98 protein-coding genes (2 of these 98 cut by a window edge) are annotated in these 115,343 nt (G+C 61.0%); 61 read left to right on the top strand and 37 right to left on the bottom strand.

From position 1 onward, the window contains the following. Both NL154_RS16060 and rpoH read left to right on the top strand, forming a co-directional pair. Window positions 1-715: the 3' portion of an RluA family pseudouridine synthase gene (locus tag NL154_RS16060; protein ID WP_434732957.1), read on the top strand. It extends 311 nt beyond the left edge of the window; 715 of the gene's 1,026 nt are visible here — the last part of the coding sequence; its start codon lies beyond the left edge, outside the window; its stop codon occupies window positions 713-715. A 189-nt stretch (window positions 716-904) separates the two neighbouring features. Then, window positions 905-1,813, top strand: coding sequence for an RNA polymerase sigma factor RpoH (rpoH, locus tag NL154_RS16065; RefSeq protein WP_434732958.1), 909 nt, complete (start codon window positions 905-907; stop codon window positions 1,811-1,813). Between the two features lie 330 nt (window positions 1,814-2,143). Here the strand turns inward: rpoH and NL154_RS16070 are convergent, their stop codons facing one another. Continuing rightward, window positions 2,144-4,618: a hypothetical protein gene (locus NL154_RS16070; RefSeq protein WP_434732959.1), complete on the bottom strand. Its 2,475-nt coding sequence runs from the start codon at window positions 4,616-4,618 to the stop codon at window positions 2,144-2,146. A gap of 60 nt (window positions 4,619-4,678) precedes the next feature. Next, the gene (locus NL154_RS16075) at window positions 4,679-5,977 is read right to left on the bottom strand and encodes an adenylosuccinate synthase (protein WP_210630071.1); all 1,299 of its coding nucleotides are present in this window, start codon (window positions 5,975-5,977) and stop codon (window positions 4,679-4,681) included. 192 nt (window positions 5,978-6,169) lie between these two features. Between NL154_RS16075 and NL154_RS16080 the strand changes: the two genes are divergently transcribed. Beyond that, window positions 6,170-7,087 (top strand): DMT family transporter, encoded by a 918-nt coding sequence (locus NL154_RS16080; RefSeq protein WP_221144657.1) that lies wholly within the window; start codon window positions 6,170-6,172, stop codon window positions 7,085-7,087. Here NL154_RS16080 and NL154_RS16085 read toward each other — a convergent pair whose 3' ends face one another. The 6 genes from NL154_RS16085 to NL154_RS16110 all read right to left on the bottom strand — a co-directional run bounded on the left by NL154_RS16085 (window position 7,088) and on the right by NL154_RS16110 (window position 17,612). Then, window positions 7,088-7,936, bottom strand: a complete 849-nt coding sequence (locus tag NL154_RS16085; protein ID WP_221144655.1) for a GNAT family N-acetyltransferase — start codon at window positions 7,934-7,936, stop codon at window positions 7,088-7,090. A 288-nt stretch (window positions 7,937-8,224) separates the two neighbouring features. Further along, window positions 8,225-10,015 carry a putative bifunctional diguanylate cyclase/phosphodiesterase gene (locus NL154_RS16090; protein ID WP_221164714.1) on the bottom strand — a complete coding sequence of 597 codons (1,791 nt, stop codon included), beginning with the start codon at window positions 10,013-10,015 and terminating at the stop codon, window positions 8,225-8,227. Window positions 10,016-10,170: 155 nt separating this feature from the next. Then, window positions 10,171-11,955 carry an IlvD/Edd family dehydratase gene (locus NL154_RS16095; protein ID WP_210630064.1) on the bottom strand — a complete coding sequence of 595 codons (1,785 nt, stop codon included), beginning with the start codon at window positions 11,953-11,955 and terminating at the stop codon, window positions 10,171-10,173. Window positions 11,956-12,241: 286 nt separating this feature from the next. Next, window positions 12,242-15,442: an efflux RND transporter permease subunit gene (locus tag NL154_RS16100; protein WP_221164715.1), complete on the bottom strand. Its 3,201-nt coding sequence runs from the start codon at window positions 15,440-15,442 to the stop codon at window positions 12,242-12,244. 117 nt (window positions 15,443-15,559) lie between these two features. After that, window positions 15,560-16,750, bottom strand: a complete 1,191-nt coding sequence (locus NL154_RS16105; protein WP_183699070.1) for an efflux RND transporter periplasmic adaptor subunit — start codon at window positions 16,748-16,750, stop codon at window positions 15,560-15,562. Window positions 16,751-16,796: 46 nt separating this feature from the next. Further along, complete coding sequence (locus NL154_RS16110) at window positions 16,797-17,612, bottom strand: alpha/beta hydrolase fold domain-containing protein (protein WP_434732960.1); 816 nt, start codon at window positions 17,610-17,612, stop codon at window positions 16,797-16,799. Between the two features lie 166 nt (window positions 17,613-17,778). On the opposite strand from NL154_RS16110, the gene NL154_RS16115 reads away from it, so the two are divergent. Further along, window positions 17,779-18,690, top strand: a complete 912-nt coding sequence (locus tag NL154_RS16115) for a LysR family transcriptional regulator (protein WP_183699066.1) — start codon at window positions 17,779-17,781, stop codon at window positions 18,688-18,690. A gap of 244 nt (window positions 18,691-18,934) precedes the next feature. Here NL154_RS16115 and NL154_RS16120 read toward each other — a convergent pair whose 3' ends face one another. Further along, window positions 18,935-19,678, bottom strand: coding sequence for an SDR family oxidoreductase (locus NL154_RS16120; protein WP_210630062.1), 744 nt, complete (start codon window positions 19,676-19,678; stop codon window positions 18,935-18,937). A 116-nt stretch (window positions 19,679-19,794) separates the two neighbouring features. Here NL154_RS16120 and NL154_RS16125 point away from each other — a divergent pair, with 116 nt between their 5' ends. The 3 genes from NL154_RS16125 to NL154_RS16135 are packed head-to-tail and all read left to right on the top strand — an operon-like array spanning window position 19,795 to window position 21,708. Continuing rightward, window positions 19,795-20,703 carry a LysR family transcriptional regulator gene (locus NL154_RS16125; RefSeq protein WP_434732961.1) on the top strand — a complete coding sequence of 303 codons (909 nt, stop codon included), beginning with the start codon at window positions 19,795-19,797 and terminating at the stop codon, window positions 20,701-20,703. A 24-nt stretch (window positions 20,704-20,727) separates the two neighbouring features. Then, complete coding sequence (locus NL154_RS16130) at window positions 20,728-21,042, top strand: hypothetical protein (protein ID WP_210630058.1); 315 nt, start codon at window positions 20,728-20,730, stop codon at window positions 21,040-21,042. Between the two features lie 48 nt (window positions 21,043-21,090). Next, on the top strand, window positions 21,091-21,708 hold the full coding sequence (locus NL154_RS16135) for a DNA-3-methyladenine glycosylase (protein ID WP_434732962.1): 618 nt from the start codon (window positions 21,091-21,093) through the stop codon (window positions 21,706-21,708). 83 nt (window positions 21,709-21,791) lie between these two features. Here the strand turns inward: NL154_RS16135 and NL154_RS16140 are convergent, their stop codons facing one another. From NL154_RS16140 to NL154_RS16150, 3 genes are read right to left on the bottom strand one after another with little or no spacing between them, the layout of a single operon-like run. Further along, window positions 21,792-23,333, bottom strand: a complete 1,542-nt coding sequence (locus NL154_RS16140) for a DHA2 family efflux MFS transporter permease subunit (RefSeq protein WP_434732963.1) — start codon at window positions 23,331-23,333, stop codon at window positions 21,792-21,794. Beyond that, entirely contained in the window at window positions 23,326-24,549 is a 1,224-nt protein-coding gene (locus NL154_RS16145) for an HlyD family secretion protein (RefSeq protein WP_434732964.1), read from the bottom strand. Before NL154_RS16145 ends, NL154_RS16140 begins: the two co-directional genes overlap by 8 nt. Then, window positions 24,542-25,006 (bottom strand): MarR family winged helix-turn-helix transcriptional regulator, encoded by a 465-nt coding sequence (locus NL154_RS16150; RefSeq protein WP_434732965.1) that lies wholly within the window; start codon window positions 25,004-25,006, stop codon window positions 24,542-24,544. The genes NL154_RS16145 and NL154_RS16150 overlap by 8 nt, the downstream gene beginning before the upstream one ends. 231 nt (window positions 25,007-25,237) lie before the next feature. Here NL154_RS16150 and NL154_RS16155 point away from each other — a divergent pair, with 231 nt between their 5' ends. The 3 genes from NL154_RS16155 (at window position 25,238) to NL154_RS16165 (ending at window position 31,399) form a co-directional block, all read left to right on the top strand. Continuing rightward, complete coding sequence (locus NL154_RS16155) at window positions 25,238-26,779, top strand: cation:proton antiporter (protein ID WP_210630049.1); 1,542 nt, start codon at window positions 25,238-25,240, stop codon at window positions 26,777-26,779. Window positions 26,780-27,038: 259 nt separating this feature from the next. Beyond that, entirely contained in the window at window positions 27,039-28,217 is a 1,179-nt protein-coding gene (locus NL154_RS16160; RefSeq protein WP_210630048.1) for an efflux RND transporter periplasmic adaptor subunit, read from the top strand. Further along, a complete protein-coding gene (locus tag NL154_RS16165; protein WP_210630046.1) occupies window positions 28,214-31,399 on the top strand; it encodes an efflux RND transporter permease subunit in 3,186 nt (1,061 codons plus the stop codon). The genes NL154_RS16160 and NL154_RS16165 overlap by 4 nt, the downstream gene beginning before the upstream one ends. 34 nt (window positions 31,400-31,433) lie before the next feature. Here NL154_RS16165 and NL154_RS16170 read toward each other — a convergent pair whose 3' ends face one another. Further along, complete coding sequence (locus NL154_RS16170; RefSeq protein WP_405047682.1) at window positions 31,434-32,171, bottom strand: metallophosphoesterase; 738 nt, start codon at window positions 32,169-32,171, stop codon at window positions 31,434-31,436. Between the two features lie 203 nt (window positions 32,172-32,374). Here NL154_RS16170 and NL154_RS16175 point away from each other — a divergent pair, with 203 nt between their 5' ends. Next, a complete protein-coding gene (locus NL154_RS16175; RefSeq protein ID WP_210630043.1) occupies window positions 32,375-33,484 on the top strand; it encodes an acyl-CoA dehydrogenase family protein in 1,110 nt (369 codons plus the stop codon). Between the two features lie 50 nt (window positions 33,485-33,534). Here NL154_RS16175 and NL154_RS16180 read toward each other — a convergent pair whose 3' ends face one another. Both NL154_RS16180 and NL154_RS16185 read right to left on the bottom strand, forming a co-directional pair. After that, window positions 33,535-33,999, bottom strand: a complete 465-nt coding sequence (locus NL154_RS16180; protein WP_085780172.1) for an RrF2 family transcriptional regulator — start codon at window positions 33,997-33,999, stop codon at window positions 33,535-33,537. A gap of 176 nt (window positions 34,000-34,175) precedes the next feature. Continuing rightward, entirely contained in the window at window positions 34,176-34,964 is a 789-nt protein-coding gene (locus NL154_RS16185; RefSeq protein WP_210630041.1) for an SDR family NAD(P)-dependent oxidoreductase, read from the bottom strand. Window positions 34,965-35,102: 138 nt separating this feature from the next. Between NL154_RS16185 and NL154_RS16190 the strand changes: the two genes are divergently transcribed. After that, window positions 35,103-35,873 (top strand): TIM barrel protein, encoded by a 771-nt coding sequence (locus NL154_RS16190; protein WP_434732966.1) that lies wholly within the window; start codon window positions 35,103-35,105, stop codon window positions 35,871-35,873. Here the strand turns inward: NL154_RS16190 and NL154_RS16195 are convergent. Then, entirely contained in the window at window positions 35,870-36,889 is a 1,020-nt protein-coding gene (locus NL154_RS16195; RefSeq protein WP_168297274.1) for a LacI family DNA-binding transcriptional regulator, read from the bottom strand. The two genes, NL154_RS16190 and NL154_RS16195, sit on opposite strands and share 4 nt — an antisense overlap. Before the next feature lie 178 nt (window positions 36,890-37,067). Here NL154_RS16195 and NL154_RS16200 point away from each other — a divergent pair, with 178 nt between their 5' ends. From NL154_RS16200 to NL154_RS16235, 8 genes are all read left to right on the top strand, one after another. Next, on the top strand, window positions 37,068-38,993 hold the full coding sequence (locus NL154_RS16200; RefSeq protein ID WP_168297273.1) for an ABC transporter substrate-binding protein: 1,926 nt from the start codon (window positions 37,068-37,070) through the stop codon (window positions 38,991-38,993). Between the two features lie 182 nt (window positions 38,994-39,175). Then, window positions 39,176-41,284 (top strand): family 10 glycosylhydrolase, encoded by a 2,109-nt coding sequence (locus NL154_RS16205; protein ID WP_434732967.1) that lies wholly within the window; start codon window positions 39,176-39,178, stop codon window positions 41,282-41,284. A 104-nt stretch (window positions 41,285-41,388) separates the two neighbouring features. Beyond that, a complete protein-coding gene (locus NL154_RS16210) occupies window positions 41,389-42,375 on the top strand; it encodes an ABC transporter permease (protein WP_434732968.1) in 987 nt (328 codons plus the stop codon). 11 nt (window positions 42,376-42,386) lie between these two features. After that, window positions 42,387-43,577, top strand: coding sequence for an ABC transporter permease (locus NL154_RS16215; protein ID WP_210630035.1), 1,191 nt, complete (start codon window positions 42,387-42,389; stop codon window positions 43,575-43,577). A 10-nt stretch (window positions 43,578-43,587) separates the two neighbouring features. Continuing rightward, window positions 43,588-45,315 (top strand): ABC transporter ATP-binding protein, encoded by a 1,728-nt coding sequence (locus NL154_RS16220; RefSeq protein ID WP_210630034.1) that lies wholly within the window; start codon window positions 43,588-43,590, stop codon window positions 45,313-45,315. A gap of 10 nt (window positions 45,316-45,325) precedes the next feature. Beyond that, complete coding sequence (gene otnI, locus NL154_RS16225; protein ID WP_168297269.1) at window positions 45,326-46,120, top strand: 2-oxo-tetronate isomerase; 795 nt, start codon at window positions 45,326-45,328, stop codon at window positions 46,118-46,120. Then, window positions 46,117-46,992 (top strand): 2-hydroxy-3-oxopropionate reductase, encoded by an 876-nt coding sequence (locus tag NL154_RS16230; RefSeq protein WP_434732969.1) that lies wholly within the window; start codon window positions 46,117-46,119, stop codon window positions 46,990-46,992. Before otnI ends, NL154_RS16230 begins: the two co-directional genes overlap by 4 nt. A gap of 105 nt (window positions 46,993-47,097) precedes the next feature. Further along, window positions 47,098-49,200, top strand: coding sequence for a beta-galactosidase (locus NL154_RS16235; RefSeq protein WP_434732970.1), 2,103 nt, complete (start codon window positions 47,098-47,100; stop codon window positions 49,198-49,200). Between the two features lie 116 nt (window positions 49,201-49,316). Here NL154_RS16235 and NL154_RS16240 read toward each other — a convergent pair whose 3' ends face one another. Further along, window positions 49,317-49,859: a hypothetical protein gene (locus tag NL154_RS16240; RefSeq protein ID WP_434732971.1), complete on the bottom strand. Its 543-nt coding sequence runs from the start codon at window positions 49,857-49,859 to the stop codon at window positions 49,317-49,319. 129 nt (window positions 49,860-49,988) lie between these two features. On the opposite strand from NL154_RS16240, the gene NL154_RS16245 reads away from it, so the two are divergent. Beyond that, window positions 49,989-50,462, top strand: coding sequence for a cupin domain-containing protein (locus NL154_RS16245; RefSeq protein ID WP_210630030.1), 474 nt, complete (start codon window positions 49,989-49,991; stop codon window positions 50,460-50,462). Window positions 50,463-50,468: 6 nt separating this feature from the next. On the opposite strand, the gene NL154_RS16250 is transcribed toward NL154_RS16245, so the two are convergent. From NL154_RS16250 to NL154_RS16270, 5 genes are all read right to left on the bottom strand, one after another. Then, the gene (locus NL154_RS16250) at window positions 50,469-51,578 is read right to left on the bottom strand and encodes a sn-glycerol-3-phosphate import ATP-binding protein UgpC (protein WP_210630029.1); all 1,110 of its coding nucleotides are present in this window, start codon (window positions 51,576-51,578) and stop codon (window positions 50,469-50,471) included. A 12-nt stretch (window positions 51,579-51,590) separates the two neighbouring features. Further along, on the bottom strand, window positions 51,591-52,505 hold the full coding sequence (locus tag NL154_RS16255) for an ABC transporter permease subunit (protein WP_221144596.1): 915 nt from the start codon (window positions 52,503-52,505) through the stop codon (window positions 51,591-51,593). Window positions 52,506-52,515: 10 nt separating this feature from the next. Beyond that, entirely contained in the window at window positions 52,516-53,400 is an 885-nt protein-coding gene (locus tag NL154_RS16260; RefSeq protein ID WP_210630027.1) for a carbohydrate ABC transporter permease, read from the bottom strand. A 124-nt stretch (window positions 53,401-53,524) separates the two neighbouring features. Continuing rightward, window positions 53,525-54,880, bottom strand: a complete 1,356-nt coding sequence (locus tag NL154_RS16265) for an extracellular solute-binding protein (RefSeq protein ID WP_210630026.1) — start codon at window positions 54,878-54,880, stop codon at window positions 53,525-53,527. A 362-nt stretch (window positions 54,881-55,242) separates the two neighbouring features. Beyond that, on the bottom strand, window positions 55,243-56,448 hold the full coding sequence (locus NL154_RS16270) for an ROK family transcriptional regulator (RefSeq protein ID WP_434732972.1): 1,206 nt from the start codon (window positions 56,446-56,448) through the stop codon (window positions 55,243-55,245). 229 nt (window positions 56,449-56,677) lie between these two features. Between NL154_RS16270 and NL154_RS16275 the strand changes: the two genes are divergently transcribed. The 6 genes from NL154_RS16275 (at window position 56,678) to NL154_RS16300 (ending at window position 62,742) form a co-directional block, all read left to right on the top strand. Then, window positions 56,678-57,916: an extracellular solute-binding protein gene (locus NL154_RS16275; RefSeq protein ID WP_210630024.1), complete on the top strand. Its 1,239-nt coding sequence runs from the start codon at window positions 56,678-56,680 to the stop codon at window positions 57,914-57,916. A 71-nt stretch (window positions 57,917-57,987) separates the two neighbouring features. Further along, the gene (locus tag NL154_RS16280) at window positions 57,988-58,872 is read left to right on the top strand and encodes a carbohydrate ABC transporter permease (RefSeq protein ID WP_221144592.1); all 885 of its coding nucleotides are present in this window, start codon (window positions 57,988-57,990) and stop codon (window positions 58,870-58,872) included. Beyond that, a complete protein-coding gene (locus NL154_RS16285) occupies window positions 58,872-59,717 on the top strand; it encodes a carbohydrate ABC transporter permease (protein WP_434732973.1) in 846 nt (281 codons plus the stop codon). The genes NL154_RS16280 and NL154_RS16285 overlap by 1 nt, the downstream gene beginning before the upstream one ends. Then, window positions 59,714-60,736, top strand: coding sequence for an SIS domain-containing protein (locus tag NL154_RS16290; RefSeq protein WP_434732974.1), 1,023 nt, complete (start codon window positions 59,714-59,716; stop codon window positions 60,734-60,736). The genes NL154_RS16285 and NL154_RS16290 overlap by 4 nt, the downstream gene beginning before the upstream one ends. Continuing rightward, on the top strand, window positions 60,737-61,666 hold the full coding sequence (locus NL154_RS16295; protein ID WP_434732975.1) for a PfkB family carbohydrate kinase: 930 nt from the start codon (window positions 60,737-60,739) through the stop codon (window positions 61,664-61,666). Beyond that, window positions 61,663-62,742, top strand: coding sequence for an ABC transporter ATP-binding protein (locus tag NL154_RS16300; RefSeq protein ID WP_210630020.1), 1,080 nt, complete (start codon window positions 61,663-61,665; stop codon window positions 62,740-62,742). The genes NL154_RS16295 and NL154_RS16300 overlap by 4 nt, the downstream gene beginning before the upstream one ends. Before the next feature lie 21 nt (window positions 62,743-62,763). Here the strand turns inward: NL154_RS16300 and NL154_RS16305 are convergent, their stop codons facing one another. From NL154_RS16305 to NL154_RS16325, 5 genes are all read right to left on the bottom strand, one after another. Further along, on the bottom strand, window positions 62,764-63,591 hold the full coding sequence (locus NL154_RS16305) for a glycoside hydrolase family 16 protein (protein ID WP_210630019.1): 828 nt from the start codon (window positions 63,589-63,591) through the stop codon (window positions 62,764-62,766). A gap of 50 nt (window positions 63,592-63,641) precedes the next feature. After that, a complete protein-coding gene (locus NL154_RS16310; RefSeq protein WP_221123490.1) occupies window positions 63,642-65,123 on the bottom strand; it encodes an oligosaccharide flippase family protein in 1,482 nt (493 codons plus the stop codon). Window positions 65,124-65,198: 75 nt separating this feature from the next. Beyond that, complete coding sequence (locus NL154_RS16315) at window positions 65,199-66,443, bottom strand: glycosyltransferase family 4 protein (RefSeq protein ID WP_210630017.1); 1,245 nt, start codon at window positions 66,441-66,443, stop codon at window positions 65,199-65,201. Then, window positions 66,440-67,786, bottom strand: coding sequence for a glycosyltransferase family 4 protein (locus tag NL154_RS16320; protein ID WP_434732976.1), 1,347 nt, complete (start codon window positions 67,784-67,786; stop codon window positions 66,440-66,442). Before NL154_RS16320 ends, NL154_RS16315 begins: the two co-directional genes overlap by 4 nt. After that, window positions 67,786-68,523, bottom strand: a complete 738-nt coding sequence (locus NL154_RS16325; RefSeq protein WP_210630015.1) for a Crp/Fnr family transcriptional regulator — start codon at window positions 68,521-68,523, stop codon at window positions 67,786-67,788. Before NL154_RS16325 ends, NL154_RS16320 begins: the two co-directional genes overlap by 1 nt. A gap of 469 nt (window positions 68,524-68,992) precedes the next feature. Here NL154_RS16325 and NL154_RS16330 point away from each other — a divergent pair, with 469 nt between their 5' ends. The 5 genes from NL154_RS16330 to NL154_RS16350 all read left to right on the top strand — a co-directional run bounded on the left by NL154_RS16330 (window position 68,993) and on the right by NL154_RS16350 (window position 75,557). After that, complete coding sequence (locus NL154_RS16330) at window positions 68,993-69,694, top strand: sugar transferase (protein ID WP_210630014.1); 702 nt, start codon at window positions 68,993-68,995, stop codon at window positions 69,692-69,694. Window positions 69,695-69,811: 117 nt separating this feature from the next. Beyond that, window positions 69,812-71,572: a polysaccharide biosynthesis tyrosine autokinase gene (locus NL154_RS16335; protein WP_221144582.1), complete on the top strand. Its 1,761-nt coding sequence runs from the start codon at window positions 69,812-69,814 to the stop codon at window positions 71,570-71,572. Beyond that, a complete protein-coding gene (locus NL154_RS16340; RefSeq protein WP_221144579.1) occupies window positions 71,569-72,588 on the top strand; it encodes a glycosyltransferase family 2 protein in 1,020 nt (339 codons plus the stop codon). The genes NL154_RS16335 and NL154_RS16340 overlap by 4 nt, the downstream gene beginning before the upstream one ends. A gap of 4 nt (window positions 72,589-72,592) precedes the next feature. Continuing rightward, window positions 72,593-73,969 (top strand): polysaccharide biosynthesis/export family protein, encoded by a 1,377-nt coding sequence (locus NL154_RS16345; protein WP_434732977.1) that lies wholly within the window; start codon window positions 72,593-72,595, stop codon window positions 73,967-73,969. Window positions 73,970-74,090: 121 nt separating this feature from the next. Beyond that, a complete protein-coding gene (locus tag NL154_RS16350; RefSeq protein ID WP_210630010.1) occupies window positions 74,091-75,557 on the top strand; it encodes a hypothetical protein in 1,467 nt (488 codons plus the stop codon). Window positions 75,558-75,691: 134 nt separating this feature from the next. Here the strand turns inward: NL154_RS16350 and NL154_RS16355 are convergent, their stop codons facing one another. Continuing rightward, complete coding sequence (locus NL154_RS16355) at window positions 75,692-75,991, bottom strand: hypothetical protein (protein WP_210630009.1); 300 nt, start codon at window positions 75,989-75,991, stop codon at window positions 75,692-75,694. Window positions 75,992-76,299: 308 nt separating this feature from the next. Between NL154_RS16355 and NL154_RS16360 the strand changes: the two genes are divergently transcribed. After that, a complete protein-coding gene (locus tag NL154_RS16360) occupies window positions 76,300-77,211 on the top strand; it encodes a glycosyltransferase family 8 protein (RefSeq protein ID WP_434732978.1) in 912 nt (303 codons plus the stop codon). A gap of 106 nt (window positions 77,212-77,317) precedes the next feature. Then, a complete protein-coding gene (locus tag NL154_RS16365) occupies window positions 77,318-78,340 on the top strand; it encodes a glycosyltransferase family 2 protein (protein ID WP_434732979.1) in 1,023 nt (340 codons plus the stop codon). Between the two features lie 179 nt (window positions 78,341-78,519). Here NL154_RS16365 and NL154_RS16370 read toward each other — a convergent pair whose 3' ends face one another. Continuing rightward, a complete protein-coding gene (locus tag NL154_RS16370; protein ID WP_434734103.1) occupies window positions 78,520-79,629 on the bottom strand; it encodes an acyltransferase family protein in 1,110 nt (369 codons plus the stop codon). Window positions 79,630-79,846: 217 nt separating this feature from the next. On the opposite strand from NL154_RS16370, the gene NL154_RS16375 reads away from it, so the two are divergent. The 17 genes from NL154_RS16375 to nuoG all read left to right on the top strand — a co-directional run bounded on the left by NL154_RS16375 (window position 79,847) and on the right by nuoG (window position 97,853). Next, entirely contained in the window at window positions 79,847-82,165 is a 2,319-nt protein-coding gene (locus NL154_RS16375) for a membrane-bound PQQ-dependent dehydrogenase, glucose/quinate/shikimate family (RefSeq protein ID WP_434732980.1), read from the top strand. A gap of 61 nt (window positions 82,166-82,226) precedes the next feature. Next, entirely contained in the window at window positions 82,227-82,274 is a 48-nt protein-coding gene (locus NL154_RS16380; protein ID WP_434734104.1) for a hypothetical protein, read from the top strand. Window positions 82,275-82,551: 277 nt separating this feature from the next. Then, the gene (locus tag NL154_RS16385) at window positions 82,552-83,046 is read left to right on the top strand and encodes a DUF305 domain-containing protein (RefSeq protein WP_210630005.1); all 495 of its coding nucleotides are present in this window, start codon (window positions 82,552-82,554) and stop codon (window positions 83,044-83,046) included. 424 nt (window positions 83,047-83,470) lie between these two features. Next, window positions 83,471-83,971: an NADH-quinone oxidoreductase subunit J family protein gene (locus NL154_RS16390; RefSeq protein ID WP_210630004.1), complete on the top strand. Its 501-nt coding sequence runs from the start codon at window positions 83,471-83,473 to the stop codon at window positions 83,969-83,971. After that, on the top strand, window positions 83,971-84,273 hold the full coding sequence (gene nuoK / locus NL154_RS16395; RefSeq protein WP_210630003.1) for an NADH-quinone oxidoreductase subunit NuoK: 303 nt from the start codon (window positions 83,971-83,973) through the stop codon (window positions 84,271-84,273). Before NL154_RS16390 ends, nuoK begins: the two co-directional genes overlap by 1 nt. Before the next feature lie 5 nt (window positions 84,274-84,278). After that, complete coding sequence (locus NL154_RS16400; protein WP_434732981.1) at window positions 84,279-85,742, top strand: monovalent cation/H+ antiporter subunit D family protein; 1,464 nt, start codon at window positions 84,279-84,281, stop codon at window positions 85,740-85,742. Beyond that, a complete protein-coding gene (locus tag NL154_RS16405; protein WP_434732982.1) occupies window positions 85,739-85,993 on the top strand; it encodes a hypothetical protein in 255 nt (84 codons plus the stop codon). Before NL154_RS16400 ends, NL154_RS16405 begins: the two co-directional genes overlap by 4 nt. After that, a complete protein-coding gene (locus tag NL154_RS16410; RefSeq protein ID WP_434732983.1) occupies window positions 85,986-87,761 on the top strand; it encodes a Na(+)/H(+) antiporter subunit D in 1,776 nt (591 codons plus the stop codon). Before NL154_RS16405 ends, NL154_RS16410 begins: the two co-directional genes overlap by 8 nt. Window positions 87,762-87,769: 8 nt before the next feature. Beyond that, window positions 87,770-89,245, top strand: coding sequence for an NADH-quinone oxidoreductase subunit M (locus tag NL154_RS16415; RefSeq protein ID WP_434732984.1), 1,476 nt, complete (start codon window positions 87,770-87,772; stop codon window positions 89,243-89,245). Further along, window positions 89,242-90,681 (top strand): NADH-quinone oxidoreductase subunit N, encoded by a 1,440-nt coding sequence (locus tag NL154_RS16420; RefSeq protein WP_221144566.1) that lies wholly within the window; start codon window positions 89,242-89,244, stop codon window positions 90,679-90,681. The genes NL154_RS16415 and NL154_RS16420 overlap by 4 nt, the downstream gene beginning before the upstream one ends. 129 nt (window positions 90,682-90,810) lie before the next feature. Then, window positions 90,811-91,176, top strand: coding sequence for an NADH-quinone oxidoreductase subunit A (locus tag NL154_RS16425; RefSeq protein ID WP_210629997.1), 366 nt, complete (start codon window positions 90,811-90,813; stop codon window positions 91,174-91,176). Beyond that, window positions 91,164-91,667 (top strand): NuoB/complex I 20 kDa subunit family protein, encoded by a 504-nt coding sequence (locus NL154_RS16430; protein WP_003582024.1) that lies wholly within the window; start codon window positions 91,164-91,166, stop codon window positions 91,665-91,667. The genes NL154_RS16425 and NL154_RS16430 overlap by 13 nt, the downstream gene beginning before the upstream one ends. Next, complete coding sequence (locus tag NL154_RS16435; protein WP_210629996.1) at window positions 91,664-92,200, top strand: NADH-quinone oxidoreductase subunit C; 537 nt, start codon at window positions 91,664-91,666, stop codon at window positions 92,198-92,200. Before NL154_RS16430 ends, NL154_RS16435 begins: the two co-directional genes overlap by 4 nt. Window positions 92,201-92,229: 29 nt before the next feature. Beyond that, complete coding sequence (gene nuoD / locus NL154_RS16440; protein ID WP_221144564.1) at window positions 92,230-93,444, top strand: NADH dehydrogenase (quinone) subunit D; 1,215 nt, start codon at window positions 92,230-92,232, stop codon at window positions 93,442-93,444. 16 nt (window positions 93,445-93,460) lie between these two features. Then, window positions 93,461-93,970, top strand: a complete 510-nt coding sequence (gene nuoE / locus NL154_RS16445) for an NADH-quinone oxidoreductase subunit NuoE (protein WP_221144562.1) — start codon at window positions 93,461-93,463, stop codon at window positions 93,968-93,970. Between the two features lie 4 nt (window positions 93,971-93,974). Beyond that, window positions 93,975-95,240: an NADH-quinone oxidoreductase subunit NuoF gene (gene nuoF / locus NL154_RS16450; protein WP_210629993.1), complete on the top strand. Its 1,266-nt coding sequence runs from the start codon at window positions 93,975-93,977 to the stop codon at window positions 95,238-95,240. 33 nt (window positions 95,241-95,273) lie between these two features. Then, window positions 95,274-97,853 (top strand): NADH-quinone oxidoreductase subunit NuoG, encoded by a 2,580-nt coding sequence (nuoG, locus tag NL154_RS16455; protein ID WP_434732985.1) that lies wholly within the window; start codon window positions 95,274-95,276, stop codon window positions 97,851-97,853. 177 nt (window positions 97,854-98,030) lie between these two features. On the opposite strand, the gene NL154_RS16460 is transcribed toward nuoG, so the two are convergent. The 8 genes from NL154_RS16460 to NL154_RS16495 all read right to left on the bottom strand — a co-directional run bounded on the left by NL154_RS16460 (window position 98,031) and on the right by NL154_RS16495 (window position 103,395). Next, the gene (locus NL154_RS16460) at window positions 98,031-98,471 is read right to left on the bottom strand and encodes a CBS domain-containing protein (RefSeq protein WP_210629991.1); all 441 of its coding nucleotides are present in this window, start codon (window positions 98,469-98,471) and stop codon (window positions 98,031-98,033) included. Window positions 98,472-98,516: 45 nt separating this feature from the next. Then, window positions 98,517-99,083, bottom strand: coding sequence for an NADH-quinone oxidoreductase subunit I (locus NL154_RS16465; protein WP_210629990.1), 567 nt, complete (start codon window positions 99,081-99,083; stop codon window positions 98,517-98,519). 10 nt (window positions 99,084-99,093) lie between these two features. After that, the gene (gene nuoH, locus NL154_RS16470; RefSeq protein WP_210629989.1) at window positions 99,094-100,095 is read right to left on the bottom strand and encodes an NADH-quinone oxidoreductase subunit NuoH; all 1,002 of its coding nucleotides are present in this window, start codon (window positions 100,093-100,095) and stop codon (window positions 99,094-99,096) included. A 398-nt stretch (window positions 100,096-100,493) separates the two neighbouring features. Continuing rightward, on the bottom strand, window positions 100,494-100,742 hold the full coding sequence (locus tag NL154_RS16475; RefSeq protein WP_434732986.1) for a hypothetical protein: 249 nt from the start codon (window positions 100,740-100,742) through the stop codon (window positions 100,494-100,496). 357 nt (window positions 100,743-101,099) lie between these two features. Next, window positions 101,100-102,026: an ImmA/IrrE family metallo-endopeptidase gene (locus tag NL154_RS16480; RefSeq protein ID WP_434732987.1), complete on the bottom strand. Its 927-nt coding sequence runs from the start codon at window positions 102,024-102,026 to the stop codon at window positions 101,100-101,102. A 4-nt stretch (window positions 102,027-102,030) separates the two neighbouring features. Beyond that, on the bottom strand, window positions 102,031-102,531 hold the full coding sequence (locus NL154_RS16485; protein WP_216760915.1) for a helix-turn-helix domain-containing protein: 501 nt from the start codon (window positions 102,529-102,531) through the stop codon (window positions 102,031-102,033). 14 nt (window positions 102,532-102,545) lie between these two features. Next, window positions 102,546-103,175, bottom strand: coding sequence for a GNAT family N-acetyltransferase (locus NL154_RS16490; protein ID WP_216759813.1), 630 nt, complete (start codon window positions 103,173-103,175; stop codon window positions 102,546-102,548). Window positions 103,176-103,179: 4 nt separating this feature from the next. Continuing rightward, on the bottom strand, window positions 103,180-103,395 hold the full coding sequence (locus NL154_RS16495) for a ribbon-helix-helix protein, CopG family (RefSeq protein ID WP_216759814.1): 216 nt from the start codon (window positions 103,393-103,395) through the stop codon (window positions 103,180-103,182). 137 nt (window positions 103,396-103,532) lie between these two features. On the opposite strand from NL154_RS16495, the gene NL154_RS16500 reads away from it, so the two are divergent. The 10 genes from NL154_RS16500 to NL154_RS16545 all read left to right on the top strand — a co-directional run. Next, window positions 103,533-104,255 carry a multiubiquitin domain-containing protein gene (locus tag NL154_RS16500; protein WP_434732988.1) on the top strand — a complete coding sequence of 241 codons (723 nt, stop codon included), beginning with the start codon at window positions 103,533-103,535 and terminating at the stop codon, window positions 104,253-104,255. A 1-nt stretch (window position 104,256) separates the two neighbouring features. Beyond that, window positions 104,257-104,775, top strand: coding sequence for a hypothetical protein (locus NL154_RS16505; protein ID WP_434732989.1), 519 nt, complete (start codon window positions 104,257-104,259; stop codon window positions 104,773-104,775). Then, entirely contained in the window at window positions 104,765-105,298 is a 534-nt protein-coding gene (locus NL154_RS16510) for a Mov34/MPN/PAD-1 family protein (RefSeq protein ID WP_434732990.1), read from the top strand. The genes NL154_RS16505 and NL154_RS16510 overlap by 11 nt, the downstream gene beginning before the upstream one ends. Continuing rightward, on the top strand, window positions 105,295-106,761 hold the full coding sequence (locus NL154_RS16515) for a ThiF family adenylyltransferase (protein ID WP_434732991.1): 1,467 nt from the start codon (window positions 105,295-105,297) through the stop codon (window positions 106,759-106,761). Before NL154_RS16510 ends, NL154_RS16515 begins: the two co-directional genes overlap by 4 nt. 356 nt (window positions 106,762-107,117) lie before the next feature. After that, a complete protein-coding gene (locus NL154_RS16520; protein WP_434732992.1) occupies window positions 107,118-107,573 on the top strand; it encodes a hypothetical protein in 456 nt (151 codons plus the stop codon). Window positions 107,574-107,643: 70 nt separating this feature from the next. Then, on the top strand, window positions 107,644-109,074 hold the full coding sequence (locus tag NL154_RS16525; protein WP_434732993.1) for a M48 family metalloprotease: 1,431 nt from the start codon (window positions 107,644-107,646) through the stop codon (window positions 109,072-109,074). 104 nt (window positions 109,075-109,178) lie between these two features. Beyond that, window positions 109,179-110,357: a hypothetical protein gene (locus NL154_RS16530; protein ID WP_434732994.1), complete on the top strand. Its 1,179-nt coding sequence runs from the start codon at window positions 109,179-109,181 to the stop codon at window positions 110,355-110,357. A gap of 350 nt (window positions 110,358-110,707) precedes the next feature. Next, window positions 110,708-112,045, top strand: a complete 1,338-nt coding sequence (gene dgt / locus NL154_RS16535; RefSeq protein ID WP_434732995.1) for a dGTP triphosphohydrolase — start codon at window positions 110,708-110,710, stop codon at window positions 112,043-112,045. 405 nt (window positions 112,046-112,450) lie between these two features. Next, on the top strand, window positions 112,451-114,763 hold the full coding sequence (locus NL154_RS16540) for a UvrD-helicase domain-containing protein (protein ID WP_434732996.1): 2,313 nt from the start codon (window positions 112,451-112,453) through the stop codon (window positions 114,761-114,763). A gap of 7 nt (window positions 114,764-114,770) precedes the next feature. Next, a protein-coding gene (locus NL154_RS16545) for a PD-(D/E)XK nuclease family protein (RefSeq protein ID WP_216759823.1) crosses the window boundary here: on the top strand, window positions 114,771-115,343 show its beginning. 597 nt of this gene lie beyond the right edge of the window; only the first 573 of its 1,170 coding nucleotides appear in the window; it begins with the start codon at window positions 114,771-114,773; its stop codon lies beyond the right edge, outside the window.

A 115,343-nucleotide genomic window follows, 5' to 3' on the forward strand; every position in this document is an offset into this window, starting at 1 on the left:
ACCGGCAGGTCTGGTCGTCCATCCCGGCTCCGGTAACTGGACAGGAACTCTGGTCAACGCGCTGATCCATCATTGCGGCGATACGCTCTCCGGCATCGGCGGCGTGCGCCGACCTGGCATTGTCCATCGTCTCGACAAGGACACGACAGGCGTCATGGTCGTCGCCAAGAACGACGTCGCCCATCGCCACCTCTCGCTTCAATTTGCCGACCACGGCCGCACCATGCCGCTGGAGCGGGCTTACCGGGCAGTCGTCTGGGGCCGTCCCCGCACTCTGTCGGGAACAATCGATGCGCCTCTCGGCCGCGCCACCGGCGACCGCACCCGCCGGGCCGTCAAGCGCACCGACAGCCAGGATGCCGACGCGGCGATCACCCACTACGAAGTGATCGAGCGCTTCCAGGAGAACCCTGACGCGACCGCGCTCGCGTCGCTGGTCGAGTGCCACTTGGAAACCGGCCGCACCCATCAGATTCGCGTGCACATGGCCCATATCGGTCATCCGCTCGTTGGCGACATCGTTTACGGCGCCGGCTTCAGGACCAAGGCCAATCTGCTGCCCGAAGAGATCCGCAAGGTTGTCAATGGTTTCGGCCGTCAGGCACTGCATGCCTTCATGCTGCAATTCGAGCATCCCCGCACCGGCGAACTCAAGCATTTCGAAATACCGCTGCCGGACGATATGGTGAAACTGGTCGAGGCATTGCGACGATAAAGCGGCTTCGGGACACCGCTCTCGCCGCCTCACACCTGCGTGAGCGGCACCTTGAACCGCCGTTTCGCCATACTTATCTGTATATGGACTTAGTGCGGGCTTGGAACAAAAGCCGCACGTCCCGGTTCGCCTTTTAACGCGGGGGCGCGTTTCCATCGGGAGCCGGAATTCACTTTAGGAGGGTGCACTATGGCCCGAAATACCTTGCCGTCCATTACCGCCGGCGAAGCCGGTCTCAACCGTTATCTCGACGAAATCCGCAAATTCCCGATGCTGGAGCCGCAGCAGGAATATATGTTGGCCAAGCGTTATGCCGAGCATGGCGACCGCGACGCTGCCCATAAACTCGTCACCAGCCATCTTCGCCTCGTCGCGAAGATCGCGATGGGTTATCGCGGCTACGGCCTGCCGATCGGCGAAGTCGTCTCTGAAGGCAATGTCGGTCTGATGCAGGCCGTCAAGAAATTCGATCCCGAACGCGGCTTCCGCCTCGCCACCTACGCCATGTGGTGGATCAAGGCCTCGATCCAGGAATATATCCTACGGTCGTGGTCGCTGGTGAAAATGGGCACGACCGCCAACCAGAAGCGCCTGTTCTTTAATCTGCGCCGGCTGAAGGGCCGCATCCAGGCGATCGACGACGGCGACCTGAAGCCGGAGCACGTCTCGGAAATCGCCACCAAGCTGAACGTCTCGGAGGAGGAGGTCATCTCGATGAACCGCCGTCTCTCCGGCGACGCCTCGCTGAACGCGCCGATCAAGGCGGCCGAAGGCGACAGCGGTCAATGGCAGGATTGGCTTGTGGACGACCATGAGAGCCAGGAAGACGTGCTGATCGAACAGGATGAGCTCGAAACCCGCCGGCGCATGCTGGCCAAAGCAATGGGTGTTCTGAACGAACGCGAGCGTCGCATCTTCGAGGCCCGCCGCCTTGCCGAGGATCCGGTGACGCTGGAAGATCTCTCGGCCGAGTTCGACATCAGCCGCGAACGCGTCCGTCAGATCGAAGTCCGCGCCTTTGAAAAGGTGCAGGATGCTGTTCGCAAGGAAGCCCTGGAACGCGCCAAGGCCATTCGCGTCGTCGAAGCCACGGCCTGATCGGCTGAGCTCGAGAATTGCAAACGCCACCTCCTAGACGGGAGGTGGCGTTTTTGTTTTGTAGCGGGCGACGGCTGCGGGAAGGACGTCAAAGGGGTGCCGTGCAGCCCCCTCATCCGACCCTTCGGGCCACCGTCTGCTGGGGAGAAGAGGAGGAGCAAGCTGCTCGCCCTCATTTCCAAAAAGAATGCTTTATGAAAGACAGGAGCTTGCCACGATTCTCTTCTCCCCAGCGGGGGTCCGAAGGACGGGTCGAGACCTGTGGCTCGACGCCAGCGGGAGCCAGCCGGCGAATGAGGAGGCCGGTGGCACAAGGCATCGAGAACCCACTCACTGGCTCGTGGAGACATCCCCGAGTGCAGTCCACTCCTTGATGGCTGTATTGAAGGCGTTCGTTCCCGTGCCCCCCTTCTCCATTGTCAGCAGCGCACGGCGGCCGTTGCGGTAGGTGATCGGAATATCGATCCAGTTGCGGGTCGACAACAGATCGAGATTGGCCTTGCGCGCATCGGGATAGTCGTTGAGCGCAATCATGTGGAAATCATCGGTGATCTTGGCCGGAACCGCGATCAGCGCGTCGCCGCGATCCTGTTCCGTGCGCTTCATCGAAATGCGCTGGACGCTCTCGATGCTGCCGCCTTCGAAATTCGGCGGCACCGAGAAGACGATCTCGACGAGATGACTTGCCGGCAGGGACGGATCGGAGTTGCGCTTGAAGGTAACGAGAGCGGAGAGGTTGCGCTCGGGAACGCTGACGTTGCCCTGCACCGTCGCCTCCTGCCGGCCGTCCTGGCCGGCCTCGTGCTGGACGCTCCAGACGACCGTTCCCTCGATGGCCGTCGGCGAGCTCTGGCCGATACGCTCCTCATAGAGGAACATTTTTTCCGACGAACCGACCGGCGCAGCCTGCTGCGGCGATGCCGTGGGACCGTTCGGCGTCAGCGTTTCGGGCGGGGCCGCATCGCCTTGCGCGCTGGCGGGCGGCGTATCCGCTGCCGCAACATTCTGTTCGGCCACCGATTTTCCTTCGGCAGTCGGCGTTCCCGGCACCGTCGCCGGACCGCTATCGACTTCAGTTCCGTCGGAAAGCAGTCGTTGCGTAAATTTGGAATTGGCCGCCGCGCCGTCATTGTTCAATGACGCCACTTGCTGGTTCGGCTGTGCCGCGGCCGGCGGCGGATTCTGCGCTTCCGGCGCAACTGGCTGGGCTGGAGTCGGCGTGGCCTGAGTCGACGTCTCGGACCCCGCCGGCGTCATTGCCGCCTCGTTTCTCGTAGCCTGCGATGGCGCCGAGCTGACAAGCCCATCGACCATCGCCACCAGCGCTTCTCTGTTCATCCAGCCGGCATAGGCGCCGCCACCGATCAGGATAAGCGCGAAGAGGAGAGTGATTATCGTGCCGATGCCGAAGCGGCGGCGCTTCGGTTCCATGCGGAAATTCTTGCCCTGCAGCTTCGAGGCGACGATCTGATCGATATCCATCGCCGGATTGGCGTCGTCATCGTCGGCGGCGATCGGACCGCGGCGGTCATAGCCACGCAGGGCCTTCGCTTCGCGCCACTCCTCGCTCGGCGCGCCGGCGGGGGGTGTAGGCTTGCCGTCGTGCACCTCCGCGAAGATATCAACGTCGTCGAAATGCGATGAAACGGGCGTCTTCTTGTCGGTGCCTGCCTCGATCGGCGGCAGGTCGTCAAAGGCAGCCTTCTCCCAGGAGAAAGCTTCCTTGGCGGCCGGCATGACAGCGGCGGGCGCCATTTTCTCGAGACTCGATATCACGTCTTCGAAGGCACGCGCCGAAGCGTCGCCGGTGACCGGCGCCGTTTCCGAATATTGCCGGAGCTCCTCTTCGGCCCATTCGGTCTCAGCATCCTTGGGCGCCGGAGCCGGCGTCTCGACGGCAGGCTCGGCCCAGACAGGATCGAAATGTCCCGCAGCATCCGCCTGCAGCGGCTCCTCGCGGCTATGTTCGACGAATTCCGCCCGATCGAAATCGGCGACCGGCTCCACGAGCCGGTTGGATGCATGCTCCATGCCGCGTGTGATCGGCTGAAACGACTCGATGGGCTCGTAAGCTGCCTCGGCCTTCGGCTCATGGCTTTCCGCCATCGCCGGTTCGGCCGCGATCTCCTGGGGATGCTGCTCATCGGCACGATGCTCGTCGGCTTCCTCGTAGGAATGATCGGCAGATGGCGTTTCGAAGCCGTGATGTTCCGGCTGCATTTCTTCGGCGGCGACGTCACGCGCCTCGCCGGCATGCCATTCCTCGGCCGGCGCCTCCTCCTCATGCGAGGGGTGCCAATAGGCCTCGACGGGTGCAGCTGTCTCAGCGGAAACAGGTGTTTGTTCGGGCTCAGGTTCCGCGGAAAGGGGCTCCTCAGCCGCGACCTCTTCCTCAGTTTCCTGCCGTGCGTCGGCTTCCAGGTGATCCGGCTCGTGGGCTGCGTCGGTCGTCGGCGATCCCGCATCGGCTTCACCGGCCGGCTCGTCGACAGCCGTCTGGGGCGCAGGCGGCGACGTGCTTTCGTCAGGAACCGCTTGTTCTTCCAAGATTTCCGGCGCGGCGCCGGCGCCAGCCGCCTCATCGAGGGGCAGCGCTTCGGAGTGTTCAGCCTCCACTTCGCGGATGGCGGCCTCGAGCTTTTCGAGCTGGCGTTGCAGCATGGCTTCCGGCGGACGCGGCTTCATATTCTCGAGCTGCCGCTGCACTGCGCCGCGAGCACGCTCGTAGACTTTCACCCGCATCTCGGGGGTATTTTCAGCCAGGCCATCGACGGCCCGCCGAATAACTGCAATAAAATCCGCCATTCTTACTTTCTCAAGAAGTCCGGCCTTCTGCCGAACTGTCCTCCACAGTGGGCCGTGACCTTAATCCTCAAACGGATCGGTCACAAGTATCGTGTCGTCCCGTTCCGGACTGGTGGAAAGGAGCGCGACCGGCGCTCCGATCAGTTCTTCGACCTGGCGAACATACTTGATCGCCTGCGCCGGAAGATCCGCCCAACTGCGGGCGCCGACGGTCGATTCTTTCCATCCCTCCAGCGTGACATAGATCGGTTCGACCCGAGCTTGCGCTCCCTGGCTTGCGGGAAGATGATCAATCTGCTCGCCGTCGAGCATATAACCGACGCAGATCTTCAATTCCTCGAGACCGTCGAGCACGTCGAGCTTGGTGAGCGCGATGCCGGTGATGCCGTTGGTGGCGACCGACTGGCGCACCAATGCTGCGTCGAACCAGCCGCAGCGACGCTTGCGCCCCGTCACGGTACCGAACTCATGCCCCTTCTCACCCAGGAACTGGCCGATTTCGTCGGTTAGCTCCGTCGGGAACGGACCTTCGCCGACGCGTGTCGTATAGGCCTTGGTGATGCCGAGGATATAGCCGAGTGAGCCAGGTCCCATGCCGGAACCGGCCGCCGCCTGGCCGGCCACGGTGTTGGAGGAGGTTACGAAAGGATAGGTGCCGTGATCGATGTCGAGCAAACTGCCCTGCGCGCCTTCGAACAGGATGCGGGCGCCCTTGCGACGCTCCTTATCAAGCAACAACCAGACCGTGTCGCGGAACGGCAGCACCCGATCGGCGATCGAGGTCAGTTCGTCCATGATCGCCTGGTGGCTGACCTCGGCGACGCCGAGGCCGCGGCGAAGCGCATTGTGATGCGTCAGGATGCGGTCGACCTTGCCGGAAAGGCTGTCGAGATCGGCAAGATCCATGACCCGGATGGCGCGGCGGCCGACCTTGTCCTCATAGGCCGGGCCGATGCCGCGGCGCGTCGTGCCGATCTTCGTGCCGCTGTTGGACGCCGCATCCTCGCGCATCGCGTCGAGCTCGCGGTGCAGCGACAGGATGAGCGTCGCATTGTCGGCGATCCGCAGATTATCAGGCGTCACCTTAACGCCCTGCGCCTCCAGCCGGCCGATCTCGGCGATCAGGGCATGCGGATCGACGACGACGCCGTTGCCGATCACAGCCATCTTGCCGGGACGCACGACGCCGGAAGGCAACAGCGAGAGCTTATAGCTCGTGCCGTCGATGACGAGCGTATGGCCGGCATTGTGGCCGCCCTGATAGCGCACGACAATATCCGCACGTTCCGAAAGCCAATCGACAATTTTGCCTTTGCCTTCGTCACCCCATTGCGAACCGACCACGACTACGTTCGTCATCCAACTCTTCCTGTTACCGGCGGAGAACCGCGCACCTGCTCAAACCCGCGCATCTATAAAGCTTTGTTTTTGGGAAAGCGACCCTGTTGTCACAGCCGATTGGGCTTTTTACGTGACAAATCAGCAGCCGGCAGTCTATTTCCCCTGGGAAAAAGCCGATTATCTCTAGCAAAGTGACGAGGAAGCACGCTCTTGCAAGCCACAGCCTATATCTGCCTCGTCATCGCCACCCTCTGCTGGGGCGGCAACTCCGTCGCCGGCAAACTTGCGGTCGGTCATATCAGCCCGATGATGCTGACCTTTCTGCGTTGGTTCCTCGCCGTCGCGCTCATCGCCTTGATATCCGTGCCGCAACTGAAGAAGGATTGGCCCGTGGCGAGGAAAAACCTGCCACTGCTCCTTTGCTACGGCGCCATCGGCTATACACTCTTCAACGCCATGCTCTACTCGGCGGTAAAATATACGACGGCGATCAACGTCGCCATCGAGCAAGCCGGCATTCCGATGCTGATCTTCCTGTTGAATTTCTTCTTTTTCCGCACTGGTATCTCGCTGGCGCAATGTTTCGGCTTCGGCATGACGCTGCTGGGCGTGGCGCTGACGGCTTCCCATGGCGACCTCGCCACGCTGCTGCAATTGCAGCTCAACCGGGGCGACGGGCTGATGCTGATCGCGATTGCCGCCTATGCGCTCTACACCATCTTCCTGCGCTGGAAACCGGCGGTGGATTGGCGCACGCTGATGGCCTTTCCCGCCCTCGCCGCCATGCTGACCTCGCTGCCGCTGCTTCTTTGGGAGATCGCCCGCGGCGTTGCGCAGTGGCCGGACCAGGCCGGTTGGAGCATCACCTTCTATACGGCGATCTTCCCCTCATTGCTGGCGCAGATCCTATATATCAAGGGTGTCGAGGCTATCGGCGCCAACCGCGCCGGTCTCTTCATCAATCTCGTGCCGGTGTTCGGAACACTGCTCTCCGTCGTTCTGATCGGAGAACGGCTTCAGTCCTTCCATATGATAGCGCTGATGCTGACGCTCGGCGGCATCGCGATCGCCGAAAAGGGCCGACCGAAAGCGTCCGCTCCCACCGTGCCCGCCTCGCCCGTGGACTAGCTAACCAAGCTCCAGCGTCGTCACTCCGAAGACATGCTTCAACGGGATGGCTGGCGCTGGTCCCCGATACATCCGCATGGTCTCGAACACCGGCTGGAGGCCTATGCTTTCGGCAAGCGCGATCGCCTCGCGGTTTTCGACGGGGATGTCGATGAAGATCTGAGCGCCCTTTGCTTCGGGGATTAATTCGACAAGCAGCGCCGCGGCGCTGTCTGCATCGTTGGCGAAAAGCGGGCCGATCTTGTAGCCTTCATAGCAGCGGCGGATCGTGCCGTAGCCGCGGATCTTGTGGCTTTTGCGGACCACAGCCGTACGCCGCCCCTTACGGCTGCTGCACCACGTGGCGAGGAAGGCATCCCGCGGCTGCGGAAAGATCGCCGCATCATAACGCTGCAGCCCTTCCAGGCGTGAATCCAGCGCCGGCTGCGCGACAAGCGTCGAGCCCGGCAAAGAGGAGGCAACGCCGCCGTAACGAATGGTGGAATAGGCGGGCTCAAAGCCAGCCTTGCGATAATTCCCCTGCTGCGCGGCAACGGCGTCGAGACCGATCGTCCGACCTTCCGCCGTGGCGATCCCCGCTTCCCAGATCGCCTTGCCATAGCCCTTGCCGCGGAAATCCGGGTGAACGATGTAGAGGCCGAGAAAGGCGAAGCTGTCGCCATATTTGACGACTGAGAGCGAGCCGACGGGGACTTCACCGACGGAGCCGACGAAAAATCCCGACGGATCGGCTTCGAGGAATGCAAACGAATCGTCGAGACCCGGGTTCCACCCCTCCTGACGCGCCCATTCGAGCACGAGTTCCAATTCGCCGGGCCGCATCGAACGAACGGCAAATTCCGAATTCATGCGCCCTTCCCAGATTGAATGTCCCGCAAGTCCATCCCGCCAACGGCAAAGCAATTGTCAGGTCACCGCCACCGCACCTGCGAATGATGGAGAAGCAGCGCCGATGGTCTTGACCACGCCTATAGTCGTTTTCAGTAAGCTTCGTTTCCGCATTACCATGAAACAATGCCGTTGCAAGCTCAAGAAAATTACTTGGCGCCCAATAATCGTCCTGCCGGCGCGAATAAATGTCGCGCCGAAACCTCTCGCTTACTCAACCCCGAAGACCAAGAAGCATTTCAGCGGAAATCAGCCACCTATCGCTGCCCTTTGCTTTTCCACTCCGCCCGCGAGCGAAGGGAACAGCCGGTCTGTCTGGGCTGCCGGCGCGGGATAGCCGAACGCATAACCCTGCAGACCGTCGCAACCCAACTGCGCCAGCACCGCGGCGTGTGCCTCGGTCTCTATGCCCTCGGCGATCACCTCGACATCGAGCGCCTTGGCGATCTCGACGATTGATCCTACGACGCGCCGCTGCTCGTCCGAGCTGACGACCTCAGCAACGAGTTGCCGGTCGATCTTCAGCCGCTTCGGCCGCAGCTTGACGAGACCGATGAGCGAGGCATGGCCCGATCCGAAATCGTCGATTTCGATGTCGATGCCCAGCTGTTTGATGTCATCGATATGATCGAGCAGCTTTTCGTCGCTGTCGTCCAGGAAAATCGTCTCGACCAGCTCGAACACGACTGCGCCCGGCGGAATATCGAGCTTCTTCAATTTGCCGAGCAGCGCCGGATCGGCAAGGCGCGACGCCGAAATGTTGACGGCGATGCGCGGAACCGCAACGCCCCGCAACTGCCAGGACAACCGGTCTTCGAGAACGCTCTTCAGAATCGCGGCGTCGATCTCGGCCGCAAGCCCGTGCTCGTCGGCGACCTTGAGGAACACCCCCGGCGCAAGCACGCCCTTCTCGGGATGTTTCCAGCGGGCCAGCGCCTCGAAGCCGATCACCTCGCGCGTTTGGGCGTCGAGCTGCACCTGATAATAGGGAACAATCTCGCCGCGATCCAGACCGAGCTTGAGCTCTTCAGCCAGGCGGCGTTTCGATCGCAGATCTTCCTGCAGTTGCCTCGTAAAGAATTCGATGCGGTTGCGCCCAAGCTTCTTGGCTTGATAGAGCGCCAGGTCGGATTCGGCCAGGAGGTTGCGTGCCCGCCGATCGCCGCTCCATGAAACGCCGATCGATGCACCGGATTGCAGCATCTCTTGACCGAAACGGATCTTCTTCCGCAGCCGCCGCTGAACATCCTCTGTGATCAATCTCAATTCCGCGAGATCGGCGAAATTGACGAGCACGATAACGAACTCGTCGCCGCCAACGCGGGCAACCATACCGTTCGCGGGAATGGCAGCGGTGATGCGAAGGGCCGCGGCCCGCAGCACCGCATCGCCGGCCGCATGGCCGTGGCTGTCGTTGATCTGCTTGAACTGGTCGAGATCGAGATGCAGGACGCCAAGCGTCGTGACGCTCCGGTCCGCCGGCAGCTCTGCGAGCCGTTTGTCGAGCAGGCGGCGGTTCGGCAGACCGGTAAGGTAATCATGATCGGCAACATGCTCGATGCGCGCATTGCTTTCCTCAAGCGCCAGCGCTCTCGCCTCGGCCACCATCTTCTGTCGCTCGAGTTCCGCGTTGAGCTGCACGTCGGCCGTCACATCCCATTCGGCGCCGATGAAGGAGGGCGCCCCCTCCGCATCCACATAGAAATGCGCCCGCGAGCGAAGGTGGCGGATCTCGCCGCTCGGCAGCACGATCCGGAATTGCGAGTCGTATGCGCCTCGCGCCGTGATCGCCTGTTCGAAATCGCTTTCGGCCCGCTCGCGGTCATCAGGGTGGATCGCATTCGACCAGAACCATGCCGGCACATGTCGGCATGTCTCGCCGGTTTCGTAGAGCCGGTGCATCTGCGCATCCCACAAGATCCCGCCCTTGGCGATGCTGTACTCCCAGACTCCGATCCGGGATGCATCGAGGGCGAGTTCGAGCCGGCGCAGAAGATCCTGGAACTCTTGTTCGGATCGTGTGGCTTTGTTTTCTGACAACGCGGTCTCAGCCTTGGAAGCTTCCTTAATTGCAATATGGTCTCAAGCCGGCATTAAAGAAGCCTTGTGCGGACGCCCGAACTGGTCACTAGGTGAACTGTTCGTTACGACGTTCCTTTTTGGATCATGAGATTGCAATCTGCGTTCAAACCACATCAATGGTTGTGCCGTGGCGTGTTTTTCGCGATCTGGCGGAACTCCGAAGCCCCCTCTAAAACCGCGCCGTCAGACAGTTGCGTGACCGAGCGGCGGTAGATCCGCTGCCACGGCGTCGCATCCGCCAGCACCGCCGGAATGCCGTCGGCCTTGCGCCGCTCGATCTCGGCGTCATCCACCAGCATGTCGCAGCGCCCCACATTGAAATCGATGCGGATGACATCGCCGGTCCGAAGCCAGGCGAGGCCGCCACCGGCTGCACTTTCCGGCGAGGCGTTGAGAATCGATGGACTGTCGGCGGTGCCCGACTGACGGCCGTCGCCGATCGTCGGCAGACTCCGGATGCCGCGTTTCAGGAGATGATCCGGCGGCTGCATGTTGACGACCTCAGCCGATCCAGGCCAGCCGAGCGGCCCCGCTCCGCGGATGACGAGGATGGTATCCTCGTCGACGCCGAGTTCAGGGTCGTTGATGCGCCTGTGATAATCCTCGGAACCATCGAAAACCACCGCCCTGCCCTCGAAAACACCTTCCCGCCCGGGCTCCAGAAGATAGCGCTGGCGGAAATCTTCCGAGACTACGCTCATCTTCATGATCGCGAAATCGAAGAGATTGCCCTTGAGGACGAGGAAGCCCGCCCGCTCCTTCAGCGGTTCGTCGAAAGGCCGGATGACCTCGCGGTCGCTGGCCTGGCGGCCTTTCAGGTTCTCGGCCATCGTCCTCCCCGTCACCGTGCGACAGTCGCCGTCGAGCTTTCCGGCCTGCAGCAGCTCCCACATGATCGCCGGCGTGCCGCCCGCGCGGTGATAGCGCTCGCCGAGATAGGCGCCCGCCGGCTGGACATTGGCCAGAAGCGGGATATCGAAGCCGTGCACCTGCCAGTCATCGGGATAAAGTTCGACGCCGGCGTGCTTGGCCATGGCAGCCAGATGCGGCTGCGCATTGGTCGAGCCGCCGATCGCCGAATTGGTGCGGATCGCATTGAGGAACGCGGCCCGCGTCAGGATATCCGATGGCTTCAGATCCTCGAACACGATCTCGACGGCGCGCCGTCCGGTGCGGTAGGCCATCTGCCCCCGCTCCCGGTAGGCGGCCGGAATGGCGCCGCAGCCGGTGAGCGATAGGCCGAGTGCTTCCGCCAGCGCATTCATCGTCGAGGCGGTGCCCATCGTATTGCAGTGACCGACGGATGGAGCCGAATCGAGCGCCGCCTGCAGAAACTCCTCCCGATCGATTTCACCGGCCGCATATTTCCGCCGCATCCGCCAGATGACGGTGCCGGAGCCGGCCAGTTCCCCCTCGTGCCAGCCATCGAGCATCGGCCCGCCGGAGAGCACGATGGCCGGAATATCGACTGTCGAAGCAGCCATGATTGCCGAAGGCGTGGTCTTGTCGCAGCCGGTGGTCAACACGACCCCGTCGAGCGGATAGCCGTAGAGGATCTCGACAAGGCCGAGATAGGCTAGATTGCGGTCGAGGGCGGCGGTCGGACGCTTGCAGTTCTCGAAGATCGGATGCGTCGGAAATTCGATGGGGATGCCGCCAGCGTCGCGAATACCGTCACGCACGCGCTTGGCGAGCTCGACATGCACCCTGTTGCAGGGCGTCAGATCGCTACCGCTCTGGGCAATTCCGATGATCGGCCTGCCGGACCGCAGTTCTTCCGGCGTGATGCCGTAATTCATGAAACGCTCGAGATAGAGCGCCGCCATGTCAATATGATCGGGATTGTCGAACCAATCCTGCGAACGCAGGCGGCGCTTCTTCGGTTGGCTGTCCGTCATTATCATCCTCCCGATCGGCTATTCTTCTCTTTGAAGTCGAGAAGCGAAGCACTGCATTCCGTCACCATTTCCGCAACCGCGCCGGCTTGCCGGCATCGACTACCCGGATGGTGGAGATGGAGCCGCGCCGATCCTCCCATCTGCTATCCGTCTTTGATAGTCCCCTCGTCCACGGTTGCAACCGTTTTGATGAACGTAACGCATTTTCGTCGGGTGTCGGAAATCGATACGGGCGAGAACCGAAGTTCCCGCCCGATTTACTCGACAAAGGAAGATTGAATTCCGTTTATTCCGCTGCTAGCCGGATGACCTCGGCCTCTTCCTCCTTGTGCTCGTCCGGCTTGTGCTGGATGAGCGGACGGTTGCCCGTCAGCCGTCGCAGCAGCACGTAGAACACCGGCGTCATGAAGATGCCGAAGAAGGTCACGCCGATCATGCCGGAGAACACCGCGACACCCATGGCGGCACGCATTTCCGCGCCGGCGCCCGTGGAGGCGACCAGCGGCACGACGCCCATGATGAAGGCCATGGAGGTCATGAGGATCGGGCGAAGGCGAAGGCGACTGGCCTCGACCGCCGCCTCCCGCGGCGTCCTGCCCTCGAACTCCAGTTCGCGGGCGAATTCCACGATCAGGATCGCGTTCTTCGCCGAGAGGCCGACTAGCACCACGAGACCGATCTGGGTGAAGATATTATTGTCTCCACCGGTGAGCCAGACACCCGTCAGCGCGGCCAGCACGCCCATCGGCACGATCATGATGATCGCCAGCGGCAGGGTCAGGCTCTCGTACTGGGCAGCCAGCACCAGGAAGACCAGCAGCAGCGCCAGCGGGAAAACGACGACGCTCGAATTACCGGCCAGAATCTGCTGATAGGTCAGATCCGTCCATTCGAAGTCGATGCCGGCAGGCAGTGTCTCGCGAAGGATCTTCTCGATTGCCGCCTGCGCCTGGCCGGACGAAAAGCCCGGTGCCGGACCGCCGTTGATATCGGCGGCGAGGAAGCCGTTGTAACGGTTGGCGCGTTCGGGACCGGTGCTCGGCTCCACCTTCAGCAGCGCCGAAAGCGGGATCATCTCGCCCGATGCCGAACGGACCTTCAGCTGCCCGATATCTTCCGGCTGGGCGCGGAATTTCGCATCGGCCTGCACCCGGACGCTGTAGGTGCGGCCGAACGCATTGAAATCGTTCACATAGAGCGAGCCGAGATAGATCTGCAGCGTCTGGAAGACGTCGGTGACGGAAACCCCGAGCTGCTCGGCCTTGGCGCGATCGAGATCGGCATAGAGCTGCGGCACGTTGATCTGGAAGCTGGAGAACAGCCCGGCAAGTTCAGGCGTCTGGTAGGCCCTGGCAAGCACTGCCTTGGTCGCCTCATCGAGCGCCTGGTTGCCCAAGCCTGCGCGATCCTCGATCTGCAGCTTGAAACCGCCGGTCGTGCCGAGACCGTTGACCGGCGGCGGCGGGAACATGGCGATGAAGGCATCCTGGATGGCGCCGAATTTCTGGTTCAGCGCCATGGCGATGGCGCCGCCAGAAAGATCCGGCGTCTTACGCTCCTCGAAATCCTTCAGCGTCACGAAGACGATGCCGGCATTCGAAGAGTTGGTGAAGCCGTTGATCGACAGGCCGGGGAAGGCGATTGCATTGGCGACGCCGGGCTGCGCGAGCGCGATATCGGTCATGCGCTTGATGACGTCTTCCGTGCGGTCGAGGCTTGCGGCATCCGGCAGCTGAGCGAAGCCGATCAGATACTGCTTGTCCTGCGACGGCACGAAGCCACCGGGAACCGTGGTGAACATGCTGTAGGTCGCGCCGACCAGCGCCAGGTAGACCACCATGACGATGCTCTTGCGCGACACCAGGCCGCCAACACCTTTGCCATAGGCATTCGAGCCTGCGCCGAAGAGGCGGTTGAAGCCACGGAAGAACCAACCGAAGATCGCGTCCATGAACCGCGTCAGCCAGTCCTTGGGCGCGTCGTGGCCCTTCAGCAGAAGGGCGGCGAGGGCCGGCGACAGGGTCAGTGAGTTGAAGGCCGAGATGACGGTCGAGATCGCGATCGTCAGCGCGAACTGACGATAGAACTGACCCGACAGGCCGGAGATGAAGGCGAGCGGCACGAATACCGCGACGAGCACCAGCGCGATCGCGATGATCGGACCGGACACTTCCTTCATCGCCTTATAGGTGGCCGCGCGCGGCGACAGGCCATGCTCGATATTGCGCTCGACGTTTTCGACGACGACGATCGCGTCGTCCACCACGATACCGATGGCAAGCACCAATCCGAACAGACTGAGCGCGTTGATCGAGAAGCCGAAGACATACATGACCGCGAAAGTGCCGATGATGGAGACCGGAACCGCGATCAGCGGAATGATCGAAGCGCGCCACGTCTGCAGGAAGACGATGACGACGAGGACGACGAGCGCGATGGCTTCAAGCAGCGTGTCGATGACCTTCTCGATCGAGGAGCGGACGAATTTCGTCGTATCGTAGACGATCTCGTATTTGACGCCCTCAGGCATGGCCAATTGCAGCTGATCCATGGTTGCGCGCACGTTGTCGGCGATTTCGATCGCATTCGACCCGGGCGCCTGAAGGGCGGCCACGGCGACGGCCGGCTTGCCGTCGAGCAGCGACCGCAACGTATAGTCGGCGGCGCCAAGCTCGATGCGGGCGACGTCGCGAAGGCGGGTGATCTCGCCATTGGCGCCCGTCTTAACGATGATGTTGCCGAACTCCTCGGGCGTACGCAGGCGGCCCTGGGCATTCACGTTGAGCTGCAGGTCGACGCCCGGCTGGCTCGGCGAGGCGCCGATAATGCCGGCGGCCGCCTGGACGTTCTGCGAGCTGATCGCGTTGCTGATGTCGCTGGCGGCGAGTTCATGCTCGGCGGCCTTCTGCGGGTCGATCCATACACGCATCGAATAATCGCCGGCGCCGAACACCTGCACCTGGCCGACGCCGGGGATGCGGGCAAGCCGATCCTTGATGTTCAAGGTCGCGTAGTTGCGAAGATAGGTGATGTCGTGGCTGTTCCCGTCGGAGACGAGGTTGACGACCATGATGAAGTCGGGCGAGCTCTTGACTGTCGTGATCCCGAGGGCGCGCACCTCCGCCGGCAGGCGCGGTTCGGCCTGCGAAACGCGGTTCTGCACGAGCTGCTGTGCCTTGTCAGGGTCGGTGCCGAGCTTGAAGGTGACGGTGACATTGAGCACGCCATCCGACGTCGCCTGGCTCGACATGTAGAGCATGTCCTCGACGCCGTTGATCTGCTCTTCGAGCGGTGTCGCCACGGTTTCGGCAATGACGCTCGGATTTGCGCCGGGATAGGTGGCGCGCACGACGACCGACGGCGGCACGACGTTGGGATACTCGGAAATCGGCAGCGCCCGCAGGCCGATCAGGCCGGCAACGACGATGAGGACCGAAAGAACGCCGGCAAAGACCGGCCGGTCGACAAAGAATCTGGAGATGTTCATTTCAAAGCCCTCTCCGGGGTGAACATGGATGCAAACTCCCTCTCCGGCGGGTGAGGCGCCGCCGGCGGGTCATATTATTTCGGGTATCGGCCTTCCCCCGCAGGAGAAGGCGGGATCTTACTGAGCGGTCGCGACCTTCTCTTCCATCTGCGGAACGACGACGGCACCGGGACGGATGCGCTGCAGGCCGTTGACGACGATCTTCTCGCCGGCCTTCAGGCCACTTTCGACCACCCGCTGCCCCTCAGTCAAAGCGCCGAGCTGCACCTGCCGGTAGGCGACCCTGTTCTCACCGTCGACGACGAAGACGAATTTCTTGTCCTGGTCGGTGCCGACGGCGCGGTCGCTGATGACGATCTTGTTCTCGGCCTTCGGCTGGCCCATGCGCACGCGCACGAACTGGCCGGGGATGAGACGTCCGCCCGGATTATCGAAGACGGCGCGCACACCGATGGTGCCGCTCGATGCGTCAACCTCGTTGTCGATCAACTGCAGCTTGCCCTTGATCGGCGTGCCTTCGTCGGCGAGCGTGCCGACCTCGACCGGAATCTCTTCGACGGGCGGCAGGGCGCCGTCCGTCTGCGGCAGCTGGGCGAGAGCGCGGGTCACCATCTCTTCGCTGGCGTTGAAGCTCGCATAGATCGGATCGACCGAAACGAGCGTCGTCAGCGCAGGCGAGGCCGATCCGGCCGCAACCAGGTTGCCTGTCGTCACCTCGATCTTGCCGATGCGGCCGGCAACCGGCGCCCGTACCTGAGTATAATCGAGATTGAGCTGGGCAGACTGCAACGCGGCTTGTGCCGAACGCAAGCCTGCCTGCGCCTCGGCCAGCGCGCTCTGGCGCTGATCGAGATCGCTCTGGGAGATGGTGCGGTTATCGGAAAGCCTGCGGCCGCGGTCAAGCTCGGTCTGCGCCAGACTGACCTTGGCTTCGGCCGAAGCCACCTGGCCTTGGGCCTGCGCCACGCTCGCCTGGTAGGGAGCCGGATCGATGGTGAAGAGCAGGTCGCCCTGCTTCACCAGCGCGCCCTCACGGAAAGCCACCGAAAGGATCGCGCCTTCGACACGGGGACGGACCTGGACACGATCGACCGCTTCGAGACGGCCGGAGAAGGTCTCCCAGGCCGTCACGTCGCGGGCTTCGACCACGGCCACCGTCACCGGTACGGCGGGAGGCTGCGCGGGAGCGGAAGCTGCCGTAGCCGTCGTGCTCATCGGCAGCTCGAAAAACAATGCAGCGCCTGAAACGGACGCAATAAGTCCTATGCCGGCGCCCACGAGGGCCCAGCGCTTGCTTCTGGACGTCATCAGTACTCTCCTTGCGGCCCCAGGCCGCCAAAATATCAGATCTTCTTCAATGCAATTGCGGTTGGACGCTTACGTCCTGTAGGAAACGTCCGAAATGGCGGCTGACGTGTTCCTGCCAGTCGGGTGCCTCCCCAGATTTCCCACCATAAATCGAGGGCCAGCCCGTCCCGGCGGGAAGGACATGCTGGCGCACACCGACGCCGGCCTTTTTCAGGCGGGCACCGTAACCGAGTGTTTCGTCGTGCAGAGGATCGTCCTCTGCGGTGAATATCAGCGCTGGCGCGACGCCTGAAAGACGCGAACAGAGGCAGGGGGCCGCATAGGGGTGGCAGCCGCCACCGCTCAGATAATGGCTCCAGCCGTCCGCCCAGCGCTGTCGCATGCCGATCGCTTCGGCCTTGCGGATCGACGACGTGCCCATGAAGGGATCGAGCAGCGGTGAAATCAGTACCTGGCCGTCGAGCGCATCCGGCATCTGATCGCGCGCCTTGAGCGCCACTCCGGCAGCGACGTTGCCGCCCGCCTCCTCGCCGGCGACGAATAGCAGCGACTTGCGGTCGCCGAAACCAGCGGCGCGCTTGTTGGCGAGATAGGTGAAAACGGAGAAGGAGACTTCCAACGCCTTCGGAAAGAGGTTGCCGGACAGTGTGCTGTAGTCGACGGCGGCGACGATGGCGCCGGCTTTGGCGAGACTGACGGCAACCGGCCGGTCGACATTCGTTTCTCTGTCGAGAAATGCCCCCCCATGCAGGTAAAGCACGATCGGCGGACCCTTGCCGTAATCGGCGCCTTGGTAGACACGCGCGGAAACGGGGCCGATGGCCACCTTATCCAGCATCATGTCCTTCCATTCTACCGTCATCGATCCTGTCTCTTTTGCACGCAACCGCCGGGCACACAGCACCTGCCGCTTGCATTTCGTATAAAAAAGATATTGTTATTCAGAACAGGGAATAAGAAGCAATATCACGATAACACTGTTCCGATTCTCGAATAATGGTGCAACGCAAACTGCGGACTTGAAACCGATGGATCAACTTTCGGCAATGCGCGTCTTCATCCGCGTCGTGGAGACGGGCAATTTCACCCGCGCCGCCGACATGCTCGCAATGCCCAAGGCGACGGTGACCAATCTCATCCAGGGCCTGGAAGCGCATCTGCGCACCAAGCTTCTGAACCGCACCACGCGACGGGTCATGGTGACCACGGACGGCGCGCTTTATTACGAACGCGCCGCCCAGATCATCTCCGAGCTAGAGGAACTCGACGGCAGCCTCTCCAACTCGCAAAGCTTGCCGAGCGGGCGGCTGCGCATCGAGATGAGCGGCGCCTTTGCTGACGCCATCGTCGTTCCGGCACTTTGCGATTTCTACCAACGCTATCCCGACATCCGTCTGGATCTGGGGGTCAGCGACCGCACGGTGGATTACCTGGTCGAAAACGTCGATTGCGCGCTGCGGGCGGGCACGCCCACCGATCAGTCGCTGATAGCCCGGCGCGTTTCGGAGATGGAGCTCGTCACCTGCGCTTCGCCGAGCTACATTCAGAAATTCGGCATGCCCGAACGGCCGGAGGATTTGGAGGCCACGCACTACTCCGTCAGTTATTTCCGCGCCCAGAACAACCGGACCCTGCCCTTCGAATTTCGCAGGGGCAACGAAATGGTCGAGACTACCCCGCGCTGCATCGCCTCGGTCAATGACAGCCGCACCTATCTGACCGCGGCCCTGACGGGCCTCGGCGTCGCGCAGGTGCCGACCTTCATGGCGCGTGAACCGATGCGGCGGGGCGAACTCGTCCGCGTGCTGCCGGACTGGCGCCGCGATCCGGTGCCGCTTTATGTGGTGTATCCACCGAACCGCCACCTCAGCAACAAGGTCCGCGTCTTCGTCGATTGGCTGGTCAAGCTCCTGGTCGAGGCCAAGCTGAACGATTTCTAGAGCATGTCGCGCGGCGGCAAAACAGAGACGGCCCGGAAGGCAAGAGAAACCTTCGACGGGCCGCAAATTTTGAACATCGGACCGGTCGCGCCGCAGACTGGGCGCGGCAGGCTCTGGAGGTTCGGGAGAGAGCGTCAGGGAACTCCACTCTCTCGCGATAAAGTAACTATAGCCACTCCCGACAAGATTGTAAGGGGGAAGACCTACAATCTTCGTTCACATGATTGCGATGACGGCGCCTTCGTCAGATCACGCCGCCATTGGCGCGCAGCGTCTGGCCATTGATCCAGCCGCCGTCCGGGCCGGCGAGAAAGGCGACCACGCAGGCAATGTCCTCAGGCGAGCCGAGCCGCTCCAGCGGGTTCATCTTCGCCATGCGGGCAATGAGTTCCTCCGTTTTGCCGTTGAGGAAAAGATCAGTAGCCACCGGCCCGGGCGCGATGGCATTGACCGTGATGTTACGGCCGCGCATCTCCTTGGCCATGATCGCCGTCAGCGTTTCGACGGCGGCCTTGGTGGCGGCGTAAACCCCGTAGGTTTCGAGCTTCAGCCCGACGACCGAAGTCGAAAAGTTGATGACCCTGCCGCCATCGCGCAGGCGCCGGGCCGCTTCCCTGAGCGTATTGAAAGTGCCCTTGAGATTGACGCCGATCTGGCGATCGAAGTTTTCGTCGTCAGCCTCGGCAAGCGACGACAACATCATGATGCCGGCATTGTTGACGAGCACATCGACGCCGCCAAAGGCGTCTTCCGCAGCGTCGAACATCCGCCGGACGGCTTCAGCATCGCTGACATCCGCCTTGGCCGCCAGCGCCCTGCCGCCAGCCTGCTCGATCTCTCGGGCGAGGTCTTCGGCCGCGGCCGCACTGCCGGAATAGTTGACGACGACGGTGAAACCGTCTCTGGCGAGGCGTCTGGCAACGGCCGCGCCGATACCACGGGAAGCGCCGGTGACCAGTGCGATCTTGCTGTCTTTGTTGGAAGCCATTGTTCTTCTCCTTCTGCGCCGCAGCGCGTTTTCGATGAGAAGAAGATGAGCCTTTTCCTGCGGCGGATAATCGTGCATTCTCCGCCATCACTATCCGGGAAATACGAACAAAGAAGATGGACAGGTTCGATGCCATGCGTGTGTTCTGCCGCGTTGTAGAGCGCCGCAGCTTCACCCTCGCTGCGGGAGACACCGGCCTGCCGCGCTCGACCGTTACTGACGCTGTCAAGCAGCTCGAGGCCCGCCTCGGCGTGCGCCTGCTCCAGCGCACGACGCGCCATGTCAGCCCGACGCTCGACGGCGAGGCCTATTATCAGAGCTGCCTGTCGATCCTCGCCGACATCGAGAACGCGGAAGGGGCCTTTGCCGGCGCCAGACCGAAAGGCCTGCTGCGCGTCGATGTGCACGGCACGCTCGCGCGCTATTTCGTGCTGCCGAGCCTGCCGTCCTTTCTGGAGAGCTATCCCGAGATCGAGTTCTATATGAGCGAAGGCGATCGGCTGGTCGATCTGGTGCACGAAGGCATCGATTGCGTGCTGCGCGTCGGTACGCCTGCGGACAGCGACATGATCATCAGGCGTGTCGCCATGCTTGATGAGGTCACGCTCGCCTCTCCCGCCTATGTCGCCGCGCGCGGCCTGCCGCAGCATCCGGACCGGCTTGCCGGCCATCGCATGGTCGGCTTCCGCTCCAGCAGCGCGGACGGTCTGCTGCCGCTCGAATTCATCGTCGATGGCACGGTACACAAGCTAAGTATTCCCGCGACCGTCACCGTCAACGCCGCCGAAAGCTATGTTGCTGCAGCGAGGATGGGCCTCGGCCTGATCCAGATCCCGCGCTACCACGCCGAAAAAGACCTGTCCGACGGCACGCTGGTCCACGTGCTCCCGGATTTTCCGCTGACCCCGACGCCGGTCTCCCTGCTCTATCCCCGCAACCGCCAGCTTTCGCCGCGCGTGCGCGTCTTCGTCGATTGGCTGGTGAAGGTCTTCGCTCGACAAAATTCCAAAAACACGCTTTGCTAATATGAGCGCTTGCGGGGAAGGGCCATGGCACTCAGCGATATCACCGTCTATCAGACGGAAGACGGTTTCGTCGTCGAATTCGGCGGTGAAGGCGAAGACAGCATTGCCGTAACGCTGCGAAGCGCAGCCCAACTGACTTCGGAAAATGCGGTCGCGCGCGCCAGGGCCCTGCTTGCGGCAGCAACCGAACCAGCCCATGGCGACGGCGCACGCAGCAAGGATCCGGCCTTGCTCGAAGAGGAGCTGGAGGAAGGTCTGGAAGATTCCTTCCCTGCCAGTGATCCGGTCTCGGTTACATCATCCTCGATCCCGATGCGTGATCCGAATGCCGGCCGCTGACGCGGCCGGCCTCATCAAATGGTTTTGGGATGACGGCGGCGGCAGCGAATGTTATCTGCCTCGGTTATGACCGATGGTGGAATGACAAAGAGCTCGATCGGCGCCGGCGCGCTTGCCGGCGAAGGCCTCAGGGCGTTTTTCGAGCGCGACGCGATCACTGTGGCCCGCGACCTGCTCGGCTGCCATCTCACAGTTCATGGCGCCGGCGGCCGCATCACCGAGACCGAAGCCTATTTCCCCGATGACGAAGCCTCGCACAGTTTTCGCGGCCCGACCAGGCGCAACGGCGCCATGTTCGGCCGGCCCGGCAATGTCTACATCTACCGCATCTACGGCATGTACTGGTGCCTGAACTTCGTCTGTCATCCGGGCTCGGCCGTGCTGATCCGGGCGCTCGAGCCGGAAACGGGAATTGCCGCCATGACGGAGCGGCGCGGCACCGATATGCTGGCGGCGCTCTGCAGCGGCCCGGGCAAGCTCTGCCAGGCGCTCGGCATCGATATCGAAATCAACGACAGGCCGCTCGACCGCCCGCCCTATGCGCTGACACCGTCTGCGCCGGTGCCTGTCGTCTCGGGAAAACGCATCGGCATCACTAGAAATGCCGAAGCACCGTGGCGCTTCGGCATTCAGGGATCGCGATATCTCAGCAAACCGTTTCGCTAAGCAATTCCAGCAAAAGTGTGAAGCGGTTTTGCCAGGAAAAACCGGAAGCCGGCTTTCCCAGGGATTGCGTAAACGCTTGAAGTCTATTCCATGACCGCGCTGTGGTCGACGGCGGGCGCCGCCTTCGGCTTGCGCAGCAGCAGCGCCAGCGGGATGACCGCGAGCGACATCAGCATCAAGAGCTTGAAATCGTCCATATAGGCGATGATCGTCGATTGCAGGGTGATGATCTCGTTGAGCGAAGCACGGCCAGTGGCCGTCAGGGGGCTCAACCCTTGCGCCGCCATGGCGTTGAAGGCGTGGTTGAAAGGCGTCACATAGGCCGCGATCGACTCGTGATTGCTCTGCGTGTTCTCGACGATCAGTGCCGAGACGATCGAGATGCCGACCGCCGAACCGATGTTTCGCGACAGATTGTAGAGGCCGGTGCCGTCGCCACGCATTTGGGCGGGCAGCGTCGCGAAGGCAATCGTCGTCAGCGGCACGAAGAGAAAGCCGAGGCCGGCGCCCTGGATGAAGCCGACCGAGACGATCGTCCATTGCGAAACATCGGGCGTCCAGCCCGTCATGTCGTACATCGCCCAGGCGGTCAAGCCGAGGCCGAGCACCAGCAGCAAGCGCGTATCGACCTTGCCGATCAGCCGTCCGACAATGAACATGCAGAGCATGGTGCCGAGCCCGCGCGGCCCCATGACGATGCCGGCGGTGATGACGGGATAGCCCATAAGCGTCTGCAGATAGGGGGTCATCAGCGCCAACGAGGCGAGATAGGTGACGCCAACAACGAAGATGAAGATCATGCTGACCGTGAAGTTCTGGTCGAGAAACAGCTTCGGATTAACGAAGGATTTCTCTGCCGTCAGCGTGTGCACCAGAAGCAGATAGAATGCCGCGGCGCAGACAATCGCTTCGACCATGATCTCGCCCGAGGAGAACCAGTCGAGCTGTTCGCCGCGGTCGAGGAAGAGCTGCAGCGCGGCGATGAACAGGCTCATCATTCCGAAACCGAACCAGTCCAGCTTGGCGAGCAGATCCCGCTTGGTCTCGGTGACGAAGACGACGATGCCCATGAAGGCGAGCGCGCCGATCGGCACGTTGATGTAGAACACCCAACGCCAGCTGATATTGTCGGTCAGCCAGCCGCCGATGACCGGGCCGAGCACCGGCCCGACCATGACCGAGACGCCGAAAAGCGCCATGGCCGAACCGCGTTCCTCGACAGAATAGATGTCGAGAAGGATGCCCTGGGAAAGCGGCACCAGCGATGCGCCGAACAGGCCCTGCAACAGGCGGAAGGCGACGATCTGGTTCAGCGATTGCGCAAGGCCGCAGAGAACGGAGGCGGCCACGAAGCCGGCGATGGCGACGAGCAGCACGCGCTTGCGGCCGAATTTCGCGGCGAGGAAACCGGAGGGCGGCGTCATGATCGCCGCCGCGACGATATAGGAAGTGAGCACCCAGTTGATCTGGTCGGCGGAGGCAGACACGCTGCCCTGGATATAGGGCAGCGCCACGTTGGCGATCGTCGTGTCCAGCGCCTGCATGATGACGGCGAGGATGACGCAGGCCGTGATCGCGCCGCGATTGGCGACCGAGGTCGCCGGAGATGCCGGAGCGTCACTCATGGTCCTCGCCCTGAGGCCGGCCCAGAAGCGTGTTGACGAAGTCGGGCAGGCCTCTGATATGGCCGGTATCGATGTCGACGACCGTGCTCATGCCGACGCGCAGCGGCGGCTTGCCTGCGGCATCCTCGATGCTGACGCGCATCGGAATGCGCTGCACGACCTTCACCCAGTTGCCGGTGGTGTTCTGCGCCGGCAGCAGCGAGAAGCTGGAGCCGGAGGCCGGGCTGATGCTCTCGACCTTACCCTTCCACGTCACGCCGGGATAGGTGTCGACGTAGATCTCGGCGGTCTGACCTGCTTTGACATAGGTCAGCTCGGTTTCCTTCGGGCTGGCGGCGATCCACAGATGATCGGTGGCGACAAGCGAGAAGGCCTGCTGCGAGGCCTGCAGGTAGGAGCCGACCTGAAGCGCGTTGACATTGGTGACGATGCCGTCGAACGGCGCCCTGACAACACTGTGGTCGAGTTCGCGCTGGGCGTTGTCGACCTGCGATTTGGCCTGCAGATAGAGCGGGTTTTCCTCGACCGGTTGGTCGGCGCTGCCGCCGAGCTGGGCGAGCGTCGTTGCTGCTTCCGCCTTGGCGACGGCAACCTTCTGCTGAGCGGCCTCCAGATTGTGCTTGGCCTCGTCGTAGGCCGACTGCGTCGCGCTGCCGTTGTTGACGAGGGCCTGCTGCCGGTCGAACTGATCCTGGTAATAGGGCAGATCGGCCTGCGCCTGGGTGATCTCGGCGAGAGACTGCTGATAGCTCGCCTTGAGGTTCATGATCTGGTTGCGCTGCGCGCCGAGCTGCGCCTTGGCGCCGTCGAGCGCGATTTTGAAGGAATCGGCCCTCAGGCTGAACAGCACCTGCCCCGCCTTGACCGCCTCGTTTTCATGCACGTCGATCTGATCGACGATGCCGGAGACATCGGTGGTGACCCCGACCATGTCGGCCTGGATGTAGGCGTTGTCGGTCGACATCACCTGGCCGCCATTGACGTAATAATAGCCGCCGACGACGAGCGCCACCGGCAGGAGCGCGAACAGGATCGGCCGCGTGAGACTGCGCCGGCGGCGGACCTTGCTACCGCCAGGCGCAGCCACCGCAGCAGCCGGCGCTGAATTGGATGAAGGCGCTTCGGCTACCGTTTCCTGCTGTTTCGCTTCATTTTCTTCAACAGGTGACTTGGCATTGGCGTCGGCAACGACGCGGAGGGGAGATTGATCAGCCATCGTTCATCTCATTCTCCTCAACCGGGGTCCTGCATGCCTGGACCAGGTTGGTCTTCATTACGGACAGGATGTGGAAAAGCTGCTCGCGCTGCTCGGCTGAGACCCCGTCCAGTGCCTCTGCGCGGGTGACATCGCCAAGTTCGCGCATTTCGGCGAGCAGGGGATGCGCCTCGTCGCGCATGTAGAGCAGCCAGATCCGCCGGTCGGTCGGATGCTGGCGGCGTTCGATGAGCCCACGTTCGGCGAGCTTGTCGAGAATGCGCACCAGCGTGATCGGTTCGACTTCGAGAATCTCGGCAAGGCCGCTCTGGTGGATGCCCTCGTTGTTCGAGAGATAGGCGAGCGTCTGCCATTGCGACCGCGTCAGGCCGAGGCATTTCGCGCGTTGCTCGAACCGCTTGCGCAGCAGCCGTGCGACGTCGTGCAGAAGGAAACCGAGTGTGGGCGTGGCGTTCATGGAAACCTATGCCGGATATTTATAAGCATACTTATGATATGGCCACATATATTGAGCACAGATGCCTGCACAAGAGCGCAAGCCGGCGATTCCGCAACCCCGGCCAAAATGCCGCAGGCCGCGGCCGGGCGCTTGCCGTCCCTCACAGCTTTAGGCTCGAACGGTAGCCGTGGCATCGCCCGGCCCTAGTTTCAGGCAAAGAACCACCCGCTGAAATGGCCTGGAGGGCCCATGGCGTTCTTCGAAAGCATGCTGACGCTGCTCTTGGTGGCGATCATCTTCCTGCAATTCTCCAGGAAGTTCCGTGTTCCTTATCCGACCATGCTGGCGATCGCCGGCATCATTGTCGCTGCCTTCCCATGGGCTCCGGAGGTGGCGATCGATCCCAGGCTGGCGCTGGCGCTTTTCATCGCACCCGTACTTTTCGATGCCGCGTACGATTTGCCGCCGAGGACGTTGAGGCGCAACTGGCTGCCACTCTTTTCGCTCGCCGCAATCGCCGTCATTTTGACGGCCGCGGCCGTCACAGCCGTCGGCGTCGCAATGGCCGGCCTGCCGCTTGCCGTGGCCGTCGCACTCGGCGCTATCGTCGCCCCACCGGACGCGGTTGCGGCGACCGTCATGCTCGACCGTTTCAATCTGCCGCGCCAGACCTATGTAATCCTCAAGGGCGAGAGCCTGCTCAATGACGCAGTCGCCCTCCTCATCTTCAGCGCCGCAGTGGCGGCCGCCACCAATCCCGCCTTCTTCACCGGCATTCTGGCAGAATTGACGCTGGCAGCGCCGGGCGGTCTCATCCTCGGCTATCTTCTCGGCCGTCTCTACATGATCGTTGGTCTGAAGCTCGCCGGCACGCTCGGCGGCACGCTGCTCGAGTTCGTCGCCACCTTCGGCACGTGGATCATTGCCGAGCGACTGCACCTTTCGGCGATCCTGGCGATCGTCGCATATGCCATGGTGATCGCCCGCTACATGCCGGAGCGGCAGACGGCCCGGCATCGCATTCATTCCTATTCGGTTTGGGAAGCCGCGGTTTTCCTGCTTAACGTGCTCGCCTTCCTGCTGATGGGCTTGCAGGTCCGCCAGATCGTCCTCGATCTCGATCCCGGCCGCCTGAATTTTGCCATGACCTTGGCAGCCGCGGTCTTCGTCACTGTCATTGTCGTGCGCCTGGCCTGGGTGCTCGTCTATAACCGCGCCATCACCTTTCTTGCCGAGCGCGGTCTCACGACACAAGCCGCTCCCACGTTTGCCGCGAGCCTACTTGCCGGCTGGTGCGGCATGCGCGGTCTCGTAACATTGGCAACTGCGCTCGCCCTGCCGATCGACTTCCATGATCGCGATATCATCCTGCTCAGCGCGCTGGCCGTCGTTCTCGGCACGCTCATCGTCCAGGGATTGACGCTCGGGCCGCTGATCCGCTTCCTGAAATTCGATCCGGACACATCCCTGAACCGCGACATCACCAAAGCCCGCGTGGCATTGATCGACGCGGCGCTTGCCGAGCTTGAAGGTCAAGACAAATCGACCCGCATTCTGCGTGACGTCTATACCTCCGAGCGCGAGATCGCCGCCGACGGCAAACACCCGCGCGAGGTCAGCAGGCTCGACAAACAGCGCCGCAATGTCATCGGTGCGAAACGCCGCAAACTGGCCGCGATGCGCCGCGCCGGCGAGATCGACGACGACGTCTTTCATATGCTGGAACAGGAGCTTGATTGGGCTGAGCTTGCCGTTCTGCCGCCCGGTCGAGATGAGATCGTCGAAAGCTGATGCCGTTCCATGAAGTTCACGGATTCCGGAAAAGCGAATAATTGGCATTTGCTATTTTTTGTCGCTGCCGCTTATATCCCGTTCCATAGCGTTTCGATTTTCCATTGTGCATCGCATACCGGCTTTCCCTTCCAACGATTGAACGCCGGGGAAATCACGGGAGCCCGAGGCTTTCGTTCAAAGCAACAAGACATGAATAGCATCACTTCATCTTAAGTTCGGTGGCAGTCGATCGGCCGCCGCGATTGGAGGGACCGATATGACTTTCGCGCTTCGACGGAAATTGTTGCTCGCCTGCATCGCCACGTTCATGCCTATGGTCGCGATGGCGCAGGGCGCACCGTCCGCCCCTCCCCCTGTCACGGTCGCGAAGCCGGTGGTGCGCGATGTCATCGACAATGACGAATTCATCGGCCGTTTCCAGCCGGTCGACGAAGTCTCCGTGCGTTCGCGCGTCGGCGGCTACCTGCAGGAAGTTCATTTCGAAGATGGCGCCCTGGTCAAGCAGGGCGACCTGCTCTTCGTCATCGACCAGCGGCCGTTCGTCACCGCGCTCAGCCAAGCGAAGGCCGCGCTCGAAGCGTCGCAGTCCACCCTTGTTTTCGCCGACGCTCAGTACAAGCGCGCCCAGTCGCTCGCTTCGAGTGGCAGCCAATCCGCACAGACGCTGGACGATCGCCGCCGTGAATTCGATTCCGCCCAGGCCAATGTCCGCGGCGCTCAGGCCGCCGCCGACCGCGCGGCGCTCGACCTCGAATATACCGAGATCAGGGCGCCACTGAGCGGCCGCATCGACCGCCGCCTGCTCTCGACCGGCAATCTCGTGCAGGCCGACCAGACGGTGCTCACCACGATCGTCTCGCTCGACCCGATCGACTTCTATTTCGACGTCGACGAGCGCCGCCTGCTGAATTTCGCCGACACCGCACGCAAGCAGGGCAAGGATCTGCAGCTCGGCGGCGGCGGCGTCGATGTATCCGTCACGATCTCCGACCCCACCGCCAAACCTTTCATGGGAAAGCTCGATTTCGCCGAGAACCGGGTCGACAATGAGAGCGGCACCATCCGCATCCGCGCCCGCCTTGCAAATCCCGACCTCGTCCTGCAGCCGGGCCTGTTCGGCCGTGTGCAGGTCGCAGCCTCCAATACCTACAAGGCCATTCTCGTTCCCGATGAGGCGATCGGCTCGGACCAGAACGAACGCGTCGTCTATGTCGTCGACGCGCAAGGCAAGGTTTCGACCAAGCCGGTGCGGCCCGGACCTCGGCTCTACGGCTATCGCGTCATCCGCGAAGGTCTCGACGGCACCGAGACGATCATCGTCAACGGCCTGATGCGGGCGCGGCCGGGTTCGACCATCACGCCGCAGATGAGCGAACTGCCGCAGGAGCGGCAGGACACGCCCCCCGAATCCGCAAACGCGGAGAGCGGACAATGAGATTCGCCCATTTCTTCGTGGACCGGCCGATTTTTGCGGCCGTCATCTCGATCCTCTTTCTCGTCGTCGGCGGCATCGCCTATACGCAGCTGCCGGTCTCTCAATATCCGGAGATCGCGCCGCCGACCATCGTCGTGCGCACCTCCTATCCTGGTGCCGACCCGCAGACCATCGCCGATACCGTTTCGACCCCGCTCGAACAGCAGATCAACGGCGTCGAAGACATGCTGTACATGTCGTCCTATTCCAGCGCCGACGGCGCCATGTCGCTGACGATCACCTTCAAGCTCGGCACCGATCTCGACAAGGTGCAGGTGCTGGTCCAGAACCGCGTTTCCATCGCGCTGCCCCGTCTTCCCGAGGAGGTTCAGCGGCTCGGCGTGACCACCGACAAGAGCTCGCCCGACCTGATGATGGTGGTGCACCTCCTGTCGCCGTCGCATCGTTATGACCAGCTTTACGTCTCGAACTATGCCCGCAACCGCATCCGTGACGTGCTCGTGCGCCTCGACGGCGTCGGCGATGTGCAGATCTTCGGCGAACGGCAGTATTCGATGCGCATCTGGCTGGATCCGGAAAAACTCTCCGCCTATGGCATGACCTCGGATGACGTCGTCTCCGCCCTGAGGGACCAGAACGTACAGGTCTCCGGCGGCAAGATCGGCGCGCCGCCGGTGACCGGCAGGAACGCCTTCGAATATACGGTGCGAACGGATGGGCGTTTCTCCGATGTGCGCGAGTTCCGCTATGTCATCGTCAAATCGACGGGGGCGGGCCGGCTCGTACAGTTGCAGGATGTCGCCCGCATCGAACTCGGCGCGCAGGACTACGTCACCAACAGCTACCTCAACAACGACCCTGCGGTCGCTCTCGGCATTTTCGCCCGGCCGGGAACCAACGCTCTCGATACGGCCCACCAGGTCCAGACGCTGATGAAGGATATCTCCCAGAGTTTCCCGGAGGGCCTGGAATATCGCATCGTCTACGACACGACCGAATTCATCTCGGATTCGATCGATGAGGTCTACAGAACCATCGCCGAAGCGGCCATCCTGGTGGCGATCGTCGTTCTCGTCTTCCTGCAATCCTGGCGGACCGCGATCATCCCGATCGTCGCCATCCCAGTGTCGCTGATCGGCACCTTCGCTATCCTGCTCGCCTTCGGTTTCTCGCTCAATATGCTGACGCTGTTCGGCCTGGTGCTCGCCATCGGCATCGTCGTCGACGACGCGATCGTGGTGGTGGAAAACGTCGAGCGCAATCTGGCGCGCGGCATGACGCCGAAGCAGGCGTCACACGTGACGATGGACGAAGTCGGCACCGCTGTGGTGGCGATCTCGCTGGTGCTGATCGCGGTCTTCGTGCCGACGGCCTTCATTCCGGGCATATCAGGTCAGTTCTACAGGCAGTTCGCCGTGACGATCTCGGTCACCACTGCGATATCGGCCTTGAACTCCCTGACGCTTTCGCCCGCCCTTGCCGGCATATTGCTGAAAGCCCACGATCACGAGACGAAGCGCAAAAGCATTGCCTCACGCCTGGGCACCGGTCTTGCAAACGGCTTCAATCGCGGCTTCGACCGGATGAGCTCCGGCTATTCGTGGACCGTCCGGCACCTGGTCGGCAGCTGGATAGGCTTGACCTGCTCGATGCTCGCCTTCGCCGGCCTGCTCGGCGCGACCTGGTACATGACCACCCGGGTGCCCTCGGGTTTCATCCCGACCATGGACCAGGGTTACGCGATCGTTGTGGTGCAGCTTCCGGACGGCGCCTCACTGGCGCGGACTGATGCCGTCGTCAAACAGGTGGGCGACATCGCCCGAACCGTGCCCGGCGTCGGCAATGCCGTGCAGTTTGCCGGTTTCAGCGGAGCGACCTTCACCAATGCCTCGAATGCGGGGGTCGTCTTCGTTCCGTTCAAATCCTTCGCCGAACGCGAGGAAGGCGGAGAAAACGCCAACAAGATCATCGGCGAGCTCTTCGGCAAGCTGCAGAGCATCCAGGAAGCCTTCATCATCGCAATCCCGCCGCCATCCGTGCGCGGCGTCGGAAACTCCGGCGGCTTCAAGATGCAGATTTCCGATCTCGAAAATCCCGACATGACGCGCGTGCTGGGCCTTGCCCGCCAGATGATGGGGGCGGCGGCAACGACCGAAGGGCTGACCGGCGTCTTTACGACCTTCTCCGATGCCAGCCCGCAATATTTCCTGTCGATCGACCGCGACAAGGCGCGCTTCCTGAACGTGCCGATCCCCAATATCTTCAATGCGCTTTCGATCAACCTCGGCGTCGCCTACGTGAACGATTTCAACGCGTTCGGCCGCGTCTACCAGGTTCGCGCCCAGGCCGACCGGCAATACCGCATGGACAGGGAGGATATTCTCGCGCTGAAGGTACGCTCGGCGACCGGCGCGCTGGTTCCTCTCGGCACTCTGATGGACATTCAGGATTCCAGCGGCCCGGCGCTCGTCCAGCGCTACAACATGTATGTCTCGGTGCCGCTTCAGGGCAATCCGACACCCGGCACCTCGACGGGCGACGCGCTGAAGAAGATGGAGGAGCTGGCGGCCAAGATCCTTCCGCCGGGGACGACCTTCGAATGGACGGAACTCGCCTATCAGGAAACCCATACCGGCAACACCGCCGTCTACATCTTCGCCCTCTCCGTCATTTTCGTCTTCCTGGCGCTGGCGGCCCAATATGAAAGCTGGGTTCTGCCACTCGCGATCATTCTCATCGTCCCGCTTGCCGTGCTCGCCGCACTGATCGGGGTCTCGCTGAGAGGAATGGACAACAACGTCCTGACGCAGATCGGCCTGATCGTCCTGATCGGCCTTGCGGCCAAGAACGCCATTCTGATCGTCGAGTTCGCCAGGCAGGCGGAAGAGGAAGGAAAAACGCCAGTGGAGGCCGCCATCGAGGCGAGCCACCTTCGCCTGCGCCCGATCCTGATGACGGCATTCGCCTTCATCTTCGGCGTTCTGCCGCTCGCCATCGCCACCGGCCCCGGCGCCGAGATGCGCCAGTCGCTCGGCACCGCCGTCTTTTCGGGCATGCTCGGGGTGACGCTCTTCGGCCTGTTCCTGACGCCGGTCTTCTATGTCGTTCTGCGCGGCTGGCGCCGCAGCCGGCCGGCTGAAAGGCCGGTCGAAGCCGCCCCGGCCCAAAGCGAGACGGTCTGATCACGGTGTCATACAGCCTCCCGGTGGGATGATGTCAGGTGGAAAACAGATGCACCCGGCCCTGCCAGAACCGGGCAACGGTCAGCCTACCGCTGCGAAAGGCGCGCGTATCGAGATTGAGCCGCCTCGGGCGAATGTCGGGCTCGTCGCTGGGCGTGTGGCCGTGGACGACGAGTTTCGGCAAGGGAACCCTGCTTTCAAGAAAGCGGTGGCGGATGAGGACCAGGTCCTCATCCGTCTGTGCGGAGAGCGGCAGCATCGGGTCGATGCCGGCGTGCACGAACACCACGCTCGGTGTGTCCAGCATGATGGGCAGCGCTCGCATGAAATCGAGATGCGTATGCGGCAGAGACTGCCGCAGAAAGGCGTCGAGCTGCACGCCGGAGGGAAAGACGAGCGGCAGATGCTCCGGATCGAGGCCATAGGATTTCAGCGATTCCGCTGACCCCATCCGCATCCAGTCGTCATAAGGGAGCCAGCCGTCGACATAGTCGAGCATGGCGATCTCGTGATTGCCGGCAAGGCAGATGCGGTCGAAACCATCAGGCGGCGGCTCCATGAGGTGAGCGATGACCTGCGCCGATTCCAGACCCCGGTCGATATAGTCACCCAGTGTCACGATCAGCTTTTGCCCGGGCAATCGCGCGCCATCTTGCAGGATCGCCTCCTCAGCTTTTAAAAGCAGATCGTAGCGGCCGTGAATGTCGCCGATCGCATAAGTTGGAATCTCGGCGATATCCAGCGTCAGACGCGGTCTCGGCTGGCGCCCCATTTTCCAAACCTCGCTATGGCGAGCAAGTGCTTCACCCATCATGTTCCTCAATTGGATAGCCCCGGTTAACCATAAGTAGAGTGGAGGGCGAGGCGATCAAGTTGGTGAGAAAATTCGAAGCGTCCGGTTTTTCTGGAAAAACCGTTCTTATCATTCGAAGGAAAATCCCTCAATCCTGTCATCCTTCGAGGAAAGAGTGAGCGATGGGAACGTTATCGCAGTTTCAAGACCGTCTGAGGCCGCCGGCCCGCCGCATCGAAAACGAAGAGGAGGCCGTATCCACGGCTCGCAACCTCGCCGACACATTCCGTCATCAGGCAAACGAGCGCGATATCAACCGCATCCTGCCTTTTGCCGAGCTCGACGCGCTGTCGATATCGGGACTGACGGCAATCTCTGTTCCGCCCGAACATGAAGGGCTCGACGTGTCGAACGCCCTGCTTGCCGAAATCATCGCGATCATTGCCGAGGCCGACGCCTCGATTGGCGAGACACTGGAAAATCACTTTTCCGTACTGGAAACCCTCCGTACCCAGGCGGCCGAGGATCTGAAAGCATCGCTGTTTGCCCGTGTGCTGCTCGGCGACCGCTTCGCCGGCGCAACCGTCGCCGACGGCAGCGAGCTGTCGATCGACGGACCGGGGTACCGTTTGAGCGGGCGGATGCGGCCGGCGCCCGGTATTCTCTATGCCGATTGGATTGCCGCTGCCCTCACACTTCCGCCCGGCCGCCCTGTGACGCTCTACCTCAGCCGCAACAGCGGGGACGTGCAAGTGGTCGATGATTGGGACGGTTTCGGCCAGCGCACCAATGGATCGGCAACGACGCTCGCCGGCGCAGTGCATGTCGATGCCGGCACGATCGCGCCGGCCCCGTCGTCCGGTTCGACGGGCGTTTCGCTCGGCCTGCTGCTCAAGGCTGGAGTGGCCCTCGGCATCGCGCGGGCCGCCTGGGCCGACCTGATGACAGCCATTGGCGATCATACCGTCTCCCGCTCCCGGCTCGGCGAACACGCCGTCGGCATCGAAATCACGGCGGCAGCTCTGGAGCGAGCGGGCCGCAAACTCGATATCGCCCAGGTCAATCCTGTAGAGGCTGCGATGGCGGATGCCTATTTTTCCGCCTCGGCGGCCGCGATCACTGCCGGAGAAACCGCCCTCAACGCCGCAAACGCACTGTTCGAGCTCGCGGGCGAAGCGTCAACCGGCATAGGCCTTAATCTCGACCGCCATTGGCGCAATGCACGCATCCACGCGCTGTCGCTGCCTCGCGATCGATTGCTGGACCGCGCCGGCGACCATATGTCGAGATGAGCCCTGAACGACACAGCATGGCGCTTTAGACCGTATGAAATCGAAACGTCTCAGCTGGCGGCGGAGATCGGCAATTCGTCCCCGGTGTCTTCAATGCGGCCGCCGGCTGCGACGAATTGGTCGAGGGTCATATTGTCCAGAATGGCGGCGATCGCATCCCGAACATCGGTCATCGAACGCCGCACCTGACAGGTTTCCGGGTCGGCGCAGTCGTCGCAGGCCTCGTAAGCCGTCCGGCTGGCGCAGCGGATCGGCGCCAGCGGCCCATCGAGCGTGCGGATGACATGGCCGATGCGGATCTCGGAAGCCGGCCGCGAGAGAGAATACCCGCCGCCAGGCCCCTTTTTTGAACGCAGGATACCGACATTGCGCAGCTCGAGCAGGATCGTGTCGAGAAACTTCTTCGGAATATTGTTGCGCGCCGCGACGTCATTGATGAAGGCAGTCTCGCCCGGCGCCAGGCGCGCCAGATCGACCAGTGCCTTCAGGCCGTATTTTCCCTTCTTCGTCAGCATTGTCGTCGCCTTTTGAAAACCGCAATATTTGCCCGTCAATAGCAGGCAAATAACGTCGAAAGCGTGAAGATACAACAAAATAGCCAATTTTTATAGCTTGTATCGGCAACGTCCACGGCCGGCTGGCAGTCATGCGAAGAACAGGCTTGCCGTGCTGCTCATTGCGCCAGCTTCGATCAAATCGTCTTCAGCATGCCGCCATCGACGAAATAGGTCGATCCGATGCAGTAACTCGCCCTCTCCGAACTCAGAAAGACGAAGACGTTCGCCAGTTCCTCCGGCGTGCCGAAGCGTTTGGAGGCAGCATGCTCATTGGCAACGCTTTGCAGGTACCCTTCCCAGTTTCCGCCGCTTTCGGCCGTCAGCTGCTTGGCGGTCTTGATCCAGTCGGGCGTCAGGATCAGGCCGGCATTGATGCAGTTGACGCGGATATTGTCCTGGATGAGCTCGGTCGAGAGCGTCTTTGAAAACATCATCAGCGCCGATTTGCTGACATTGTAGATCGGTTCGTACCAGAGCGGCTGGACGGCGCAGATCGAGGCATTGTGCAGGATCACCCCGCCGCCTCGCTTCTTCATCTGCGGTGCGATGCCGCGCGCAAGCCTCACGGCGGCCATCACGTGCAGGTCCCAATAGGCCTGCCATTTCTCATCAGGCGCCTCCATGACGGTCTCGTTCGATCCGGTGCCGGCATTATTGATGAGGATATCGGCGCCACCCTTTTCGGCAGCCGCGGCAATGATCGCCTCCGTTCCCGCAGCCGTCGCGACGTCGGCGGCGACGGCGGTGGCGCTGACGCCGAATTTCTCGGCAATGCGGGCGCCCTCCGCCTCCAGCCGTTCGCCGCCACGCGCAGCCAGCACGAGGTCCACGCCCTCAGCCGCCAGCCCTTCGGCGATCGCCAGTCCGATGCCGACCGACGCACCCGTTATGACGGCGATCTTACCCTTCAATCCCAGATCCATGTCTTCCTCCGAAGCGCCGGCGATCCCGGCTCGTGGAAGCAAGTGTTCCGCCAATGAATCCGGGCGTCAAGCACCCAAACGCCTCTTGCGGCGGTCTCCGTTCTGTCGCAGCCTGCATCCGCACCGGGAGGAGTTTTCATGCGACGTTATTCAGCCTGTATAGAGCGGCTGTTTGCCGAGGACGGCGACAGCTTTCCCGACCGCATCCGTCGCGCCCATGCTGGCGGCCTGACGGCGGTCGAATTCTGGCGCTGGACCGACAAGGATCTGGACGCGATCGAGGCGGCGTTGAAGGAAACCGGCCTTGCCGTCACCAGCCTCGTCGCCGAGCCGATGATCGCGCTGACCGATGCCGCCAACCGGAAGGCCTGGCTGAAAGGCCTTGCCGATTCCGTCACAGTCGCCAAACGCCTCGGCGCGCCGGTGCTGATCGCCCAGGCAGGCGACGATCTCGCCGGCTTCAGCCGTGAAGAACAGCGCCGGGCCCTCAGCGAAACCTTGAAACCAGGTGCCGATATCCTGAAAGGCAGCGGCGTGCGGCTCGGCGTAGAACCTCTCAACATCCGTATCGATCATATCGGCTACTTCCTCGATTCAACCCGCGAAGGCCTCGACGTCGTCGATGACGTCGCCCGCCCCGAGATCGGCATCGTCTACGACATCTACCATTCCGCCGTGATGGGCGAACGCACCGAAGACGTGCTGGACGGCCGCCTCGACCGTGTTTTCCACGTCCATGTCGCCGATCATCCCGGCCGCAACGAACCGGGTTCCGGCGGGATAGACCTCGCTCATCGCCTCGACTGGATCTTCGCCAACGGCTATGCCGGCGCCGTCGGTCTGGAATACCGGCCGACCAAGCCCGGCGCGGACGCAGTCAAGGCTGCCATTGCTGCGCTCGGTGGTTAAACCCCGGGGACATCGACGCTCGCCGCCGCCTTGCAAGGTCCGGCCGAGCGGCGCTCGATAATGCGCGAGGCGATCATGATGCGCCTCGCCGGCATGCCCGGCAGGCGTGGATTCTCGATCCGCTCAAGCAATAGCCGCAGCCCCACGGCCCCGCATTCCTGCCCCTCCATCCTCACCGTCGTCAGCGCCGGCGAGATCAGTGACGCCGGCGAGTAGTCGCCGAAACCGACAACCGAAATATCGTCCGGAATGCGGTACCCCTGCCCAAGCAGTTCGGAGACCACGGTCAGCGCTAACCCGTCATGGGCGCAGAAAAAAGCCGTCGGGCGAATGCCTTTGTCCACGAGCGCCCGGAACGCCGTGCCGAAGCCATTCTCTTCGTCGAATTGCATAACATGGAGCGCAACATCAGGATAACGTTCGGCGATTTCGCGAGCGCCGTAATGGCGCTCCTGACGTCCCCGCAGGCCCGGCATGCCATAGACGTACACGATGGACCGGTGGCCGAGTCCGACTAGATACTCCACCACCGCCTGCCCTGCCTCATGGTCGGTGCCGCCGACATGGTCGACCTGCTCGAGCGCATCGACCCAGCCGAAACGCACGATCGGAACGCCGGTGGCGCTCGCCGCTGCCACGGCCTCACGGGCATGCGGACCAACGAGCATCAGGCCATCACAGCTGCGCGCCAACTCTTCCAACTGGCCGACATCATGGGTCCAGCGCACGCGCAGCGTCATGCCAAGCCGATGAGCCTCTCGCTGCACACCGTTCTGCACCTGCATATAGAGCTCGCTGTTGACGGCATCGAGATCGTGAAAGACCACCGCAACCTCGCCGGCAGCACCATGCCCGGCGGGCTTGGTGTAGCCTAGGCGCTGCGCCGTGTCGCGGATCAGCGCGCGCGTTTCCTCGCTGACACCGCTCTTGCCGGCGAGCGACCGCGAGACCGCAAATTTCGACAGCCCGACCTCTCGCGCGATCGTCTGCAAAGTAACCCGGCCCCTGCTTCCCACGTGGCACCTCGCCCTTCGATTGATAGGCGCTGGTTATACCAACTGCGCCTGTATGCCAAATTTTCTCACTAACGTGAACATAACGCTTTACCTAACAATATCCAAATGTAATCTTTCCCTCATCCCGGCCCCACAGCAAAAATAATGATAATGGCACGGGTTTTTGGAGGAGATCCCTATGATCAAGCTGAAACGACGTGCGTTTCTGGCCGGGACGTCGGCCGCCCTGATAATGCCGGCCCTGCCGGTTTTCGCCGCTGACTTCAAGGAAGCGGATGTCCTGAAAGCGAAAGTGTCGAGCGGCGCCCTGCCGGGTCTCCAGGAGAGGCTTCCCGAAAATCCGCTCGTCGTCAAACCGGTTGAAAGCATCGGCAAATACGGCGGCGACTGGAACATGGCGCTAGTCGGCGGCGGGTCGCTGTCGATGCTGTTCCGCTACCAGGCCTATGAGCCGCTGCTACGCTATACGCGCGATTGGTCTGGCGTGACGCTGAATGTCGCCGAGTCCTTTGAGGGCGATGCCGACTCCAAGGTCTATACGATCCGCCTGCGCAAGGGCATGAAATGGTCGGATGGCCATCCCTACACCACCGCCGACATCAAGTTCTGGTACGATACTGTTTTCACCGACAAGCGCGTCGCCTTTGTCGGTCAGGATCATTGGAAATCCGGCGGTAAGCCGGCCAAGCTGGAGATCGTGGACGAGCAGACCTTCAAGGTCATCTTCGACAAGCCGAACGGCCTGTTCCCGCTGCAGGTCGCCTGGGCAAACAACGATCAGACGACGCGCACGCCGAAGCATTATCTCGAGCAATTCCACATCGATTACAATCCGAAGGCCGATGAACTCGCCAAGCAACGCGGCTTCGAAAGTTGGATCGCGTCGTTCCAGGCGGCCGCCGGCTTCCAGGACGACAACGCCTTCTTCCTCAACTCCTCGAAGAAGCCCTGCGTGCATGCCTGGGTGTTCACGATCGCGCCAGGCGAAAACACCGAACGGGCTGTTGCCGAGCGCAATCCATACTATTGGAAGGTTGATAGCGAGGGCAACCAGCTGCCCTATATGGACCGCATCGTTTACCAGATGGTCGCCGACCCGCAGGTTCTGCTGCTGAAGGCCATGCAGGGCGAGGTCGACCTGATGGACCAGTACATTGCCACGCCGAACAACAAATCGGTTCTCTACGATGCGCGTGAGCAGGGCGGCTATGATTTCTACACGCTGACTTCGACCGAAGCCAATGTCATGAATTTCATCTTCAACCTGAACCACAATGACGAGACCAAGCGGAAGCTCTTCCGGAACAAGGATTTCCGTGCCGCACTCTCGACCGCACTCGACCGGCAGTCGCTGATCGATGCGGTGCTCGTCGGCCAGGGGGCGCCTGCCCAGCCGTCGATCAAGAAGGAAGATCCGCTTTACAACGAGCAACTCGCCACGCAGTTCACGGCCTATGACGTCGACAAGGCGAATGCCATGCTCGATCAGATCGTGCCGAAGCGCGACGACCAGAACTTCCGCCTCGACGAAAAGGGCCGCCGCCTGACGATCATCTTCGAGATCGACCAGGCGCGCGCCGTCTTCCTCGATCTCTTCCAGCTGGTGATCCCGATGTTCCAGGCGGTCGGCATCGATGCGCAGATGCGCACGATGGACCGTTCGCTCTGGGAGACGCGCGTCCGCCAGGGCCGTGATTTCGATGCGACCGCCCATCAGTTCGGCGCAAATGGCGGCGTCGCCGCCATGCTCGACCCGCGCTACTACGTGCCGACCGATGCCAACGCCATGTACGCCCCGGCCTGGCAACTCTGGTATCGCGACCGCACCAATGCCAATGCCGAGGAACCGCCGGAAAGCACGAAGAACCAGCTTGCGCTCTACGACAAGCTGAAGACGACTTCCGACCCATCGGGCCAGCGCGAGGTCATGAAGCAGATCCTTCAAGGCGCCGCCGACAATTTCTATGTCTTCGGCATCTCGCTGCCGCCCGACGGCTACGGCATCGTCAAAAACAACATGAAGAACATCACGAAAACCATGCCGAACTCCTTCGGCTGGCCGACGCCCGCTCCGACCATGCCGGAGCAGTTCTACAAGGTCTAGAGCAGTTCCAGGAAAATGCGAAGCGGTTTTCCTGGAACTGCGTTAAGACAAAAACTCAGAGCGATTACACGACTGGTAAGATTGAACCGCTCTGATGACCTTTTTCCATGATGCCTTCTCAGGCGCCGGCCCCTCCGGTTGGCGCTGAGGCGCTCTCTTTTGCCAATGATTGGATGAAGACGATGCTCGACGCCAGGAGACAGAACACCCACACGCTGAGGACGCCGGACTGGTTTAAGACCGCGACCCGCTGGACCCAGCTGACCTTCGTGGAAGACGACCCGGAGAAATACGACCCGGCCTTCTGGATCGACGTCTTCAAACGCACGAAATCGAACGCGGTCTGCCTCAGTGCCGGCGGCTATATCGCCTATTATCCGAGCGAAGTGCCTTACCACTATGTCAGCAAATATCTCGGCGACAAGGATATCTTCGGCGCGCTCGTCGATGCCGCCCGCAAGCTCGACATGCACGTCATGGCCCGCGTCGACCCGCATGCGGTCCATGACGATGCCGCCAAAGCCAATCCGGAATGGGTGATGATCAATGCCGACGGCACGCCGCGCCGCCACTGGGCCTATCCCGATGTCTGGGTCACCAATGCTTATGGCGACTACAACACCGTCTTCATGCCTGAGGTGGTCAAGGAGATCGTCCGCAAATACGATATCGACGCGGTCTTCGCCAATCGCTGGCAGGGCCACGGCGTCGATTACAGCGAAGACAGCGCCCGCCGCTTCAAGGACATGTTCGGCTATGCCCTTCCTGCAAGACCCGATGCCGAGGATCCCGCCTGGCAGGCCTGGGTGCAGTGGCGCCGCCGCGTGCTCACCGACATGATCGCGCAGTGGGACGATGCCGTCAAAGCGATCCGCCCGCATGCGAGCTTCATTCCGAACATGGGTGGCGCTTCGCTGATGGAATTCGATCTCTCGGTCATCGCCAAACACTGCCCCTTCCTCGTCGTCGACCATCAGGGCCGCAAGGGCCTTGAGCTCGGCTGGTCGGCAGGCCGCAATGGCAAGCGCATCCGAGCCACCTTCCCCGACCGCCCGGTCGTGCTGATCACCTCGATCGGCCCCGAGGAGGAATATCGCTGGAAGGATGCCGTCACCTCGGGCGAGGAGATGCAGCTCTGGATCAATGACGGCACCGCCCACGGCCTCTACGCCTGGTTCACCAAGTTCAACGGCGTCGTGCCTGACAAACGCTGGGTCGAGCCGGTGGCCGACGCATTCGCCCTGCAGGCAGCCATCGAGCCGGTGCTGGAAAGCATGAAGCCGACCGCCGAAATCGCCGTCATCGATCCCTCGACGACGCTGCGCCACTGGGCGCCGGAAGAACGGCATTCCGCCGAGAAGCACGACCTCGGTTTCTACCATGCCCTCGTCGAGGCCCGCCTGCCCTTCGAGCTGCTTTCGGACCAGGTGCTGACCGACGAGAGCCTCGATCGGTTCAAGCTCATCATCCTTGCCAACGCTTCCTGCCTTTCGGATGCGCAGAACGCGGCGATCCGCGCCTATGTCGATCGCGGTGGCAGCATGATTGCCTCTTACGAGACGTCGCTGCGCGACGAATTCGGCAAGAAGCGCCCCGACTTCGGCCTCGCCGACGTGCTGGGTGCCAGCTACGTCTCCGGCCCGCGCGGCATCGTCAAGAACACCTATGTCGCACTTTCCGGCGATCACCCGATCAACCGGGGCTTCGACGGCGCCGAGCGCATCATGGGCGGCACTCGCCTGATCCACGCCGTACCGTCGGCCGATGCGAAGGCGCCCTTCCTCTACGTTCCCGACTTTCCCGATCTGCCGATGGAAGAGGTCTATCCGCGAGAAGAACCAAAAGGTGCTGCCGTCATCGCCCGCGAGACTGGCAAGGGTGGCCGCACAGTCTATATTCCCTGGAATATCGGTGAGATCTTCTGGGAGGTCTATGCCGTCGATCATGCGCGGCTCCTCGCCAACGCCGTCCATTGGGCACTCGGCAAGACACCACGCGTCACCATCGAGGGCAAGGGCGTCATCGATCTGGCGCTACGCGAAAACGGTGAGGGCATGGCAGTCAGCCTCTTCAACCTCACCAACCCGATGATGATGAAAGGCCCGATCCGCGACAATTACCCTCTGGCAGCGCAGACCATTTCGGTGGAGATTCCGGAGGGCCGATCGGTGGCGAAGGCATGGCTCGTCGTTGCCGACCGCGCCGCAAGCTTCAGCCTTGCGAACGGCCGTGCGCAGGTGGAGGTGCCCGGTATCGACCGGCTGGAAGTCCTGCAACTCACCTGGAAATGAAGTGACAGGCGACGGAGGAGCGCTTTCGGCCTGAAGGGCCGACGGCGCGTGAAGATCCGGGGGAGGCGCGTCACAGCGTTCCCGACGGGAGGAGAAACGTTTCGATGCTTGGCTATATCTTCAAGCGCGTACTCTACATGATCCCGACCTTGTTCGGCATGTCGCTGATCTCGTTCCTGATCATCCAGCTGCCGCCAGGTGATTACCTGACCTCGATGATCGCCACCATGAGCGACAGCGGCCAAACCGTCGATCCCGCTCAGATCGAGCGGCTGAAGGAAATCTACGGCTTCGATGACCCCTTCTATGTCCAATACCTCAAATGGATCTGGGGCATCGTCAGCCGCGGCGACTTCGGCTACTCCTTCGAGTGGGGTCAGCCAGTCTCCGGGCTGATCTGGGCGCGTATGGGCTCGACGCTGGTTATCTCGCTCTTGAGCCTGCTCTTCGTCTGGATCGTGGCTTTGCCGATCGGCGTCTATTCCGCCGTCCGCCGCCACTCCGTCGGCGACCATGTCTTCACCTTTCTCGGCTTCATCGGCCTTGCGGTGCCGAACTTCATCCTGGCGCTGACGTTGATGTACATCGCCTATAAATTTCTTGGCCAGAGCGTCGGCGGGCTGGTCTCGCCGGCATATGCCGAAGCGCCCTGGAGCTTTGCCAAGGTCGGCGATTTCCTCGCCCATCTCTGGATCCCGATCATCATCATTGGCGCGTCTGGAACGGCAGCGATGATCCGGATCCTGCGCGCCAACCTGACCGACGAACTGCACAAGCCCTATGTCGTTACGGCCCGCGCCAAGGGACTGCCGGAATACAAGGTGATCCTCAAGTATCCGGTCAGAATCGCGCTCAATCCCTTCGTCTCGGCGATCGGCTGGGTGCTGCCGCATCTCGTTTCGGGCGTGACGATCACTGCCATCGTGCTGAACCTGCCGACCGCTGGCCCCCTGCTTTTCCGCGCGCTGATCTCGCAGGACATGTACCTCGCCGGCAGCTTCATTCTGCTTTTGAGCGCGCTGACCCTTGTCGGCATGCTGCTGTCGGATCTGCTGCTGGCCATGCTCGATCCACGCATCCGGTTCAATTGAGGGCGAACGCGATGAGCACGCACGAGACCTTCGGAAATCATGCTGGTCCCCTTCACACTGTTGCCGATGGCCCCTCGATCAGCCCATTGAAACAGGGCAAGACCGTCTCGACCGCAGCGATCGGTCCCTGGCGGCTGGTCGCTGGCAAGCTGATCCGCCAGAAGGTGGCGATGGTGGCCGGCGTCATTATCCTCTGCCTCTATCTGGTCGGTCTGTTCGCCGAATTCCTGGCGCCCGCTTTGCCGATGACCTCGCGGCCGCAATACACCTATGCCCCGCCGCAGGGCTTCAGCTTCTTCGTCGAAAAGCCGGACGGCAGCTCTGAGTTCAATATCCATGTGAAGGGCTACAAGGTCGAGATCGACAAGGTGGCGCTACGCCGCACCTTCGTCGTCGACGACACCAAGGTCGTCCCGATCGGCTTCTTCGTCAAAGGCGCGGCCTACGATCTCTGGGGCGTGATCCCGATGAACCGGCACCTGATCGGCCCGCTCAACCAAAACGACCCGATGTACCTGCTCGGCGCCGACCGGCTCGGCCGCGATGTCTTCTCTCGGCTCGTCTACGGCACCCGCGTATCCATGTCGATCGGCCTCGTCGGCGTCGCCATGTCGCTGATCCTCGGCGTCGTGCTCGGCTCGATCTCCGGTTTCTACGGCGGCTGGGTCGATACGCTGATCCAGCGCGTCATCGAGGTCGTCAGTGCAATGCCGACCATCCCGCTGTGGCTCGGCCTGGCGGCGGCGATCCCGCTGACATGGTCGCCGGTCAATGTCTATTTCGTCATAACGATCATCGTCTCGCTGCTCGGCTGGACCAGCCTGGCGCGTGAAGTGCGCGGCCGGTTCCTGGCGCTGCGCAGTGAGGATTTCGTCGTTGCCGCCAGGCTCGACGGATCCAGCGAGACCAGGCTGATCTTTCGGCATATCCTGCCGTCACTGACAAGCCATATCCTTGCGGTCGTCACACTGGCCGTACCGACCATGATCGTCGCCGAGACCTCTCTTTCCTTCCTCGGCATCGGCCTTAAGCCGCCGGTCGTCAGTTGGGGCGTGCTGCTGCAGGACGCCCAGAACATCCGCACCGTCGCCACCGCGCCGTGGCTCTTGATCTGGCCGTCGCTCGCAGTCGTCATCGCCGTCCTGTCCTTCAATTTCTTCGGCGACGGCCTGCGCGATGCCGCCGACCCCTACGACAATTGAGGAGGAAACCATGGCCGACCTTTCAAAAGACGTCGTTCTCTCCGTCGAAAACCTCTCGATCGATTTCAGGCTGCGCACCCACATCCTGCACGCCGTCGAAAATGTCAGTTTCGAGCTGAAACGCGGGCAAACGCTGTGCCTCGTCGGTGAAAGCGGCTCCGGCAAGAGCGTCACCGCCCGTTCGCTGCTGCAGATCGTCGACAGCCCCGGCAGTATTGTTTCCGGCCGCATCCTGCTCAGGGACGGCGACGGGGCCACCGGAAGTAACGGCATCACCGATATTGCCGTCTTGAAGCCGTCCGATCGGGCGATGCGGGCCATCCGCGGTCGCCGCATCGGCCTGATCTTCCAGGAGCCGATGAGTTCGCTGTCGCCGGTTCACACCATCGGTTCGCAGATCATTGAGGCGGTGCGCCTGCACAGTGATCTCGATCATCGCGCCGCCCGCGAAAGGACCGTCGAACTGCTGCGACAGGTCGAGATCCCGAACCCGGACAAGATGGCTGACCGCTACACCTTCGAATTCTCCGGCGGCATGCGCCAACGCGCCATGATCGCCATGGCGCTTGCCGGCAATCCCGACATTCTCATCGCCGACGAGCCGACGACAGCCCTCGACGTCACCACCCAGGCCGAAATCCTCGATCTGATCAAGCGCCTGCAGGTCGAACGCGGCATGGCCATGCTGCTCATCACCCATGACATGGGGATCGTCGCCGAAGTGGCCGACGATGTCGCCGTCATGCGCTTCGGCCGCATCGTCGAGCGCGGACCCGTCGATGCAATCTACCATGCCGCCGAACATCCCTATACCCGCCAACTGCTTGCCTCGACAGTCAAGCTCACGCATCATGTCGATGGCAAGCTGCCCGCCATAGCACTGTCGCCGGCGGCACCGCAGCCGATCCTGTCCGTCCGCCACCTCAGCAAGATCTATGGTTGGCACGGCAAGGCCAACACGTTGCGCGCCGTCGACGACGCCAGCTTCGATCTCTATCCCGGCGAAAACCTCGGTATTGTCGGCGAAAGCGGCTCCGGCAAGACGACACTCGGCCGGCTCATCCTGCGCACCGTCGAGCCGACCTCGGGCAGCATCAGCTATTGCGGCAAGGACGGCGGCGAGATCGACGTCACCAAACTCACCAAGCGCGAACTCCGCACATTCCATCGCGAAGTCCGCTTGGTTTTTCAGGATCCCTTCGCCTCGCTCAATCCGCGCATGACTGTCAAGGAGGTGATCGGCGATCCGCTTGTTGTCAACGGGCTGGCAAGGGGCAAGGCGCTGGCGGACCGTGTCGCCGAACTGATGCGCCTTGTCGGCCTCGACCCGATGGGGATGGAGCGTTATCCACATGCCTTCTCCGGCGGCCAGCGCCAGCGCATCGGCATCGCTCGCGCGCTTGCGCTCGACCCACGCATCATCATCGCCGATGAGGCGACGTCCGCTCTCGATGTCTCGATCCGCAGCCAGATTCTCGACCTGCTGCTCGATATCCGTCAACGGCTGAACCTAAGCTTCATCTTCATTTCGCACGACATTTCGGTGGTGCGTTATTTCTGCGATCGTGTCGCCGTCATGCATCGCGGCAAGATCGTCGAACTCGGCGAGGCCGAACAGATCTGCACCGCTCCTGAGGGGGCCTATACGAAGAGCCTCATCTCCGCCGTTCCCAATCCCGACCCTCGCGACAAGCGCATGCTGCACCGGCATCGTTTCGTCGCGTCTGCCGATATCTAAGGACGATCCCGTGCAGAAATTTTCCGCCAACCTTTCCTTCCTCTACCAAGACCTGCCCTTTCTCGACCGCTTCGCCGCTGCTGCAAAGGACGGCTTCGGTGCCCTCGAATATCTGGGCCCCTATGCCGAACCCAGGGAGAAGGTTGCCGAGGCGCTGAAGGCAAGCGGCCTGAAACAGGCGCTCTTCAACGTGCCGTCCGGCGACTGGGCCGGCGGCGAGCGCGGCATCGCCTGCCTGCCGGAGCGTGCAGAGGAGTTCCGCGATGGACTCGAGCAGGCGCTCGACTATGCCGCAGCGCTCGATTGCCGGCAGGTGAATGTCATCTCCGGCCTGGTGCCAAAAGGTGCGGACCTTCAAACGCTGGAAACGGTGCTGGTCGGCAATCTGAAATATGCTGCGAAACGTTGTGCCGACGCCGGCGTCACCCTGCTGATCGAGCCGATCAACCTGCGGGATATTCCGGGTTTCTTTCTGTCGACCACCACCCATGCGGAGCGCATCCTCGACAGGGTCGGTTCCGACAACCTCTATATCCAGTATGATTTCTACCACATGCAGGTCATGCAGGGCGATCTGATCCCCACCTTCACCCGACTTAAGGAGAAAATCGCCCATGTGCAGATCGCCGACCATCCTGGGCGCAACGAGCCCGGCACCGGCGAGATCAATTACAATTTCATCCTCTCCGAACTCGACCGCCTCGGCTACGACGGCTGGGTCGGCTGCGAGTACAAGCCGAAATCCGGCACCAAGGATGGCCTCGGCTGGATGAGATCCTATCTGAAGTCAGCGAGGGCAGCATGAGCATCGGATTTATCGGACTGGGCGTCATGGGCCGCCCGATGGCGGAGCATCTGATCGATGCCGGCCACACGCTGCATCTGAACCGGGTGAAAGAGACCTCGCAGCATCTTGTCGACAAGGGCGCCATAGCCGCCGCGAGCGCCAGGGTGGTGGCGCATGCTTCGGACATCGTCATCCTGATGCTGCCGGATACATCAGATGTCGAGGCGGTCCTCTTCGGCGAACACGGCGTTGCCTCCGGCCTTTCTCAGAGCAAGCTCGTTATCGACATGAGCTCGATCTCCCCGGTCGCCACCAAAACTTTCGCCAAACGCATCGAGGCCCTCGGCTGCGATTATCTCGATGCTCCCGTTTCCGGCGGAGAGGTGGGTGCCAAGGCTGCCTCTTTGACGATTATGGTCGGTGGCAAGGAGCAAGCATTCGAACGTGCCCGGTCGATTTTCAAAAAGTTGGGCAAGAACATCACCCATGTCGGAGGTAACGGCGACGGGCAGACGGCCAAGGTCGCCAACCAGATCATCGTCGGCCTGACGATAGAGGCAGTTGCCGAAGCGCTGCTCTTTGCCAGGAAGGCCGGCGCCGACCCGGCCAAGGTGCGCTCGGCGCTGATGGGTGGCTTTGCCGCTTCCCGCATCCTCGAAATGCATGGGGAGCGCATGATCAATCAGACCTTCGAGCCCGGCTTCCGCATCCGCCTGCACCGCAAGGACATGACGCTTGCCGTCGATGCCGCCCGCGCACTCGATCTGTCGCTGCCGAACACTGCCGCCACGCAACAACTGATGAACGCCGCGGTCGCCAATGGCGACGGCGAACGCGATCATTCCGCCCTCATCCGCACCCTGGAACTCCTCGCCGGAGGACCGCGCTAGATCAACGCTTTTTAGTATAGCCGGCCATCTTCGACTGCCTACTGCCGGAGCCTTCTTTCCGGACGGCGAAGCCATGTCCGGACATCGATAGAGAAGGACAGGACAATGCTGAACAAAGATATCCAACTGCCCTACGGCGCCGTCTACTTCCGCAAATCCAATCCGCCCCGTGAAGATTGGGAGCGCGACTACGCCACGGCCGGGCAAGACGGCCTCAACATCTTCCGCCACTGGTTCATGTGGAGCGCAATCGAAACCGCCCCCGGCGTCTACGACTGGGAAGAATATGACCGTCAGATGGACCTTGCGGCGGCACACGGCATCAAGACCGTTATCGCCGAGTTGATTCATGCCGTGCCCGACTGGGCGGTGCGCAAATACGCTCATGCATTGCAGGTCAATGCCGACGGCACCAAACTCGGTTCCTATATGGGTGTGTCGTCGGCGACCGGCGGCTTCTCCAACAATGGTGGCGGCGCCGGCGCCCTGACGCTGAACTGCCCGGAAGTGAGGGAAGCAGCGGGCAGATTCCTGACCGCGCTCGCCACCCGCTACAAGGATCATCCGGCGATCTATGGTTACGACGTCTGGAACGAGTGCAACTATTCCGCGGACGTCGATTACAGCCCCTATGCAAAGGCTGTTTTTCGCAAATGGCTCGAAAAGAAATACGGCAGCCTGAAGGTCCTGGCCAAGGCCTGGTACCGCTACAGCTATGCCGAATGGGATGACATCGAGCCGCCGGCGCACATGGCACCCTATCCTGAATGTATCGACTGGCTGCAGTTCAAACGCGACAACTTCTACGATCAGATGCAATGGCGCATCGACACGATCCGCGCCGTCGACCAGAAGAACACCGTCCTTGCCCACGGCATATCCGGCGCAATTCCCAACATGGCTGCCAACGGCTGCGACGACTGGCTTGCAGCCTCCAAGGTCGAGGTCTACGGCTTTACCTGGATCCAGGCGCGCAAGGGGTCGGAAGCCTGGAAGAACTGGTACGGCGTCGACATCAACCGCGCCGCCGCGCGCGGCAAACCCTTTTGGCACGCCGAGCGCCAGGGCGGCCCGCTCTGGCTGCAGCCGCAGGTGATCGGCCGTGACAAGGAGGATGGCCGCGTCGCCGAGCCCGAGGATATTCGCCTCTGGAGCATGACCTCACTTGCCGGCGGCGCCCGCGGCGTGATCAATCTGCGCTGGCGCCCGCTGCTCGACGGTCCGCTCTTCGGCGCTTTCGGCTCCTACGGCATGGACGGCTCGCGCACGCCGCGCTCCGACATGGCAAGCGCCATGGCGAGATGGGCCAATGACAAGGCGCAGGCTCCCCTCTGGGAGGCAAAGCCCGTGCGCGGAGAGGTCGGCATCCTCGTCGTGCGCGAAACGCAGGAGTTCGATTACCTCCTGAACCACGACCGCACGGAAAAGCCCTATCCCGAAGCGATGTGGGGCGCTTATCGCGCCTTCCTCGAAACCGGTACGCAACCGGATTGGGTGCATATCGACGACCTCGCGGACTATGATTTCCTCTATTTCCCTTATCCGATCATGTTCACTTCAGCGCAGGCGAAACGCCTGAAAGCTTGGGTCGAAAACGGCGGCACGCTGATTGCCGAGGCATGCCCCGGCTATTTCGGCGATCGCGGCCATGTCGGCACCGTGCAACCGAACATGGGCCTCGACGAGGTCTTCGGCGCACGCGAGGAGGAGGTCGAATTCATGCCCGATATCGGAGACCGCACCCATTTCGATCTCGACGGCGCGGCGGTCCACGGTGGCGGCTTCCTACAGTCTTATCGGCTGACCGGCGGAACGGGACGTGGCCACTTCACCGACGGTCGTCTTGCCGTCGTGGAAAATGCTTATGGCAAGGGTCGCACGCTGCTGATCGGCACCAATCCTTCCGTTGCCTATTACCGCACACAGGGGAAGGCGAACGGCGCTTTCTTCGCTGAGCTATTGAGATGGAGTGGGAAGAAGCGCCACGTGACGCTGTCGAATGCCGCACTCTTCGCCCGTATCCACGAGGGTGAAAAAGGCAGCTTCCTCTGGCTCGTCAATCCGACGAGAACCACGCAGAAGACGGAGTTGACGCTCGCCCGAGGGACCCTTGCGCAAGGCCGGGCCGTCTGGCCCGTCGGCCATATCGGCCACGGTGGCATCGATGTGCCGGCACGCGATGTGCTGATCCTTCCGCTCGATGGTTAGAACCGGACCATTTTAGGCACGCTCGGCCTACAAACCTCAATCCTGTTCTAAATTAATAGTCAGAGCGTGATGTCGTCGGAAACCGCTTACCCTTTTCGGCATCATTCTCTGAGATTTCAGGATGCGGATGAACTGGCTCCCTCGGCAAAGGCTTCAAGCTCGGGGTCCAAGTCGACCTCGACGATATTGTTGAAGACGGCGGTGGCCAGCATGATGCCGGCAATGGCGACGAGATCGACGAGCACCTTGGTCTCGTAGCGCAATTTCAGCTTCGCCCAAAGTTCGGTCGGAACGGCATTGGAATCGGTGACAATCGCCTTGCCGAAATCGTCGAGGAGTGCCTCTTCGTCGGAAAACTCCAGCGCGTCGGGGTTGAAGCCCTTGTTGATCAGTGCCCTGCGGAAGAAGGTGACGGCAATCTTCGATCTGGCTGCCTTCGAGATCGCATGCGAGAAAATCCAGATCGCCCGGTCGCTGATCGCAGGATCGAGTTCGGCGCGCAGCGTGAACCACTCGGCATAGATGCGATGAGCCGCTGGCGAATGCAGCAGCGTCCGCTTCATGTTGGTCATGCGCCCGCGCAGCCTGACTTCCTCGTCATGCGCCGCACGAACCTCTGGTGAAGCGGTGTCGTAGTCGATCTGCGGGAGGTGGCTCATCGGGTCCGTTCTTTCCTTGTGCACAGAAGCTACAGAGTGCAGAAGATATCTGCGGCGGTACCGCGGCGATCCACTTGGCCGCCGCCGGGCTCCCGCCTAGACTGGCGAAATCGAAAGTGGAGGCAAGGCGTGAGCGACGACCACGAGCATCATCATGTCAACTGGCGCGAACACGGCGTCAAGGTCATTCCCGGCAATTCGCTCGACCCGAACACCGCGCAGACGCCGGGCATGAACCGTGCGACCGCAATCAACCATGCGCGCGCCGGCGCCGAGAAGATCTGGGCGGGCACGGTGACAATCCATGCCAATGCCAAGACCGGCGCCCACCATCACGGCGATCTCGAAAGCATCATTTACGTCGTCAAGGGCAAGGCCCGCATGCGCTGGGGCGAGCATCTCGAATACACCGCCGAGGCCGGCCCGGGCGACTTTATCTATGTCCCGCCCTATGTGCCGCACCAGGAGATCAACGCCAGCCGCGACGAGACGCTGGAATGCGTGCTCGTCCGCTCAGGCCAGGAACCGGTCGTCGTCAATCTGGATATCGAACCGGTCGAGAGACCGGAAGACGTTCGCTGGATTGATCCCATTCACCGCTGACGCCGGTCAGGCGTGAACGGCGCCGGCGCTGTTCATGGCAGGGTTCTCGATAATCCGGCCGGTATCGGCGGCATAGAGATGGATCGCATTGTGGTCGATCGCGATGCCGATCGGATCACCCGATTTCACCGTCACGGCCTCGGTCAGCGCCACGGCAAAGGGCAGCCCGTCGAAATCGGCATGAACGACGCGGCTTGCGCCGAGCTCTTCGATGAAATCGGCCGTTGCCACCAATGCGCCGGGCGCATCCGGGGCTACCAACCGGGCCGCCTCGGCGCGCATGCCGAGCACGACGCGCTTGCCTTTCAGCAGCGCGGCCCGTTCGCGTGGCAGCGCGATTCTGCGGCTCTGGTCGTAGACGAAGACGCTATCATCGTTGATCGTGCCTTCGAGCAGGTTCATCGCCGGCGTGCCGACAAAACCGGCGACGAAGCGCGACACCGGATGATGATAGACCTCTTCCGGCGTGCCGACCTGCTCCACCCTGCCGCCGTTCATCACCACCAGCCGGTCAGCCAGCGTCATCGCCTCGGTCTGGTCGTGCGTGACGAAGATCGAGGTGGCACCGAGGCGCCGGTGCAGGCGGCGGATTTCGGCACGCATGGCGATGCGCAGCTTGGCGTCGAGGTTCGACAAGGGTTCGTCGAAGAGGAACACCTTCGGCTCGCGGATCATCGCACGGCCCATGGCGACGCGCTGGCGCTGGCCGCCGGAAAGGGCGGCAGGGCGTCGGTCGAGGAAGGGTTCGAGGCTGAGCGCCTTGGCGACCTCGGCAATGCGACGGCTGCGCTCCGCCTTCGCAACACCGGCCACCTTCAAGGCGTAGCCGATGTTCTCGGCGACCGTCATGTGCGGATAGAGCGCATAGTTCTGGAACACCATGGCGCAGCCGCGCTCGCGCGGCTCCAGCTGGTTGACGACGCGGCCGTCGATGGCGATTTCGCCGCCGCTGATTTCCTCAAGCCCGGCGATCATGCGCAAGAGCGTGGACTTGCCGCAGCCGGAGGGGCCGAGAATGACGATGAATTCGCCGGACTGGATCTCCAGATCGACGCCATGAACGACGGGATGCTTGCCGTAGCTCTTCTTCACATCACGGATTGAGATCGGTGCCACAGGACTGTTCCTTCACTTCTCGGTGGAGATGAGGCCACGCACGAACCAGCGCTGCATCAGGATGACGAGCACCAGCGGCGGCGACATGATGATAAGTGTGCCTGCCATGGCGACGTTCCAGTCGGGCAGGCCGAATTCGGACGGGATGAGGGTCTTGAGCTGCGTCACCGCAATGCCGAAATTCGGATCGGTGGTGACAAGCAGCGGCCAGAGATACTGGTTCCAGGCCCAGACGAACATGATGGTGAACAGCGCTATCATGTTCGACCGCGACAGCGGCAGCAGTATGTCGACGAAAAAGCGGACGGCACCGGCGCCGTCCATCTTCGTGGCCTCGGCGAGCTCGTCGGGGACGGTCAGATAGAACTGGCGATAGAGGAAGGTGCCGGTCGCGGTGGCCACCAGCGGCGCCACCAGTCCCGTATAGGAATTCAGCAGGCCCCATTCGAGCTTGATCTGGATGCCAGACACCCAGGCGACGAGCCCGGTAATTCCCGTGATGTCGAGGATCGCCTGGAACGGCGCCAATGCATTCGCCGCAATCGAATAGGTCGGCACGATGCGGACTTCGAGCGGCAGCATCAGCGTGATGAAGATGATCCAGAAAATCAGATACCGGCCACGGAAACGGAAATAGACGATCGAAAAGGCAGCCATCGCGGAAAGGATGACCTTGCCGGCGGCGACCGACGTGGCGAAGATGATGCTGTGAAGCAGCTTGTTGCCGAGATCGGCGCGCACCCAGGCTTCGTGCGCGTTTTCCCAGAAATGCGAGCTCGGCATCAGCGGCAACGGCACATGATTGACCGTCTCCAGATCGAGTGTCGATGCGATGATGACGATGGCGAAAGGCAGAAGCGCGATCACCATGCCGAGCGCCAGAACCGTGTAGCAGACGAAGTTGAATATCGGCGTGCGTTCGATCATGTCAGCGACCTCACTTGTAGTGCACGCGCCGCTCGATGAAGCGGAACTGGAAAATGGTGAGAAGGACGACGAGCGCCATGAGGATGATCGACTGGGCGGCGGCCCCCGAATAATCGAGCCCCCTGAAGCCGTCGAAATAGATCTTGTAGACCATCAGTTCCGTCGCCCGCGCCGGACCGCCCTGAGTCATGACGTCGACGATACCGAAGGAATCCTGGAAGCTTTCGGTGATGTTGATGACGAGCAGGAAAAACAGGGTCGGCGTGAGCAGCGGCAGCTGGAGATCCCACATGCGGCGCAGCGGCCCGGAGCCATCCATGGCCGCGGCCTCGATCAGCGAACGCGGAATGCCCTGAAGCGCCGAAAGGAAGAAGATGAAATTATAGCCGATATATTTCCACGAAAAGGCGACGATGACGGCGATCATCGCGTCTTTGCCGTCGAGCGCCGGGTTCCAGAGACCGGGCCACACTTGGTTGATAACAGACAGGAGGCCTGCCTCCGGCGCCAGAATGAAGCGGAAGGCGAGCCCGAGAGCGGGAGCAGCGATCGCATAAGGCCAGATGAAGACCGACCGATAGATTTTGTGGCCGCGCAGTTCACGATCCGTCAAAAGCGCCAGGATGAGCGCAAACCCCATGGCAATGATCGTCGAGCTAAAGGCGAAAACCATGCTGCGGCTGATCGATTCCCAGTAGATCGGGTCGCTGAGCAATTGCTTGAAATTGTCGAAACCGACCCAGGCATTGCCGCCGCCCCATGGCTGCTCGAGCGTGAACGCCCAATAAAGCGCCTGCGCGCTCGGCCAATAGAAGAAGACGAAGATCAGCAGCAGCATCGGAAACGCGAAGAGCAGTCCGATCGTCGTCGAGGAGAAGGTGACGCGCTTTTCCATGGGGTGGTCGTTTTCGGCCTGGTTTGGTTTAGGCGCGGGCGGCGACTTCGCCTCCGCAGCCGGTATGAATGTATAAGGACGCCCCCAGTCCGCAAGTGGACCGGGGGCGGCTCATATCGGTTGATCAGGGAAGCTGAACGTTCTTGTAGGTCTGCTGGAAGCGGCGCAGCAGTTGATTCCCGCGATCGGCAGCGCCGTCGAGCGAAGCCTGGATATCGGCGTTGTTGACGAAGATTGCCTGCAGACCGTTGGCGATCTCGGTGCGGACCTGCAGCAGGCCGCCGAGGCGGATGCCATGCGGAACCGTATCGTCAGCAGGCGATGCGGTCAGGCTCTGAATGGCGAGCTCGCGGCCGGCATAAGGAGCCTTGTCGTAGAAACCCTGCTTCTTCAGATATTCAAAGCCGGAGTTACGAACCGGAATATAACCGGTGACGGTCGACCAGGTCAGCGCTTCTTCCGGCTTGGCGATGAAGTTGAAGAAGGCAGCGGCAGCCTTGTATTCGGCATCGGTATGCCCCTTCAAGACCCAGAGCGAAGCGCCGCCGACGAAGGAACTGTGACGGGTTGCATTGCCGTAGGTCGGGAGCATTGCCACGCCCCAGTTCATGCCCTGCTTGGCGGTACGGCCGATATTGCCATGGTCACCGACGGAGGTCAGGATGACTTGGCAGTCGCCGGCAGCAAAGGCTTCGACGAAGGTCTGGCCGACGGCCTTGTTCTTGATGACAGCGAGCTTGTTGTCGTACCAGGACTTGAGGTCCTTGACGTAGCTGACGAGAAGCGGGTTCTTGTTGAACACCAGCTCGGCGTCGAGACCTTCGAAGCCGTTCTTCTTCGTCGCGATCGCTTCGCCGTTGACGGCTTCAAACTGCTCGATGTACTGCCAGACTTCGTTGTTGGAGATGTCAAAACCGAGAGGGCAGGCATAACCTGCGTCCTTCAGAGCTTTGAAGTCTTCCCCGGCTTCCTGCCAGGTGGTCGGAGCATGGTCCTTGCCGATCTTGGCGAAGGCGTCCTTGTTCCAGTAGAGCAGAGCAGTCGATGAGTTGAAGGGGAAGGAATACATCTCGCCCTTCGACGTCGCATAATAGTTGGCGATCCCGGAGAAGTAGTCTTTCCAGTCGACCGTGTAGCCCATGTCGGTCATCAGCTGGTTTGCCGGGTAGAAGGCGCCGGAAAGCATGATGTCGAGCGTGCCGGCGTCGGAAACCTGGGCGATTGTCGGCTGCTTGCCGGCGCGGAAAGCGGCAATCGTGTTCTGCAGGGAAGCGTCGTAGCTGCCCTGGCTGGTGCAGACGACTTCATAATCGGTCTGCGACTGGTTGAAGCGATCGCACTGTTCCTGGACACGCTTTGCGATATCACCGGAATTGCCGAACCAGAAATCAATCTTGGTCTTTTCGGCGGCGGCAGCGGGCCCAGCAAGAACCGCTGTGGCGAGAAGGGCGCGAACGGCGCCGAGAAGCTTGGCTTGCATGAGAACCTCCAACGTAGAAAGGGGCGCGCTTTAAGCGCACGCCCATTTAGCTGGTTCAAATTGCCGCCGCCAATGAATATTACATGACATGAAATGTTAAAAATCTAGTCGTCACAAAAGTGACATGCAATCGTTATTCACAGCTCCAAGAGAAATATTTCGAGAATATTTGGAAAGACATTAAATATATTTCAAGCTTTCCGCATCTGCTTTCGAAGAGTTGTAATTTTTCAACGCCTTCAATATCTATCTGTATTGCGAAAGAGCACCCCTATTCCAGCAGCCTTTGATAACGAAACTTGCGAAAAACATGGGCATTTTTGCCGTTGCACTGCTGTGCAACGCCCGGTTTTGGCCCAAAATCACAGGGAATCCTTCAAGATTGCAGCAAACTGCGGATCGAATGCACGGCTGATGGGTCCGGCTGCCGCCCCGAGCGCCACCGACCAGGGATCTGCCATGCCGGGCTGCAGCCGTGGCAGCATCCGGCCGCGCCTCTCGGCGATCGAAGGCAGCAGCGGGCCGATCGCCGCGATCAGCCTGTTCACCAGCGCTTCCGGTGCGCTGCCGCAGAGGATCACCGTCTGCGGATCGAAGACCGTTTCGATGAGATGGATGCTCCAGCGCAGGTCCGCCGCCGCCGCCTCGATCCAGCCTTCGATGCTTGGATCCCCGCTGGAGGCGAGTTCATTGATGCGCCCATGGAGATCGGGATCGGCGGGATCGGCCGAGAGATGCTGGTAGAGCGAGGCGAGCGAGGCACGGTGTTCGAGCGGTGTCGTTTTACCGTCGGCAAAGAGCAGCGCCATGCCGATCTCGCCGGCATTGCCGTTGGCGCCGCGATAGAGCTCGCCGTTTAGGATCAAACCGGCGCCGATGCCGTAGCCGACGAACAGGCAGACGGCATGGTCGATGCCGTGGGCGGCTCCCACCATGCGCTCGGCGGTCGCAGCCGCTGCCGCATCGTTCTGAAGACCGACATCGAGGCCAGTGCCGTCGCTCAGCGTTTCAAGGAGCGGAAACTTCTGCCAAGCCTCCATCATCCAGGGATCGTCGCCGCTGCCTTCCATGCCGAACGGGCCAGGCATTGCGGCGCCGAGCCCGACCAGCCGTTTTTCCGACTGCTGGACGATACCGGCAAGCCTGGAACGCACGCCGGCGACGAGATCGAGAATGACCTTCGTTCCCGTCGACGGACCTCCGGGCGGCAGCCCGGCTTCTGCGCGTACGAGAACGCTGCCGACGAGGTCGACGGCGACCGCCCGCGTCACGTGCCGGTCGATCTGGAGGCCGATCGCGAAAGCACCTTCGGGCACCAGGCCATAAGGCGTCGAGGGCTGGCCCCTGCCCTTGCGCACAGCCTCCTGCGAACTGACGAGGCCATCGCGCGCGAGTTCCTCGATGATATTCGACACCGTCTGCTTGGTCAGCCGCGTCGCCCGCGCCAGATCGGCGCGCGAGAGCGCACCGTTGATCCTCAAGGCATCGATCATCACGCGCCGGTTATGAGCGCTGGTGCCTTCGTGATTGGTGCCGCTCTTGGCTCGGATCAGCCTGATGTCGTTCATGTGTCAATTGCCTCTTGACTCCAGTAGAATGTTGGCGAAGTAATAAGTCAAGACATTTGACTTAATAAGGGACCGGAGAGTTCCAGGGAACGCAGGAGGCCGCGAAGGACCTCCACCGACGCTCCGAGATGATGACCAGGCGCGCTTTTTTTCACGCGTGCCCTCTCGAAAACCGATGGCGGCGAAACCGCCCTCGGCCATGCGTAAATTTCAAAAACTGGAGGCTGCAATGCTGAAATCTCTCAACAAGACGCTTCTGGGTGCGGCCTTGATCGGCGCATCCTTTGCTCCGCATGCTTTCGCCGAAACGACGCTGAACGCGCTCTTCATGGCGCAGGCCGCTTACAGTGAGGCCGACGTGCGCGCCATGACCGATGCCTTCGGCAAGGCGAACCCCGATATCAAGGTCAATCTCGAATTCGTCCCCTATGAGGGCCTGCACGATAAGACGGTGCTGGCCCAAGGTTCCGGCGGCGGATACGACGTCGTCCTCTTCGACGTCATCTGGCCTGCCGAATACGCCACCAACAAGGTGCTGGTCGACGTCTCCTCCCGTATCACCGACGAGATGAAGAAAGGCGTGCTGCCGGGCGCCTGGACCACCGTGCAGTATGACGGCAAATATTACGGTATGCCGTGGATTCTCGACACCAAATACCTCTTCTACAACAAGGAAATCCTGGAGAAGGCGGGCATCAAGGCGCCACCGAAGACTTGGGACGAACTGGCCGAGCAGGCAAAGACCATCAAGGGCAAGGGTCTGCTCGCCACGCCGATCGCCTGGAGCTGGTCGCAGGCCGAGGCCGCCATCTGCGACTACACCACGCTCGTCAGCGCCTATGGCGGCGATTTTCTGAAGGACGGCAAGCCAGCCTTCCAGAGCGGCGGCGGTCTCGATGCGCTGAAATACATGGTCGCGAGCTATACATCGGGCCTGACCAACCCGAACTCCAAGGAATTTCTGGAAGAAGACGTCCGTAAGGTCTTCCAGAACGGCGACGCCGCCTTCGCGCTGAACTGGACCTACATGTACAACATGGCCAACGATCCGAAGGACAGCAAGGTCGCGGGCAAGGTCGGCGTCGTGCCGGCTCCGGGCGTGGCCGGCAAGAGCGAGGCTTCGGCCGTCAACGGCTCGATGGGCCTCGGCATCACCTCCGCCAGCAAACACCCCGACGAAGCCTGGAAATACATTACCTTCATGACCTCGCAGGCGACGCAAAACGCCTATGCCAAGCTCAGCCTGCCGATCTGGGCCTCTTCCTATGAGGACCCTGCAGTCACCAAGGGCCAGGAAGAGCTGATTTCCGCCGCCAAGGTCGGCCTCGCAGCCATGTATCCGCGCCCGACGACGCCGAAATATCAGGAGCTGTCGACCGCGCTGCAGCAGGCGATCCAGGAATCCCTGCTCGGCCAGTCCTCTCCCGAGGATGCGCTGAAATCGGCGGCCGAAAACAGCGGCCTCTGAGCCCGGCATGACCCGGGCGGCGCCCGCCGTCGCCCGGTCTCCAGAACCTGTGAATGAAAAGGGTTGCCTCGATGTCGGGCACTTGGCTGACAACCCGCGCGTGGCTTTTGATGCTGCCGCTTCTCGTGGTAATGATCTCGGTGATCGGCTGGCCTCTGGTCGATACCGTCAGCCTCTCCTTCACCGATGCCAAACTGGTCGGCACCGAGGGCAGCTTCGTCGGCATCGACAATTACGCCAAGATGCTCTCCGGCTCGAATTTCCAGCGCACACTCATCACCACAGCCTGGTTCGCGATTGTCTCGGTCGCAGCCGAAATGGTGATTGGCGTCCTTGCGGCCCTGCTGCTGAACCAGCAGTTTCGCGGCCGCACCGCGCTGCGCGCCCTGATGATCCTGCCCTGGGCGCTGCCGACCGTCGTCAACGCCACGCTCTGGCGGCTGATTTACAATCCTGAATATGGCGCGCTGAACGCCGCGCTGACCCAGCTCGGCCTGCTCGACGCCTACCGCTCCTGGCTCGGCGAACCCGGCACGGCGCTCGCTGCCCTCATCGTCGCCGACTGCTGGAAGAACTTCCCCCTGGTGGCGCTGATCGCGCTCGCCGCACTCCAGGCCGTGCCGCGCGACATCACCGCCGCCTCGCTCGTCGACGGCGCCGGCCCCTTCGCCCGCTTCCGCTTCGTCATCCTGCCCTATCTCGCCGGCCCGCTGATGGTGGCGCTGGTGCTGCGCACGATCGAAGCCTTCAAGGTGTTCGATATCATCTGGGTCATGACCCGCGGCGGACCGGCCAACAGCACCCGCACGCTGTCGATCCTGGTCTATCAGGAAGCTTTCTCCTTCCAGCGCGCGGGCTCGGGCGCTTCGCTCGCCCTGATCGTCACGCTGCTGGTGACGCTGCTCGCTGCCGGCTACGCGGCCCTGGTGCGCAAGACCGCCGGGAGTGCCAGCTGATGGAACGCCGGCACCCACTCTTTTCCGCCTTCATTCATCTCTGCGCCCTGCTGCTTGCCGCCGTCATCCTGGCTCCGATCCTCTGGCTGTTCATCATGAGCATCGCGCCGGCCGCAGATCTTGCCGCGAAGCCGCTGCGCTGGTGGCCGCAAGCGGTGGATTTCTCGCGCTACCAGCTCCTGCTGTCGACGCTCGAAAACAGCGCCGGCGCAGCCTTCACCTCGTCACTGCGAAACAGCATCGAGGTGGCGGGCATGGCGACGATCGCTGCCATCGCGCTCGCCATTCCGGGCGGTTGGGCCGTGTCGCGCACGCCCTCCGTCGGCTGGTCGCTGTCGATGGTGATTGCCACCTACATGCTGCCGCCGGTAGCGCTCGCAGTTCCCCTCTATATGGGCCTCTCCCATCTCGGCATGCTGAACAACGTCTTCGGCCTCGCCCTCGTCTATCTCACCATTCTCGCGCCCTTCACCACCTGGCTGATGAAGTCGGGCTTCGATTCCATTCCGCGCGAGATCGAATCCGCCGCGATGATCGACGGTGCCGGCCTGTTCCAGACGCTCCGGATCATCACCTTGCCGCTCGCCGCCCCCGTGGTCGCGACCTCGAGCCTTTTTGCATTCCTGCTTGCCTGGGATGAATTCTTCTATGCGCTGCTCTTCACCTCGGACCAGCGCGCCAAGACGCTGACCGTCGCCATTGCCGATCTCGCGGGCGGCCGCGTTTCCGATTACGGGCTGATCGCGACGGCAGGCGTGCTCGCCGCCCTGCCCCCGGTGCTGATCGGTCTCGTCATGCAACGCGCCCTGATTTCGGGGCTCACCAGCGGCGGCGTCAAGGGATGAAGATGACAACAAAAAGAAACCGGCCCGCCGGGCTTGCGGCGATCGACCGCGAAATGGCCCACCAGCACGCCGATGCGATCGCCTCCTATGAAACGGCCGGGCCGATGGCAGCAAAGGCCGCCGCCTCGCTTGAGAAAACCGGCCGGCTGCTCCTGATCGGCATGGGCGGCTCACATGCCGTCAATCGCGCCGTCGAGCCGCTCTATCGTGGTCTTGGCATCGATGCCGTTGCCCTGCCACTGTCCGAGCAGCTCGGCCAACCGCTTCCGATCGCCGGCAGAACGATCTTCGTCACCTCGCAATCGGGCGAAAGCGCTGAGATTGTGCGTTGGTTCAGCGAGACCGGAGGCACGTTGGAAACTTTCGGCCTGACGCTGGAAGCCGGCTCGTTCCTGGCAAGAACCGCCCCGTCGCTCCTTGGCAGCGGCGGCACCGAGCTTGCCTTCGCAGCCACCCGCAGTCTGACGGTGACTTTTGCTCTGCATCTGGCAATCCTTGCCGCACTCGGCGAAGATCCCGCAGCCGCGCTTGCTGTCCTTGAAGCGCCTGAAGACCACGAGATCGCCGCCGCCCTCGCCGCACTCGAAAACGTCGCGACCATCGTCACCTCGGGCCGCCGCCTGCAAGGTGTTGCCGAAGCATTGGCGCTCGGATTGACCGAGCTGTCGCGCCGTCCGTGCTTTTCTTTGGAGGGCGGTCAGCTCCGCCACGGTCCGATGGAGATGCTCGGGCCGGAGATCGGCGTTGTGCTGTTCCGCGGTCAGGATGAAACCGCCGGCCTGGTTACAGCAATGGCACAGTCCGCCGTCGAGACCGGCGCCCCCGTCATCCTGTTCGATGCCTCCACAGAAGCTGCGGTCACCGGAGCAGTGACGATCCGCTTTGCTCCAGCAACAGGTCTTGCCGCGATCTTGGCCATGCTGCCGACGGCCCAGCGACTGATGATCGGCTTTGCCGAAACCCGCGTCGAGAATGCCGGAACACCGATCCGTTCAACCAAGATTACCCGGAGCGAATGAATGCGGCCGCTTGCAGTCATCGGCAACGTCAATGTCGACCTGATCCTCGGGCCGGCTGCCCCTTGGCCGAAAGCCGGGACGGAGATCATCGTCGACCATGACGAGCTCAGGGTCGGCGGCTCCGCCGGCAACAGTGCGCTCGCCTGGCAGGCGCTCGGCATCGAATTCGAGATCGCCGCCAATATCGGCAGTGATCAGTTCGGCCGCTGGCTGGCCGAAGCCTTCGGCCACCGTTCCGAGAAGTGGCCGGTGCGCCCTGAACAAACGACCCTCTCCGTCGGCATCACTCATCCTGGCGGCGAGCGCACCTTCTTCACGACGCGGGGCCACCTGCCGCGCTTCACCCTGGCCGATGTCTTCGCCGTCATCGACGGCGCAAGGCTTCGCGGCGGCTACGCACTTCTCTGCGGCGGCTTCCTGACCGACGATCTGACGCGCCAATATGACGCCTTCTTCGACTGGGCCGAGAGCCATGACATCGCCGTCGCCCTCGACACCGGCTGGCCGCTCGACGGCTGGACCGAGCAGAATTGCGCTGCGACACGCGCTTGGCTGTCCCGCAGCCGCATCGCGCTGCTCAATGAGGTCGAGACGACGACGCTTGCCGGCATCGCCGATCCGATCGAAGCCGCGCGGCACATTAGCTCGCATATGCCGCAAGGTGCGATCGTCGTCGTCAAACGCGGCCCCGATGGCGCAATCGCGATCGGGTCTGACAGCCAACTGGTTTCGGTGACTGCGCCTATTGTGACGGTGGTCGATACCATCGGCGCCGGCGATGTCTTCAACGCCGCCTTTCTCGCAGCGCTGGCAAAGGACGAGCCTTTGATATCTTGCCTGAGGGCGGGAACCGAGGTCGCCTCGCGCGCCGTCTCCACCCTTCCCCGCAGCTATGGCGACACGAACTCTCGTCAGGAGCCACAGTCATGAGCGCCCTCGATATCGAAAATATCTGCAAGACCTATGGCGACGTCGAGACGCTGAAAGGCATCGATATTTCCCTGGAAAGCGGCGAATTCCTCGTGCTGCTCGGTTCCTCCGGCTGCGGCAAGTCAACGCTCTTGAACATCATCGCCGGCCTGGCCGAGGCGACGAGCGGTGATGTCAGGATCGGCGGCCGCTCGGTGCTCCGCGTGCATCCGAAGGACCGCGACATCGCCATGGTCTTTCAGTCCTATGCGCTCTATCCCAATCTGACGGTGCATAGGAACATCGGCTTCGGCCTGGAAATGCGTAAAGTTCCGGCGCCGGAGCGCGACAGGGCCGTGCGCGATGCGGCATCGCTCCTGCAGATCGAAAATCTGCTCGATCGCAAGCCGAGCCAGCTCTCCGGCGGCCAGCGGCAACGCGTCGCGATCGGCCGTGCCCTGGTGCGCAAGCCGGAGGTGTTCCTCTTCGACGAGCCGCTCTCCAATCTCGACGCCAAGCTGCGCATGGAAATGCGCACCGAGATCAAGCGCCTTCACCAGATGCTGAAGACGACAGTGGTCTATGTCACCCATGACCAGATCGAGGCGATGACGCTAGCGAGCCGCATTGCCGTCATGCGCGACGGCCGCATCGAACAACTCGGCACGCCTGAAGAGATCTACAACAGTCCGGCGACGCTCTATGTCGCCACCTTCGTCGGCGCGCCGCCGATGAACCTGCTCAAGACAACCGTCCGGGATGGTCGACTGGTGCTCTCTGGTTCCGGTACCAGCCTGCCTTTGCCCGTCCGCTTCGGTAAGGCGGCGGCCGATGGCCGCGACCTGATCCTCGGCATCCGCCCCGAGTCCCTTCGCACGGCTGGATCCGGGGCTTCGCTCGAGGCAACTGTGGAGGTTGCGGAGTTAACCGGCCCGGAGCTCGTCGTCACCGCCCTGGCGGAGAACCAACGGCTGATGGCCTGCCTGCCGCCGCGCACGCTGGTCCCCGGCGACGAAAAACTCACCCTCTTCGTCGACGAGGAGGCGATGCATCTCTTCGATGCACAAACCGGTCTCAGTTGCCTCCGCGAGCAATAGAGGGGTCAAACGGTCGTTCGCTCAATTCGCCGCGTCGGCCGGCTTGCGCTTGTAGACGTGGATATAGTCGACGAGCAGGATGGAAGGGTTCGGCGTTTCATCGATCGGCCAACCCGAGCCGAGCGCCAGGTTCACCAGCGGGTAGAACGGCATGTGGAACTCCTTCGGCGTATCGAAGCTCCAGAGGTATTGGCGATCGAGATAAAAGGTCGTCTTGTCGGCCTGGATATCGACGCCGTAGGTATGATACTCGCTGTTCAAAATTCCGTCCTGAACGGTCTTCCAATAGCCGCCATTGGAATTCTCACCGCCATGGGCCTGGCGCCAGATATGAAAACCCATGCTGAACTCGTAGGGCGCGCGTCCATAATATTCCAGCACGTCGATCTCGGCGGTGTATTTTGACCGGTCGAGCCCGATGAGCCAGAAGGCCGGCCACACACCCTTGCCCGGCGGCAGCTTCATCCGCGCTTCGAAATAGCCGAATTGCTGCGAGAAGCCTTCGCCTTTCGGGTTGACCGCCGAGAGCAGGCCCGACCGCCAAGTTCCATCCTCCCCCTTGCGCGCTTCGATCTTCAGGATTCCCTGATCGTTCGCAAACGGGAAATCTGGCGCCGGATCCGTGAAGCGGGCGTCGCCGAAGTCGCCGTTCCAGGGCGTGTGAGCGATCCAGCGGGAGCTTCTCTCTCCCCACGCCGAGACATCGAGGCTGTCGAAATTCTCCTCGAAGGTCAGCTGATAGGCGTCCATGTTGATCGGCTCCTGGGCGACACTAGGCCGGCTCGGCAACGCCCCCAGTCCGAGAACAACGAGCAACCCAAAACTCTTAGAAGATATGCCGTAACGCATTGCGCTCCTCCGAAACCACTAAAACAATCGTTGGGCTGCACGGGTCTTTTTCATGAAATGACAACTCTGCTCCGTCGCGGCACGAGCCTGTGAACGACGATGGTCTCGATGCCGTCGGGCCTTCCCAGAACCTGCCAGAGCAATAGCGCGAAGACCCAGAAGATTGTCGCCGCCGCCGCGCCGCAAAGCGCCAGGCTGACGATCAGGCTGAAGCCGGTTGGCATGGCGGCGAGATTCGGCTCCATCCAGAGCAGGAAAGCGATCATCGGCAGGCTCGCGGCCAGAGGCCTGCAAAAGGAATTCAGCTGCGCAGCAAAACTCGCCCCGATCAACCGCCGAGTGATGATGAGCGTCACGGCATAAGCGACGAGAACCGCCACAACACGCGCGCCAAGCGCACCCGCCACCTGAAAATAAACGATACCCAGGATGGTGACCGGGACTCTGACTGCGAACTCGGCAAACATCCGCAAGGCGAGGGAACGGGTCTTGTCCATGACCATCGCCAATGCCGGCACTATGTTCGTCGGAAGACCGAGCAGGCTCAGCAGGCACAGCCATTGCAGAATTGGTGCGGCGGATGCCCATTTCTCGCCGACGAGGATACGCACCGTCGGCTCGGCCAGAAAGGCAAGTGCAATGAGAATGGGCGCCGCGACGAAGGTGATTGCACCCGTTGCCTTCAAATAGGCGGCAACCAGGTTGCGACGGTCCTCGACAGTGGAGAACGCCGCCATCAGCGGACGCAGCAACGGGCCGACAAAGGTCTGATAGGGAATGCCGGCGATGTTGTCGGCGACGCTGAAGGCGCCAAATGTCGACAGCCCGGCAAAACGCGGCAAAAGCAGTCGGTCGAGCTGCCAATTAATCGCGCTCAGCACCTGCGACACGGTATTCCAGCTGATCATGTCCTGGAAACGCTTCCACTCCGACAGGCTGAACTTCGGCCGCATCGGCGCAAAGACATAGGAGGTGATCATCGCCGCCGTCGGGCCGGCGACCGCCCCGGCCGCGAGCCCCCAATAGCTGCCCGTCGCCACCGCCACCCCTGCCCCGAACAGCAGCGTCGATCCCTTGGTGATGAGGTCGAGCGCGAATTCGCGTTTGAAATCGAAACGCTGCATGAAAAGGACCATGCGCGGACTGATCATGCTGCGCATGGCCGGCGCGATCGAAAGCACCGCGACAAGCGCAAAAAGTCGGGAATCGTCGTAGATCACGGCCATCGGCCAGGAAATGATCATCATCAGCAGGGTGATGGCCAACCCTCTCAGCAGGCTCAACGTGAAAGCCGTCGCAAACATCTCGTCGGAAGGGGACGGCTGACGCATCAGGGCCTGCGTCAACGGCAGATCCAGGATCGCCTCGATGATGACCAGAACCGATGTCGCAATGGCGACCAATCCGAAATCCGCGGGACTCAACAACCTTGCAAGGACGAGAAGACTGACGAAATCCAGCAGTCGCGCGAGGAATTTTCCGCTGATCGTCCAGATGCTCGCCGTCGCCGTCCTCTGAGATAGGCTTGACATGATCTGTCTATTCCTCGTCGGCAGATTGAGACGGTTTCGATCGCGGCAGCAAGATAGGCAGCTCCAGTCTTGTCCTCAGACCGGTCGTCTATTGAAGACGTCGACCGATCGGTCGGCATGGGTGGAGAGCTGTTGCTCGATGAGCCCGGCCATCCGATCGCGGAAAACCGCCGAGGAAAACTTCAGCGAATGCGCGCGGATGGCTTGCGGATCGATATCGTCCTCCACCTCTTCGAACGCCGCGATGGTTTCCAGCAGGGCTTCAGTGGTTTGCTGAGCGAAGCGAAAACCGACCTGCGGCGAAGATACCGTTTCCCTTGCGCCGCCGGCGTCGAAAGCAAGCACCGGCCGGCCCGATGCCATGGCTTCTACCGGCAGGATGCCGAAATCCTCCGTGCCTGGAAACAACAGGGCACGGCATCGCGAGAGGTGATCACGCAGAACATTGAACGGCTGGTGGCCAAGGAATTGGACAGTCGGGCCGGCGATCGATTTCAGATGAGGCAACTGTTCTCCCTCTCCGATCACGATGAGCTTACGCCCGGTCTCGGTACAGGCGCGAACGGCGATATCCGGCCGCTTATAGGCCGTCAGCTGGCCGGCATAGAGATAGAATTCGCCCTTCCCCTTCCCGACCGAAAAATCATCGGTGGCAACCGGGGGGTGGATGACGATGGAATCCCGATCGTAGAAGCGGCGAATGCGGTTTGCGACATAGTCGGAATTGGCGACGAACACGTCGACGCGAGAAGACGTCGTCACGTCCCAGGCACGCAGCATCGGCGCGGTGACCGACATCAAGGCCCGTCCCATCCACGGCAGGCCATGGCGGTAGACGTGGAACTGATCCCAGATGTAGCGCATCGGCGAATGGCAGTAACAGACATGGAGAGCGTCGGCGCGTGTAATGATGCCCTTGGCGGGCCCGGATTCGCTCGACAGTACGAGATCGTAGTCTTGCAGATCGAATTGCTCGAGCGCGAAGGGCATCAGCGGCAGCATTTTGGTGTAGTGCCGCTGCGCCCCGGGTATCTTCTGCAGAAAGGACGTGTGGATGTTCCGCGTCTTGAGAAAATCGCTGATGCGATCCCGGTTGCAGACGAGGGTGAAAATATCAGCCTGCGGAAACATGCGGCACAATTCTTCAACAACCTTTTCGCCGCCGCGCATTGAGACGAGCCAGTAATGCACGATGGCGACGCGCAGTTGCCTGGTTTCCTTGACGCTTCCCGCCTCGGCCACGCGTCTTTTCGCCATCACGGGCGCGTCGCCGAGAAATGCCCTTGCGTCGGAAAGAGAGGTTGTTGCTTTAAAGGTCAACGGAATACTCCTTGTGTCGCCACACCATCTGTCAGTTCGCGAACTGCATTCGTCGAAAGCAGGCTGCAATATTCGGCAAGGAGAGCGTCGCGCCATTCCTCATGCGTCGAGGCGAGATCTGGCGACATCAGGAAGGCCCGCTCGCTCATGGCGCGGATTTCGTGCCTCGGCATTTGGCTAAATCGCGTCAATGTGTCGGCAAAGGCAGCTTCATCAGCCGTGTCGCAGGCAAACGCCATACCGGCTCGTTCCATTTCCTCGGCGAGAAAGGCGCTGCGCGACATGATGACCGGCAGACCGCTCCTGGCCGCTTCGATCGCCACCAGGCCGAAAGGCTCGGGATAACGCGATGGCATCAACAGGGCGCGCGCCTTGCGGATGGTGGTGCCGATCTCCGCATGCGATTGCCAGCCGACGGCCCTGACGTGATCGCCGGAAGCGGCGACCAACGGCATCAGCGGGCCGTCCCCGATCACGCAGAGCCTGGCGCCGGCTCTGCGTGTGGCGGCCACGGCATCCTCCACGCCCTTTTCCGCGTCGAGCCGCCCGATGAAGACAAATTCGTCGTTCGCCTCCGCCTCGACACGCCCTATCGACAAGGGGGCGACGGGATTGCGGATCGTCGTCAACCGCTCGGGCCGATAGCCGGCGCCGACGAGAAACCCAGCCATCTTCTCATGCAGCAAGATGATCCGGCCGAAATCGGCCTCAGCCCTCAGCAGCCGGAGGATATTCGAGCCGCGGGCGAGCCGCCACAATTTGTGCGAATAACTTCTCTTGTCGCAAGCCGTCGCAATGCAGCCGGCACCGAGCGGACGCCGAAGGCAGATCTCTTGCGCCTGGTAATCGAAAAAGGCGCCATTGGGACAGGCAGTGAAGAAGTCATGCGCGTGAATCACGCATCGTCCTGCGACCGGAGCCAGTGCCCTGAAAAGCGCGGGGGACAGGATCTGATGCCAGCCATGGACGTGATAGACGGTATTCGCCGTATCCTTCGCGGCAATCCAGTTCGCGACCATGCGGGCAGCCGCACCATTGTGAATGCCGGTCACGAAAGCCTTCGCACGCTCGGCGCTAAGCAGGTCGCGGCTGTTCAATCCGACCATGGCGACCCCGAGAGCAGCAAGTTCTGCATTGGCGGCGTCATCCCCACAAATATAAGTCACGGGAATATCCAGGCCGCGAAAAAGCTTGGCCGAGAGCACCGCCAGCCCCGTCGCGCCGCCCCTGGCCACCGAGTAGTCGTCGATGACGACCACGCGATCAATCCTCGTCGTGCCGCGGCCGGCAAAGCGGCTGACATCTGCGGCGGATCGGAGGGCCCCAGGAAACGACAGGCTCATCACTTCGCCGAAAACGCGCCATTCGCACAGGCCTCGAGCGCCTTGCGGTTAAGTATTCGGATCTTGCCCTGCCCTCCGTCGACAATCTTGCATTCCCGCAGGCGCCGCAGGCATTGATTGACCTTCTCGCGGGACGCCGGCAGCGTTGCGGCCAGATCGTTTTGCGAGATGATCACTTCGTTGCCACTGTTTGCGGCATCTTTTCCGTAAACAGCCGAGAGCCGCAGCAACGTGCTCGCCAGTCTTGCCTGAAGGGTCGACGCCGCGTTGGCGATGATCCTATCTTCAAGCTCCGAGACACGCGCCAAGGCCCTTGAGAAGACTTTTTCGCGGAAGCACGAATCGCTAGCATACATGTCGCGCAGCAGCCGGCCTTCGAAGAAATGCAGCTCGCAATTGGAACTGGCTCGGTATTCGAGGTTCAGTGTCTGCCGGCGCAAGACTTCAAGCTCGCCGATCAGACCTGTTTTCGGAATGATTTCGACGATGAATTCCCTGCCGTCGGGCAGCATCGTACTTGCACTGACCAACCCCGAATGCACGCGCGCGAACATATCGACAAGGACCCCGGCCCCGGCAATGATCTCGCCACGACGGAAACGCCGTACGCTCGAGCGGCAGGAGAGGAATTCGTCATCGATGACGATGCGACTGTTGAGGTGAATTCCGCCGCTGGCCGAGATCGCGCCTTTGCTGATGCCGATCCTGCGATCTGATGCATGTGTGATCCCGTCCATGCAATTCACTCCTGATACTAGAATGGTCTCTCACTAATGCTGCACTGCATCAATTATATTGGATTATTACGTTAGTCAAATAACATCCGCGCAAATCTAACGTAAAATTTAAGTCTACTTCAGAAAAAATCATAATAGCCACCGGTATAAAATCAAACTTTCTAAAATACACGAGTACCATTGGCCGCATCGAACAAAACTGCATATAAAAAGGACTTATTGAATTAAAAACAAGCAGATATTGAAATTCCGATATAAAAATAATGATTGAATTCACACAGAACGACCGACAAAAGCAGATTATAGAACAAATTAAAAGAATTGATGACACGGATCTGTACTCTGAAATCTGTCTGAGATTTCCTAGCATGAAGAATTAATTAAGGATTATGACCTTGGTAACAGACAATCTGGGTGCGGCGCAGCAAGCTTTCAACGGTTGTTGACGGGCAATGTTTTGGAGACCGCGATGGCATGGGAAGCACATAGTTTTGAGGCTTGGTCACGCGTCGAACGGGCCGCGAAGGGTGACGATTCCCCCGATTCCCGGCCTCGTGCAGCGAGCAGGTCGTCGAAGCGTGCGATAGATATTCTTGTCGCGATCACCGCTCTGATCCTGCTCTCTCCGCTTCTGCTGATCGTCGCGATGATCGTGAAACTCTCCGACCGCGGCCCAGTCTTCTATTCCCATACGCGCATTGGCTTCGGCGGAGCGCCGTTCGGATGCCTCAAATTTCGCACGATGAAGCCCGATGCGAGCGCTCAGCTCGCGGAATTGCTGCAAAACAACCCGGCCGCCCGCAGCGAATGGGAAGCGACGCGCAAGTTGAAGAACGATCCGAGGATCACCGCCGTCGGCGATATTCTCAGGCGCTCGAGCATCGACGAGCTTCCCCAGCTGATCAATATCGTGCGTGGCGAAATGAGCCTCGTCGGACCCCGCCCGGTCACAGCCGAGGAACTGCCGCGCTACGGCGAACACATGTGGGCCTATATGGCAGTCCGTCCGGGACTGACCGGTCAATGGCAAACCAGCGGGCGCAACGACGTCAGTTACGAGTACAGGGTTTCTCTCGATGTCCACTATCTCAACAACTGGTCGCTCGCTCGAGACTTCTTGATCATCGCCAAGACCATTCCTGCGCTGTTTTCGCAGCGCGGATCGTACTGAGCCTTCAAAGGGGAGACAGCCAACCGTGCCGGGATCGGAAAATGCGCCGCTCCCACGTCCCCTCCAAGCTACCATCACCTGGTTATTCCTTGATTTCCCATTCCGGATTAGGACGACATGACCTCCAGCACGATCTTCAGCGGTGTCTCTCCCATATCCCTGGCAGCAGCAGCCACAGGCGGCGGGAATTCACCGCTGACCATACGGGATATGCTCTTCTTTTTGAGAATGCGCTGGCACTGGATCGTCGTGACCACCATCGCTTTCCTGGCGATCGCCGGAAGCTACATGCTGACCGCCGAACCGACTTTCGTTGCCAGCACGCAGCTTGTGATCTTCCCCCAGGTGAGCGGCTCTGAAGCACAGAGGGCTTTCGCCGAAGATGCCTTCATCGAAGGACAGCTGGAGATCGCCAGATCGAGCGATGTCGTCGGCGGAACCGTGGCGGCGCTTGATCTCGTTCATGATCCGGAGTTTGTCGATCAGACGCCTTCGCTGCAGGACAGAGCGAAGAATTGGCTGATGGGGTTTTCTTCACAACCGGACACGCCATCGCAGGATACGGCGGGCAAGGGAGCGAGCGAAGCGCGGCCGCAGGCGGAGGAGGAGCGGCTCCACGACTGGGCAACCGCCAAACTGCTGAACATGATGGACATCCGCCGGATCGGAAGCTCGACGATCATCGAGATATCGGCTGCGGCATCGACCCCTCAGAAGGCCGTCGATATCGCCGACACGCTCGCCGGACAATATATCCAGAAGAATATCGCGATGAAGGCCAACGCCGCCCGCCAATACAGCGACTGGCTGGCGAAATTCATAGCCGAGCAACAGCGAGGGCTGGCGGAAGCCGCCAGCGCCTTGGCCAGTTTCACGAGCAATCCGCGCGACCAGTTCAAGCTTGCGGAGTTGCAGAGCGCAACGGACGCGCGCCGCTCTCTCTATGAAAACACCTTGAACCAGCTAACCGAAGCAAAGCAGCGCATTACCTATCCGATGTCCGATGCCACGATCGTCTCGCGAGCCACACTGCCTCTTTCGAAGGCGAGACCGCGCAGCACGCTCATCGCCGCCTTTGCGGCGGCCATCGGCCTTGGCGCCGGTTTCGCACTCGCGATGATAAGACATGCCAGCGACCGCCGGCTCGTCCGCCCGCATCAGATCGCCGAAACCTGTGGCCTGCCCTTCGTCACTGTGCTGGCGACATCAAAGAGGACACGCAACGGCCAGCCGGCATCTTTTCTCGCCACCGGCACGGGCAGCAGTTCACCCGCCTATTCGGTTATTCCAGGCATGACGGAATTGAGCGCAACAGTCGTCGGGCTTCGGCGCAAGCGCCGGATCGTCATCGGAGTGGTCGCCGTCGATCCCGGCAACGGCGCATCGACCATCGCAAGCGAACTTGCCGTGCTGTCGTCGGTATCTGGAGCGAAGACGCTTCTGATTGATGCGGCCGCGCAGAAATCATCGCTCAGCAGGGCGATCGCGCCTCATAGTGCCAGCGGCCTCGTCGACGTCCTCGACAACGGCGACCTCATCCAGACGGCGGCCCTGCCGCTCACCCCGACGCTGAAGTTCCTGCCGCTCGGCAAGGTGGATGCGGTAACACCGGCCATTCGCCTGAGTTCCCGCCGCACGCAATTGAGCTTTGCCGAGCTGAAAAAAGAGTTCGACACCATATTCGTCGACATTTCCGCATTCTCCGCGTCACCGGATGCCAACGCCATCGCGCCGGAGCTGGACGGCGTTCTCGTGGTCGCCTCGCACGGACGCACATCGATCGACGACGCCATGCGCGTCATCGAGACGATGCGGAACGTCGGCGCGGAGATCCTCGGCGCGATTATCAATCACGCTCCGAGGAGCATGCAGCCATGATCGCGCATTCGGCAAAAACGACCAGGCAGGACAGCTTGAGTTCGGCGCCTGTTTCTTGCGACACCGAAGCGACGGCGCGGCGCGCGAGCCGGCCATTGCGGATCGCCGTCGGAATTGCTTCGGCGGGCCGCCCTTCGATCCTGCTGGAAACGGTCGATTATCTCGCCGGCCTGCCCGACCAGCCGCCGCGATTGATCGTCTGCGTACCAGGGATCGACGATGCCGCCGGGCTCGCCGACCGTCTCGACGTGGAAGTCATTATCGGCAGCCGTGGCCTCACCTCCCAGCGCAACAGCATTATCCGGGCGGCCGCGGCCGATACCGATGTTCTGATCTTCCTGGACGACGATTTCATTCCGGCCCCAACCTTCCTGGCACGGATGACAGCCGTCTTTGCAGCCAATCCTGCCATCGCGATTGCCACCGGTGAGGTCCTGGCCGACGGCGTCCTCATTGGGGGGCTCGACATGTCGAAGGCGCTGCAGGTTCTTCACACTGCCGGCGAAGTGTCCGAGCGGGTGACGGATGTCTATAATGCATATGGGTGCAATATGGCAGTTCGCCTCGCCCCCGTCCTCAAACACGCACTGACGTTTGACGAGCAACTGCCGCTCTATGGCTGGCTTGAGGATGTCGATTTCAGCAGGTCCATCGCCCGCTACGGCAGATCCGTGCGCGTTGAAGGCGCCCGTGGAGTACATCTCGGCGTCAGATCCGGGCGACAGCCTGGCCGCAGACTCGGATATTCGCAGGTTGCCAATCCTGTCTACCTGATCCGCAAGGGCACGATCTCGAAAGGCCGGGCGATAGCGCAGATCGGCCGCAACATTCTGGCCAACGCATCGGGCATAGTGTTCAACGACCGCTTGATCGACCGATGGGGACGTTTGAGCGGCAATTTGCTGGCGCTCACCGATCTCCTTGCCGGCCGCGCCGCACCGTCCCGCATTCTCGAATTCGGCAATCCGCCGTCCCGCGCAATGCCCTCGCCGTCGATCGAAACGAAACGGAGATAGATCAATGCAGCGCACATTCTTGCCCGATCGCGTCATCTCCGCGGCCCTCGCTCTGCTGGTTTTCTGCTGCCTCGCCGGCTGGAGCGTCGCCCACGCGCAAACATTCACCCTCGTGCCGGAAGACAAGGTAAGACTGCGCGTCGTTGAATGGCGTTCAGCGGATTCCCGCTATGCCAGCTGGGAAGCTCTCGATGGTGTCTACACCATCGACGATACCGGCGACTTGTCGATCCCGATCGCTGGCCATGTACAGGCGGCCGGAAGAACAACCGAAGAACTCGCCGCTGCCATCGCCAGCGCGCTCGCGGAAAAGGCGGCACTTCCTGGCAAGCCATACATCGCCCTGGAGGTTGCCGAGCATGCGCCGATTTTTGTGACCGGCACCGTTCAAACCCCGGGACGCTATCCTTTTGAACCGCGGATGACGGTCATGAAGGCCATCAGCATCGCTGGCGGCTTTCTGCGGGAACGCGAAGACAATACTTTCGAGCGCGACCGGATTCAGGCAGCCGGGGCCTATCGAACCGCCGTCCTCAACCGGCGCGACCTCCTGATGCGGCAGGCGCGGCTGCGGGCGGAAATCGCCGGTGAGCAGAGTTTCGAGGTTCCCGCCGAACTCGTCGGAACGCCCGATATGGACAAGCAGAAGGCACAGGAATTGAACCTGATGCGGCTGCGCCGCGTCGATATCGATAGCCAGATCGAAGCGGCGAATGACCTCACCCGCCTCTATGGCCAGCAGGTCGAGTCACTCGAGGCCAAGATCAGCTCGCAAAAGCGGCAGATTGACCTTGCCCAGAAGGAACTGGACAACGTCAACAGCCTGGTAAGCAAGGGATTGGTCAGCAATTCCCGCCAGGTGTCTGTCGACCGCTGGGTTGCGGATGCACAGGGTACCCTGATCGATCTCGAAGTTGCCCTGACCACGGCTCGCCAGGGCCTCAGTGAGGCCGACCGTTCCAAGATCAATATCGTCAACAGGCAGAATAGCGAAAACCAGGAGCTGCTCAACCAGGTCAATCTGGCGATCGGCAGGGCGGCAATCGATATCCAGGTAGCCCAGCTTCTGGGCGAACAGGCCGGCTACGACGCTCAGCTTGCTCAGATGAACGCGGACGCGCCGGGACTTGGCAGAACGCAGAAGAACTACAGGATTGTGCGCCGCAATAACGACGGAACCTCCAGCAACATCGTGGCCGACGAGCAAACCGCATTGCTGCCGCATGATCTCATCGAGGTCGGTTTGGACACCAACCTTCAGGCGTCAACGTCGCCGCTGCAGCCCTCACCCCGGACGCAGAGCTCGACACTCTCGTCATCTGATGTGGCCAGGGATAATCCAACGGGCCGCAGCTGGATATCCCAGACGGGATCGAATTAGGAGGCGATGATGATCAGCGACGACAGCTGGCGGCCTTCGCCTCGTCCATCATATCGGCTTGTCGATGCCGCATTCGGCCAAAGCGCTATTTCAGCTGTTTGCCCGGTTCAGGATTAGAAGCATGTCGATAGAGCCGCTCGGTTTCATCGTTCTCCTGCTTGGCCTGATCACCACAGTCAAAGGAGCGCGCTTTGCCGTGACAACCCTCTGCCTGTTGACGCTGCTGGGAGCCGCGGCGGCTCTGCAATTGCCTGCGCTCGGCGGCAGCAGTATTCAGCCAAGCCATCTTCTGCTCCTGTTTATCGTCGCCGCCACCTTGTTGCGTCCGGTCCAGACGCAAGCGGCGCTGGTTAGCATCGCCTATCCGGGTCCCGGCTTCTGGTTTGCCGCCTACGTCCTGTTTTCCGTCGTGTCGTCGTTTTTCCTGCCGCGCATTTTTGCAGGCGCGACCCTCGTCTACTCCTCTGCGAGAGATGCGACGGGCATGATGTCGACTGTCGCCGCGCCCCTGTCGCCAGGCTCATCCAATCTTAGTCAATCTGTCTATCTGCTTGGCGACCTCGCCTGCTTTGCCGTGGTCGCGGGACTTGCGAGGCTCGGATATGCGAGTTTCATCGCACAGCAGTTGATCCTCGCGTCCATCGCATGTTTTGCTCTGGCTTTGCTTGATATCGGAACGTTCCTGACCGGCCAGTCCTATCTGCTCGATGTCATCAGAAACGCGAATTATACCATGCATACGGCCGAGACGATCAGCGGCTTCAAACGCATCGTCGGCGCCTTTCCCGAAGCAAGCATTTATGGGACGGTCGCACTGGCCTATTTTTCGTTCACGCTTCTGCTCTGGCTGGAGCGTGTTCGAAGCCGTATGGCCGGTATGGCAACGCTTCTCATCGGCCCGACGATCCTGCTCTGCACATCGACAACCGCTTATATCGCCGGGCTTTTCGTTGTCTGCATGCTCGTGCTGTTCTGCTGCAAACGTATGATCGCAGGATCGGCCAAGACCTCGCACGTGACTTTCCTGGCGATAACTCTCTTCCTGATCCCTTGCGCCATCATCGCTCTCAGCCTTGTCCCCGATGCGTGGAATTCCATCACCAGCCTCGTCAACACCACCGTGTCGGACAAACTCCAATCGCAATCCGGCGAAGAGCGCACCGCCTGGAACACGCTGGCATTGATCGCATTCGTCGATACGGCCACTTTCGGCGCCGGCCTCGGAACGGTTCGGGCTTCAAGTTTCCTCGCCGCATTGCTGTCCAACGTCGGATTGACCGGCACGCTTCTCTTCGTCGCCTTCCTGCACAGCCTTGTCAGAGCCTCCGGCCGGCACGTCTCCGGCAATCGGGAGACGCATGCCATCGGAAATGCCGCCATTGTGGCATCGATCTCACAGATCGCCTCTGCTGCGATTTCAGGAAGCGGCACCGATCTCGGTCTGCTGTTCAGCACCACGGCGGGTTTGGCTGCCGGTTGTCTGGCCGCCCCCTGTGTCTCGCAGCATCGGGTGGCCCGATCTGGCGCAAATCAACTTGCCCCGGAGGCATCGGCATCTCTCAGGAGAGCGCCGGTGTTTGCAACATGATGACCTCAGTCGTGAGTTTCGTTCGAGGCCAAGGGCGGGACGCCGTTGCGGCCATGCGCCTGCCCGGGTGGCTTCGCAGCCAATCGCCCGCGCCGCATCCGTGGAAAGGACGGGCGACCGATCCTGTTTCGCCGTCAGCCCTGCTGGCGCTCGCTGGTGGCTGCGACGTTATCGGCGGCGGAATTGTTCTGTCGCGATCTGGCGCTACGGCGCGCAAAACCGGACAGGAACACGCCCGCCAGATACCCGATCTCCATGAGCATCAGGAAAGCGATACCGGAAACGATCGCCCCGATCAGCGAAGACCCGTCGGCGAAAGCCACACTGCCGAAGCCGATTGCCACAAGTATTCCGAAAATCGCGAAGGCCCAGGCGCGGATCGAAGCGCCGGCAGCTATCGAAATCACGGCCGCCACCAAGGTGGTGATCAGCATGACGATCCTCCCTCCCTCTGCATTTCGATAAGGCTTCCGGAATCCATCGTCCTGCCGCGGATCAAAATGTCGAAAGGGGGCCCTGTGACAGGCACGGCATTCTTCATGATGAGCGTCTCAACAATGGAACACACAAAAACCGCCAGCGGCCGGATGCTGTTTCAACAAACGAGCGGTCCAGCGATCCGAAATATATACCGGACCAGCCTGTCATACGACAGGTCTGCCGGATCGATCAACAACTGTTCCCGCTATCCTGAAGGGAGCAGTCACTCACTCGCATTGAAGAGTACCGGAAGGGTGAAGACATGAACAATCAATGCGTCGTCTACGTCACGGATGTCGAATATTCATTTCCAACTATCCTCTCCGCGCTTCAGGCTCGCAAATTCGCAAGCCCCGCAAGCGACGTTTGCGTGCTCATGTCTGAACGTCTCGACAATTTCAATGAGTTGAGAGCCCTCCTCACCGCGAGCGGAGTCGAATTGGTCGATGCGACCGACGCGCTGCAAGATTCGCTCGGCAAGCTCGACCCTTCGCATTTTAGGGGGCGCATCAGCGTCAGCACGATGGCCAAACTTGTCCTTTGCGAGATCCTGCCTGCCCATTACAGCCAGATCATCTATCTCGATGGCGATACCCAGATCGTCAGCGATCTCGGCAAACTCGAAAACGCCACCGTGCCCGAGGGCCGGTTTTTCGCCGCCCGCGATTACACGGCAATCCAGGACTTCCTCAACACTGGAAAGGACAACCACTATTTCAATGCAGGGGTCCTGAAGTTCCATCGCAACGGCTGGATCGGGCAGGAAGCGCTTGAGCTTTTTGCCAGCAATCCCGGGGCTTGCGAGGGCAAACATGATCAGGGCGCATTGAACTACGTTTGCGGTTCATCGCTCATCCTCGTGTCCAACCGCTGGAACTTTCCCAAGCAGTTTCTGCATCTGGTGAACATGTCGTCGCTGGCGATCGTCCACTACATGGCGCATCCGAAGCCATGGCATGGAACCTTCTTTCCATGGACTGATCGGGAAAGCCAAGTCTATATCGATCTGCGCAAAGCCCATCCGATCTACAACGCGCTCTATCGCGGAATAAGCTTCGATCGGAAGATGCTCTATAAATATCGGTCGATGCGGGCACGCATCGAACACGCGATCGAGAGGAACGGCCCCCACCCGCGGGTCCAGAGCCTGCTGGTTGGCGATTACGCCGTATGATGACCACACATTGTTCCCACCAGCCGAAATTGCTCTGCGCTCCGTCTGTCGGGCTTCTCGAAGCAAGCCTAATGAATCCGGGAACGGATAATGTTCAGGATGGAATATGAGTTATCGGGTTTCCGTGGCCAGTATCTCGCATTACGCAAAAGCTCGCCTGCGCCGGTCGCTCAAGGCTCGGCAGGTTCGTTACGACCGGTTGCGCAGCGGCCTCAGGCAGGCGCGTCACGTGGTCATCTGCGTCATCCGTGACGAAGGCCATCGGCTGGCATTTTTCCTGCAATATTATCGTGATCTCGGCTTCGAGCATTTCATCTGCATCGACAACGGCTCGACGGACGGAACGGCCGAATTGCTGTCCGGCTTCGACGATGTCACGCTCCTTTCGGCGCATGGCTCCTACAAGGCGGCAAGGTTCGGAAACGACTGGATCAACGAGGTCATCAACCGGCACTGCCGGGAGAAATGGGTCCTTTATGTCGATGCAGACGAGTTCCTGGTCTATCCGCATTGCGACACCCGCCCGATCGATCAGCTGACCGCCTACATGGAAGCCACTGGCGGCCATTCCCTCCGCTCGGTCATGATCGACATGTACAGCCCGCGTCCGGTTCTCGAAAACATATGTGAACCCGGCCGCAACCCGCTCGAAGTCTGCAACCTTTTCGACCGATCCGGCTATGTCGCACATTTCGACGAACGCAACTGGACAATATGGATCAAAGGCGGCGTTCGCGGACGCATCTATTTTCACGATCGGCTGTGGGACGGGCCGGCGCTCAACAAGATCCCTCTCGTCTATGTGACAGGTGAACGGCTGTTTCTCAAATCATCGCACCAGGTCTGGCCGCTTTCCCTGAATCTGGGCGAGATGCGCGGCGCACTTTGCGTATCCGGCGCCCTTCTCCACTTCAAGTTCCTATCGACCTTCGTGCATAAGGTTTCCGATGCCGCGCATCGTTCTCAGCATACTGATGAATACACCGTTTACTCCTCCGGCAAGGACATGACTGACTTCGTCCATGACGATACGGGCACTTACACGAACTGGAAGGACTTGTCCGATCACGGGCTCATTCAGGGTGAAGGCTGGAAAGATTGGAAGAATATCTCCAGTAGCGAAATCTGAACGGTTCCAGCGCTGACATGCAGCGCACTCGGTGCAGCAACATCCGAAAAGTCATGTTGCGGTCGGCATAAGCCTTTCATCTGGAATAGTCGCCGCGCATCAACAAGGCTCGCGGCGACCGCAAACCCCGATGATCTCTCTGCTGGTCACGCACACTCCCGGATGGGCGGTCGAGAAGCCTATTTCAAAACCGCGCCGGCCAATTCCCGTCTTGTGCCGCGCTGCAGGTAGAGGTTCTCGAGCCAGGTCACCTGTTTCCTCAATTCCAACGCCGGCCTTTCGATGAATCGCCATGAGAAGGCGGCAAAACAAGTGACAATGATGCTGCAGACGATCCCATTCAGCCACCAGTTATGCGCCCAGGGTCCGAGCGCGACGAAGGCCTGCTGGATGGGATAGCCATAGAGGAATACGCCGTAGGAGTAGTCGGCCCCCTGAAGCACTCCGAGCTTGCGGGGCGAGGTCAGGCCGAGAAAGACCGTTACATATCCAATAGCCGGAATGGCAACGAAGTCCCCAAAGGAGCTGAACCAATAAGCCCACAATATGACGGCCACAGCAGCGATAAAGATGCGGACATCCCACAGAATCTTGTCCCTATAGAGATAGATGGTCACGCCCACGAGGAAGGCGCCGATCAGCAGATTCCCCGACGCGGTCGTAGGCATGGATGCCCAGTTGCTTTCATGCTTCCAATATCTCGCAAGCCCAAAACCCACGATCAACGCCGTCGTTGCGATGAGCGCGAGCACGCGCCGCCTGACCACGCCGAGCAGGAAAAGCGCGGCAATCGCGACGTAGCATTTAAGTTCGAAGGGCACGGTCCAGAGCTGCCCATTCACCATCGCGGCGTCAGGATTGCTCGGGAACACCCCCGGAAGATTGAAGTGAATGTGCCCGGTGACATTCAGCAGATATGCAAAAAACTGGGGGTCGGTAAAGTAGTTACTGAGGTCATACTCGGTATAGATCGCTCCAAGTATAAAAGCAGCCAGAAACACTTCCACTGCGAGGGCGGGGTAAATCCGGATAAATCGATTGCCAAGAAAGGAGATCAACGTCTTCGACCGCCCGAGACTGCCGGCGACCAGGAACCCGCTCAAGGCAAAGAACATGGGCAGCACCGACTTGATAAAAGGACGCAGGGGCGTTTCCCACAAAAACAGATCATCGCCATAGGTGACGCGAGCCGTATGTATCCAAAGCACCGAAAAGGCCAACAGCAATCGCATGTAGTCAAATCCTGTCGGCCGCCCCTTCGCCAGATCAAGCTTTTCGCCGAGAACCATCAGTGACCCTTTCAGAAGTTTTGACGCAATCGCAAGCATCATTGCCGGCTCGGGGACACGTGTCAGTGACCAGAGCTACATCAGGAAAAATTTGAGGGACTGCCCGCTTCGGGACGAATAGCTGACCATCGGTCCAATGGCGCTGTGCTGCCCGAGGCGCCGTTTCATGGTCGGAGACGAATACGGGCGATCGCGCAGCGAATTGGATGAGGAACGAATGAAATTTCTGGCCGCTCTGTTCTGTATCGTTCTCGCCTTTATCGGACTGGGCTTGATGGGAGGCGGCGCCTTGCTGCTCAGCCTCGGCGGCTCGCCCTATTACGCAATCACAGGGCTTGCCTACCTCATTGCGGCCGTTCTGCTATGGCGCCGCAAGCCACTGGGCGCACTCATCATCCTGCTTATCGCCGTTTTCACCCTTCCCTGGGCATTATGGGAGTCCGGCACCAATTTCTGGGGGCTCTTCGCACGCTTGATGTCCCCGATCGCGCTGGCGGGATTTGCGCTTCTTTTTGCACCAGCGCGTTTGCCGACCGCCAGCCGGAAGCTCTTCCACGGCGGCGCCCTGCTTGCCGCCATTCTGTTTGCCGCGGGCTTTGCCCTTGCTTTCACGCCGCATCAGGTGATCCGTCCCTCCGGCGATATTCCTGCCTACAAGACGGTCAGAGGCGACAATTCCCCCTCCGATTGGACATCCTACGGCCGCAGCACGGCCGGAGATCGCTATTCCCCATTCGACCAGATCAATCGCGGCAACGTTGCCAGGCTGGATCTTGCCTGGACATATCGCACCGGAAGAGGCGACGGCGTCGACCAGAACACGCCTTTGCAGATCGGCGATACCGTCTACACCTGCACGCCGACGGATGTGATCGCCGCCCTTGATGCCGATACCGGAAAACCCCGCTGGACCTTCGATCCCAACGCGTCGGCGCCTTATTGGCAGCGTTGCCGCGGCCTCGGCTATTACAAGATGCCGGAGGAGAGCCGATCGCCCGATGGCCTCTGCAACGAGCGCCTGATACAGACGACGATCGATGCCCGCCTCCTCGAGATCGACAGCAAGACCGGCGCGCCATGCACGGGCTTCGGCGACAACGGCACCGTGCAGCTCTCTCAGGGCATGGGTGAAATCAAGACCGGCTACTATTTCCAGACATCGGCTCCGCTGATTGCCCGCAACCTGATTGTCATCGGAGGCTGGGTCACCGACAATCAGGAGGTCGGCGAGCCGTCAGGCGTGATCCGCGCATTCAACGTGGTGACCGGTGAGCTCGAATGGGCCTGGGATCTCGGCAATCCTGCGATCACCAAGCTTCCGCCAGCAGGCGAGACCTACACCCGCGCCACGCCCAATATGTGGACGACAGCCGCCTTCGACGACAAACTCGGCCTCATCTATGCCCCGCTCGGCAATACCACGCCGGATTATTACGGCGCCAGTCGTCCGGCTTTCGCCGATCAGTACAACGCGACATTGGTGGCGCTCGATGTGACGACCGGCAGGGAGAGATGGAAATTCCAGACCGTGCATCACGATATCTGGGACTATGATCTGCCGGCCCAACCGCTGTTGATCGACCTGCCCGATGGCAATGGCGCCACCCTGCCGGCCATCCTGCAGACCACCAAACGTGGGCAGCTTTTCCTGCTCAATCGCCAGACCGGCCTTCCCCTCGCCGAAGTTCAGGAAAAGCCGGTGCCGCAAACGGGCGGCGCGCCGGAGGAGAAACTGTCACCGACACAGCCTTATTCCGTCGGCATGCCGACGATCGGTGCGGAACGTGTCACGGAGCAGCGGGCCTGGGGCCTGACGATGTTCGATCAGCTGGCCTGCCGCATCGCCTTTCGCAAGATGCGCTACGACGGCGATTTCACCCCGATCGGCACGCATCCCGCACTTCAGCAGCCGGGAAATCTGGGCGGTCTCAACTGGGGAAGCGTCTCGGTCGACCTGGCCAACAACCGCGTCTTCATGAACGACATTCGCGTTCCCAGCATCTTCGCCCTCGTTCCGCGGGCCGATTACGTCGATTTCGCCCTCGTCACGACCGCGCACGGCCCCTCCGCCCCACAGCGCGGCACACCTTATGGTATGACGACCGAGAAATGGACGTCGAGACTGCGCATTCCCTGTACGCAACCACCATGGGGCACGCTGACGGCCGTGGATCTGAACACACGCCAAATCGCATGGCAGGTGCCGGCCGGGACTGCTGAACAGCTCGGACCGTTCAAGATCAAGATGAATTTACCCATGTCGATGGGCCTGCCGACCTATGCTGGCACATCTACGACCGCCGGCGGCGTCGTCTTCTTTGCCGGCTTCCAGGACTACTACATCCGCGCCTATGACGCCGAGAACGGCAACGAACTCTGGAAATTTCCTCTGCCGGTCGGCTCGAGTGCGACGCCGATGACCTACGTCTCACCGAAGACAGGCAAGCAATATGTTCTGGTCTCGATTGGCGGAGCAGCAAATTCGACTGATGTCGGCGACTATGTACTCGCCTTCTCCCTGAAAGACGGGAACTAGCGAGGCAATCACACGAAGCCACCTGGCACCGCTCGATACCGTCAATCCCGGCCGTTGGCCGCTGCACTGCCACCACCTGGACCACATGGCGACGGGGATGATGACGTAGATCGCTTATGACGGCGCGATCTGATCAGCAAGCTCGGGCTCCCGCATCCGGCAAGCTCTGGTAACCCGGGAACCAACCCGCCCATGCAAGGTTAAGGCGATATGCCTCCGAGTTGTTGCCTCGGAAATATCTGGAGCGGTTCAGCTTTTCACGGAAGCGCAGAACCGCTCTAACCTTTTGGATTGACGCGATTCCGGAGGGAAAACGGCTTCGCACTTTTCCTGGAATTGCTTTAACCGCCTTCCGACTCGGTCCGGAGGCCGGAAGGAAGTTAGCGATGCGCGACCACCATAATTCCCGACATGAGGAGATGAGCAGGCATCCCTATTCCATGTTCGCTGTCAACATGATCCTCAGCCTCATCGTCATGTACTTCGTGATGTTCTCGATGATCGACGGCTGGAGCGATTTCCGGAACAATCTCAACATGCTCTACATGGCGCTGACGATGGTGGCCCCGATGGGCATCATCATGCTCGCCACCATGGGCGGCATGTACCGGAACAGGAAGCTGAACGCCGCAATCCATGTCGGCCTTGTGATCCTGTTCGTCGCGGCATTTGCAGGCACTCGCACACAGGCTCTCATAGGCGACCGCCAATTCATCGCCTCCATGGTGCCTCATCATTCAGGTGCAATCCTCATGTGCCGGGAAGCCGCCCTCAACGATCCTGAACTGGTCGCGCTCTGCGCCAATATCTCGCGCGGCCAGCGTGCGGAGATCGAGCAGATGAACGCGATCCGCACGCGCCTGGATCAGGGTGCGCGGTAAGCGCCCACGGATGTCAAGAAGGCAATCGAGACAGCCGCTCCAGCCTCGTCGACCACCATTCAACCGGGAGACGAAGATGGCCTGCAAGAGGAATTTCTCGCCCGTCCATGCTCTACCTTCTCGGCCCCGAGCTTATACCAATGCGCCTATTGGCGGCTTGGCGAATGTTGATTTGGGAAGCAGGATTTGTTGTTTTCTGTCCCGCGTCGTCGGCTTCGCCTGCTTGCAGGCCCCATCGAAAGCGCGCGCTTGGCAAGCGACCTTCGCCACATCCGACGGACTCGATCTTGCTCCCCCGATGACAATAATCTTGTGAAAAATCCGATACTAGGGCACAATTTGCGAAGGCATCTGAAGTTGCGGCGCAGTCTCGAACCCGGCCGTCTCGCGCCGAGTGGCAGTTCGCGTCGGAGGGTCGGCGTCGATGGATCAGGGGTTCTTTCTTCTGTTCGCTGCGGTATCCGTGATCACGGCCCTGACGGTGGTCCTGGCGCGCAATCCGGTTCACAGCGCATTGGCGCTGATGGCGTGTTTTCTGCAGATCTCGGCAATCTTCGTCTTGCTCGAGGCGCCGTTGCTCGCGGTCATCCAGATCTTCGTCTATATCGGCGCGATCATGGTCCTGTTCCTGTTCGTGATCATGATGATCGATGTGCGCGAAGCGGTGTTGCAGCGGTTCTTGCCGGGCGGCAACCTCCCGGCTCTGATACTGCTCGTCCTGCTCGGGGTCGAGATGCTCGTGCTGGTGCTCTGGAGCGACCGCTTTTCGGTCGTGGAGCCCGTCGCGATGGGCGGCGGCGATGAGGTCAGGCAGCTTGGCACAGCACTTTTCGCCGACTATCTCCTGCCGTTTGAAACCGCCTCCGTAATCCTGCTGGCGGCCTTGGTCGGCGCCATCATGCTGGCGCGGAAGGAGCAGGGGTGATGGTTCCGCTCTGGTGGTATATTGTGCTCGGAGTGGTCCTGTTCGTGATCGGAGCGGCGGGCGTGCTGCTCAGGCGCAATATTCTTGTCGTACTGATGTCGCTGGAGCTGCTGCTCAACTCGGTCAACATCAATTTCACCGCTTTCGGGCGTTACCACGCCGATTTCCGCGGGCAGATCTTCGCGATCTTCGTCATCGCAATCACCGCGGCGGAAGTTGCCGTCGCCCTCGGTATCCTGGTTGCCCTCGTGAGGAACAAATCCACCCTCAAGATCGACGACGTGACGGTGATGAAAGGATAGCGGCTTTGGACCCGGTTGTATCGATCCGGCCGTTGCTTGCCATCGCCGTCGCCGGTCTGGCCGCCCTTGCAGTTCTCCTTTTGAATAACCGCGAGAGACTTCGCAATCTGGTCTCGCCATTGGCCGCGATCGCCATGTTCGCGATTGTCTTGTCGATGGCGCCCACGGTGCTGGCGGGCGGGACGGTCGAATTGCGCCTGTTCGAGATTCTGCCGGGGATCGACTTTGCTTTCCGGGTCGATGCGCTCGGAATGGTGTTTGCCACCGTCTCGTCGCTGCTATGGATCGTGGCGGCGATCTATTCCGTCGGCTACATGCGGCATTTGAACGAGCATGCGCAGACCCGGTTCTTCGCCTGCTTCGCCAGCAGTCTTGCGGCCGCCGCCGGGGGCGCCTTCGCCGCCAATCTGTTTACGCTGGTGATCTTCTACGAGGTGCTCAGCCTCGTCACCTATCCGCTCGTCTACCACCACGAGGACGAGGAGGGATGGAGGGGCGGCCGCAAGTACCTCGTTTATCTGATGGGCGCCTCGAAAAGCGCGCTGCTCGCCGCACTGGCGCTGACTTACCATATTGCGGGGTCGCTCGACTTTGTCGCGGGGGGACTGCTGGCGGGGAGCGATGCCTCGGCGGCGCTGCTGACGGTCGTCTATTTCTGCTATCTTTTCGGCTTCGCCAAGGCCGCCGTGATGCCGATGCACGCCTGGCTGCCCGCCGCGATGGTCGCGCCGACACCGGTCAGCGCGCTTTTGCATGCAGTGGCAGTGGTCAAGATGGGCGTGTTCTGCGTTCTGCGGGTGGTGTTCCATGTCTTCGGCACCGGACTAGTGGGTGGGCTGGGTCTCGGCATCGCCACGGCCTATCTGGCTTCGTTCACGATCCTGATGGCGTCGGTTTACGCCCTGACGCGGGACGACCTGAAGGCCAGGCTCGCCTATTCGACGGTCAGCCAGCTCTCCTACATCGTCCTGGGCGCGGTTCTGTTGTCGCCGGTCGCGATGGTCGGCGGGATCATCCACATCGCGGCGCACGCATTCTCCAAGATCACGCTCTTTTTCTGCGCCGGGTCGATCTATTGCGCGTCGGGCAAGCGCAACATCAGCGACATGGCCGGTATCGGCCGCAGGCTGCCCTGGACGATGGGGGCATTTTTCGTCGCCTCGCTCAGCATGATCGGGATACCGCCGACCGCGGGCTTCGTCAGCAAGTGGTATCTGGCGAAGGGGGCCGTGGCGGCGGGAGAGACCGCGTTCCTGGTCGTGCTCCTGGTGAGCTCAATCCTGAACGCCGCCTATTTCCTGCCGGTCAGCTATGCCGCCTTCTTCCAGGCGGAGAAGCAGGAGAGCCGGGTGACGATCCGTGAAATTCCGCTGGTGACGATTCCGCTGGTCGCGACGGCGATCCTGTCGGTGCTGATGGGCATTTTCCCGGGCTATTTTCTCACCCTGGCAGATGGAGTGATCCGATGATCAAGCGTGTCGTCGACTTCTTTGGTGCCGAGCAATATGCGAGACCGCGCCGCCGACTGTTCTACCTCGTGCTCGTCCTGATCGTCGTCGCCGACTTTCTGGTCTTCCGCGAACACGCCGGATATCTGTGGGACAGCCTGCCGGGCTGGTCCGCCGTCTACGGTTTCGTCTCCTGCGTCCTGCTTATCTTCGTTTCCAAGTTTCTCGGCCATCGGGTCGGGCTGATGCGGCGCGAGGACTATTATGACTGACTTCATCCATCCAGCTCTGCTCTTTATTCTTGGCGCCCTGCCGATCCCGTTCCTCAGTGGGTCGGTCCGCAAGGCCTATCTGCTTCTGATCCCTGCGCTGGCGATCCTTGCCGTCCTTGCGATGGAGCCGGGCAGCTATGGCGAAACGCGGTTCATCGGGCAGGAGATCCTGATGGCGAAGGTGGACAAGCTCAGCATCGTCTTTGCCACCGTTTTCACCATCATGGCGTTGATCGGCATGGTCTACGCGCTGCATCTGACGGATGCCGGCCAGCACGTGGCGGCATTCGTTTATGTCGGCAGCGCACTTGGCGTGGTGTTTGCCGGTGACTACCTGACCCTCTACCTGTTCTGGGAGGGCATGGCATTCGCCTCCGCCTATCTGGTCTTCGCGCAGCGTGGTGGGCCGGCGATCCGGGCCGGGTTCCGTTACCTCATGGTCCATATCACCGGCGGCGTCGTCCTGCTCGGCGGCATCATTTCCCACGGGCTCGCCACCGGTTCACTGCTTTTCGGCCCGATAGCGGGGGCCCTCACCAACGGAGGAATGGGGGTCGGCGACTACCTGATCCTCGCCGGCTTCATCCTCAACGCGGCCGTGCCGCCGCTCAATGCCTGGCTGACCGATGCCTATCCGGAGGCGACCGTCACCGGGGCGGTGTTCATGAGCGCGTTTACCACCAAGACCGCCGTCTATGTGCTGGCGCGGGCGTTTCCGGGGACCGAGCTTCTTGTCTGGCTCGGCACCATCATGGCGCTCTACGGCGTCATCTACGCCGTGCTGGAGAACGATTGCCGGCGGCTTCTCGCCTATCACATCGTCAGCCAGGTGGGCTATATGATCGCGGGTATCGGCATCGGGACCGAGATGGCGGTGAACGGAGCCACCAGCCACGCCTTCGCGCATATCCTCTACAAGGCGCTGCTGTTCATGGGTGCCGGTGCCGTCATCTACGTTACCGGCCGACGCAAGCTCACCGAGCTTGGCGGGCTTTACAAAACCATGCCGCTGACCGTGGCGCTTTACATGGTCGGCGCCTTCGCGATCTCGGCCTTCCCGTTCTTCTCGGGGTTCGTCACCAAATCGATGGTGATAGCGGCTGCAGGAGCGGATCACCGCGCACTGGTGGTGCTGTCGCTGACCATGGCATCGTCCGGGACGTTCCTGCACACTGGCCTCAAGCTTCCCTATTACATGTTCTTCGGGACGGACCGGAAACTGGAGGCGCGGGAGCCGCCGCGCAACATGCTGATTGCCATGGGCATGGCGGCGGTGCTCTGCATTGCGATCGGCGTGTTCCCCCAGCCGCTTTATGCGCTTCTGCCCTATCCGGTTGATTTCGAACCCTATACGGGTTCGCATGTGATGGAGAGCCTCGGGCTGCTGATGTTCACCGCCCTGGGGTTCGTGCTGTTCCTCTGGGCGCTCGATCCCGAGAACACGATCAGCCTCGACACTGACTGGTTTTACCGCAAGGGTGCGCGGGCCTTCATGTGGCTCGCCGAAAGGCCGCTGGCGCGCTATGAGCAGGCGGTGAGCAATGTCTCCGAGACCGCGGCGCTGCCCTTGCTGCGCCGCGCGGCACGGGCAGGACTCCGGCTCGATCTTGCCGGCGTGGATGCCGTCGTGAATGGCATTGCGCATTCGATCCTGAACGGCGGCGGGCGGCTCAGGCGGCTCCAGACGGGTGTCGTGACCCATTACGTGCTAGCGATGATCGTCGGTCTTATCGCAGCCACCGCCGTCTTCGTCGTGGCGTGGCGATAGGGGGTGCCATGGGCTTCCCGCTGCTCAGCCTCATCATATTCACACCCGTTGTCGGGGCCGCGATTCTGATGTTCCTGCGCGCTACCGATGCGGTGCGGTGGACTGCGCTCTCTTTCACCGTCCTCGACCTTGCGCTCTGCATCGCCATGCTGGTCAGCTTCGACACCACGACCCATGCCATGCAGTTCACCGAGACGCACCCGTGGGTACCCGTGCTCGGGATCAATTATGCCCTTGGCATCGACGGAATCAGCGCGCTCTTCGTGTTCCTGACCGCACTGTTGGGGTCGACCTGCGTGCTCGCCTCCTGGGTCGCGATCGACAGCAAGGTGAAGGAATTCATGATCTGCCTGCTCTTCATGCAAGCGCTGATGCTCGGCGTCTTCTGTGCGCTCGATCTGTTCCTTTTCTACGTCTTTTGGGAGGCGATGCTGATCCCGATGTACCTCATCATCGGCGTGTGGGGCGGCGAGGGTCGGGTCTATGCGGCGATCAAGTTTTTCCTCTACACGCTGGCGGGCAGCCTCCTGTTCCTGATCGGTGTCATCGTGCTCTATTTCTACGGTGGCAGGACCTTCGATATCCTCGCCTTGACAGAGCAGGACTTGCCGTTCCGGATCCAGTCCTGGCTGTTCTTCGCCTTCCTGATCGCTTTTGCGGTCAAGGTGCCGATGGTGCCGCTCCATACCTGGCTGCCGGACGCCCATGTGCAGGCGCCGACGGCGGGCAGCATTATCCTCGCCGGCGTGCTCCTGAAGATGGGCGCCTACGGATTCCTGCGGTTCTCGCTGCCGATGCTGCCGGAGGCATCGATGTATTATTCGACGCTGATGCTCGCGCTTTCGGTGCTTGCGATCGTCTATGGCGGGTTGCTCGCGCTGGCGCAGGACGATCTGAAGAAGCTGGTGGCCTATTCCAGCATCAGCCACATGGGCTTCGTAACACTGGGGATTTTTGCGCTGAACCTCCGCGGGCTCGAGGGCGGCATCCTGCAGATGTTCAATCATGGCGTGACGACAGGCGCCCTCTTCCTGTTCGTCGGGCTGATTTACGAGCGGACCCATACCCGCAGCATCGCCGACTATGGCGGGTTGATGAAGGTGGCGCCGGTCTACACCACGTTTCTGGCACTGTTTACCCTGTCGTCGATGGCGTTGCCGGGAACGAATTCGTTCGTGGGCGAATTGCTGGTGCTGTCAGGGGGATTTGCGGCCAACCTGGTCTTTGGCTCGGCCGCCGTTCTGGGCGCATTGCTGGGGGCTGCCTATCTGCTCGGCATGTATGGGAAGGTCGCGCTGGGCCCGGCCAGCGCAAGCGCCCGGTTAACGATACGCGACGTGAACGCCCGTGAGATGGCTGCGATCCTGCCGCTGGCCGTCTTCGTGCTCTGGGTCGGGCTCTATCCGAAACCCTTTCTCAACGTCATCGATGCCTCGGTTAAGCATCTGGTGACACATGTGCACAGTAGGGGGAGCGGCCAATGACCGCCGCCGCGCTTTTCCAGTCGGCCCTAGCGAGCCTGCCCGAGATCGTGGTGATCACCGGCGCCTGCATCCTGCTGATCCTGGGACAGTTTGTGCGAAGGGGACAGGAAGATTTCCTTGTCTGGGCGTCGGTCGCGATCATATTGATTGCCGCCTTGGCGACGCTCATGCTGGCGAGCGAGGTACGGCCGGCCTACACGGGCATGTTCGTCGCCGACCGCTTCGCGGTCTTCTTCAAGTTCGTTTTCTACCTAGCCACCGTTCTGACATTCCTCCTTTCGCGAAGATATGCCGATATCGAAGGGATCGGGAGCAGCGAATACTATGTCCTGCTGCTCTTTGCGCTTTCGGGCATGATGATCATGGCCTCGGCGACCGATCTCCTGTCGATCTATGCAGGCCTCGAACTGATGGTGATTTGCACCTATGTGCTGACCGGCTTCCTGCGGCGTGAGCGGCGGTCGAACGAAGCAGCGCTGAAATATGTCATCCTCGGCGCGGTCTCGACCGGGATTTTCCTTTACGGCGTTTCGCTGGTCTACGGGCTCACCGGCACAACGCAACTGGACGGGATGGCTGCAGCCGTGACTGGCGATCCGCTCGATCCAGGATTGTTGCTGGCGGTGGTCTTCATCGTCGCCGGGCTGGTCTTCAAGGTCGGCGCGGTTCCCTTCCACATGTGGCTGCCGGACGTCTATGAAGGCGCGCCGACAACGATCACCGCCTTCATGTCGGTAGGCCCCAAGGCGGCGGGGTTCGCGGTGATTCTGCGGGTGTTCCTCAACCCTCTGGTCGCAGCCTCGGACGTCTGGATCATCGTTGCCGTCATCGCGGTGGTGACGATGGCGCTTGGCAGCTTCGTGGCGCTGGTGCAGGATAATTTCAAGCGTCTCCTGGCCTATTCCAGTATCGCCCATGCCGGCTTCGCCATTTTCGGCGTAGCCGCTGGCGGCGCCGATGGGATCGCCAGCGTGATGCTCTATCTGCTGATCTACGCCTTCATGAATCTCGGCATTTTCGGCGCCGTCATCATGATGCGGAACGGCGATTTCTCGGGCGAGGTCATCGAAGACTATGCGGGTTTCGCCAAGTCACATCCGGGGCTGGCGCTTCTGATGCTGCTCTATCTCTTCTCATTGGCCGGCATTCCGCCGACCGCCGGGTTCTTCGCCAAGTTTTACGTGCTGGTCGCCCTCGTCGAGCATGGTTTCGTCATGCTGGCGGTCATCGCAGTGCTGTTCAGCGCGGTCGCCGCCTATTTCTACATCCGCATCGTCATGGTGATCTATATGCACGAGCCGAAGAGGGCGTTCGCCCCGGCGCTGACGCCTCTGGTGGGCGCGACACTCGCCGTCACCGCTGCCGGCACCATCGGCATCGGCCTATTTCCGTCGTGGTTTCTGAAGCTTGCCCAAGACTCGGTCTTTGGCGGGTGAGCGATTGGATTTGCAATGATCACACCGACGGAATAGACTTGAAAGAGAAGGAAGGATTGCCCAAGTCGCTCCGCGGCGTGACCTATTTACCCCGTCGGGATGAGGTCGGTGGGCAACCGGTGCAGTGATATGACTGCAATGGAATTCTTGCCGGTTCTTTTCATGATCGCCGGAGTCGTTCTGGTGGCGGGGGTGACGTTGTTGGTTTCCTCGCTGCTGCGCCCATCCAATCCCTATCCCGCCAAGAACATGCCTTATGAATGCGGCATGGACGCAGCGGGCGAGGCGGCGGCGGGCCGCTTCAGGGTGCCGTTCTTTATCCTCGCGATCCTGCTGGTCGTTTTCGATGTCGAAGCGATGTTCCTCTTTCCCTGGGCCGTCGTCCTGAAAGAGATCGGGCTGGTCGGCTATATCGAGATGATCGTCTTCATATTGCTGCTTCTCGTGGGCTTCGCCTACGCCTGGCTGAAAGGAGCGCTGGAATGGGAGGCGTAAACAACGCGATCCGCGACAGCGTGCTGTTCACCACGGCCGACAGCATCATCAGTTGGAGCCGGAGATCGGCGCTGTGGCCGGAGACCTTCGGCATTGCCTGCTGCGCCATCGAGATGATCTCGGCCGGTTGTGCCCGCTACGATCTCGACCGGTTCGGCGTGGTGTTCCGCCCTTCGCCGAGACAATCCGACGTCATGATCATCGCCGGCACCGTGACCCGGAAATTCGCGCCCGTCGTGCGGCGACTCTATGACCAGATGCCGGAACCGCGCTGGGTGATCGCCATGGGCACCTGCGCTATTTCGGGCGGGGTCTACAACACCTATGCCGTGGTGCAGGGATCGGAAACCTTCGTGCCCGTCGATGTGCATGTGCCTGGCTGTCCGCCCCGGCCCGAGGCGCTGATGCACGGCTTCCTTCTGCTTCAAGAAAAGATCAAGAGGTCCCGGGCGCTCGCCGGCACACCTCTGGATCGGGTTATAGCGTCATGAATGCGGAGCCGTCCCTCAATCGCGCTCCGATCCTGGAGCGCTTCGGAGAAACAATCGAGGACCTCGGCACTGCGCACGGTATCGAAGCCTTTGCCGTTGCGCCCGAGAGGATCGTTGAGTTCTGCCGGCTCCTGAAAGAGCATCCGGCGCTGCAGTTCAATTTCCTCTCGGACATTTGCGGCGTCGATCATTATCCCGAAATGCCGCGGTTCGAGGCGGTCTACCATCTTTACTCGCTGCCCAACAGGTGGCGGGTCCGCATCAAGTGCCGACTTGGCGATCCTCCTGAAGTGCCTTCGGTCACGGGAGTCTGGCGTACCGCCAACTGGCATGAGCGTGAGGCCTGGGACATGTATGGTATCCGGTTCGAGGGACATCCCGATCTGCGCCGGATCTACATGTGGGAAGGCTTCGAGGGCTTTCCGCAACGCAAGGATTTCCCCCTCAGGGGCTATAAGGACAAGTTGAACCCCTTCGGTGCCGAGGGTCCGCCGCCAACACAGCCCGACCTTGCCACCAGGGACATTCCGTAAGGGAGGCCGTTCTACGCCGGAACGTTGAGATGACTGAAGTCACCGAGCTCAGCAGGCCTGAGGGTGAAGCGCTCAATACCAGAGAAGTGCTTCTCAACCTCGGTCCGCAGCACCCCAGCACCCATGGGGTTCTTCGGCTCGTCCTCGAACTGGACGGCGAGTTCGTCGAGCGCGTCGATCCGCATATCGGCTATCTCCATCGTGGCACTGAAAAACTGGCGGAGAGCTTCACCTATACCCAGATTTTCCCGCTGACGGATCGGCTCGACTATCTCTGTCCGCCCTCGAACAACCTCGCCTTCGCGCTGGCGGTCGAGAAACTCCTCGGCATAGAAGCCCCAATCCGAGCGCAATATATCCGCGTGATGATGGCCGAGCTGGCACGGATCTCCGGTCACCTCCTGATCACCGGCGCGCTGCCGATGGATCTCGGCGCCATGACCGCGCTGCTTTACGTCATGCGCGAGCGTGAAATGATCATGGACCTCCTGGAAATGATCACCGGTGCGCGCATGCACACGTCCTTCTGCCGGGTTGGCGGGGTGCGCGAGGATCTGCCTGATGGGTTCTTCCCCAGGATCCGGGAGTTTTGCGACATCTTTCCGAACCGTATCCGCGACTATGAGCGACTGCTCGAAGATAACCGGGTGTTTCTCAATCGCACGAAGGGGATCGGCGTGATCTCCGCAGAGGATGCTGTCGATCTCGGCCTCAGCGGCCCGAACCTGCGAGCTTCCGGTGTCGACTGGGACATCCGGCGCGACGAGCCCTACGAGATCTACCACCGGCTCGATTTCAACGTCATCACCCGTGACGAGGGCGATTGCTATGCACGCTGGCGATGCCGCGTCGATGAGATGCGCGAGAGCATAGGGATCATCGAACAATGCATCAACCAGATGCCTGAGGGGCCTTTCCAGATCGACATGCCGACAATCGCCTTCCCGCTGGACAAGGATCGGGTGCACTGCTCGATGGAGGCGCTGATCCAGCATTTCGACCTGTCGGCTTACGGCTTCAAGGTGCCGAGGGGCGAGGTCTATTCGGCAATCGAGGCGCCAAAGGGCGAGCTTGGCTTCTACATCATCAGCGACGGGTCTCCAAAACCGTTCCGCATGAAGGTGCGGGCCCCCTCGTTCGTCAATCTTCAGGCCCTCTTCGGGGTCGCGAACGCCCGCTATCTGGCGGACATGATCGCCGTGCTCGGCAGCCTCGATCCCGTGATGGCGGAGGTGGACAAGTAGCAAGGATTTGAATGCGATGACCATGCGCGAAAAGATCGAAGAGGCGGCGGCGCGGTATCCCGACCAGCGCTCTGCGATCATGCCCGCGCTCCTGATCGCGCAGGAAGTACATGGCCATCTGCCTGGGCCAGTGTTGGAAGAGGTCGCCGACATTCTCGGAGTCGAGCGGATCTGGGTCTACGAGTTGGCGACCTTCTACACCCTCTTCCATACCGAACCGGTGGGGATGTTCCACCTGCAGCTCTGTAACAATGTTTCCTGCATGCTGTGCGGATCGCAGGACCTGCTAGACCATCTGGAAACAGTGCTGGGGATCAGGAAAGGCGGCACCACCCCGGACGGGCTGTTCACGCTCTCGACTGTCGAATGCCTCGGCGCCTGCGAGATGGCTCCGGTGATGCAAGTCGGCGACGATTACCACGCCCACCTTGATGTGATGCGGATAAACGCACTGCTGGACAACCTGCGGGCGATAGCGGGAGCCGCGAGCGTCGAGCACGCCTCTGCGCGGCTGCCGGGAGAGTAGCGCCATGTTCGAGCCGGTTCTTCTCAAAAATGTCGATGTGGCGGATGGTCATTTGGTGTCGACCTACGAGGCTGGAGGCGGCTATCAGGCGCTGGCGAAGGCGCTGCGCGAGTACACGCCTGACGAGATTATCGACCTTGTCAAACGGTCCAACCTGCGCGGTCGCGGCGGTGCCGGATTCCCGACGGGCATGAAATGGGGTTTCGTGCCGAAGCGCGCCGGCAAGCCGACATATCTGTGCTGCAACGCCGATGAAGGCGAACCGGGCACGTTCAAGGACCGGATCATCATGGAGCGTGACCCACATCAACTGATTGAGGGGCTGGCGGTAAGTGCCTACGCGATTGGGGCTGAAACCGCCTATGTCTACATTCGCGGAGAATATGTGACGGCGATCCGTCGTCTGGAGCAGGCGATCGCCGAGGCCCACGCAAGGGGCTATCTCGGAAAGCGCATTCTGGGCTCGGATTTCAATTTCGCCGTCCACATCCACTGCGGCGCCGGCGCCTATATCTGCGGCGAGGAGACTGCGATGCTCGAGTCGCTTGAGGGCAAGCGGGCGCAGCCGCGATTGAAGCCGCCGTTTCCGGCCGTGGCTGGGCTCTACGCCAGCCCGACTGTAATCAACAATGTCGAGACGCTGGCCTGCGTGCCGCATATCGTGATGCGGGGCGCGGACTGGTTCCGCGGCATCGGCCCGGACAAGAGCCCCGGCCCGAAGCTCTACTGCCTCAGTGGGCAGGTGCGCAAACCCGGCCTCTACGAGTTGCCGATGGGCATACCGCTGCGCGAGCTGGTCGAGGAACATGCCGGCGGGGCCTTGCCGGGACGCAAGATCAAGGCAGTGATCCCGGGCGGGGTCTCCGCGCCGGTCATCCCTGAGCACGGGCTGGAGGTGAGAATGGATTTTGACTCGCTGGCTGCCGCCGGCTCGATGCTCGGTTCGGCTGGCGTTATCGTGATCGACGATAGCACCTGCATGGTCAAGGTCGCCACCAGGATCGTCGAGTTCTTCCACCATGAGTCCTGCGGCAAGTGCACGCCCTGTCGGGAAGGATTGAACTGGGTTGTGAAGGTCCTGCGCCGGGTTGAAGGCGGGGATGGAGCGCCCGGCGATCTGGAGCAGCTGGAGATGCTCTGCAAGGGCATTTTCGGCAATACGTTTTGTGCCTTGGGTGACGGTGCAGCGATGGGATTGCGGGCAGCACTCGCGCATTTCCGAGATGAATTCGTCGCCCATGTCGAGGAGCGGAGGTGCCCGTTTCACTGAAGGAGTGTGCTGAATAAGGGTTGTGAGGAAACCATGCTTAAAGTCACGATCGATGGACAAACGCTGGAGGTTGAGGCTGGCTCGACAGTGTTGCAGGCCGCCCGGCGTTTGGGCATCGATATCCCGACCTTTTGCTATCTGAAGCGTCTGCCGCCGCTGGCCTCTTGCCGCATGTGTCTGGTGGAGATCGAGGGCCTGCGGCGGCTGCAGCCGTCCTGCGCTACTGCGGTCACCGATGGCATGGTCGTGCGGACGAATACGCCTCTGATCGAGGAAACGCGCTCTTCCATGCTCGACATGCTGCTCGCCAACCACCCCCTCGACTGCCCCATCTGCGACAAGGGCGGAGAATGCGAGCTTCAGAACATGGTAATGGCCTATGGGCCCCGCGAAAGCCAGTTCCGCGATGACAAACGTGTGTTCCACTCCGAGGACATTCGCCTGAGCCCGGTTATCATCATGAATGTCAACCGCTGCATCCAGTGCCAGCGCTGCGTCCGGATGTGCGAGGAGGTCGTCGGCGCGGTGGCGCTGGGCACCGTCGAGAAAGGCATGGATACCGCCGTCACCGGCTTCGAGGGCAGTCTGGCGAGTTGCGACCAGTGCGGCAATTGCGTCGAGGTCTGCCCGGTCGGCGCGCTGATGAGCTTCCCCTACCGCTATAAGGCGCGCCCCTGGGATCTCGTAGAGACCGACACGATCTGCCCGCATTGTGGCACCGGTTGCCAGCTGACAGTGGGCACGCGCAAGGGCGAGTTCATGCGGGTGCGCTCGAAGTGGGACGAAGGTGTGAACCACGAAACTCTCTGCGTGCGAGGACGCTTCGGCCTCGATTTCGTTGCAAGCCGGGACCGGATCAAGCAGCCAATGATCCGTCAGGATGGCGCCCTGGTTCCGGTTTCCTGGGACGAAGCGGGGGACTATCTGCGCCGGCGACTGTTGGCTGTCGAAGCCAAGAATGCCGGCGGGCTGGCCTCGCCTCGCCTGCCCAACGAGGTGCTTTATCAGTTCCAGAAGCTGATGCGAACAGTATTCCGGACCAACAACATTGATTGTTCGTCACGCTGGGCCGCGCCCTTCGATACGCTCGGCCCGCTATTGGGGACTTTCTACAGCCGCGCACCGCTGGACGACGTAATCGGCAACGACTGCGTGCTCGTCGTCGGCGGCAACGTGACCGAGGAGAATCCCGTCACCGAATACCTGCTGCGAGACGCCGTGCGGCGACGGCAGGCCGGATTGCTGATGCTTTCGGCGCGGCCCTCGCGTCTGGACGCCGATGCCAGGGTGGTGGTTCGCGTGCCGCCGGGCGGAGAAGAGGCAAGCCTTGCGGCGGTGGTAACCGCGCTCATGGCGGCGGCCGGTCAGACCTTGCCGGGCGACTCAATTGCGGACATCGGTGCGACGATCGGCTGGCCGGCAGCGGGCACCGGCGGCGACCGGCCGGATCGTCTCGCCGCCGCGCTCAAGGAAGCCCGTAGCGTCACCGTGCTTGTCAGCGTCGACCTCCTGAGATCACCCGAAGCGCGCGCGACGCTGCTGCAGCTCAACAACCTCCTGCAGGGCCTGCGCCTGCTAGGCAAGGGCCCGGCAATGCAGTTTCTCTTCGACCGTGCCAACCAGATGGGTGCCTGGGACATGGGGGTCCTGCCGGCGGCTCTGCCGGGGCTGCGGGCGGTCGCCGATGACGCGGCGCGCGCAGATCTTGCCCGAAACTGGGACGCCCAAATCCCGTCTGGACCCGGCGCGAGTCTCGACGCCATGCTGGAGCTCTGCGTCGGTGGCCGGATGGGCGCGCTCTACATCGTCGGAACCGACCCCCTGGTCGCCTATCCCGACCGGGATTTTGTGACGCGGGCGCTTGGCGCGGCTGATCTCCTGATCGTGCAGGACGCGTTCCTCACGGATACGGCGGGCATGGCCGAGGTCGTCTTGCCCGCGGCGGGCTATGGCGAGGAATCTGGAACGTTCACCAACAACGAAGGCCGGATCCAGAATGTTCGCAAATTCCGTGAGCCCGTTTTCGAGGCGCGAGGCAATCTGGCGATTATCGACTTCGTCGCCGCGCTACGCAACCAGGCGCTGCGGCCATCGACGCGAGGCGAAATTTTCGACGAGATTGCCCGGCTGGTCCCGGCCTATCAGGGGTTGACGCAGGACGGACTTGGCGCCGACGGCGCATTCACCAGGGCGGTGCCGACATTATCGGCTGGCGTGTTCCTTGCGCCGCCGTCCGTTCCAACAGCAGCCGACCGGCTCATGCTGATCACCGGCGACTGCCTGTTCCACAACGGATATCTTTCCGAACGGTCGGACACGCTGAACACGGTCGCCAACGATCCCTATGTCGCGATGAGCGCGCAGGATACTGCGGAGCTTGGCCTTTCGGATGGCGATCAGGTAATCGTGCGTTCCGGCCAAGGCGAACTGTCGGCGCAGCTCAAGGTCGACAGGCGGTTTCCCAAGGGCCTCGTCTTCGTTCCGGAAAACTATGGAGCCTTGCGTCTCAACAGCCTGCTGCGGCGGGGCGAATATCCATGCGCGGTGGAAGTCCAGAAGGCGCATCCCACTCCTGACGTCGACCGCCCAGGCCGGAGCTGGCGTGGGGTTTGAAGATCTCGAGCGGTTCAGGTTTTCACGGAAGCGCTGAACCGCTCTAACTTTTTGTTTTTACGCAATTCCGGACGGAAAACCACTTCGCACTTTTCCTGGAATTGCTCTAGGATCGGGGCACCGCAAGGCTCCGCGGCAAGCTGCCCGCCCCAGCGTCATCACATCGAGTTGGCGGCGTCAGTGATACCTGGCCCCGCATATGTAATCCTGCAGCTCCTGCTCTGTACGCTGCGCTTCGTCGAGCCTGTGCTTAACCACATCTCCGATGCTGACCACGCCGACCACGTTGCCTCCATCCGTGACCAACACATGGCGCGTGCGCCGCTGGGTCATGATCCCCATCGCGACGGGCAGCAAATCTTGTGTCGAACACATCGCCACATTGCGGTTCATGATGTCCGCGACCCGCATCGCCGCCGCCTCGGCCCCATATTCCGCCATCGCATTGCAGCAATCGCGCTCCGACAGTGTACCCAGGTATTTGCTGTTCGAGCGGCTCACGACGACGAAGCCGATATTGTTGTCTCGAAACAACCTCAGTACCTCCACCATCGTCTGATCGGGGGCGACTGCGATGACACCGACACCCTTGTTCTTCATGATTTCACCGACAAACATCTGAGCCTCCTGTTTGAGCGCTTCGGTTTGATGGCTGGCGCGCGTTCATGTTCGCCGGATATTCCGCCACCAGTTGTAGCCCTGCGTCTCGTTGGTCTCGACAATTACGTCCTTCTTCGTATTGAGGCGCGCGGCAACCACGCCGCCGCCGGTTGCCGCCTTACCCGGCTTGACGAGCAGATCGTCGCGCCCGATCACCAGGTCAGCGGAGGAAAAACTGGAAAATTCGTATTGTTGCCCAAGCGCGATTGCATCCGCCGGGCAGGCGTCCTCGCACAACCCGCAGAACAGGCAGCGTGCTGTGTCGATTTCAAATTTGGCCGGATGGCGATTGCCCTTCTCGTCCTCGTACGGGACGACTTCGATGCAGTCGCAGGGACAGATCCGCGCGCAGAGTTCGCAGGCCACGCACTTGATCTCGCCCTCTTCATCACGCTTCAAAAAGTGATGCCCTCGGTAACGCGAGTAAGGCAACCATTTTTCGTTGTCCGGATACTGCATGGTCACGGATTTGGAGAACATGTAGCCGAAGGTCAGAGCCAAGGCGCTCGCCAGATCGGCAAAAAACGTCCAGCCAATCCATGTTCCAACTCTGTCCTGCGCGCGCGACATCGCCGCCTCGCTATGGACCCGTTACGGCCCCTAAAAGTACACCAGTTACAATTATGTTCGCCATCGACAGAGGAAGCAAGACTTTCCATCCGATCGCCATCAACTGATCGTAGCGGTAGCGGGGGAAAGTGAAGCGAAACCAAATAAACACATAGACGAACAACGCGACCTTGAGAGCAAACCACAGGAGCGGTGGCAAAGGAACCAGAACGCCGTTCCAACCGCCGAAGAACAGGATCACCACCAAAACCGACACAAGCAATACGATGGCATATTCGCTGACCATAAAGAAGGCAAAGCGGATACCGCTGTATTCGGTATGGAACCCGGCCCCCAGATCGCCTTCCGCTTCCGCCAAGTCGAAGGGGATGCGCTGCGCTTCGGCCAATCCGGCGACGAAGAACACGAAGAATCCGATCGGTTGGTAGACGATGTTCCAGACATCGGCCTGCGCCCGCACGATCTCGAGAAGGCTCATGGATTGCGCCAGCATGACCACGCCGATGACCGCGAACCCCATGGGGATTTCGTAGCTGATCATCTGCGCGCAGGTTCTGAGGCTGCCCAGGACAGCGTATTTGCTGTTGGAGGCCCAACCGCCGAAGATGACGCCATAAACCTCGATCCCGATCACCGAGAAGACGAAAAGGAGCGCCACATTCATGTTGGAGACGTAGAGCGTGATCCCGTGGCCGAGGACCGAGACAGTTTCGCCGAAGGGGATCGCGACGAACACCACAAAGGGTGGGGCGAGTGCCAGGATTGGCGCCAGTTTGAACAGAAACCGGTCGGCCTCAGCCGGGATGTGATCCTCTTTCGTCAGGAGCTTGATTCCGTCCGCCACCGGCTGCAACAGCCCGTGCCATCCCACGCGCATCGGCCCCATCCGCTGCTGCATGTGCCCGGCAACCTTGCGTTCCAGCCAGGTGAGCGGCAAGGGTAGCAACAGCAGGATCGCAATCAGGAACGCGACCTTCAAGACGATCAGGCCAAGGGCGACGATAAGTTCCATGATCCGGCTACTTATTCATCGGGTTGAAGCGCGCGACGGGGCTTTGGCTCCGCTCTACAATGAGCACTGCGCACACTTGTCAGGCTACATGGTACAACGGCGACGCACCCCATACAATGCCGTCGCTGGGCGTGATGCGTTCTGCATAGGACGTTTTGAGAAGAGTAGCTCGCTGTGCAAGATGAAGGCTTCGCGTTTCCGCCGGTTACACCGCGCCATCTTGCTTATCAAAAACCGCCGAGGCTCTCATGGCTGCCGAATGAAAGTTCCGCGGCAGATCAGTCGGCGTCCGGGGAGTTGAACGCCCAGCAGAAACGCAAAGCTCGTCGAGGGTTATGTCGAGTGCTTCTGCCAAGCGATTTGCATGGGTAAATTTGCAAGTTGAATTGGTCGCGGGGTCAAGATTTGGGGTTTTTGTGTCCGGGCTGCGTCGGCTTTTCCTTCTTGCGGGCCGCAGATGAGGCGTCAAATTCTCGAGCTGTTACCAAACAAAAAGCCCGCACGAGGCGGGCTTTTTGGGAAGATTGGTTGCGGGGGCTCGCAACACCCGATTCCTGCGATTGGTTGAGCGACACGTACCAAAGCTGGCAGCGTAAACGATTATCGGTCGTCTTGAAGGGATCAGAATCGACGCCCCTGTTGTTCAAAGCCCCCTCCGTCTCAATTCGCCATTAGCGGACATCGGCTCGTCCCGGATGGAAAGACCGATGTGGGGCCGGGAGCGGACTGACCGGGCTTGGCGTCATGGACTGAATTTTTTGCCTTAGTCCGTGGTAGCGCTGCAGGCCTACGGACCGGACGGTGCACGGTCGCCGCATCTATCCGTCTGGACGCCGCTAGGTTTCGCGCCCGACGCATTGCCTTCTAAGCTCCTTTTTTGGGGGCATCTGGCCTTACGAGTGGAACGGGGGCCTGGCTACATCAGCCTGATGGTCATTGACCAAGAAATGGCAGAATTGCCGGCCCCGGCCTTCTTGCCTGCCGCATCCCCGCATTGGCAACCTTTAGTTCATCCCGATGACGAGCGGAGCTGGGCGTACATACACCGCGTAGGTCAGCACCGCATGCTGGTTGCAGAAGCACTCCATCGCAAACTCGTGGCGGGTTCCGTTCACGTCCGTCAGCACGATGCTGCCATCGAAAACCGGCCCCCTCTTGGCGCCTCCGCAATTGGCGCGCAGGAGGTTCCAACAGAACTCCTGCGTGATGCCGGGGAAACGCTTCCTGAAGGCTTCCGATCGGATGAAATACCGCACGTCCTTGCCGTCGGGCTCCCGCCCGATATCAGCGTGGTGAGGATGGGCACTGACCATTCCGAAGGCCGGCTGCTGCTTGTCGCGTTCCTCCACCGTGCGCCACAGCGTGGTGGTTATAGTGTTGCCGTACCGCTTGGCCATCGTCTGGATGGTTTTGAAGGTGATTGCAATATCTCGAGCTTCGGTCGCAAAGCGGTCCTGGAGGAACAGCAACCGCGCCGCCGCGAAGTTCGCCTCGGCCTCGACATCCGCGTGGCAATCCGGATCGAGGGTGTATTGGTCGTCGCCGAAGAGGAAATCCTTATGCCACGGAATGAAGCTGTGGCCGACTTCGTGCGCTTCGATCCAACGCTTCTTGGCGTCGGGAACGCCCTCGTCGATCAGGATGCGGTTGCCGTCAGGCACCCATAGCGCCGACAGTTTGGCCTTCTTCACCACGTCCACCAGAAGGGTCGGGCGCACGAGCACCTGCTTGCCGGCCACTTTCATCCGGTGGGCGATTTCCTGCAGCAGCGAGGGGTTGGTGAGGCTGTAGAACTTGAGGTCGAGCTCGAGCAGCAATCGAACATCAGCAAGACGGAGGGGCGGTTCGGGATTGCCCAAATCGCGAAGAATCCGATCGACAAGCCGACGTATGTCTTCCGCTTCGTAGGCTCCGACCGTCCCTCCGTTCATCGCTTCACTTTTGACTTAATACCAGGAATTTGACGAAGCCTTCCAAGTCTTGTCGCTCCTGTTTGGTCAGTTTGGACAGGTCGTCCGATTTGGCCGCGAACTTTTGAGCCTCTTCCTGCAAGGCCTCGTCTCGCGTCACGGTCGCCCCCGACAGCTTCATCAATGCCTGCGGCGGCATAGCGAAGTGCTCGGCCAGTTGGTGGACCGTCCGTGGTCTCGGTTTGTAGTTGGGGTCGAGCTCTATCAACCTGATTTCCCGCGCTTCCACCCGCGCTTTTTCAGCCAGCGCCTCGACGGACAACTGGTCGCGTCGTCGCAACTGGCGAATGAACACCCCGAAGGCGTGCTTAAGTTCGACCACGTACCCTACGTCCGACACCAGTTCGGACGGCAAGAACATGCCTATGTTATCGACAGCCTCGATCGGCCATCCCGCGTCATTGTCCGTATCCGGATCGGACTCGATCTTTCGCCGGAGCCAGTCGCGTGAGACAAGCATCTCCATCATCTGCTCCCTTGTTATGCGAGGAACGCGCGCGCTTGGGCTTCGGTCAGCTCGAAATAGCGCATGCGAGTCTCATCTATCCCTAAGTCGGTCATTCCAACCGTATCACGATACCAAGCGTCTGCTTGTGGCAAGGCGTGCAACCCCACTCTTCCACTGAATTCCTCTTGGACGCTAAGGCTGATGGCAGCGACCATCATGATCCGCCCAACGCCCTTGAAGCGCGGAGCGGGATCGAACCGCCGCCTGTTCCAAGGCGCGGTGGCCAACAGGTCTATCGTGACTAGTGGTTTTCCGTGTTGGGTGGGTTCCCTAGCGAAGCCCGCGGTCGTCACGAGCATGAGGCCCTGAGTGGCGCCTTCAGCTACGATTGCGAACGATTGCCGGTCGAGGCGATTGGAAGACATTTCGACCTTCTCGGACCATCGCCAATGAGCGTCCTGAAGTTCGTTTTCGCCAATCGATTCGTTGTTCAGTCGATTCTGTGCCCTCAGATGCTCGATCCTGGCCTGCATGAGTGGGCGCCAGGAAGCGTCGATGTCTGCGACGTTGCTCGATCCGGCGGGGCTCACTACTTGGGCCTCGACGAACTTGCCCGTTCTGCGGTCCAACAGGTCGAACATGCCGATCAACGTTCCCGACATGATGCTAGCTCAGCACCATCAGTTCGGCCTTTTCCTTGGTTGACGGGTGTTCGAAGAACACCTTCTCGCCTCGGTCTATCCTGTCCGTAATGGACTGATAGAGCCTGAGTGCCTGCCTCACCAAGGCGGTCTTAGACAATCCCTTCTCGTCCGCAAGGCGGTCGACCAGATCCATCTCTTGTGAACTCAAATTCAGAGTCATCGTACGTTTTTCACTCATGCGCTTCCCTCCGTGTGTACGCGCGGTTCTACCATTCTCCACTCGGGTTGTCAACATTAATTAGCCATTAAATAAATATTGACTAGCTATTTTTTAGCTAGTATTTGATGAATTATCGAAATCAAGGAGTCTTTGAGATGAGTGACGTTGATCCCAACCGCACGATCGAGATTGCGGGCACCGATCTGGTATTCCGCACGGTTCCCATGAGAGACCGGACGCCGTCGGGCGGCCAGATCGCCTTGGCTGCCGGCTTCGCATCGGACGATTACGTTTATGTCTTGCAGCTACTCGACGACGGCGAACTCGAAGATGTGCGGCACCGCGAATCCGTACTTCTGTCGGACGGCGGGCGCTTCCTGGTCGCCCTCAGCGATCGTTCCTTTCGCATCGCCTTTTCGGGTGACGCCGTTGACTGGCCCGCGCGCTTCATCACGGCGGCGACGCTGCGCAAGCTCAAGAACGTGGCAGCCGACAAAGGCATCTATCTCGAAAAGGCCGACGAGCCTGACATTGCCCTCGACGAGGAGGCACTGATCGATCTGGACGAGGCAGGGGTGGAAAGCTTCAAGCCCGGCAAGCTTGTTGGTCCGAAAAAGCAGACGGTTCGGGTTAAGCATCTCGGCGAACTCGAAACCGCGCGGTTTAAGGTGGATGGCTCGACCACGCTGGCCGAACTCTGGGACCAGGCTTACCGGGAGCTCGAGGTCACGCGCACGGAGCGTGACGTGCTCCAAGCTGACACCGCCGGTGGGCCGGTCAGCCTTATGGATCACCTTTCGCTGTCGCTCGAGGCGGCGCAGCGGCAGGGCCTGTGCGACAAGAAGTTCGAGATCGCAGCCCGCACCGGGGGCGCGTGACATGGCGGTGCACGGATCACGGCCGAGCCTCGATCTGCGGGCGGGAAGGCAGGTGCTGGATCAGCACCTGCCACGCGTCCTCGAATTCGAAGGTCAAAGCATGGAGGAGCTGGGTTGGAACCAGTTGTCGGACCGCACGCTGCTCGTCCCCATGCGCGGTACGCACGAGGGGGTCGTTGAGGAATATCTCCTTCGGCTGGACTTCATCGCCGGCGCCGACTGGCCGCCGAGCGCCAGGTTCGTCAATCCCGCGACCCATGACTACGCGGGGCAATCCGACCAGCATTACCTACCGCAGTTGACCTCGCCCGAGGTCCACGTTCATCCCGCGTACCCAGGGCCCGACGGCGTGATCCAGCTCGTCTGTTGTTCGGCGGTCTTTGAATATTACGACGTCAACCACGGCGGTGAGGACGCAATTCTCTGGCGCACCGGTGACACGTTCCGCAACACCCTGTCGGCGATAGGACGGGCCTTCCGCACCAACTATCAAGGAAGGTTCGAGCGATATGCAGGATGAGTATCTCTTGCGCCGTGCCCCGGCACCGAGCCCCTACGTTCCCAGCCGCTTTGTCCTTCAGCTGCCGCCGAACGCGATCTCGGCGACGCGCGAGATGCTGCAACGCGCCGGTCGCCGAGAGGCGTGCGTGTTCTGGTACGGAGACCGCAGCGGCGACATCGCAACGGTTCGCTCGGTCCGTGCCCCTCGCCAACGATCCATGCCTGGCAACTATCACGTCGCGGCCGATGCGATGAGCGAGTTGGTGCATGACCTGCCCGACGGCTGGAAGCCTTTGGCCCAGATCCATAGCCACCCCGGGGCCAATACCGAGCACTCCCGATACGACGATACCATGATTTCCAGCCGCCGTATCCTGTCGCTCGTGTTTCCGGCCTACGGAATGCAGACGGCAGCATGGCCACAGGGCATCGGGGTGCACGAGTGGCAAAACGACTACTGGCACATGCTCGCGCCCCGACAGGTTCAAGACCGCCTTGTCGTGATGCCGGGGCCCGCGCTCGACACGAGGGACTTCCGATGACGGATCTGGCATTGGGTGATCGACACTCGAGACCGCTTGATGGACTGGGCAACGAGGCGGAGATGATCACCGTGCTTTTGCGCGCCGGCAGCGTCACGGGCAAGGTCAACCGTCAGCATATGCTGGTGTGCCTGACCAACCTGACGGCAAGGCTGCATGGCGTGGTTCGCGCGATCCAGGTTGATGTCGAAGGCGATATCTCGGTGGTCAGGCCAAACGGCGCCGGTCCGATCGATGCGATGGAGGGACTCGAAAACCTCGCGACATGGGCAAACGGCGGACGGATTCCTGTTTTGCCGGAAGACGGCACAGCGGACATCGTCGTCGACCTGACCGGAAAAGGCGCCAGCGGCGCGGATCTCTACTGCTGGGGCGCGGGATGGAAAGCATGGATAGGCCGCGAACCGCACCGGTTCGGGCGTGGATCCGACCGCCGGGAATGCATCGGCCCGTATCTTGCGGCCTGCCTGGTCGCCGGCGAGCTTTTCAAGCGCGCGAAGGGGCTCAGGAAGGGTCGCTTCGCCGATGATGATGCCTATTCGCTTTGGGACGGTTCGGCAGGCCGGTGGGACGACCTCGACGACGGACCGAATCTGGTCGGCTCGCACCTACCGCCGCTTTACCTCATCGGCGCTGGAGCCGTTGGACAAGGCTTCATCCAGATACTCGGCGCCAGCGAACTTGCTGATACGTTCGTGGTATCGGTCGACCATGATCACCACGACAAGGAGGGTACCAACCTTAATCGCTGTTTTCTGGCCGGCATCGCCGACATTGGCCAGCTCAAGACAGATGCCGTGGCGCGCTACCGCGCGCTGTCCGGTTTGGGTGGCATGGAGCATGCAGGCACGTTGCGCGACTATATTAAGGGAGCCCGTCCCGGGCTGCATCCGCAGCTGGCCGAGGCGGAAGCGAATGACGAATACGACCTGGTCGTTTCCGCCGTGGATATCGACACGTCACGCCAGGATATTCAGGGCTTACACCCTCGGATAGTCATAGGCGGCAGTACGGATAGCCTGCGGGCGCAGTCGGTGACGTACGGACTGGTCCAAGGCGCCGAATGCCTCGGTTGTTGGAATGTCCCGAACGACAATGTGGCCCGGGCCGCCGAGAGGGAAGCGGCACTGCGGGCCTTGTCCGAGGCGGATCGTCGCCGGGAACTGGCCGGGCATGTGGACGATCTCGATGCCGCAATGGCCTTCCTGGCGTCGAAGCAACCAAAATGCGGGCAGATGGGCGAGCGGGACGTCAAAAGCTTCGTCGGGCGCATACCGCCCGAGTTCTCCGTATCATTCGTATCCATGACTGCTGCCATCCTGACAGCCGCTGGCCTATTCCGGGTCGTCTCGGGCGAAACCAAATCACGGTCGCCCAAGACCGTTTTCCAGTTCAAGAACCTGTCGATGGCCGAAACTGCGACACCGAGGCGCGATGGCTGCCCATATTGCTCAGGCAGCTAGACCCACGGGGCCGCTGACGTCCTGCCAGGCAGGAAGACATCATCTGTGGCGACAGATGCCTCTGCCACATTCATGCGGCACGCCGGATTGTAAGAGTTCTGGCGAGTTGATTGCCAGGATGGTGCCTGCCGATCGAGCGGCAGTCGCAGATGCGGACAGAAAGGTATTTACCCCGTTGCTAAGCTTGAGGGGCACGCGGCTCATTACGATTGGACGGAACGAAACTGACGTAATGCCGCTCACAACTATATCCTCAACATTGATTTGATGAGGGCTACAAGAAGCGAGCGCGCCATTTCCCATTTTGCTACTGTTGCCTCGACATGCAAATATTTATCGCTTTTGGGGGACTTTTCATGAGCACTAAGGACGCTCGCAATCAATTCATCGGAATGCTCCTCGCTGAGACAGCGCCCGAGGAACTTCCTCTGCTGGAAACTTACGTTGCTGCCATCGACACTGCAGAAGCGGGCCGCCGCGCGGGCAAAGGCCTTGGTATCCCTCCAGAATGGGTGGGTGCGATCGGGGTCGCGTCGGTCTTCGTCGGCCAGGTCGTGTATAATCTTCTAGGTGAGTGGGTGAAGGATACGGCAAGTGAGATTGCAAAAAAATATGTGGTCGACACTGGGGTCGAAGCCTTGAAGGGGTGGTTGAAACGCCCCGACAAGGCGTCATTGGACAAGGTCCTGACGACCGATGGCCGGCTTGCGATCCTCAAGGTGGTCGAGGAAGATGCCACGAAGGCTCGGCTCTCTGGAAAGGACACGGAAAAGCTCAAGAAGTCCGTGCTGAAACGCCTTGGCGTCGGGTAAGATAAAGCGTGCCACCGAGACGGAAGCGCGGCTGCCGTCCCGCTCGACAGTCGCAGCAGAGGTTCGGCTTATGCGCCATGAGGCCCTGCGGCGGGCAATCTTACTAAGCCTGATATCGCTGATCGTGCCATCCCTTGTCCTCGGAAGTAGTTGGACAGCCGAACTCTACGACCTCATCTTGCCGCTCGGACCACCGGGTTCGGCGCTTCTACATGCAATGGGGCTGCTCACGATTCTGACGCTCGGCGTAGTCTGCATCGGCGAATACCGGGCCACACGACTTTTGAGAAAAGGACGTCCGATCCCTGCGCAAGCATTGACGGTTGTCGCTGACCTCGCCGCGCAGGCTGGCGTTAACGCCGATGCCATAGGCTTCGGTAAGCTCGACGAGGAAGGCATAGAGGCAGTGGTCGCCGGCCGTTCCCGTGTCATTCGTATTGGCACATTATGGGTGCGAAGCTCCATTCTCGAGCCAGCACGATTTCGGTTTGCGATTGCACACGAGATCGCTCATCTCGCGAGTGGCGACCCAAGGGCGGAGCGCATAGTCAACGCTGCCGTCCTGATCGGCGGCCTCGCCATGATGGCGGCGATCGGCAGGATCATCGCCTATGTCGGAGGTGATACGCTGGCACTGTCTCACCTCGATCTTCCAACGCTACTCTTTGTCTTGAGGAACGCAGTTCCAGCCATCCTTGCCAATCTGGTCGCGCTCGGTACGCTCGCGGTGCTAATACTCCTCGAAAGCCGCGCCTCTGCTCGCTTGCGCGAATTCCATGCGGACGCGATCGCTCGAAACCTCTCCGGCGGCGATGGGCTTGGTAAAGTCACCAGCATGCGGTCGAAGGACTCCGGCATCGGCTTTGTCAGTAGACTGCTGGCGGTCCATCCCCCGACACAGCAACGGTTCCTCGCCCTTAAACGCGCTGGAACCGCCTTCAGTGCCGACGAGCTTTTGTTCATCCTCGTTGGATACTTCAGTGGAACTATTCTCGAAATAACGTTGCAGCTTAATTTTGTCATGGCAAGTCCGGGTGTCTCGACGCTCGCGCAACGAAAGGCGCATCTCACGGCTGAGATGGCGGAGAACCCTTTTACCTACTGGACAATCTTAGGGCTCTCGACTGCCCTCCTGGTTCTGTCGCAGTCACTGATTCTCGGACGAATGCTGATTACCGCAGAAACTCGCAAACCGCCTCGTCATGCTGCTTCCTTAGCCCTCCGGCTGCTCAGTCTCGCTGGATTGGGTAGTTTCATCGCTTTGGCGACAAGCCAGACTGTCTATTTCGAACTGTCGGAGGCAGGTTGGAATATGCTGCGCTGGATTGCCGGCGATCCGGATCGAGTCGGGCTGCATGCTTGCCTTTTCCTATCATTGACGATTTCTGCCTTCGTGATCCTGACCGTTCCATCACTACGAGACAAAGGGCCAATTTATCCGTTGATGGTGGTTTCGCCCACCTTGAGCACATTGGCACTCGGTATTTGGTTTTATTTCTGATGTTGACAAGCGCCCCCGACGATCGGGACCCAATTGGAACCGGCCTTCTGTATTGAGGTAGGCTGAAATGCGAACGGACTGCATATCAAAAAGTGAGATTATGAATGTCCACCCGATACGGTAGCTGGAACGATATCCTCGTTCTGCCAGAAGATCTGATTGCATTTGCATGGTCAGCGCCAATGCGCGATCTTGCCGCAAAGCTTGATATTTCGGATGTTGGGCTGCGCAAGCAGTTGACCAACTACGGCGTTCCACTCCCGCCACAAGGCTACTGGAATAAAGTCCATGCGGGAAAGCCGCTACCATCTCGCCCCAGTCCTCCACCTCGCCGCCCGGGCCAGGTTGGACGAGTGAAGGTGGATCCTCGTTATGCGAAAATTCTCTCAATTGCCGAAGCCATGCCGTCCTCAGGTCCCTTTGCCTCTGCGATTGTTCCCGATGATTTGGACGACCTTTTCAGGCAGGAATTGAGCGCCGTTGGAAGCGTTACGGTTGCGAAAGCCATCGGCGTTCCCCACAGAGGACTCGCGCATCTCCTCAGACAGGAAGCTCGCAGACAGGAGAAGTTCTTAAAGAGCAGCTGGGAGACGGACCGACCCATGTTTGACTCGCCGTTCTCAAAACGATGCCTGCGGATATTGAATAGTCTGTTTCTTGTGCTCAGCAAGCGTGGTCATGATGGTGACGCGTATGAACATAGCGGGGAACTCCACGCCCGCGCGATCATCGGCGACACTTATCTCGGCCTGAATCTAGCTATTGTCGGCAAGCACAAGAAAGTTCGTAGAAATGGATATGAAAGACCGGCTCCCGATCTGCCGGCGTCAACAACGCTGGCGCTGAGTCTCACCGCAGATTTTGACGGCCGTGTCTCGAAAAGCTGGCAGGATGATGCAGACAATCGGCTCGAAGATAAGATTGCCGTGATTGCGGCGGAACTCATCGTGGCGGGAGAAGAAAAGTTCAGAAAAAGCCTAAAGGAAGCCGAAGAACGGGCAGAGGAGGTTCGTCAGGAAGCAGAGAGGCAGCGGTGGAAGCGGCTCGAAGAGTTGAACCAGCAACGGCTGGATAACCTAAGAATGTCGGGTGACCTGCTACGTCGGGCACAAGATATCCGGGCGCTCGTGGAGCGTGTGCGTATGGCAATCACAGAAGGCTCCGCTGAGATTGACGAGGCAAGGCTGACGGCCTGGGAGCGATGGGCACTCGGAGAAGCGGACAGGATCGACCCGATCAGGTCTGGCCAGTTCCTGACCCATTTGGATGAACCATCCGCTTAGATTGCCTTCCAATTCACATAAGGCATCGCCAAGCCCGCACTGTTGCAAGCAGTCGCGGATCTGTTTCGGCGCCCGCTATTTGCCGGCATTACTCCGGATTCGGCAGAGATGCATTTCCGGTGTTCGCCGGCGCCTAGCGAATGGCAAAATTCCTTGGCCTCAACATTGTCACTGCGGCACGGCGCGAAACGCAATGATGTTTCAAGTGTGTCAATTCTTTCAATGACGCTTAATCGCGATTTTGTGCCAGCAATGGTTCCGATCAGACAGACCGTAGTGTAAGCGTAGCTCGGAAATTGTTCATTCAGGCAGGTAACTGGTAATACTTTACCCGCCCAGGAGACCGCATCATGGAATGGCTTAAACTTCTTGACCGTCAGCGCCTTTCCGATGCGGCGTATGAAGAAAAGGCTGACCGACCATCCTTCGTGCAGGACGCGGATCGCATAACATTTTCAGCGCCTTTTCGCCGCCTCGCGAACAAAACGCAGGTTCATCCTCTCTATGAAAACGACCACCTTCATCATCGCCTGATTCACAGTGTCGAAACGGCAAGCGTCGGGCGCTCCCTTGGGATTGCGGTCGGCGACTGGCTTGAGAAGGAGCATTCACTGCCAGCAGGCGAAAAGCACGCGGTCGCGGGAATCGTTCAAGCCGCCTGCCTTGCGCACGATATCGGCAACCCGCCCTTCGGACATTCCGGTGAGGCCGCGATCGGACAATGGTTTTCCCAGAAGTTCGCGGGTGAGACAGAACTGTTTGCCGCGCTGGATCAAACCAGACGCCAGGAATTTGAAGCGTTCGAAGGCAATGCGCAGGGCTTTCGCTTAATCACGAAGCTTGAAATGTATCGCAATGAAGGCGGAATGCGTCTATCGCGGAGTGTCTTGGCAGCCTTTTCGAAATATCCGACGACTGCGCACGTTCGGTCAGTCGCCAACCAAACGCATGACTATTGCGGCCTGAAAAAATTCGGCATTTTCGAAAGTGAACTTGACCTTTTTGCGGATGTCGCAAGTGGCGTCGGCTTACCAGAAGGCGGCGGCAATGGGCTTCGCTGGTGGCGGCGCCACCCCCTTGTCTTCCTCGTCGAAGCGGCCGATGACATCTGCTACAATATCCTTGACTTGGAAGACGCTTTTACATCCGGCGACTTCACGCAGGAAACTGTCATGGAGCATCTTAATGCTCTGGCGGGCAAAACGAACCGAGACCTCTCAGACCGTCGGCCCGAGGAGGTCATAGCTTATGCGCGAGCCCGCAGTATCGGCAGCGCGATAGATGCCTGTGTCGAAGCCTTCAAGCAAAACTACGATGCCATCATGGCGGGGACATTCTCCGGATCCCTCGTCGGTGCGTCTCGCCAGAAAGCAGAGTTCGACAAGATCAAGGCTCTTGCATCGCAGCGCCTGTTCACGTCGCGACGAAAGACCGAGTTGGAGGTTCTCGGACGAAACGTCGTTCATCAGGTACTGGATGGCTTGGAAGGCGTTTACAGGGCTCTGATGGCGAACGGGTGGAAGGAAGCAGATCTGGACGGCTACCACAAGCAATTGTGTCGGGCGACCGGTCTCGATTTACGCGACGTCACCGACCCCTATACCGCGCTTCATTCGCTAACAGATTATGTTTCGGGCATGACGGACCGTTATGCAGTCAAGATCGCTCGCCTGGTCTCCGGCACATAACGAACGGTCTCTGGATCTGGCCGCAAAGCAGGGAGTCGCGTTTTGTGGGAGACTCCATCGACAAACCTGGGAAAGGCATTTTTGACGCGCCTCGTCCGATGACGCGAAACGCGGAGATGCAGTTGTTGAGGCGCCGTGCCGGTCGTCAGGATACCCGCCCTTGTTTTGGCGGAAAAACCAGTGTTTTCGACCGTTGTGGGTTGCTGGGGAAACCGCGAACCGTCGTTGCAGAATCACCATATGTGTGCTGCATTTCCACTTATGCGGGAGCGTCGCTCCTTTGGAAGTGGACCTATTGTGACATACGAAGAATTCTTGGGTATAGTGGCGCGGACGGGTGCCATCGGAAGGTTGCCAAACGGAGAACAGCGCATCTGTCTTGAGGCAGACCCTGCGATTCCCACAATGATCGTTGCTGGTCCGGGAAGCGGCAAGACGACGGTTCTGGTGCTTCGCGTGCTGCGGCACATCCTTGTCGATCATCTGCGTCCTGAGCAGATCCTGATTACCACGTTTACCGTTAAGGCGGCGCGGGAGATACGCAGCCGACTGATCGAATGGGGTGAGGCCTTGTTCGAACAGGCCAGAACCGAGCCGATTTCGCAAGCCGATCGGGAATTCCTGGCGCATGTGGACATCAATCGCGTTGTCACCGGAACGCTCGACAGCGTCTGCCAGGAGGCTCTTGGATCCGACAGGCATGCGGATGAACCTCCGCTCGTCACATTGGAGAGTTTCGCCGCCAGCGTCATCCTGCAGAGACGCGGCGGGCTCGGCGCGAGCTATAGGAACAATCAGGCCGTGCTCGGCGCATTTCTGTCTCCCTTCACGCTGGATGACGACCCGCCCACCACGCTGGCTGAAGCGGCCAACACATTGGTGCCGATCATCGACCGCTTTATCCAAGATCGGGTGGATGTGGTGAGTTTTGGCGCTGCCGACCAACCGGAGGCTCACCGGATCGTCAGCGAGATTGACGCGACATATCGTCGATATCTGCGCGAGAATAACTTGCTGGATTTCTCCGGCCTGGAAGAGGCTTTGCTCGAGCGGCTTCGCGCCCGCCTGGTACCGATTTTGCTTGCCGATGTCAGGGCGGTTCTCGTCGACGAGTATCAGGATACGAACGCCCTGCAGGAAGCGATTTATTTCGAACTGGTCGAGGCGTGCCAGGCATCGTTTACGGTCGTCGGCGACGATGACCAGAGCCTTTATCGATTTCGCGGCGCAACGATTGAGTTGTTTCGTGCTTTTATCGATCGATGTCGTAACCGACTGGGCAGAGCCCCAGCAGGTCCTCTTTATCTCGTCGAAAATTACCGTTCAACCGACGAGATCGTCGCCTTCTTCAACGCCTTTGTTCGCACCGACCCGAACTTTGGCCCGGCCCGCATCCAGCCGCCCAAGCCCGTCATCCGACCGAACAATGGCCAGGGCCAAGTGCCGATTCTGGCAATGTTCCGGCCCGATTCCCAGACACTCGCCAACGACCTGACGGACTTCATTGAAGCCGTCTTCCGTGGGGGCGGTTATCGTGACCCTCAAGGCCGGCTGATCGACGACCTGCGAGGGAACGCCCAGGCCGGCGACTTAGGCGATGCGGTTCTCCTCGCCTCCAGTGTGCTGGAAATGCAAAAACCGTATTTCGGCAATCCTCCGAAAGCACGTTTTACCCATCATCTGCGCAACGCCATGGCAGCCCGCGACATGAAGATGTTCAACCCACGCGGCCGGTCGTTGCGCGACATCGAGCATGTCGAGCAACTTCTGGGATTGGTACTTCTCTCCATCGATCCACCCGATCGACCAGGTGGAAGCCTTTATTCCTCGATGGCGATCACCAATGTCGCTAAGTTCTTCATGAACCGATGGGTGGCGGCAGCGCAGCAGTTTCTGCAAACAAATCCTCGGCCAGTCTACGGCCGAACCCTGGCTCAAGAGATGTCTGAGTGGCGCGACTATTGCCTGCGCGGAATCGGCGATAAGGCATCTAGCCGCGACTGGCCGTTCCTCGACGTCATCTATGGCTTGATCCCGTGGCTCGATTACTTCGAGATCGATCCAGAGGGTCAAGTCTATCTGGAAGCGCTGTCGCGTGCCGCCGGACAGGCTGCGGGCTTCTCCGCCTACCGTGGCAGGCTCATCCGTCCGCAAAATCCGGGCTCTCCAGACGATCATGGCCGTCTCAGCATCGAGGCGATCATTCGGGACGTGTTGACGCCGCTCGCCGAAAACGTGATCGACGTCGACGAAGAGATCATGCCGAGCGTTCCTCGTGATCGATTGAACGTGATGACGATCCATCAGGCCAAGGGTCTCGAGTTTCCACTCGTGATCGTCGACGTCGGTACTGACTTTACGACGAATCATCAGAAGAACCGCTTTCGGCGGTTCCCGGAACAGCCATCGTCCACGGCGATGATCGAGGACCTGCTGGCGCCTTTCACGCCTGACCTCGGCGCTCTGCGCACGCAGCGCAACGGCCTGGATAGAAGTTTCGAGGACTTGATCCGTCTCTACTATGTTGCCTTCAGCCGGCCGCAGAGCGTGCTGATGCTCGTCGGATGCGACAAGGCCCTCAAGTGGACTAGCAATATTAAGAATGTCGCGCTTGGCTGGCGTCAGGACGAGAGTTGGGCGTGGCGCGACCAGTCGCCGCAACCAACCGGCCGTCGGTTGCCGGTAATGGTCAGCCCGCCGAACCTACTTTTCGTGTGAGGAACCTATGGAACTGCCGATCAAACGTCCGGATCGTATCATTCCGGACTACAGCCTTACCGGTGACGTCCTGTCATTTTCGCGCTGCCAACGCAGCTATCGCTATTACAATGGCTCCTCCCTTCCGCCCTCCCGACCCGTGCAGCTCTGGTATGGAGAATTTTTGCACGGCATGATGGAGCGCACCTATCGGCTTTGGCAGGAAAACCAGTCGCTGCCATTCCCACTTCACTGTACCATCCCCCAGGAGGGGGAACGTCCCGATGAACCGGTCGGCCTGCCTGCGCTCGACCTACGCGTGATCGGCTGGCCGATCGAGCAGGCGCTTGCACATCAGGGAAAATTCGCTCGCAGTTCCGACGCGCGGATATCGGCTTACGAGCGTGCCGAGGCAGTGATCAATCAGCTTGGGCCACATCTGTTCCCCTTAGTGGACGTTGCCGAACGGAAAGTGATTGGCACCCGTTTCCTTCTGCCGGGCCAGAACCCGAATGTCGAGCGAGCCACCCGCTACATCTTGGAAGGGATCATCGACGTCCTTGGCCACACACAACTCGATGACCAGCCGGAGGGCAACCCT

It is taken from the genome of Rhizobium sp. YTUHZ044, from assembly GCF_051123975.1.
Lineage (GTDB): Bacteria > Pseudomonadota > Alphaproteobacteria > Rhizobiales > Rhizobiaceae > Rhizobium.

What these genes read in the sequence shown, in the direction of transcription:
- NL154_RS16200 (WP_168297273.1), top strand. Translation starts at nt 37,068, where the DNA reads ATGATCAAGCTGAAACGACGTGCGTTTCTGGCCGGGACGTCGGCCGCC.
- rpoH (WP_434732958.1), top strand. Translation starts at nt 905, where the DNA reads ATGGCCCGAAATACCTTGCCGTCCATTACCGCCGGCGAAGCCGGTCTC.
- NL154_RS16260 (WP_210630027.1), bottom strand. Translation starts at nt 53,400, where the DNA reads ATGGAAAAGCGCGTCACCTTCTCCTCGACGACGATCGGACTGCTCTTC.
- NL154_RS16100 (WP_221164715.1), bottom strand. Translation starts at nt 15,442, where the DNA reads ATGAACATCTCCAGATTCTTTGTCGACCGGCCGGTCTTTGCCGGCGTT.
- NL154_RS16205 (WP_434732967.1), top strand. Translation starts at nt 39,176, where the DNA reads ATGCTCGACGCCAGGAGACAGAACACCCACACGCTGAGGACGCCGGAC.
- NL154_RS16290 (WP_434732974.1), top strand. Translation starts at nt 59,714, where the DNA reads ATGAAGATGACAACAAAAAGAAACCGGCCCGCCGGGCTTGCGGCGATC.
- NL154_RS16140 (WP_434732963.1), bottom strand. Translation starts at nt 23,333, where the DNA reads ATGAGTGACGCTCCGGCATCTCCGGCGACCTCGGTCGCCAATCGCGGC.
- NL154_RS16435 (WP_210629996.1), top strand. Translation starts at nt 91,664, where the DNA reads ATGAATGCGGAGCCGTCCCTCAATCGCGCTCCGATCCTGGAGCGCTTC.
- NL154_RS16430 (WP_003582024.1), top strand. Translation starts at nt 91,164, where the DNA reads ATGGGAGGCGTAAACAACGCGATCCGCGACAGCGTGCTGTTCACCACG.
- NL154_RS16180 (WP_085780172.1), bottom strand. Translation starts at nt 33,999, where the DNA reads ATGCTGACGAAGAAGGGAAAATACGGCCTGAAGGCACTGGTCGATCTG.
- NL154_RS16325 (WP_210630015.1), bottom strand. Translation starts at nt 68,523, where the DNA reads ATGGACGGGATCACACATGCATCAGATCGCAGGATCGGCATCAGCAAA.
- NL154_RS16125 (WP_434732961.1), top strand. Translation starts at nt 19,795, where the DNA reads ATGGACAGGTTCGATGCCATGCGTGTGTTCTGCCGCGTTGTAGAGCGC.
- NL154_RS16350 (WP_210630010.1), top strand. Translation starts at nt 74,091, where the DNA reads ATGTCGATAGAGCCGCTCGGTTTCATCGTTCTCCTGCTTGGCCTGATC.
- NL154_RS16215 (WP_210630035.1), top strand. Translation starts at nt 42,387, where the DNA reads ATGAGCACGCACGAGACCTTCGGAAATCATGCTGGTCCCCTTCACACT.
- NL154_RS16330 (WP_210630014.1), top strand. Translation starts at nt 68,993, where the DNA reads ATGGCATGGGAAGCACATAGTTTTGAGGCTTGGTCACGCGTCGAACGG.
- NL154_RS16370 (WP_434734103.1), bottom strand. Translation starts at nt 79,629, where the DNA reads ATGGTTCTCGGCGAAAAGCTTGATCTGGCGAAGGGGCGGCCGACAGGA.
- NL154_RS16120 (WP_210630062.1), bottom strand. Translation starts at nt 19,678, where the DNA reads ATGGCTTCCAACAAAGACAGCAAGATCGCACTGGTCACCGGCGCTTCC.
- NL154_RS16170 (WP_405047682.1), bottom strand. Translation starts at nt 32,171, where the DNA reads ATGGGGCGCCAGCCGAGACCGCGTCTGACGCTGGATATCGCCGAGATT.
- NL154_RS16390 (WP_210630004.1), top strand. Translation starts at nt 83,471, where the DNA reads ATGGATCAGGGGTTCTTTCTTCTGTTCGCTGCGGTATCCGTGATCACG.
- NL154_RS16275 (WP_210630024.1), top strand. Translation starts at nt 56,678, where the DNA reads ATGCTGAAATCTCTCAACAAGACGCTTCTGGGTGCGGCCTTGATCGGC.
- NL154_RS16295 (WP_434732975.1), top strand. Translation starts at nt 60,737, where the DNA reads ATGCGGCCGCTTGCAGTCATCGGCAACGTCAATGTCGACCTGATCCTC.
- NL154_RS16495 (WP_216759814.1), bottom strand. Translation starts at nt 103,395, where the DNA reads ATGAGTGAAAAACGTACGATGACTCTGAATTTGAGTTCACAAGAGATG.
- NL154_RS16485 (WP_216760915.1), bottom strand. Translation starts at nt 102,531, where the DNA reads ATGGAGATGCTTGTCTCACGCGACTGGCTCCGGCGAAAGATCGAGTCC.
- NL154_RS16070 (WP_434732959.1), bottom strand. Translation starts at nt 4,618, where the DNA reads ATGGCGGATTTTATTGCAGTTATTCGGCGGGCCGTCGATGGCCTGGCT.
- NL154_RS16305 (WP_210630019.1), bottom strand. Translation starts at nt 63,591, where the DNA reads ATGCGTTACGGCATATCTTCTAAGAGTTTTGGGTTGCTCGTTGTTCTC.
- nuoE (WP_221144562.1), top strand. Translation starts at nt 93,461, where the DNA reads ATGACCATGCGCGAAAAGATCGAAGAGGCGGCGGCGCGGTATCCCGAC.
- NL154_RS16135 (WP_434732962.1), top strand. Translation starts at nt 21,091, where the DNA reads ATGTTATCTGCCTCGGTTATGACCGATGGTGGAATGACAAAGAGCTCG.
- dgt (WP_434732995.1), top strand. Translation starts at nt 110,708, where the DNA reads ATGGAATGGCTTAAACTTCTTGACCGTCAGCGCCTTTCCGATGCGGCG.
- NL154_RS16385 (WP_210630005.1), top strand. Translation starts at nt 82,552, where the DNA reads ATGCGCGACCACCATAATTCCCGACATGAGGAGATGAGCAGGCATCCC.
- NL154_RS16465 (WP_210629990.1), bottom strand. Translation starts at nt 99,083, where the DNA reads ATGTCGCGCGCGCAGGACAGAGTTGGAACATGGATTGGCTGGACGTTT.
- nuoF (WP_210629993.1), top strand. Translation starts at nt 93,975, where the DNA reads ATGTTCGAGCCGGTTCTTCTCAAAAATGTCGATGTGGCGGATGGTCAT.
- NL154_RS16355 (WP_210630009.1), bottom strand. Translation starts at nt 75,991, where the DNA reads ATGCTGATCACCACCTTGGTGGCGGCCGTGATTTCGATAGCTGCCGGC.
- NL154_RS16265 (WP_210630026.1), bottom strand. Translation starts at nt 54,880, where the DNA reads ATGCAAGCCAAGCTTCTCGGCGCCGTTCGCGCCCTTCTCGCCACAGCG.
- NL154_RS16230 (WP_434732969.1), top strand. Translation starts at nt 46,117, where the DNA reads ATGAGCATCGGATTTATCGGACTGGGCGTCATGGGCCGCCCGATGGCG.
- NL154_RS16165 (WP_210630046.1), top strand. Translation starts at nt 28,214, where the DNA reads ATGAGATTCGCCCATTTCTTCGTGGACCGGCCGATTTTTGCGGCCGTC.
- NL154_RS16270 (WP_434732972.1), bottom strand. Translation starts at nt 56,448, where the DNA reads ATGAACGACATCAGGCTGATCCGAGCCAAGAGCGGCACCAATCACGAA.
- NL154_RS16105 (WP_183699070.1), bottom strand. Translation starts at nt 16,750, where the DNA reads ATGACGTCCAGAAGCAAGCGCTGGGCCCTCGTGGGCGCCGGCATAGGA.
- NL154_RS16130 (WP_210630058.1), top strand. Translation starts at nt 20,728, where the DNA reads ATGGCACTCAGCGATATCACCGTCTATCAGACGGAAGACGGTTTCGTC.
- NL154_RS16240 (WP_434732971.1), bottom strand. Translation starts at nt 49,859, where the DNA reads ATGAGCCACCTCCCGCAGATCGACTACGACACCGCTTCACCAGAGGTT.
- NL154_RS16150 (WP_434732965.1), bottom strand. Translation starts at nt 25,006, where the DNA reads ATGAACGCCACGCCCACACTCGGTTTCCTTCTGCACGACGTCGCACGG.
- NL154_RS16510 (WP_434732990.1), top strand. Translation starts at nt 104,765, where the DNA reads ATGCAGGATGAGTATCTCTTGCGCCGTGCCCCGGCACCGAGCCCCTAC.
- NL154_RS16340 (WP_221144579.1), top strand. Translation starts at nt 71,569, where the DNA reads ATGATCGCGCATTCGGCAAAAACGACCAGGCAGGACAGCTTGAGTTCG.
- NL154_RS16220 (WP_210630034.1), top strand. Translation starts at nt 43,588, where the DNA reads ATGGCCGACCTTTCAAAAGACGTCGTTCTCTCCGTCGAAAACCTCTCG.
- nuoD (WP_221144564.1), top strand. Translation starts at nt 92,230, where the DNA reads ATGACTGAAGTCACCGAGCTCAGCAGGCCTGAGGGTGAAGCGCTCAAT.
- NL154_RS16335 (WP_221144582.1), top strand. Translation starts at nt 69,812, where the DNA reads ATGACCTCCAGCACGATCTTCAGCGGTGTCTCTCCCATATCCCTGGCA.
- NL154_RS16530 (WP_434732994.1), top strand. Translation starts at nt 109,179, where the DNA reads ATGTCCACCCGATACGGTAGCTGGAACGATATCCTCGTTCTGCCAGAA.
- NL154_RS16155 (WP_210630049.1), top strand. Translation starts at nt 25,238, where the DNA reads ATGGCGTTCTTCGAAAGCATGCTGACGCTGCTCTTGGTGGCGATCATC.
- NL154_RS16075 (WP_210630071.1), bottom strand. Translation starts at nt 5,977, where the DNA reads ATGACGAACGTAGTCGTGGTCGGTTCGCAATGGGGTGACGAAGGCAAA.
- NL154_RS16210 (WP_434732968.1), top strand. Translation starts at nt 41,389, where the DNA reads ATGCTTGGCTATATCTTCAAGCGCGTACTCTACATGATCCCGACCTTG.
- NL154_RS16505 (WP_434732989.1), top strand. Translation starts at nt 104,257, where the DNA reads ATGGCGGTGCACGGATCACGGCCGAGCCTCGATCTGCGGGCGGGAAGG.
- NL154_RS16110 (WP_434732960.1), bottom strand. Translation starts at nt 17,612, where the DNA reads ATGACGGTAGAATGGAAGGACATGATGCTGGATAAGGTGGCCATCGGC.
- NL154_RS16520 (WP_434732992.1), top strand. Translation starts at nt 107,118, where the DNA reads ATGAGCACTAAGGACGCTCGCAATCAATTCATCGGAATGCTCCTCGCT.
- NL154_RS16365 (WP_434732979.1), top strand. Translation starts at nt 77,318, where the DNA reads ATGAGTTATCGGGTTTCCGTGGCCAGTATCTCGCATTACGCAAAAGCT.
- NL154_RS16360 (WP_434732978.1), top strand. Translation starts at nt 76,300, where the DNA reads ATGAACAATCAATGCGTCGTCTACGTCACGGATGTCGAATATTCATTT.
- NL154_RS16185 (WP_210630041.1), bottom strand. Translation starts at nt 34,964, where the DNA reads ATGGATCTGGGATTGAAGGGTAAGATCGCCGTCATAACGGGTGCGTCG.
- NL154_RS16145 (WP_434732964.1), bottom strand. Translation starts at nt 24,549, where the DNA reads ATGGCTGATCAATCTCCCCTCCGCGTCGTTGCCGACGCCAATGCCAAG.
- NL154_RS16235 (WP_434732970.1), top strand. Translation starts at nt 47,098, where the DNA reads ATGCTGAACAAAGATATCCAACTGCCCTACGGCGCCGTCTACTTCCGC.
- NL154_RS16525 (WP_434732993.1), top strand. Translation starts at nt 107,644, where the DNA reads ATGCGCCATGAGGCCCTGCGGCGGGCAATCTTACTAAGCCTGATATCG.
- NL154_RS16175 (WP_210630043.1), top strand. Translation starts at nt 32,375, where the DNA reads ATGGGAACGTTATCGCAGTTTCAAGACCGTCTGAGGCCGCCGGCCCGC.
- nuoH (WP_210629989.1), bottom strand. Translation starts at nt 100,095, where the DNA reads ATGGAACTTATCGTCGCCCTTGGCCTGATCGTCTTGAAGGTCGCGTTC.
- NL154_RS16420 (WP_221144566.1), top strand. Translation starts at nt 89,242, where the DNA reads ATGACCGCCGCCGCGCTTTTCCAGTCGGCCCTAGCGAGCCTGCCCGAG.
- NL154_RS16490 (WP_216759813.1), bottom strand. Translation starts at nt 103,175, where the DNA reads ATGTCGGGAACGTTGATCGGCATGTTCGACCTGTTGGACCGCAGAACG.
- NL154_RS16375 (WP_434732980.1), top strand. Translation starts at nt 79,847, where the DNA reads ATGAAATTTCTGGCCGCTCTGTTCTGTATCGTTCTCGCCTTTATCGGA.
- NL154_RS16300 (WP_210630020.1), top strand. Translation starts at nt 61,663, where the DNA reads ATGAGCGCCCTCGATATCGAAAATATCTGCAAGACCTATGGCGACGTC.
- nuoG (WP_434732985.1), top strand. Translation starts at nt 95,274, where the DNA reads ATGCTTAAAGTCACGATCGATGGACAAACGCTGGAGGTTGAGGCTGGC.
- NL154_RS16320 (WP_434732976.1), bottom strand. Translation starts at nt 67,786, where the DNA reads ATGAGCCTGTCGTTTCCTGGGGCCCTCCGATCCGCCGCAGATGTCAGC.
- NL154_RS16405 (WP_434732982.1), top strand. Translation starts at nt 85,739, where the DNA reads ATGATCAAGCGTGTCGTCGACTTCTTTGGTGCCGAGCAATATGCGAGA.
- NL154_RS16415 (WP_434732984.1), top strand. Translation starts at nt 87,770, where the DNA reads ATGGGCTTCCCGCTGCTCAGCCTCATCATATTCACACCCGTTGTCGGG.
- NL154_RS16160 (WP_210630048.1), top strand. Translation starts at nt 27,039, where the DNA reads ATGACTTTCGCGCTTCGACGGAAATTGTTGCTCGCCTGCATCGCCACG.
- NL154_RS16345 (WP_434732977.1), top strand. Translation starts at nt 72,593, where the DNA reads ATGCAGCGCACATTCTTGCCCGATCGCGTCATCTCCGCGGCCCTCGCT.
- NL154_RS16460 (WP_210629991.1), bottom strand. Translation starts at nt 98,471, where the DNA reads ATGTTTGTCGGTGAAATCATGAAGAACAAGGGTGTCGGTGTCATCGCA.
- NL154_RS16280 (WP_221144592.1), top strand. Translation starts at nt 57,988, where the DNA reads ATGTCGGGCACTTGGCTGACAACCCGCGCGTGGCTTTTGATGCTGCCG.
- NL154_RS16515 (WP_434732991.1), top strand. Translation starts at nt 105,295, where the DNA reads ATGACGGATCTGGCATTGGGTGATCGACACTCGAGACCGCTTGATGGA.
- NL154_RS16095 (WP_210630064.1), bottom strand. Translation starts at nt 11,955, where the DNA reads ATGACGGACAGCCAACCGAAGAAGCGCCGCCTGCGTTCGCAGGATTGG.
- NL154_RS16190 (WP_434732966.1), top strand. Translation starts at nt 35,103, where the DNA reads ATGCGACGTTATTCAGCCTGTATAGAGCGGCTGTTTGCCGAGGACGGC.
- NL154_RS16285 (WP_434732973.1), top strand. Translation starts at nt 58,872, where the DNA reads ATGGAACGCCGGCACCCACTCTTTTCCGCCTTCATTCATCTCTGCGCC.
- NL154_RS16310 (WP_221123490.1), bottom strand. Translation starts at nt 65,123, where the DNA reads ATGTCAAGCCTATCTCAGAGGACGGCGACGGCGAGCATCTGGACGATC.
- NL154_RS16500 (WP_434732988.1), top strand. Translation starts at nt 103,533, where the DNA reads ATGAGTGACGTTGATCCCAACCGCACGATCGAGATTGCGGGCACCGAT.
- nuoK (WP_210630003.1), top strand. Translation starts at nt 83,971, where the DNA reads ATGGTTCCGCTCTGGTGGTATATTGTGCTCGGAGTGGTCCTGTTCGTG.
- NL154_RS16410 (WP_434732983.1), top strand. Translation starts at nt 85,986, where the DNA reads ATGACTGACTTCATCCATCCAGCTCTGCTCTTTATTCTTGGCGCCCTG.
- NL154_RS16085 (WP_221144655.1), bottom strand. Translation starts at nt 7,936, where the DNA reads ATGAATTCGGAATTTGCCGTTCGTTCGATGCGGCCCGGCGAATTGGAA.
- NL154_RS16115 (WP_183699066.1), top strand. Translation starts at nt 17,779, where the DNA reads ATGGATCAACTTTCGGCAATGCGCGTCTTCATCCGCGTCGTGGAGACG.
- NL154_RS16425 (WP_210629997.1), top strand. Translation starts at nt 90,811, where the DNA reads ATGACTGCAATGGAATTCTTGCCGGTTCTTTTCATGATCGCCGGAGTC.
- NL154_RS16255 (WP_221144596.1), bottom strand. Translation starts at nt 52,505, where the DNA reads ATGATCGAACGCACGCCGATATTCAACTTCGTCTGCTACACGGTTCTG.
- NL154_RS16480 (WP_434732987.1), bottom strand. Translation starts at nt 102,026, where the DNA reads ATGAACGGAGGGACGGTCGGAGCCTACGAAGCGGAAGACATACGTCGG.
- NL154_RS16540 (WP_434732996.1), top strand. Translation starts at nt 112,451, where the DNA reads ATGATCGTTGCTGGTCCGGGAAGCGGCAAGACGACGGTTCTGGTGCTT.